Genomic DNA, 90,472 nt, shown 5'->3' with positions numbered 1-90,472 from the left:
ACCAACCACGAGGTCATGGACCACGCACCCGACGGAGACCGCGTCCCGCTGGGTCCGGCATCACCGAACATGAACGTCTACGTGCTGGACGAGCAGCTTGCTCCGGTGCCGCTGGGCGCCCCCGGGCTGATCGCGTTCGCCGGCGTGTGCGTCGGGCGCGGCTACGTCAACGACCCCGACCGCACCCGGGCCGCCTACATGGCGGATCCCCACCGGCCCGGTGAGCGCCTCTATCTGGGCGGTGACTACGGGCGGTGGCTGCCGGGCGGGAAGCTGGACTTCCTGGGCCGCAAGGACTCCCAGGTCAAGATCTCCGGTTTCCGGATCGAGATCGGCGAGATCGAGAACACCCTGCTGCGGGTGCCCGGCGTCCGTGACGGCGCGGTGGTGGTCGCGGAGCGGCCCGACCAGAGCAAGCAGCTGGTGGCCTTCTATGCCGGCACGCAGCCGCTCGAGGTCGACCTGCTGCGGGAGCGGCTCGGCGCCTCGCTGCCGCACTACATGGTGCCGGCGGCCTTCCACTGGCAGGAGAACCTGCCGCTGACTGCCAACGGCAAGATCGACAAGAAGTCGCTGACCGCGCTCGCCGGCGAGCTGGAGACCGTCGAGCAGGGCTACGAGGCACCCCGTACCCCGACCGAGGAGCGGCTGGCGGCCGCGTGGGCGAAGGTCCTCGGTGTCCCGGCGGACCAGATCGGCCGCGCCGACCACTTCTTCGACCGGGGCGGCAACTCGCTCTCCGCGGTCAAGCTGGCGATCGCGCTGGGGCGCATCGTGTCCCTCAAGGACATCGTCCGCTACCCCGTCCTCGCCGACCTGGCCGAGCTGGTCGACGTCAAGTCTCAGCCACCCGTCGGGTTGCTTCAGTCCCCGTCGGAGGCAGAAGACACGCAGACTGGCGGGGTCGAACCGATGGCCTCTTCGCGCGCGAACTGAGAAAGGAGATCGTGATGTCGTCCTCATTTTCGCCGTCGCCGCTCGACGTCAGTCTGCGGCCCGGCTCACCTCCGATGCTGCAGGTCCCACCCACCGGTGACGCCCCGAGCTGGGCAGACGCGCACCGACAGGCGCTGTACGGGATCGTCGCCGAGCACGGTTCGGTCCTGGTCCGGGGTCTCGGGCTGAGCGACGCGAACACGGTTGGTTCGGTATTCCAGCGGCTGGGCCGCGGGCTGATGGCCGAGCGCGAGGCGTTCGCGGCCCGGCAGGTCTACTCCGAAGGTGTGTACTCCTCGGCGAAGTGGCCGTCGAACCAGCCCATGTGCATGCACAACGAGCTGAGCTACACGCTCGACGTCCCCAGCCTCATGCTCTTCGCCTGCTTGACAGCCCCGACGGAGGGCGGCGCCACCGGAGTGGCCGACTCGCCGACCGTGCTCGATGCGCTTCCCGCCGAGCTGGTCGACCGGTTCGAGCGGGAGGGCTGGCTGCTCGCCCGCAACTACAACGACGACATCGGGGCGTCCTACGCCGACGCGTTCGGCACCGACAACCGCGCCGCCGTCGAGAACTACTGCCGGGCCAACGCGATCGAGTTCGAGTGGCAGCCCGACGGTGGCCTGCGCACCTGGCAGCGGCGCAAGGCCGTGGTCCAGCACCCGATCACCGGCCGGCGCTGCTGGTTCAACCAGATCGCATTCCTCAACGAGTGGACCCTGGATCCCGAGGTGCGCGAGTTCCTGGTCGACGTCTACGGCGAGGACGGGCTGCCGTTCAACACCCGCTTCGGCAACGGCGACCCGATCGGCAACGACATCGTGCAGCTGCTGAACGGGGTCTACGACGCCAACACCGCACGTGAGCCATGGCAGGCGGGCGACCTGATGCTCGTCGACAACATCCGCAGCGCGCACAGCCGCGAGGCCTTCAGCGGACCGCGCGAGGTACTCGTCGCGATGGCCGCCCCGGTCCGCGTGACCGACACCCCACAGACACCGAGGTGACGAACCGATGACCACCACCGTGCCACCGTTCGCGGTGATCCCCGGCGCACAGGTCCAGCAGGCCCTGCAGGGCCACGAGAAGCAGGTCATGGAGGTGGTGGAGGCCACCTACCGGCTGCACGGCGCAGGCGACTCGGTGAACCCGCCGTCCTACTTCCTGCGCTTCCCCGACCGCCCGTCCTCGCGCATCATCGCGCTGCCCGCCTCCATCGGCGGGCAGTCACGGGTGGACGGCATCAAGTGGATCTCGAGTTTCCCGGACAACGTGGCCGCGGGCATCCCGCGGGCATCGGCCGTGCTGATCCTCAACGACCACGACACCGGCTACCCGTTCGCCTGCCTGGAGAGCTCGATCATCAGCGCCACCAGGACGGCTGCCTCTGCGGCACTGGCAGCCGACTGGCTCAGCCGCGGCCGGGAGCGACCCACCCGCGTCGGATTCTTCGGCGTGGGCCTGATCGCCCGCTACATCCACACGTTCCTGGCCGGCACCGGCTGGTCGTTCGACGAGGTCGGCGTCTTCGACCTGTCGCCCGACAGCGCGGCCGGGTTCCGCGGTTACCTGGAGCAGTCGGGCACCACCGGCCGGATCACGCTGCACGACACGGCCGAGGATCTGATTCGCTCCAGCGACCTGGTGGTCTTCGCGACCATCGCCGGCAAGCCGCACGTCACCGACACGTCGTGGTTCGACCACAACCCGCTGGTGCTGCACGTGTCGCTCCGCGACCTCGCACCGGAGATCGTGCTGGCCTCGACCAACATCGTCGACGACGTCGAGCACTGCCTCAAGGCGGACACCTCGCCGCACCTCGCCGAGCAGCTCACCGGCAACCGGGACTTCCTGCAGGGGACCCTGGACGACGTGATGGCCGGGCGGGTGACACTTCCGACGGACCGTCCGGTGGTGTTCTCGCCCTTCGGCCTCGGCGTGCTCGACCTCGCGGTCGGTAAGTACGTCTATGACCAGGTGGGACGCTCCGGTGAGCTGAACGTCATCGATGACTTCTTCCACGAGCTGCGCCGGTACGGCTGACCAGCCGAGCCCTACCAGATGATGCCTGCCGCCGTGGTCGCGAGAACGAGTCCGCCGACCACCGGCAGGAACAGCTTGCGGGCCAGGTCGGTGACCGACACCCCGGTGATGCCGGCAACGGCGATCAGCGTGGACCAGATCACGAGGGTGCCGCCACCGACCCACGTCGAGCCGTTCTGAGCCACCGCGGCCAACGTCGCCGGGTCGATCCCGCTCTGCCCACCGATCGCTGCGGAGAGGGCACCGGTGAACGGCAGGGCGGGCCAGCCGTTGCCGTCGAGGCCGAGCACCATGCCCACGAGCAGCATGACGAACAGCGCGACGAACCGGTTGTCCGGAATCAGACCCTGCACCCGGCTGACGACGTCGAGTAGCAGGTCGGGTGCAGCGGCCCCCTCCGGCAACCCGAGGATCTTGCCGGAGAAGCTGCCGAGGCCGACGTAAATGAACCCGGCCACCGGGATGACCATCCCCATGATCCGGAACGCGAACGACACACCGTGCACGAAGTGGCCGGACACCCGCTCCAGGCGGTCGGTGCCGCCCGACAGCGCCGTGACCGCGACGAGCAGAAGCGCTGCCGTGCCACCGACGAGTGGGGCCGCGGCCCCGTCCTCGAGCCTCGGGACGAGCGAGGTGAAGCGCCCGAGGAGGATGAAGACGAGCAGCGCGCCGAAGCAGACCGGCACCGACAACGCGATCAGCCGTGCACGGCGCGGCCCGATCTCCAGATGCGGCCCCGGGTCGCCGGTGTCGAGCTCGCCTGCCACCGCCTCCCGTTCCGCGATGCCGGCACCCCCGGTGGGGGTGCCGGCCACAGCGCCGTCGGGACCGACTCCGACCGGGACCGCCTGGGCCACCGCCACATCCTCCCGGGTGATCGTCCGGCGGACGGTGAGGGCGTAGGCCGCCACGAGTGCGAACACGCCGACGATCAGCGCGATCACCAGCGCACGGTCGGCGACCGCGTCGGCCGGCACACCCGCGCCCCCTGCGGACAGGCTCGGCGCCACACCGAGGACGTAGTCGGAGGACAGCGCGATGCCTTGTCCGGCGATGGCGACCGCGATGGCCGCACCGATCGGGCTCAGGCCGACGCGCAACGCAGCGGGGATCAGGATCGCCGCCAGCAGCGGCAGAATCGGGGTCGGCCAGAACACCAGTGACAGCACCAGCGTGACGGCCGCGAGCACCACGTACGCCGTGGGACCGTTGCGCATGAGCCGCTGGAACGGCGTGACCATCTGGTCGTCGGCGCCCGTGGCTCGCAGCGCTCGCACCAGCGATGTCATGACCGCGATGATCAGGAAGATCGTGAGCAGCTCGGTGGTCGCCGCTATCGCCGCGCGGAACACGCTGCTGATCCCGGTGGTCACGCTCCCGGTCATCGCCAGAACGGTCAGGAACGTCGCCGCTATCGCGGGCCCCACCACGTTCTTCCGCAGCACGACCATCGCGATGAGCACGGCGATGCCACTGAGATAGATCCAGTGACCAGCGGTGAGGGGCAAGGTGAACCTCCGGCGGACGGCATTGTCGGTCGAATGGCGGCTAAGGCTGAGGTGCGCCCGATTCGTCCGCCAGCTACACACTGCACCGGCCGGTGATCGAACTTTGTGCATCATGCCCATGGTCTGCAGCGCCGTGTGGGAGGGAGATTTCACCGGAATGCACGATCTCGGGGGGAGCGCGATGGCCGCCATTGCAACGGGGCACGAGGCCGAACACCTGCGCGTCGGCGTCGACGGGGTCGAGCTCGCAGTGCGCGTGGAGGGATCGGGGCCGCCCGTCGTACTGGTGCACGGGTCCCTCGACGACCACCGTGCATGGGAGCGCGTCGTCCCCCACCTGGTCGCTCACCACCGCATCCACACCTACGACCGCCGCGGCCACGGGCGAAGCACCTGCCCGCCCGGGCAAGGCCACATCAGCGAGGACGTCGCCGATCTCGCCGGGCTGATTCGCACCCTCGGGCTCGACGCACCACTCGTCGTCGGACACTCCTACGGATCGAGCACCTCGCTGCTCCTCGGCGCGCACCACCCGGAGCTCACCGGCGGTCTTCTGGTGCACGAGCCCCCGCTGTTCACACTCCTCCGTGAGGACGACTCGACGCGGGCACTCGCGGACCAGGCGACCGAGCACATGCAGCACGCGGCCGCGCTGATCGAACGTGGGCTGGTGGCCGAGGGCCTGCGGACCTTCGTGGACGGGGCCGCGTTCGGCCCGGGCACCTGGGACGGCCTGTTCACGCCCGGGATCCGACAGATCTGCATCGACAACGCCGACACCTGGCTCGACCAGTCACGCGACCCGGAGCGCCTCGCGGTGCGTCCCGAACTGCTCGCCGGCTACCCGCACCCGTTCGTCATCAGCCACGGCAGCGCGAGCCTGCCCACATACGGGCCCGTGGCCGAGCGCGTAGCCGCGGCGGTGCCGGGGGCGATCCGGCACGTGGTGCCAGGAGCAGGCCATGCACCGCATCTGAGCCACCCCGAGGAGTTCGCGCAGCTCGTCCTCGAGACGGCAGCGCGGGTGGCTGCCACACGCCCGTCGACCGGCGCGCTCAGCGGGGGCCGAGGCCGGTCCTCCCGTCCATGAGCTCGCGAACGATGTCGAGGTGACCGGCGTGGCGGGCGGTCTCTTCGATCATGTGAAGGATGATCCCGCGCAGGTCGGTGATCTGGTCTCCCAGGACGCCGGGGTGACGGGCACGCGGGGGCGACGAGAGCGGCAGGGCCGTGAAGATCGCGTCGGAGCGCTCGCACTGATCGCGGTAGAACCCGAGAACCACTGACGGCGACCGCGAGGTGATCAGGGGCGTGTCGTCGTCGGGCCAGGGCAGCGGATCGGCGGAACCGGTGGCGATCTCCTGGAACCAGTGCCGCTCGGCATGGCCGAGATGCTCCACGAGTCCGAGCGGGGTCCAGCCCGACGGCACGACCGAGGCCGTCAGGGCTTCGGCGTCGAGCCCGTCGATGATCGCCAGAATGCTGGCACGCTGCCACTCGAGGAACGCCAGAAGGGCCTTTTTCTCGTCGTCCATCGGGCATGCCTCTCTCTGGAATGAGAGGCGGACGCTAACAGTCGGCGCCGACAGCCTCGGCGACGTCGGCCTGCCCGCGCCGTCGGCCGACGCTGGTGTGCTGCCCCGCTAGAGGGACAGCGCCAGCGAACGCAGCACCAGCGCCGCGATGAACACGACCGTGAACGCGAGGTCGATCTGCACCGACCCGACCCGCACTGGTTTCAGCACACGACGCACCGGCGCGAGTACCGGCTCGGTGAGCGTGTGCGACACCGAGCGGGCCTTAGCGGCCCAGCCGTCGCGGGCCGCGCCGAGTACGCCTGTCCAGTCCAGTACGGCGCGCACGACCATGACGATCAGGAACAGTAGTAGGACGAAACCGAGCAGAGCTCCGATGGCACTCATTGGCACCCCTCCACCCGTCAGCATCCTCGCCGAGCCTGAGTTGCGCCTGAGACCTCCGACTTTCGTGGTCACTCTTGTCGGCGACGGCCCGGCGAACGTCCTTCATGATGGCTGCCGGAGCTCCCGTGTACACCTCCCGAGCAGACTCTTCACACGTTCTCCGGGGACGGTCCGGTGACCGGAGCGGCGGCCGCCATGATGCGGTCGATCGCCACGAGGTCGCTACGGCTCAGCGAGAGATCCGCCGCGGCCAGGCTCTCCTGAACGTGGTCGGCCTGCCGAGCACCGACGATGGCCACATGCACAGCCGGGTTGGCCAACGTCCAGGCGACGGCCAGCTGACTCACCGTGAAACCCCGCTCACCGGCGAACGTCTCCAGGGCGCGCACCGCGGCCAGGTTGTGCTGAAATCCCTCGCCGCTGAACATCGGGCTGGTGGCGCGCCAGTCGTCACTGCCGAACGTGGTGTCCTCGGTCATCGTCCCGGTCAGCAGGCCGTGAGCCAGCGGTCCGTAGACGAGTACGCCGACGTCGTGTGCACGGGCGTAGGGCAGCACATCGTGTTCGACCTCGCGCCGGCGGAACAAGTGATACGGCGGCTGCACCGTTTCCACCGGCAGCGTCGCGGCGAACTCGGCCATCTGCACCGCGGAGTGGTTGGACACGCCGACGTGGCGGATCTTGCCCTCGGCCACCAGCTGACGCAGTGCGCCCGCCGTCTCGGCAGCCGGAACCTTCGGGTCGGGCCAGTGCACCTGATAGAGGTCGACATAATCCACGCCCAACGCCCTCAGGCTGGCGTCCACACCGTCACGCAGCCACTGCGGGCTGGAGTCGCGGACCAGACCCGCGTCGGTCATCCGCAGCCCGCCCTTGGTAGCGATCACGAGTTGATCACGGTTGTGGGTCAGCTCGCCGCGCAGCGCTGTGCCGATCAGTCGCTCGGACGCGCCGAACCCGTAGGCCTGCGCCGTGTCGAAGAAGTTGACGCCCAGGTCACGGGCCCGGCGGATCGCCGTGACGGCCACCGCCTCGTCGAACCGGCCCCAGTCCCCACCCAACTGCCACGCGCCGAACGCGATGCGGGAAACCCGTAGGCCACTCCTGCCCAACGTGGTGGTCTTCATTCTTCTCTTCTTTCTGCTGCATGGCGGGGCGACGTGCCGTCCCGGGGAGGTGCGACAGGCTGGACGGTCACGCCGATTCGGATCGATCAATTTCTGTTTCGCTGGATCGCGATAAGTCGGGGAAAGCAGGGAGACGGAAGGTCGGGGCCAATCCGCTTGCTTGGCGGGGACCGCGGATGAGGGCCGACCGTGGGAGGCGGCTCTTCTCGATCCGCTCGCCGATCTGTGTGTCGATGTTCTTCCGCGGGAGAAAGCGCGGAGCAGGAACGACTCACTCACGCCGCCGAGCAGCCGCTCGCGCACCGCGTTCGGGCCGACTACCGCTTCACCGCGGTGCCGGTTCGGGGGTGACGCGCTGAGTTGACCTCCTAGAAACTGAACGTCTAGTTTCCAATTCAGGCTAGCGCGGGCCTCCGGGGACGGCCGCCGCCCGAGCGGTGAGGTCGGTCTCAGCTGGCCAGACCGCGGATCGCCAGGTCGACGATCGCGTCGGCGGCATCGTCGTCCATCGGTGCATGGGCCGTGACCAGCCGGTAGATCGCCGCCCCGAACATCAGATCGATCGCGGCCTCGGGTTCGATGTCGGCACGCAGCTCGCCGCGGGCGATCCCGCGATCCAAGATCGTGCGCACCAGTCGCCGCCGGGGGGCGACGAGTCGATTGCTCAGTTCCGCGGCGATCTGCGGATCGAACTGCGCCTCTCCGACGATCTGGGCGAAGACCCGCCCGCTGGGGCTGTTGTAGAAGCGCATGATGCCGCGCAGTGCGAGGCGGAAGTCTTCAAACACGGAACCGGTGTCAGGATCGTCGGACTCGACGAACATCTCCGACAGCAGGGCATCGATGGCAACCGCGTACTTGTTCGGCCACCACTTGTAGATCGTCGCCTTGCTCGCCCCGCACCGGGCGGCGATCTCCTCGGTGGTCATCACGCGCAGCCCGACCTCGTGCATCAACTCCGCCGTCGCACGCAGAACGGCCTTGTGGGTCTGCTCGCTGCGTGGACGGCCCGGACGGGGTCGAGGCTGGTCCTGCTCGCCGCGATTGACGGCCATCGGCCACCTTCCCCCCAATACGATACTGCCCGTTCAGTTTACAACTGTTCCCACGGGGTTCGCCGGGACTGACCCGAGTTCCCGCGGACGATTTGCCCTGCGGGGCGGGGTAACGGCGGCGGTGGGCCACTCCGGATGGTGAGCGCCGGCCACCGATCCTGCCTTCGAGGGCGCGGTCGCAACGACTGGATGGCCCGGCCCCACCCCGACTGCGGGGGTGTGGCCGGGCCATCCGTCATCGACCGCCGCGATCGGGAGCGGACATCATTCGACCCAGTCGGAGCCCAGGATCACCTCGACGAAGTCACCGCGGCGGAAGCCGGGTACGAAATGCTCGAGCACGTCCGCCTTGACGTTGCCGAATGTGGTCTCGGGCCGGTCCTTGATGCCGTCGGTGAAGGCCGCGAGGATCTGGTTCTTGAAGTCCGGACGTGGGTGCGCCGCCACGATCTGCGCGCGCTGCTGGTCGGTGATCGCGTCGTAGCCGATCCCGAGCACATCCAGCTCGACGCCCCGGGTGACGAGCGCGACCTCCGGTGCCATGTGCAGCGGGATCTCCGGCGTGGTGTGCAGCGCGATGGCGGTCCAGACGGTCTCAGCCTGCTCGGTGCCGATTCCGTGCGCGAGCAGGAAGCGGCGGGCCTCGTCGGCACCGTCGATCTCGAAGCGCTGGTCCATGCGCCGGTACTTCGATGTCAGCCCGAGGTCATGGAACATCGCGCCCACATAGAGCAGCTCCGGGTCGAAGCGCAGGCCCTGCGCGAAGCCCCGCAGGCTGCCGAACAGGTAGACCCTGCGGGAGTGGTGGTAGACCAATGGGGTCGCTGCCTCGCGCACCAGCTCGGTGGCCTCTGCAACCAGTCGCGTGTCGGGAATCTCGACGTCCGAAATCGTCTCCGTCATGGACCTAGCATCAGTCGAGGTCGAGGTCCGGCACCATGTCATGAAGGACGGGCACACCACACATTCGGACACGAGCGGGAGCTGCCCATGGCACGCGCACATCGGGTGGGGATCCTGGTGTTCGACGGCGTCACCATGCTCGACGTCAGCGGGCCCGCCGAGGTGCTCGGCAAGGCCAACCAGTTCGGCGCGTCGTACGAGGTCGTCCTGGTCTCCCCCTGTGGCGGCGACGTACTGACCTCGGCAGGTCTCCGATTGGGCCCCACCGTGGCTCCGCACGAGATGGGCAACGTGGACACCGCGATCATCGCGGGGGGCGACCGGCTGCCGGTGCAGGTCATCGAGGAGGAGCTGCTCACCGCGGCACGGGTCGTCTCCGCGGCGGCGCAGCGGGTGGCCTCGGTCTGCACGGGGGCGTTCGTCCTGGCCGCGCTCGGCGCGCTGGACGGCCGACAGGCCACCACGCACTGGCGCCACACCGACCGGCTCGCGCGCCACTACCCGCAGGTGCTCGTGCAGCCCGACGCGATCTTCGTCGTGGACGGGCATGTGGTCACGTCAGCGGGCGTGAGTGCCGGAATCGACCTGGCGCTGGCGCTCGTGGAGCAGGACGAGGGTGCGGAGGTCGCGCGGAAGGTCGCCCAGGAGCTCGTGGTGTTCCTGCAGCGCCCGGGCGGTCAGTCGCAGTTCTCGGTGGCCGCCCGCACGCCCGTGCCGCTCAACGCGAGGATCCGCGAACTGCTGGCGGCCGTCGTCGCCGAGCCGGGTGCGGACCACTCCCTGACGACGATGGCCGCCGCGATCCCCACGAGCACCCGCCATCTGGCTCGGATCTTCCAGGAGGAGGTGGGCACCACGCCTGCTCGGTGGGTGGAACGCACCCGGTTGGAGGCGGCCCAGCGGCTCCTCCTTGACGGTCACAGCGTCACCGCGGCCGCTGAGCTCAGCGGCCTGGGCAGCGACGAGTCGCTGCGGAGGGTGTTCGGCCGCCACCTCGGCATCACGCCCACCGAGTACCGGCAGCGGTTCGCCAGCACACGACGCAGCGCCGTGAGTTCCTCAGCAGAGCCGACGGTCGACGCGCTCCCAGAACGCTGACTCGGTCAGCGGCCCGAGTACACCGCTACGACGTGTCCGTACGCCCTCAATGATCACTGCGGGCGGCGGGCTCATCGGCCTTCGCGGCCCCGGGCCGCTCGCCGCCGGCCACGTCCGCCGAGAACACCCGGCTGGCCAGGAAGTCGGCGGGTTCTAGCCGCATCAGGTCGTCCTTGGCCCACTCCCGACCGGTTTCGTCCACCAGACGATTGGCGTGCCGCAGGCGGGCACGCTCGAGCGCGTTGCGCACGCTGCGCGCATTGGCGAACCGTGGCTGACGCATCCGGCGGCGCAGATAGTCGTCCAGCGTCTGCTCGGCCTCGGCGGACAAGCGGTAGCGCTGCCTGCGCAGCATCATCTGCGCGATGGCGATGAGCTCCTCGATCTCGTAGTCCGGGAAATGCAGGTGGTGGGCGATGCGTGAGCTCATCCCGGGGTTGGACGCGAAGAACTCCTCCATCCGGTCCTGGTAGCCGGCGAGGATCACCACGATGTCGTCGCGCTGGTTCTCCATCACCTGCAGCAGGATCTCGATGGACTCCTGGCCGTAGTCGCGCTCGTTCTCCGCCCGGTAGAGGTAGTAGGCCTCGTCGATGAACAGGACACCGCCCATCGCCCGCTTGATGACCTCCTTCGTCTTCGGCGCGGTGTGCCCGACGTACTGCCCGACCAGGTCGTCCCGTGTCACGGCCACGAGATGGCCCTTGCGGAGATAGCCGAGCCGCTGCAACAGCCCGGCCATCCGCAGGGCCACCGTGGTCTTCCCGGTGCCCGGTCCGCCGGTGAAGCTCATGTGGAGGTTGGGCCGCTCGGTGGCGAGGTCGAAGCGGTCCCGCACACGATCCACCAGCAGCAGCGCGGCGATCTCCCGGATCCTCGTCTTCACCTGGGCGAGCCCGACGAGCTCCTCGTCGAGGCCCGCCAGGATCTCGTCGATACCCGACGCCTCACGCTCGGCTTCGAGGTCGACCGTCGCGTCCTCCGGCAGTGACTCCTCGGCGGACCCACCACCGGGGGTCTCGACGCGACGGCCGTCCCCGGCCTCGCCGTTGCGACGATCGCCGTCGTCGGGGTCGGGATCCGGCGGCGGCGCGCCGGGCCGCGGCATCCCGAAGCTCGCCCGGCCGCCGTCCGATGCCGTCATCGCCGGTCGGCGGGCTGGTACCGCTCACCCGCCGGTCGCTCGGTGGCGTACGCATGGGTGGTGTAGCGGATGACCCGGTCGTGGCTCTCCTGGCGATCCAGGCGGAACCCCGGCTCCTCGGCAGGCCGATGGACCAGGAACGACAGCACGATCGTCTGCCGCCCCAGCCGCGCGTCATAGGCGTTGAGCCGGATGTAGTGGTTCGGGTACGCCTCGCGGCACGCGTTCACCTCCATCAGCACGCCGGCCGCGTCCGCCAGGTCGAACATCGGCATCCCCCACATCTCCCAGTAGGTGTTGCGGGGGTGTGGGTCGTCGGTGAACTCCACCGACAGCGGCCACGAGTTGCCCAGTGCGTAGTCGATCTGCGCTGTGATCTCCTCGTCGGTGAGATCGGGTAGGTAGGAGAAGGTTCCCTGCGTGATGTGCATCGGTGCTCCTAGGCGTTCGTCGGCGTCGCCACGACGTCCGGGGTGTCCGTGGACTCGTAGTTGAACGTGATGTCGCCCCAGGTGGAGAGCGCCACGTCGAGCTCGCGGCTGTGCTTCGCGGCGGCCTTGAGGATGTCCTCGCCCTCGGCGTAGAAGTCGCGGCCCTCGTTGCGCGCCTTGATCATCGCCTCGACGGCCACCCGGTTCGCGGTGGCGCCCGCGGCGATGCCCATCGGGTGACCGATCGTGCCGCCGCCGAACTGCAGCACGACGTCCTCTCCCAGGTAGTGCAGCAACTGGTGCATCTGACCGGCGTGGATCCCGCCTGAGGCCACCGGCATCACGGTGGCGAGCGAGGCCCAGTCCTGGTCGAAGTAAAGGCCCTTGACCGGGTCGGCGCTCACGTGGTCCTTGCGCAGGACGTCGTAGAAGCCGGCCGTCGCGTTGGGGTCGCCCTCGAGCTTGCCGACCACCGTGCCGGCGTGGATGTGGTCGACACCGGCCAGCCGCATCCACTTGGCGATCACCCGGAAGCTCACCCCGTGCGTCTTCTGCCGGGTGTAGGTGCCGTGCCCGGCGCGGTGCAGGTGCAGGATCACGCCGTTCGCCCGCGCCCAGCGCGACATCGACTGAATCGCCGTGTAGCCCACGGTCAGGTCGATCATGACGATCACGCTGCCGAGTTCCTTCGCGAAGTCGGCGCGCTCGTACATGTCCTCCATCGTCGCGGCGGTGACGTTGAGGTAATGCCCCTTGATCTCGCCGGTGGTGCTCTGCGCGCGATTCACCGCCTCCATGCAGAACAGGTAGCGGTCCCGCCAGCGCATGAAGGGCTGGCTGTTGATGTTCTCGTCGTCCTTGGTGAAGTCCAGCCCGCCGCGCAGTGCCTCGTAGACGACCCGCCCGTAGTTCCGCGCGGAGAGGCCCAGCTTCGGCTTGGTGGTGGCGCCCAGCAGCGGCCGCCCGTACTTGCCCAGGTACTCCCGCTCCATCACGATCCCGTGCGGCGGTCCCTGGAACGTCTTGACGTAGTGCATCGGAATCCGCATGTCCTCCAGCCGCAACGCGCGCAGCGCCTTGAAGCCGAAGACATTGCCGATGATCGACGAGGTGAGGTTCGCGATCGACCCCTCCTCGAACAGGTCGAGGTCGTAGGCGATGTGGGCGATGTACTGTCCCGGCGTCCCGGGCACCTCGTCCACCCGGTAGCACTTCGCCTGGTAGTGCTCGTACGCCGTGAGCCGGTCGGTCCACACCACCGTCCAGGTCGCGGTGCTCGACTCCCCCGCCACCGCCGCTCCGGCTTCCTCCGGCGGCACGCCCTCCTGCGGCGTGATGCGGAAGGCGCAGAGCACGTCGCTGTCCTTCGGCTCATAGTCCGGCTGCCAGTAACCCATCTCGGCGTACGGGATCACACCCGCGCCCCAGCGTTCGGCCATCTCCACCACCTCGGTGTGTGTGTTCGTCTACGGCTGGAGTTCCCCACCGTGGCCTCGGACTATCGAACTGTCTATTGAGAATCGCCTAGACATCGTCAAGGATTGACTCATGAGTGGGGTGAGCGTGCGATGACACTGGCGCAGCTGCGCACGTTCCTTGCGGTCGCCGAGACCGGGTCGGTCAGCGGGGCCGCGGCACGGCTGGTGGTCACGCAGTCCGCGGTCTCCGCATCGATCGCGGCACTGCAACGCTCACTCGATCTCCAGCTCGTCGAGCCGAGTGGCCGAGGCCTGCGGCTCACTCCGGCAGGCGCCATCTACGCCGGTTACCTGCGCCGCGTACTCGGGTTGCTCGACGAGGCGCGGGTCGCCGCGGGCTCCGAGGGCGAACCCGCACGGGGTGAGCTGCGCATCGCGGCGGTGACCACCGTCGGCGACCACCTGCTGCCGAGGATTCTGGTCCGCTTCCGGGAGGCCCACCCGGAGGCGCGAATCCACGTCGAGGTGGGCAACCGGGCGCAGGTGCTCGCTCTGCTCGACGACCACGAGGTCGACCTCGTGCTCGGCGGTCGCCCGGTCCGCAGCCGCAACCACGTGGCACTCGCGGTGCGGCCCAACGAGCTCATCGTGGTCGGTCCGCCCGGCTCGCCTCCGCACACCGGCGACGAGCTACTGAGCTGGCTGGCCGCTCAAACCTGGGTGTTGCGCGAGCCCGGGTCGGGCACCCGGGCCACCACCGAGTCCTACCTGACCGGCCTCGACCTCACACCCGCGCAACTCACGCTGTCGTCCAACGCCGCGGTCTGCGAGTCGGTGGCCGTCGGGCTCGGCGTCACCCTGATCTCGCGCGACGCGGTGTCCCGCGACCTGGCCGAGGGGCGGCTGGTCGAGCTCGCCGCGCCGGGCGCGCCTCTGGAACGCGACTGGTACCTGCTGGCCCACCGGAGTGGGCCGCCCGCCACCGCGCGTCTGCTCGTCGACCAGCTGCTCGCCAGCGGGGAGTTCGAGCGCCCGCCGGGAGCTCGCCGCCGCTCCCGAACGGCGGAACGGGACAGCTAGCTCGTCTCGATCGGGCGGTTCGGGTCGCGGCTCCACTGCGACCACGAGCCGGGGAACAGACGGCCGCCGCCGAGCCCGGCGTGCTCGAGTGCGATCAGGTTGTGGCAGGCCGTGACGCCCGAACCGCAGTAGGAGATCACAGGCTCCTCCCCCGTGATGCCGACCTCGGCGAACGCGGCCCTGAGCTCGTCCTGCGGCAGGAAGCGCCCATCGGGCGCGAGATTCTGCCGGCACGGGAGGCTGCGTGCGCCGGGGATGTGGCCGAAACGCGGGTCCAGGTCGTCCGGAGCGCCCTCGAATCGCTCGCGCTGACGGGCGTCGATCACGACGTTGGCACCGGTCTGTGCTGCTTCATCGATCGAGGCCAGCTTGTCCTGCGGCCACGCCCTGGCGGTGAAGGTGGCGGGCACGCGCAGCGGCGGATCCGTCTCGAGCGGGCCGTCGTAGGCCTGGATCCCGCCGTCGAGCAGCGCGGCCTCGTGGCCGGTCACCCGAAGCATCCACACCAGCCGCGCCGCCATGACGCCGCCTGCATCGTCGTAGGCCACCACGACGTCGTCGTCACCGATCCCGAGAGCGGACATGTCACGGGCGAAGGCCTCCGGCTCGGGAAGTGGGTGGCGGCCCGCGACGCTCGGGTCGGTGTGGTCGGCGAGCACCTCGCCGAGGTCGACGAACACGGCTCCGGGCAGGTGGCCTGCGTTGTAGGCGTCGCGGCCGACACGCCCGTCCAGGTAGGAGCGCACGTCGGCGAGCACGGCGCCGGCTGGAGCATCTGAGACGACGGGAGCAATCACACTTCGGAGGGTACGAGCACCGGCGCGACGGGAACCGGAGCGGCCGCAGGAGAGCCGGGGGGAGCCCTTCTCCCACCGGAAACCCCTCGCCGGAGGGAAGGACGTCCCGCTGCACCCGCCTACCGTCCGGGGACTCCGGGCGGCGAGTCGGCGTGCCCGCCTTCCGCACCCGGCGAAGGAGGACGCCATGACCGAGCTCGTCACGACCGCGCGAGCGCTGGTGGCCGACGGCAAGGGCATCCTTGCCGCCGACGAGAGCACCGGCACGATGGACAAGCGGCTGACCGAAGTCGGGGTCGCCGCCACCGCGGAGTCGCGCCGGCAGTTCCGCGAGATCGTGGTGACCACCCCCGGCCTGGGCGAGAGCATCAGCGGGGTGATCCTCTTCGACGAGACGTTCCGCCAGAACACGTCCCGCGGAACGCCGATCCCGAGGGCCACCGAGGATGCCGGGATGTTGCCCGGCATCAAGGTCGACACCGGCGCGAAACCGCTCGCCATGACCACCGACGAGACGGTCACCGAAGGGCTCGACGGCCTGCGCGAACGGCTCGAGGAGTACGTCGAGCTCGGCGCCCGGTTCGCCAAGTGGCGGGCGGTCATCCGGATCGGCGAGCAGCGACCCACCGCGCGGTGCCTCCGGGCGAACGCGCATGCACTCGCCCGGTACGCCGCGCTGTGCCAGGAAGCCGGGGTCGTGCCCATCGTCGAGCCCGAGGTGCTGATGGACGGCGACCACTCGCTGGAACGCAGCGAGCAGGTCACCGGGGACGCCCTGGACCACGTGTTCGCCGAGCTCGCAGGCCAAGGTGTGCTGCTGGAGGGCATGGTGTTGAAGCCGAACATGGTGCTGCCCGGCACGGATCACCCGGACCAGCGGGACGTGGCGGCGGTGGTCGAGGCCACCCTGCGCTGCCTCCGCCGGCACGTCCCGGCGGCGGTGCCGGGCATCGCGTTCCTGTCCGGTGGCCAGGGCGACGAGGCGGCGACCGTCCATCTCGACGCCCTCAACCGGGCGGACCCTCAGCCGTGGCGGCTCACCTTCTCCTACGGACGTGCGCTGCTCTCTCCTGCACTGTCCGCCTGGGCCGGCCGGGAGGACGAGGCGGCCGCCGCCCAGCGGATCCTCGCGCACCGGGCGCGGTGCAACGGGGCGGCCGCGATGGGCCGCTACTCCCCCGAGCTGGAGGATCGGCTCGAGGTCACCGTGGGAGCCTGAGCGGCACTCGCACCCGCAGCGTGCTGCCCCGGCCAGGTGCGCTGTCCACCTCCAGCCGGCCGCCGAGCAGCTCGGCGCGCTGCAACATCCCGGACAGGCCGTACCCACCCGATCCGGGACTCTCGGACTCCGGCACCGAGGCCGGATCGAAACCCACACCGTCGTCGCTGACCTCGAGCAGGACGGTGCCCGAGGAGACCTTCAGCCGGATCTCCACGTTCTGCGCCGACGCGTGCTTCACGACGTTCTGCAGTGACTCCTGGGCGATCCGGTAGAGCGCCGTCTCCAGATGCTCGGGCAGCTCGTCGGCGCAGACCTGGACGTCCACGTCCAGCTCTGGGGAAGCGTGCGCGAGGCTCTCGAGGCTGGCCGCCAGGCCCAGGTCGTCCAGCACGGAGGGCCGCAGTCCCGTCATCGCCGCGCTGACCTCGTCCAGCGCGGCCGCAGCGAGCTGCTGCGCCTTGTCGATCTGCTCGCCGGCCAGCGCGGCGTTCGTGCCGACCAGGTCCGCTGCAGCGGACAGATAGAACGACAGGCTCACGATGCGCTGGCCGATGCCGTCGTGGATCTCCCCCGCGAGCCGCCGCCGGTCCAGCTCCTGCATCCGCACCATCCGCTCGGTGAAGCGCTCGAGCGCCTCCTCCCGCTCGGCGAGCCTGCGGTGCAGCCGCGCGTTGTCCATCGCGCCGGCGATCAGCCCGGCGATCGACCGCAGCAGCTGCACGTCGGCCCCGGTGAACTCGCGACGGAGGCGTGTGTGGACGTTCAGGACGCCGACCAGGGCCCCCAGCCGGGTGATGATCGGGACCGAGACCAGCGACGTGAAGTCCTCCCCGCGCAGCTCGGGGATGTACTTGTACCGGGGGTCGGCGAATTTGTCCTGCACGATGACCACCGGCTCCCGGTGCGCGGCCACCCATCCGGCCACCCCCTCCCCCACCGACAGCTCGATCCGCCGGACCACCCGCTCGAACGGCGGGGTCGCCCCCCGAAGCTCCAGGTGGCGTCCGGAGTCGTCGATGAGGTGGACGAAGCAGACGTCGGTTGCGGTCATCTCGGTGATCACCACGGCCACGCGCTGGGCGACGGCGTCGAGGTCGAGACCTGCCGAGATGGTCTCGATGATGCGCATCAGCAGGCGGACCTCGTGCTCGGCGTCCGCCAGCCCGAGGCGTCCCTCGGTCATTGGAAGACCCCTTCGCGCAGGGCAGCAGCGACAGCGCCCGCCCGGTCGTTCACCTCGAGTTTGCGGTAGATCCCCCGCGAGTGCGTCTTGACCGTCTCCTCGCTGACGAAGAGCTTGGTGGCGATGGCCCGGTTGGACAGCCCGGCCACCATGAGGGCCAGCACCTCGCTCTCGCGCTGGCTGAGCCCGAGCTGCGCACCCGGCCAGAACTCCCCGCTCTGCACCCGGGCCGCGGACAGCGCGACCCTGCTGGCCAGCGCCGGGTCGACCAGTGTCTCGCCCTCGTGCACCCGTGTGAGGTACGCGACCAGCTCATTGCCTTCGATCCGTTTGAGCAGGTAGGCCGCCGCGCCCAGGCGGAGCGCCTGGTACAGGTACTGCTCGTTGTCGTAGACGGTCAGGAACACGATCTTGCAGCCCGGGTCCTGCTCCAGGAGGTCTGCACACAGGTCGAGTCCGCTGGCGTTCTGCAGCCGCACGTCGAGCAGCACAGCGTCCGGCTGCTGCTCCCCGACGATCCGGAGCGCGTCATCCGGCCTGCTGGCCTCGCCGACGATCTCGACCTGGTCGGCGTAGGGCAGCAGCATCGCCTTGAGCCCGTCCAGCACGATCTGGTGATCGTCGACGATCACCAGGCGCATGGGCCGCGCTGTGCCGGATTCCATGCCCGAGAACAGTAGATACCGGCGGGTCGTCGAGAAAGGCGAGGACGCCGCTGCCACCCCATGAGCCCCACCTGCGGGGGAAGCGACACCGCCTGCGGGTTCGTACCGTCCCCGAATGGACAGACGACGCGCCCAGATCGCGCCCTCGGTTCTCCCGGCGGACTTCGCTGCCCTGGGCGACGAGTGCCGGGCGCTGGAGAAGGCCGGCGCCGACCGCATCCAGTGGGACGTCATGGACGGCCGGTTCGTACCGAACCTCACGTTCGGTCCGGACGTGGTGGCCGCCGTGCGGCCCCACACCGCGCTGCCGTTCGAAGCACATCTGATGGTCGTCGAGCCGGACGCGCTCGTCGGGGAGATGGTCGACGCCGGCTGCGAGCTGGTCATCGTGCACGCCGAGGCGTGCGTCCACCTCCACCGCACCCTGGGCGCGATCCGTGACCGCGGCGCGCGCTCCGGGGTGGCGGTCAACCCGGCCACCCCACTGACGGCGGTGGAGCACGTGCTCGACATCGTCGACCTGCTGCTGGTGATGACGGTGAACCCCGGGTTCGGCGGCCAGCCGTACCTGGCGAGCATGGAACCGAAGATCGCGGCCGCGCGCCGGCTGATCGGACGGTCCGGTCAACGGATCGAGCTGGAGGTCGACGGCGGGATCGGGCCGGCCACGATCGGTGGTGCCGCACGTGCCGGTGCCGACGTGTTCTGCGCCGGCAGCGCGCTCTACCGCCACCCCGACGGCCTCGCGGCGGCCGTCACCGAGCTGCGCGAGTGTGCCGAGGAGGCCTGGCGATGACCAGGTCCCGGACGGGAGAACAGCCATGTCCCACAAGTTGATGCAGATGCAGCGCGCGGAGACCGGACCGCCGCCGGTGCGGCCCATCATGCTGGGGATCGCCGGGGACAGCGCCGCGGGCAAGACCACCCTGACCGGCGGCCTGGTGAGGGCGCTCGGCGCAGAGCGCAGCACCTCTCTCTGTGTCGACGACTACCACCGTTACGACCGGGAAGAACGAGCGTCGCTGCCGTTCACCCCGCTGCACCCGGACTGCAACTACGTCGAGATCATGGAGCAGCATCTCCAGCTGCTGGCCACCGGAAAACCGGTGCTCAAACCGGTGTACGACCACAGCAACGGCACACTCACCCGGCCCGTACTGCTCGAGCCGAGGGAGTTCGTGATCGTCGAGGGTCTACTGCCGCTCTACACCAAGCTGGCCAGGGCATGCTTCGACGTCACGGTCTTCCTCGCCCCACCAGAGGACATCCGCACCCGATGGAAGATCACACGGGACACCACCAAACGGGGCTATACGGAGGAGAAGGTCCGCGCCGAGATGCAGCGGCGTGAGCCCGAGTCCGAACGCTTCATCCGCTCGCAGCGCAGCAACGCCGACATCGTGATCGTCTTCAGCCCGATCGAGGGCCGCGACGACCCCCCGGACACCCCGCTGTCGGCCACGATCCTGCTCCGGCCGACCATCCCCCACCCGCCGCTCGCCGAGATCCTCGCGGAGACGCCCAGCAAGGCCATGCACGTCAAGTTGATGCGGGACCTCGACGGCAGCCCGGTCGACGCACTGCACATCCACGGCTACGCACCCACCGAGCAGAGCACCGCGGTGGCGAATGCGATCTGGGAGCGGCTCCCGGTCGACGAACCGCTGCCGGACGGGCTGGGCAGGCTGGCCGAGGGCGAGCGCAACGAGCCGCTGCGGCTGGCCCAGCTCATCCTGCTGTACCACTTGATGGGCGGCGCCTGACGACATCCGCAACGCCCATCGAGGCCTTTTCGGATCACGAATTCGCATTCGCCGACGACCCACGAGGGCCCGCACTACCGTGATGTGATGGCGGCGAACGGCGGTCGGTACACCAGCAACGGCCCCGCTCCACATACCGCCGTCCTCATCGCGACAGGCACCACTGGGAGTTCGTCATGCGGATCGACCGGCTCGACCACATCGTCCTGACAGTTGCCGACCTCGGCAAGACAATCACTTTCTATACCGAGGTCCTGGGCATGGACCTCGTGACGTTCGGGGAAGGTCGTCAGGCCCTGACCTTCGGCCGCAACAAGATCAACCTCCACGAGGCCGACCACCCCTTCTCCCCGCACGCCGAGAGCCCCGTCCCCGGGAGCCAGGATTTCTGCCTGATCGTGGACGGAGCGCTCGACGACGTGGTCGACGATCTGACGCGGGGTGGCGTTGCGATCGAGTTGGGCCCGGTCGACCGCACCGGCGCCACCGGGACGATCCGGAGCGTCTACGTGCGGGACCCGGACGGGAATCTCGTCGAGTTGAGCGTCTACCCGGAGTAGTCCGCGGCTCCGTCGGCGCGGACTGTCCCCGGGAGCACTCAGCAACCTCGGTCAGCCTCCCGGCAGCATGGAGTGCAGCGAGATGTCGAGGGTGGTCGCAAAGGTCAGGTACATCAGCCAGAGGCCCGTGATCAGATGGAAGAACCCGAGCGCGCGCTCCCCCGGGTTGACGACTGAAACCTCGGGTGCTCGGCTCGCGCCGAGGGATCCGCTCAGAACCCCGTCCGCCTTGCTCAGGGACGAGGGCGGACGCGTACGGGCGCCGATGCGGAAGCTGGCGAAGAACTCACTGACGTAGACACCGGTGAGGCCGGCGAACAGGATCCCGACGGGCCAGGCTCCGGCGGCGAAGAAGACCACCAGGCCCAGGACCGAGATGATCGTGAACGCGATGGACATCAGGCCGGTCGGGCGCACGTCGTTGCCCTGATACCTGTTCCAACCCAGCGCGAACCAGTGGATGCCGTAGGCGGAGAACGCAAGCGCCGCGGTGTACAGCACCGGATCCTTCAAGGTTTCCAGCCAGGTCAACGCCACGAACAGGTACACACCGGTGACGAACTGACAGAAGCCGGGCAGCCAGATTCCCCAGACCCCGGTGGCCCGGTCCACCGACGCATCACGGCGCGGGAAGCCGAACAGCTCTTGGGGCCCGAAAATGAGATAGCCGGTGCCCAGTCCGAAGAATCCGAGGACGACCGGCGCAAATGCGGTTGTCGCGAGCGTCACATCCATTTATCGTTTCTCCTTGCGGCGCGGTTCCGCGCTGACCGCTCGGCCGTGCCGGTAGCCCGGCGCTGATGCTTCCAGCATGTGCAGCGCGGACCAGGCGGACATCCCCGCCAGCCACCCTCCGCCGCTACCGCTGGGGGAGAGTCCGGATACCGGCTACCCGGAAGGCGTCTACCGAAGCATGCCTCGATGTCGGGGAATGCGCGCGACGCCGGGCGTCAGATTCGCAGAAACGCAGCGCAACGAGAGAAACGGCGCAGCACTACTCTTCGACAGAGAAACCGCCCATAGCGCGGAAACGGCGTTCGCAGGTGACGGCGAGTCGACTGCCGGCGTGCCGCAGAAGCGACCGTCAGCGTCGGGGATGTTCGACGGCTCCATCGCCGCGGCGCGGTGTCCTTGCCCAGGATGGGAGCCAGGCTGTCCCGGGGAGCGGTGTCAGGCTTCCGAAGTGGTCGATGATCGCCCGGAGTCCTGGGTGTGGATTCGTTCTGCGGAAGATGAGCGAGAGCGGGTATGCGAGCGTGGGACTCACGATCGGGATGCGGCGTAGATCGTAGTTCGTCGGCCAGATGTACCGGTCGCGCGCGCCTACGAGAGTGGCCACGTCCGCGGAGTCCGCGAGGGCGTCCAGGAGTACCTCGTTGCCGAAGTTCGGACCCGCGGCGTCGATGCGGAGGTCGAAATCGGTGGCGAGTTCATCGTAGAACTCTGCCCATTCGCTTCGCGGCGCGATACCCGGCACCCAGATCCGGTGCCGCCGCAGCTGGGGTGGTGTCAGTGTTCGTGCGGAGGCAAGCGGATGTCTCGGGCCGACGAGGAGTTTCAGCGGGGAGTCGAACGCGTGGATCATCTGCACGTCACGCGGCAGCGTGGCCGGTTCGGTGACCGTGCGGAACGAGGCATCGATATCGCCTGCTTGGACGGCGGCGACCGCAACGCGCGGGTCGTTGACCCTGAGGGTCACCACGTCGAGATCGGTTTCGGGATGCGACCGCCAATAGTCGTGCAGCACGACAGCCTGCGCGGATCGCAGGCCGAGAACATCGATCCGAAGGGCGCGCGAGCCCGGCCTGATCGCGGTGATGGCGCGATCGACACCCGCGATGATGTTCCGGGCGTGCGGGAGGAAGGCTTGGCCGTCGAGTGTCAGCTCGACCCCTCGGGCGGTGCGCGTGAACAACCGGACGTCGAGTTCGCGCTCGAGGGCTGCGATCCGCTTCGACACCCCCTGCTGCGTCACGCCGAGCTCGTCGGCCGCTCGTTGCAGCTGTCCGAGCTCAGCCGCGCGGACGAACGAGCGCACCGCCTCGGTATCCACTGATCCAGTTTACGTGCCCAACTGATCGTTGTGGCTCACCGGGAGTCGGTTGTTTGATCACGCGACGGTGCGGCTGATGTGATTCAGGGACCCGAACATCGGTTGTCGCAAGGGAGTTGCATGCGTGTGCAGTTGGGGCGCAGTTTCGGCTGGCTGTGGTCGGCCTACGCCGTCAGTACATACGGAACGTGGCTTGCCTTCGGAGCGTTCCCAGTGATCGCGGTTCACGTGCTGCACTCATCAGCATTCGCCGTTTCACTTCTGGAGGCGGCCGGGCTTGCCGTCGCGGCAATCGTTGCGTTGCCACTCGGGCCGTGGGTCGAGCACCGGGCCAAGCGTCCGGTGATGATCGCGATGGACCTGATCCGGTTCTTCGCGATGGCGAGTGTTCCGATCGCGTACGCCCTCGGCCTGCTGTCCTACGGCCAACTGCTGGTCGTCTCGGTCATCTCCGGGACCGCGAGCATCGCCTTCACTGCCGCATCCGGCGCGTATCTGAAATATCTCGTCCGTAGCGACCACCTCCTTGTGGCGAACGGGAGATTCGAGGGCACGAGCTGGATGGCGACCGCGGGGGGCCCTCCCCTCGGTGGGGCGCTCATCGGGTTGCTCGGCCCGGTCATCACCGTCATGGCCGACGCCCTCAGCTACCTGCTGTCTGCGCTCGGGGTCCTCCGCATCCGCGCAGGCGACGTCGCAACACCCCACGACCGGGCAACCAGGTTGCGCGGAGCCGACCTTCTGGGAGGCTGGCGGTTCATCCTCCGCGACCGCGCACTGCGGCGCCTGTTCCTCAACTCGATACTGGTCAGCGGCCTGATCATGGCCACCGTCCCACTCCTGTCCGTCCTGCTGCTCGGCCAGTACCACTTCCCGGCCTGGCAATACGGTCTCGCCTTCGGCATCCCGGCACTCGGCGGCTTCGTGGGTGCCCGCCTCTCCGCACACCTCGTAGCCCGCTACGGCCGGCACCGGGTCATGATCGTCTCCGGCTGGCTGCGCTCGATCTTCCCACTCGGTCTCGCGTTCATCCATCCCGGCATCCCCGGACTCCTCACCGTGATCATCGTCGAGGGTCTGCTGATCACCTGCATGGGTATCTTCAATCCGATCTACGCAACAGAACGCTTGCAACGCACCCCCGCGGATCACGCCGCGCAAGTGCTCAGCACGTGGAGTGTCAGCAGCAAACTCCTCCAGGCCGCCCTGATGGCGATCTGGGGCATCCTCGCCACACTCACCAGCCCGCTCACCGCGATCACCATTTCTGGCGTTCTCCTGCTCGCCACCCCGCTCTTGCTGCCCAAACGGACACAATTATCCGGTCCGGTAGCAACCGTTCCTCATTAATTGCTGATTCGTCGGATCCATCCATCAGGCCACCGACTCCCCGTGGTCGGCCCAATGCACACCCCGATCGATAGCGAACTTCGATGCACCTATGCACGTACCGGATTGGCGCGGTCCGCGGCGATCGCTAGCGTTGCACCCATCAATACCTTGAGGCCTACAATTCGCGCTCGAGGTATCTACCAGATGGCGCACGGCCAGCAGGAAGGGTACTCACGTCATGAGTGCTGAGGCGAACCTTCACGACATTCCCGGCACCACGGTTTTCACCGGACAGCAGACGCGCAAGGGTTACCACCTCAACCAGTTCTGCATGAGCCTGCGCCACGCCGCGAACCGCGCTCGCTTCCTCGCCGACGAGCGCAGCTACCTCGACGAATGGCCCATGACCGAGGCGCAGAAGCAGGCCGTGCTGGACCGGAACTGGAACTCCGCGCTGGCCGAGGGCGGCAACATCTATTTCCTCGCCAAGATCATCGCAACGGATGGCACGAGCATGTCCGAGGCGGCCGGCGCCATGTCCGGGGTGAGCGTGGCGGAGTACACCGCCATGATGGCTGCCGGGGGCCGGTCACCCGACGGGCAGCGATCGATCAGCGAAGGTCGCTGATGGCCCGCATCACCGCAGGGGTGGCCGCCAGCCACGTGCCGGCCATCGGCGCCGCGGTCGATCACAACCAGGAGAGCACGGAGTACTGGAAGCCGCTCTTCGACGGGTTCGGCTGGACCCGTGAATGGATCAGCAAGGAGCCACCGGATGTCGTGATCCTCGTCTACAACGACCATGCCACGGCGTTCGACCTGCGAATGATCCCGACGTTCGCCATCGGCTGCGGCGACTCCTTCCGTCCTGCCGACGAAGGGTTCGGTGCCCGTCCGGTCCCCGTGGTGCAGGGACATCCCGAACTCGCTTGGCACCTGGCCGAGTCGCTGATCCTCGACGAGTTCGACATGACGGTCCTCAACGAGCACGACGTCGACCACGGACTGACCGTGCCACTGTCGCTCATGTTCGGACGGCCCGAGGCGTGGCCCGTGAAGGTTGTTCCGGTACTCGTCAACGTCGTGCAGTACCCGCCGCCCACGGGCAACCGGTGCTGGCTGCTCGGCGAGGCCATCCGGCGCGCGGTGGAGAGCTTCGACGAGAATCTGGACGTGCAGATCTGGGGAACGGGTGGCATGAGCCACCAACTTCAGGGCCCGCGCGCCGGGCTGATCAACACGCCCTTCGACCAGGCCTTCATGGACCGGCTCGTCACCGATCCCGACGCGCTGCGGCGCATTCCGCACCTCGAGTACCTGCGCGAAGTCGGGACGGAGGGCATCGAGATGGTGATGTGGCTGATCATGCGCGGGGCGCTGGGACCCGACGTCACGGAGCTCCACCGCCACTACCACGTCCCGGCGTCGAACACCGCGGTCGGCCACATGGTGCTGGACGCATCGGCATGACGGGGCCGGTACGGATAGCGCTGGTCGGAGCCGGGGCGTTCGGGGCCAAGCATCTCGACGCGCTCTCGGCGATCGAGGACGCGGTGGTCGACACCGTGGTGAGCCTTCCGCTCGAACAGGCCGAGAAGCTCGCCGACCGCCACGGTGTGCCGCGTGCCGACAGCGACCTGCACCGGGTGCTGGCGCGCGACGACATCGACGCGGTCATTCTCGCCACTCCCACCCCGATGCACGCGGAGCAGGCCCTCGCTGTGCTGCGCGCGGGCAAGCACGTGGAGGTCGAGATTCCCCTCGCCGACTCCTGGGCCGATGCCGAACTCGTCGCCCGGGTCGCCGAGCAGACCGGGCTGGTATGCATGGTCGGCCACACCCGCCGGTTCAACCCTTCGCATCGCTGGGTGCACGAGCGGATCCGGCGTGGCGAGCTGAGTCTGCAGCAGCTCGACGTGCAGACCTACTTCCTGCGCCGCACGAACATCAACGCCCTCGGCGAGCCGCGGAGCTGGACCGACCACCTGCTGTGGCACCACGCCGCGCACACGGTGGACCTTCTCCGGTACCAGACCGGAGAGGAGGTGGTGGCGGCGAACATCCTCGCGGGCCCGACGCACCCGGAGCTCGGCATTGCGATGGACATGTCGGTGCAGCTGGGCACCAGCGGAGGAACGCTGTGCACCCTGTCGCTCAGTTTCAACAACGACGGCCCGCTCGGCAGCGTCTTCCGCTACATCGGCGACACGGGCACGTACGTCGCACGCTATGACGACCTGTTCACCGGCCACGACGAGCCGGTCGACCTCTCCGCGGTGCCTGTGCCGCAGAACGGCATCGAGGGCCAGGATCGCGAGTTCGTCACGGCGATCCGCCAGGGCCGCGAACCGGAGTCGAGTGTGAAGGCGGTGCTGCCGTCGTATCGGGTGCTGGCCGATCTCGACGCGCAGCTCCGCACCGCGATCCCGTAGCCGAGGCCGGCCACGTCGACGCATCGCGTCGGCGTGGCCGGGCCCTACTTCTTGCTGGTCGCGTCCGGTTCAGCCGGCCACTGCAGCGCCCACCGCCACCTCCGCGGAGTCCCTTTCGAGCGCACGCACCGCCAACTCGGCGTGCAGCAGCACACCGTCGGAGAGCACGGAGTCGCTGAACCGGGCGCGCGGACTGTGGTTGTTCGGAGCCGTCTCCCAGTCCTCGCCCATCGCCGCCCCCAGGAACAGGTAGCAACCGGGCACCGCGGCCAGTACGCGGGAGAAGTCCTCGGCTCCGGTCTGCGGGTGCACCATCGGGGCGTACCTCCCGTCACCGAACACATCGGCGGCGACCCCGGCCGCGAACGCGGCGTGGTCGGCGTCGTTGACGGTCACCGGGTACTCCTCGATGTACTGCGCGTCCACCTCCATGCCGTAGGCGGCGGCCACCGACTCGCACAACCGCACCGACTCGACACGCATCTGCTCCCGCGCCGCCACCGAGAACGACCGGACGGTCGCCTGGAACCGCGCCTCGTCCGGGATGATGTTGCGCATCGTTCCGGCGTGGAACGAGCCCACCGTGAGCACCACGGGGTCGAAGGCGTTGAACCGCCGGGTGATCAGGGTCTGCAGGTCGCCCACGAGCTGCGCGGCCACCGAGATCGGGTCACGCGCCAGGTGCGGCGCCGAACCGTGCCCGCCGGCACCGCGCACCACCACACGCAGCTCGTCGGATGCGGCCATCAGCGGGCCCGGCCGGGTGATGAACTGCGCCGGGGGAATCGCCGAGGACATCACGTGCATGCCGTAGGCCGAGGACACCCGCGTGCCTGCGGCGTCGAGCACGCCCTCGGCCAGCATCTTCCCGGCGCCGTCGTAGCCCTCCTCGCCCGGCTGGAACATGAACACCACGTCCCCCGCGAGCTGGTCGCGGTGGGCGCTCAGCAACCGGGCCGCACCGGCGAGCATCGCGGTGTGCAGGTCGTGGCCGCAGGCGTGCATCACCCCGTCGACCTCGCTGGTGAAGTCGAACCCCGTCTCCTCCTGCACCGGCAACGCGTCCATGTCGCCGCGCAGGAGCACCGCCGGACCCGGCCGACCGCCGCGCAGGACCGCCGTGACCGAGGTCAGCGCCTCCCCCGTGCTGATCTCCAGCGGGAGGCCGTCCAGCGCCTCGAGGACGGTCTCCTGCGTCCGGGGAAGCTGCAGCCCGACCTCGGGACGACGGTGCAACCGGTGGCGCAGCTGCGCCAGCTCGCCCTGCATCGCGTGCGCGTCCTCGCGCAGTGCCGCTGACCCAGCCATGTGCCCCCCTTGATGTCGACCCGCCGAACGTTAGGAGAAGTCGGGCGATTCCTCCAACATGCGAGAGAATCTGCACGCATCCGTCATGAAGGGTCACTGAGATGCAGGGATCGGTTGCGCTCGACGAGGACGACCTTGCTCTGGTGGAGGCGCTGCAACGCGACCCACGGGCCCCGTGGACGACGGTCGCCGAGATCGTGGGCACGAACCCCGTGACCGCTTCGCGCAGGTGGGAGCGGTTGCGCTCAACCGGCGCCGCCTGGGCCACCGGCACACCCGGACCGGGGTCCTATCACGCCCAGTGCCTCGCCTACGTCGACGTCACCTGCCTGCCCAGCGCGAAGACGCGGGTGGCGCAGGAGCTCGCAGGCGACGCGCACGCGCTGTCGGTCGACATCACCGCAGGCGGCCGGGATCTGCTGATGACCGTCGCCGCGGTCGACCTGCCGACGCTTGGGCGATACCTGCTCGAACGCCTGGACCGGGTGCCCGGCGTCACCGGCACGCGCGCCCGGATCGCCACCCGGCTCTACGCCGAAGGCAGCTTGTGGCGCCTCGGGGTGCTCCCCGCGGCCGCCGGTGGCGCACCACTTCCGCCCACCCGCGCCGCCACCCTCGACACCGTGGACCGCGAGCTCATGTCCGCGCTCGGGGAGGATGCCCGCGCGTCATACGCCACATTGGCGCAGGTCACGGGCATCAGCCAGCCGACTGCGCGCCGCCGGGTGGACCGCCTGATCAGCTCCGGCGCGATCCTGCTGCGCACCGAGGTGGCGGCACCGCTCGCCGGCTGGCCGGTGTCGGTGGTGCTGTCGGCGGACGCACCTGCGGGCCGGCTGCACGACGTGGCCACCACGCTCGCCCGGCTGCGGGAGGTGCGGCTGTGCGCCACGCTCGCCAGCACGCCGAGCCTGCTCGTGGTCGCCTGGCTCTCCTCCCTGGAGGAGGTCCACCGGTTCGAGCAGGACTTCCTGCAGAAGGTGCCCGACGTCGAGGTTCTCGACAGGCTGGTCGTGCTGCGTGCGGTCAAGCGCATGGGCCATCTGCTCGACGACGAAGGGCGCGCCGTCGACATGGTGCGGATGGACGTGTGGCAGGACCCCGTCAACCCGGACGAGTAGGCATAGGCCGGACGGCACTCGGGGACCGAGCAGTGGCGGACAGCGACACGTGATCGCGCGCGTCGCACGGCGATGACCCACGGCCGTTATACGACTGTCACCCAGGAGATGTCGATCTGCCCTACTTTTCACCAACTGATCCGTCACGAAGGGCCCGTTGGTGAGCGATCCCGTCCTATCGATCCGCGGTTTGACGACGGAATTCGTCACGCCGGCGGGGGTGGTCAAGGCCGTCAACGACGTCAGCTGGGATCTCCATCCCGGCGAGACGCTGGGTGTCGTCGGTGAGTCGGGGTCGGGCAAGAGCGTGACGGCCATGTCGATCCTCGGCCTGATCCAGAAGCCTCCGGGCCGGATCGTCGCCGGCGAGATCCTCTTCGAGGGCCAGGACCTCCTGAAGATGTCGGAGAAGGCCCTCCGGCAGCTACGCGGCCGGGCGATCGGGATGATCTTCCAGGACCCGATGACGAGCCTGAACCCGGTGCTGACGGTCGGCGACCAGATCGCGGAGACCATTCGGCTGCACAACCGCGGCATCGGACGGGACGCCGCGCGAACCCGGGCGATCGAGCTGCTCACGATGGTCGGCGTCCCCGACCCCGGGAGCCGGTACGACCAGTATCCACACGAACACTCGGGCGGCATGCGCCAGCGCGTGATGATCGCGATGGCCATCGCCAACGACCCCAAGGTGCTCATCGCCGATGAGCCCACCACCGCGCTGGACGTGACGATCCAGGCCCAGGTCCTCGACGTGCTCCGGACAGCACAGGAGCGGACCAACGCCGCCACCATCATGATCACCCACGACCTGGGGCTGATCGCCGAGAACGCCGACCGCGTCGTGGTCATGTACGGCGGCAAGGTGGTGGAGGTCGCCGACGTGTTCTCGATCTTCGCCGCGTGCCGACACCCTTACACCCTCGGCCTGATGAGCAGCCTTCCCCGCCTCGACGTCGACGTCGAGCAGCTCGAACCGATCCCCGGTTCGCCGCCCAACCTGATCGACCTGCCCACGGGTTGCGCTTTCCACCCGCGGTGCCGGGTCTCCAAGGGGCGGGAGATCTGCCGCACCGAGGTGCCACCGCTTCGCGACGTCGGCGACGGGCAGCAGGCCGCCTGCCACTTCTCCGACGAGGTTCCCGCAGAGATGGCCGTGGTGTCCGACGAGATGGGCGCCCAACTCGGAACGGCGGCGTCATGAACGCATCCGGCAACCCACCCCAGGACCTGCACGAACGCACGGCGCACGGCGCGGAGATCCTGCGGGTCGAGGACCTCAAGACGCACTTCCCGATCCGGGGCGGGGTGACGCGCCGCCAGATCGGCACGGTCTACGCCGTGGACGGCGTCAGCTTCAGCCTGAACGCCGGCGAGACCCTCGGACTCGTCGGGGAATCGGGCTGCGGCAAGACCACCACCGGCCGCACCCTGGTCAAGCTCCTGGAGCCCACGTCAGGCCGGGTCTTCTTCAAGGGCAACGACATCACGAACCTCGGCGGCACGAAGATGAAGGCCGTCCGCCGGGAGGTGCAGTTCGTCTTCCAGGACCCCTACCGCTCGCTCAACCCCCGGATGACCGTGCGGGCCATCGTCAGCGAGCCCTACCGGATCCACGGCCTGGCCTCCGGCAGTGATCTGCGTGCGCGCGTGGACACGCTGCTGGAGTCCGTCGGGCTGACCCCGGAGCAGGCCGACCGCTATCCGCACGAGTTCTCCGGTGGCCAGCGGCAGCGCATCGGCATCGCGCGGGCCCTGGCCCTGGACCCACAGGTCCTCGTCCTCGACGAGCCGGTGTCTGCCCTGGACGTGTCGATCCAGGCCCAGGTGGTGAACCTGCTCGGCGAGGTGCAGTCACGACTGGGGCTGGCCTTCGTGTTCATCGCCCACGACCTGTCGGTCGTCCGGCACATCTCGGACCGTGTGGCCGTCATGTACCTCGGCAAGATCGTCGAGATCGGGACACGGACCGACATCTACAACCGGTCCGCGCACCCCTACACGCAGGCCCTGCTGTCGGCAGTGCCCATCCCCGATCCACGCAAGCGGGGATCCCGCGAGCGGATCATCCTCACCGGCGACGCACCGAGCCCGGCGAACCCGCCGTCCGGCTGCAATTTCCGGACCCGCTGCCCCAAGGCCCAGCAGATCTGCGCCGAGGAGGAGCCCCAGCTCGTCGACCGCTTCGGCCACGGCCATCCCAGCGCCTGCCACTTCGCCGAGGTCCGCCCGGTGGTCGCCTAGCACGTGGAACGTCCGCATCGCACCACTTCGTCAAAGCAGGAGCCCATGAGCACAACAGCACGAGGACGCACCGTCCGGATGAGATCCTTCGCCGCAGTCGTGGCGGCCGGGCTCCTCCTGGGCGCCTGCAGCTTCTCCGAGGACCCGGCGGCGTCGTCGGGAGACGGCGGGAGCTCGTCCTTCTCGATCGCCATCGGCGTCGACCCGGACACCTTCGACCCCGCCGGTCAGACCACGACCACCGTGCAGAACATCGTCGACTACTCGGTCGAGACGCTGGTGAAGATCGAGGACGGCAAGGTCGTCGGCCTCCTCGCCGACACCGTCCAGACGTCCCCCGACGGGTTGACGATCGACCTCACCCTCCGCAAGGGCGTGAAGTTCCACGACGGCACGCCGTTCAATGCGGAAGCGGTGGTGTTCAACCTCAAGCGCATCACGGACCCGAACCTGACCGTCCCGCTGGGCGCTCCGTTCGAGGTGATCAAGTCGGTCACGGCCAAGGACGAGAGCTCCGTCCAGATCGTGCTGAACCGGCCGTCCCCGGGCTTCCTGAGCGCCCTGTCGGTGACGACGGCCGGAATGATCTCGCCGGCCTCGGTGACGGCAGACGGCAACACCAACGACAACTACCAGCACCCCGTCGGCACCGGGCCGTACACGTTCACGGGCTACGTCGCCGGTCAGAGCGTCAAGGTCACGAAGTTCGCCGACTACTGGGGCGAGAAGCCGTACTACGACACCGTCGAGTTCCGGGTGGTTCCGGAAGCCGCCACCCGCGAGAGCCTGCTGCTCGCCGGCCAGGTGGACATGATCATCCTGCCGCCGGTCTCCGACATCGAGGCGCTGCAGAACAACTCCGCGGTCAAGGTGATCCTCGGCGAGAGCGACCGCTCGATCTACATCGCGCTCGACAACAACGATGCGCGGCTGTCCAACCCGATGGTGCGCCAGGCGCTCAACTACGCGGTCGACAAGGACGCGATCATCAAGAGCGTCCTGTTCGGGGCCGCCCAGCCGATGGACGCGCCGATGGCGTCGAGCCTGTACGGCTACTGCAGCACCGGGACCTACGGCTACGACCCGGACCGCGCCCGGCAGATGCTCGCCCAGGCCGGCGTGGCGGGAGCGACGTTCGACCTGCTCACGCCCAGCGGTCGTTACGTGCAGGACCAGCAGGCGTCCGAGGCCGTCGCCGGCTACCTGCGTGAGGCCGGCCTGACCGTGAACGTCTCGACGAGCGACTTCCCGTCGTTCCTCGCGCGGGTGAACACGGCGCCGTCGCCGAACACGGTGGACATGCACCTGCTGGGCTGGGCGCCGGCCTACCTCGACGCCGACATGCAGATGCAGATGTTCCGCAAGGCCACGCACCCGCCGGCCGGGCTGGGCACGGCGTTCTACACCGACCCGAAGGTCGAGGAGCTGCTGGCGCAGGCCGACACCGAGGTCAACCAGGACGTCCGCAAGCAGCTGTACTGCGACGCGTCGAAGATCATCTGGGACCAGGCGCCCTGGATCTTCCTGTGGACCCAGTCCTTCCCCGTCGTCCACGCCACCGACGTCACCGGCATCACCACCACACCGACCGAGAAGTTCGACGCCATCCACGCACGGCCGGCGAGCTGAGCCAGACCATGCGGCCGCTCCTGCCTCCGACACGGGGGCGGGAGCGGCCGCGGACATGCAGAAGGGGAAGCCGCGGATGAAGGGCCTGTCGCGACGAAGGGCGCTGTCACGATGAAAGGCACCGCAGCACACATCGTGCGCACGCTGCTGCTGTCGCTGATCACCCTGTTCGGGGTGTCGGTGCTGATCTTCCTGATGCTGCGGGTGCTGCCCGGTGATCCGGCACGGGTCCTGGCCGGTCTGGACGCCAGCGCGGAACAGGTCGACCGGCTCCGCGCCCAGCTGGGGTTGGACCAGCCGCTGCTGTCGCAGTACTGGTCGTTCATCTCCGGGGTGTTGCAGGGCGACCTGGGCGAGTCGGCCCGCACGTCGCGGCCGGTCGTCACGGAGATCGTCGCCCGGTTGCCGGCCACGCTGACGTTGGCGGCGGTGGCCACCCTCGTCGGCTCGCTCGTCGGGGTGACGGCGGGCGTCATCGCCGCCGTGCGGCGCAACTCCGTCGTCGACCACGTGATCTCCGGCGTGGCGATGGCCGGCGTGTCCATGCCGGTGTACTGGCTGGGCCTGCTGCTGATCCTGGTGTTCGCCGTGACGCTGGGGTGGCTGCCCGCCGCCGGCGCCGAGGGGCCGCTCAGCATCGTGCTGCCGGCGGGCACGCTGGCAGCGTTCTCCACAGCGCTGGTCTCCCGCATGACGCGCGCCAGCATGCTCGAGGTGCTCGGACAGGACTTCATCCGGACGGCGCAGGCGAAGGGCGCGCCGCCGAGCACGGTGATCATCCGCCACGGGTTGCGCAACGCGTTCATCCCGGTTCTGACGGTCATCAGCCTGCAGTTCGGAGCGCTGCTGGGCGGGGCCGTCCTGACCGAGACGGTCTTCGGCTGGCCCGGTATCGGGCGGTTGATGGTCGACTCGATCGCCGCCCGTGACTTCGCCGTCGTGCAGGGACTCGTCCTCGTCTACGCCACGCTGTTCATCCTCCTGAACGTGATCGTCGACGTCCTCTATGTCGTCGTCGACCCGCGGATCAGGTACTGAGATGGTGGAGGGAACCCGATGAGAGCCTGGCGGCGCTTCCGCCACCACCCCCCGGCGCTGATCGGGCTGGGGATCATCCTGACGTTCATCCTGCTGGCCGCCGCCGCGCCGCTTATCTCGCCCTACGACCCGAACGCGCAGGACCTGTCCGTCGCGATCCAGGGGCCTTCGGGATCGCACTGGCTCGGCACCGACCAGCTGGGCCGCGACATCGCCACCCGGCTCATGTACGGCACCCGGATCTCGTTGCTCATCGGCGTGCTGGCGGTGGCGATCGGCCTGCTCATCGGCGTGCCGCTGGGCATCGTCGCCGGGTACTTCGGCGGGTGGGCCGACCTGGTCGTCTCCCGTTTCGCCGACATGCTGTTCGCCTTCACCAGCATCCTGCTGGCGCTCACCCTCGTCGCGCTGCTCGGGGTGAGCCTGCAGAACGTCATCATCGCGGTGGGTGTCAGCGTCATCCCGGTGATCGCCCGACTCGTGCGCTCCTCGGTGCTCAGCCTGCGTGAGGAGCCCTACGTCGAGGCGGCGCGGGCGCTGGGCGCCGGACACCTGCGGATCATCAGCCTGCACGTGTTCCGCAACTCACTGACGCCCGTACTGGTGCATGCGACGCTGAGTATCGGGGTGAGCATCCTGCTCGCGGCCGGGCTCGGATTCCTCGGCCTCGGCGTGCAGTCACCGACCGCGGAATGGGGAACGATGCTCGGCGAAGGGCGGCAGTTCATCTTCAGCGCTCCGCACCTGACTGCCTTCCCGGGCATCGCGATCTTCCTGGCCATTCTCGCCTTCAACCTGCTCGGCGACGGCCTGCGGGACGCACTGGACCCCCGAATGCAGGTCGTGGACCGCCCGGCGGCATGAGCACCGGCGGTCGCCACCTCCCTTCCCACTCCCGAGAGGCCTCATGAGCACTCCGAGCTTCCTGATCCGCGACGTCACGATCATCGACGGCACCGGCGCATCACCGATCCCCGATCAGGCACTGGTGGTCGAGGGCCGCCGCATCGCCTGGATAGGACCGGCCGATCAGGCGCCCGTCACCTCCCCGGAGACCGTGGTGGAGGGCGAGGGCCGCACGCTGCTGCCCGGCCTCATCAACTGTCACGTGCACCTGACTTCCGACGGCGCACCCGACACGTTCGCCCAGGCCACCGGTGACAGCATCCCCGCGGCCACCCTCCGGGCCGCCCGCAGCGCCTGGGCGACCCTGCAGTCGGGGGTGACCACCGTGCGCGACTGCGGAGCCGCCGACGACGTCGTCGTGGAGCTGGCCAAGGAGATCGAACGCGGAGCGGTCCCCGGGCCGCGGGTGCAGGCCGCCGGCCGGGTCATCACGATGACCGGAGGCCACGGACATTTCATCGGCCGGGAGGCCGACGGCCCCGACGAGGTGCGTAAGGCGACCCGTCAGGAGATCAAGGCCGGGGCCGCGGTCATCAAGACCATGGCCACCGGGGGCGTGCTCACCCCCGGCGTCACGCCGACCCAGACCGCCCTGCTGCCCGAGGAGCTCGCGGCCGCCGCGCAGGTGGCGCACAACTCCGGCCGGAGGGTGACCACGCATGCCATCGGCCGGGCCGGCATCCACAATGCCCTGCTCGCCGGCATCGACTCGATCGAACACGGCTTCTACCTCGACGACGAACTGCTCGAGCTGGCCATCGCGCAAGGCACGTTCCTCGTGCCGACGATGCTCGCCGTCGACGGGATCATCCGGAACGGCCAGGCCAAGGGCATCCCCGCCTGGGTGGTCGAGAAAGCCGAGTCCGAGGCGGAGCAACAGCGCAAGAGCTTCGCCGCCGCGGTGGCCTCCGGCATGCGGATCGCCGCAGGCACCGACGCCGGCACCCCGTTCAACGCCCACGGCGACCTCGCCCGGGAGCTCGCTCTGATGGTCGAGCACGGGCTGCCGCCGATGCAGGTCCTGGTCGCCGCCACCAGCGCCGCCGCGGAGAACCTTGGCCTCGCGCACGATCTCGGCACGCTGACGGCCGGCAAGCTCGCCGACCTCATCCTGGTGGACGGCGACCCGATCGCCGACATCACCGCCACCGGCCGCGTCGGGCTGGTCGTCAAGGACGGCGTGGTGCAGCGGGACGAACTGACCAAGACAGGGCCTGCGGTCCCGACGGCTGTCTGACCGGCGCCTCCCCCGTCCGTGAACCCGGGCGGGTCCGCGGCCGACGCGCTACCGGCCGACGCCGCGGCCCGCACCGGGAGGACTCACGCGTCGTCCCGGTCCGGCTGCGGCTCGGCCCAGATCCCCCGCACGTGACGGATGTGGCGGTGCATCAAGCGCTCGGCTCCCGCGGCGTCCCCCGCAGCGATGAGGTCGATCAGCTCGGCGTGCTCGTGCGCGGAGGGCACCAGCTCGTCGCGCTCGGCGAGGCTGCGCAGCCCGTAGATGCGGGATCGCGAACGCAACGAGCGCACCGTCTCCACCAGATGCGGGTTGCCCGCGAGGGCCAGCAGTTCGAGGTGGAACTCCATGTCGATGGCGACGTGAGCAATGAAATCGCGCCTCTCGGCGGCCTCCTCGATACCGGCGGCCAGCGGCCGGAGCCGATCGATCACCGACTGGTCCACGCCGGCCTCGGCGATCCGGCGCACCGTGGGGACCTCGATCAGGGCGCGGAGCTCGCTCAGGTCGTCGAGATCCTTGTCGGACAGCTCGGTGACCCGGAACCCTTTGTTCCGCAGGGCGTCGATCAGCCCTTCCTTGACCAGATCGAGCATCGCCTCCCGCACCGGGGTGGCCGAGACGCCGAACTGCGCAGCCAGGCTCGGCGCGGAGTACACGACTCCCGGCCGTAGCTCGCCGGAGATCACCGCCGCGCGTAACGTCTCGATGATCTCGTCACGCAGGTTCCGGCGCACGCCGAACGAAGGCAGAGTCAACGAGGGATGACCCTCCGCGGCCGTCATACGTCTCCCCTGCTCGTTCCACCGCTGGTCACAGCGACCAGCGGATCCTCCCATGCCGAGTCCACGCTCCCGGAAAGCAGGACTTGGGGGGCGCCTCTGACTACACAGAGCCAACCCCACACGGTGTGGTATGTGACATAGTACAACTAGCACGGCCGGGATGTCGTCATGATCATTACCGGATCCGGGTTTCCGCCCCCGCAAGGGCGCATATCCGAATATCGCGGAGATCTCGCCGTATCTCGTAGGGCCCGGCCGTCGCTGTCGGTGGTGCGGCCGGAGGCGCGTATCCGAAACTCACACGAGTGGCGTCTGTTGACCCGCCGCGCATGCTGGGTGAAGGGTTTTTTGCGGATGCACCGGCCGGCCGCAGGGATCTTTCTGCAGAGCCGAAACTGCAGAATGCCCATAATCGCCTCAGTGACCGCATGGCGCATCCGTTCATTGTTTTCCTCTGTCAACAAACGATGAATGAGGGAGTCGGCGTGACGTCTTCACAGTCCAGGTCAGGGCAGGCCACTGCGGAACGCAGTCAGGAGGCTTCCGCGCGCCAGCGCTACGAGGACGCGAACACCTTCGCTCACCTGGCCGTCAGCGAGATGCAGCGGGACCTGCAGCGAGTCGAGGACCAGGCTCGCATGGCACAGCAGGATGCACAGGCCTCGCGACAGCTCGCGCAGCACGCCCGGAGCGCGGCTCAGCAGGCCCAGAACCAGGCGCGGCAGGCGCAGAGCCAAGCCCAGCAGGCGCAGGGTCAGGCTCAGCAGACCCAGAACCTCCTGCAGCAGGCCCAGAACCAGGCGCAGCAGGCGCAGAGCGAGGCCCAGCAGGCCAACCAGCGCGCTCAGCAGGCGCATGCCCAGGTGCAGCAGGCGCAGAACCAGATGCAGCAGGCCCAGAACGAGGCCCAGCAGGCCAACCAGCGCGCTCAGCAGGCGCAGGAGCGGGCCGACCAGGCCAACCAGCAGGCTCAGCAGGCCGACGACCAGGCCCAGCAGGCGCACAACATGGCACAGCAGGCGCAGACCGACTCTGCACAGATCCGCATGAACAGTCGGCAGTTCCAGCGGGCCTGACCTGAACGGCGGCACATCACTCCGTCGAAGGCGTAGGCCGAGGGACCACCCGCGCGGGTCACCTGTGCGCAGCCCGTGCGGGTGCTCCACGAGCCCGCGTACGTCGTCGTGGGTCGCTGCGAATCCCGCAGCGGCCCCGACGACCCGCGAATCGACGAAGAGAACTACCTCATCAAGAAAAGCCCGGGGCCGTCCGGATCGAGAATCGGGCCCGTATTCGACGCTCCGCCACCGTTCTCGGTCCGGAAGCCGACTCCGACCGCATCATCATGGGCTCGAAGGCCCGGCGGCCGCAGCCGCCGGACCCAGCGCTGAGCCCGTCGACGGCCCGGCACCCTTCGTCGAGATGCCGGGCCGCCCACTCGGGCTCATGCCGCGGGCACGCCCGGTCCCAGCCAGATCGCCGCCGCTGTCAGCATCGCCTCGACAGCGCGTCGCAGGGTCGGTTCGAGGCCGGTCGGTACGAACTCGGGCGAGTGGCTCCCGGGTGCACTCCCGGCGGTCACCGCGACCTGCGGCCGCTCCGGGCCGTCCGGGAAGAGCGCCGGGTCGAACCCGCCGAAGTTCCAGAAGACCGACGGCACCCCGGCGGCCTCGGCGAAGCACCCGAAGTCCTCGCTGCCCGTCTTGGGGGTGGTCTCGTGCACGTGGTCCGTCCCGAACGCCTCGCTGAACGCCGCCATCACCTTCCGCGTCGCCTCGACGTCGTTGGTGAGCAGGGGGAAGCCGTTGATCGGAGCGATCTCGGGTGCCCGGGGCGCTCCTGCCGCCGCGGCCTCGGCCTGCACGATGCGCGTGATCGCGGCCAGCACGTGAGACCGGACGTCCGGGTCGAAGGTGCGCACGTTGACCTTGAGCTCCGCCTCCGCGGGGATGACGTTCTCCTTGCGGCCGGCGTGGATGGCGGCGACCGTCACCACGGCCACGTCGTTCGGTGCGACCTCCCGCGCGACGATCGTCTGCAGCCGCAGCACGATGGACGCGGCGATGACGACCGGGTCGATGGTGGCCTGCGGGGCCGATCCGTGCCCGCCACGCCCGTGCACGGTGATCCGCAGGCTGTCGGCCGCGGCCATGAACACGCCGGGGCAGGCGTAGAGGTGGGTGCTGGGCGCGGAGGTGATGTGCTGTCCCAGCGCGACGTCGAAGCGCGGGAATCTCTCGAGGAACCCGTCGTCGAGCATGGCACGGGCACCGCCCCCGACCTCCTCGGCAGGCTGGAGGACGGCGAGCACCGTGCCCGACCAGTCCCCGCGGCGCGCGGCGAGCTGTTCGATCGCGCCGACGAGCGCGGTCATGTGGGTGTCGTGCCCACAGGCGTGCATGACCGGAGCGGCGAGCCCGTCCTGGTCGGTGCCGGTGGCGCGGCTCCGGTAGGGCACCTTCTCGATCTCCTGGACCGGCAGTGCATCCATGTCGGCCCGCAGCAGCACGGTCGGCCCCTGGCCGTTGCGCAGCACTCCGACCACGCCGGTGCCGCCCACCCCGGTCGTCACCTCGAACCCGGCGGCGGCGAGCCTGCCCGCCATCACCGTCGCAGTGCGCTTCTCCTGGAACGACAGCTCGGGGTGCTCGTGCAGGTCGCGATAGAGCGCCTCCAGGTCCGGTAGTCGATCCTGCAGGCCTGCGATCAGATCTTCAGCTCGGGTCATGGTGTTGACGAATCCGTCCCTTCTCACTCACTGTGCGAACGACCTGCCCGGCGGCAGCGCCCGTGAACGCTCCGTTCTCCCAGACGGGCTGCCCTCGCAGGAGCTTGTGGATCACGCCCTCCGCCAGCTGCCACGGCTCGGAGAACGTCGACGGGTCGCCGACCCGGTCCGGGTCGAAGCAGGCCACGTCGGCGACGGCTCCGGGACGCAGGACACCGCGGTCGGTCCAACCCAGCCGGGAAGCGGGGAGCGAGGTCATCTTCGCGACCGCCGTCGGCAGGTCCAGCAGCCCCTCGTCGCGGGTGTAGCGGCCCAGCACCCGCACGAACGTGCCGAAGCTACGGGGGTGCGGCCTCCCGTCGCCGGGGCAGCCCAGCACCCACCCGTCACTCGCGACGGCCACCGCAGGGTCGGCGAGCGCAGTGCGGACGTCGTCCTCCGCCATCCCGTGCATGATGATCGACACGGTGCCGAGCTGCCCGCGCAACACCTCCAGCATCGCGCGGGCCGGTGTCTCCCCGATCGCCGCGGCGATCGTGGCGAGATCCTCGCCCACGAACCGGCGGAACGGGCCCTCCGGGGTGTCGGCGACGACGATGCGCGGGGCCAGGAACGACCACATGTCGTCGGCTTCCAGCTCCGCGACGATCCGGTCGCACACCGCCGGGTCGGACAGCCTGCGCAGCAGCTCCGGCACGCCGCCCTCCATCGACCAACCCGGCAGCCGCGTGGTGAGCGTCGTGCTTCCCGCCGCATAGGGGTACTGGTCCGCGTGGACGTCGACGCCATCGCCGCGAGCCGCGGCGATCTGATCCATCACGGCCCCGACCCGCCCCCAGTTGGCCGGCCCCACCGCCTTCAGATGGGAGATCTCGACGCGCACGCCCGTGCTCCTGCCGACCTCGATCGCCTCGTCGATCGCGGTGTCGAGGTAATCGCCCTCGTCGCGGATGTGCGTGGAGTAGACCCGTCCGAACCGAGCGGCCTCGGCCGCGACGGCGGCGAGTTCCTCCGGCGCCGCGTACGACGCGGGGGCGTAGATGAGGCCGCTGGACAAGCCGGCGACGCCGTCGGCGAGAGCCGCCCGCGCGAGCTCACGCATCCGCGCGAGCTCCGCGTCGTCCGGCCGCCGGTCCTCGAGGCCGAGCACGGCGATCCGCAGCGCGGAGTGGCCCACCTGCGGGGCGATGTTGACGCCGAGCGGGAGCCGGTCGACGGCCGCCGCGTACTCCCCGGCGGTCGACCACTCCCAGGTCAGGCCGTCGTCGAGGAAGTCACCATGGGAACGCAGCTCCTCGGCGTGCTCGGGCAGGACGGGGAACGGGGAGAACCCGCAGTTGCCGGTGACCAGGGTGGTGACGCCCTGCGCGGACTGGGTGACGGCCTCCGGCGCTGAGAAGACGGTGTAGTCGGCGTGCGAGTGCAGGTCGATGAAGCCCGGGCACACCACGGCACCCGAGACGTCGAGGTAGCGCTGCCCCTCGCTTCGCGCGATCCGGCCGATCTCGGCGATCCGGCCGTCACGGATGCCGACATCGGCGGACCGGACGGGAGCACCGGTGCCGTCCACGACCGTGCCGCCCTTGAGCACGAGGTCATACACCGCGGATCTCCTCCTTGAGCCGGGACCGCACCTGCCGAGGAAGCTACACAGGAAGATCAGACCGCCGCATGGACGGCGGCGGCGAGCACCAGGTCCTGCCATGCCATCCCGACGCTCTTGAACAGCCGCGGCCGGGACGGGGGAACGGGCACCGCGCCCCGGACGACCTCGGCCAGGCCGACGAGTGTGTCGGGGTCGAGCATGCCTGCCTGCACCGGCCCGATCACGTCGCCCGCCTCCCGCAGCGCCGTCGACCGGTCCTCCACCACGACGGTGGAGGCGCACACGGTGGTCGCGTCGACCTCGGCGGCGTCCGGCTCGTGCGAGCCCACGGCCACCACGGTGGCGCGCGGGCGCAGCCGTGCGCCGTCGAACAGCGGCGTGCGCGCGGTGGTGGCGCAGACGACCAGGTCGGCGCCCGCCACGTCGGCGGCCGTGCCCACGCGGGCCGTGAGTCCGTCCCCCGCCGCGGCTTCGGCGAATGCGCGGGCCCGGCCCTGGTCGCGGCCCACGACGACGACCTCGTCGACCGGCCGCACCGCTCGCATCGCGGCGAGGTGGCTGTGCGCCTGCGGCCCCGAGCCGAACACGAGGAGCCGCCGCGCGTCCGGCTCGGCGAGCGCGTCGACGGCGACGGCCGACACCGCCGCGGTGCGGATCGCGGTGAGCAACACCGCGTCGACCATCGCGAGCGGCGTGAGCGTCTCGCCGTCGAGCAGCAGATAGGCGCCCTGGATGCGCGGCAGGCCGCGCTCGGGGTTGCCGGGAGCGACGGTGGCCAGCTTGACGCCCGCGTACCTGCCCCAGTACGCGGGCATCAGAAGCAGCTGGCCGTGCGGTACCGGCACCACGGAGCGGGCCGGACCCGCCGCCGGGTCGAGCCCGGCGCGCAGCGCGTCGCGGATCGCGGCGATCGCGCCGGGCATCGGGAGCGCCCGCTCGACGGCCGCCGCATCCAGCACCGCGGGCACCGTCACAGCTCGAAACCCTCCGGGAACGGGTCGGCGGGGTCGAGGAAGTACTGCGCGGTGCCGGTGATCCAGGCCCGACCCGTGATCGTCGGGACGACCGCGGGCAGGACCCCGACCGTCGTCTCCTCCACGAGCCGCCCGACGAAGTGGGTGCCGATGAACGACTCGTTGTCGAAGTCGGTGTCCATGGGCAGCTCGCCGCGGGCGTGCAACTGTGCCATGCGGGCACTGGTGCCCGTGCCGCACGGCGAGCGGTCGAACCAGCCCGGGTGGATGGCCATCGCGTGCCGCGAGTGCCGCGCCGTGGAACCCGGGGCGGCGAGGTAGACGTGGTGGCAGCCCGCGACCTCGGGGTTCTCCGGGTGCGCCGGGCGGTCCTTCGCGTTGACGGCGTCCATCATCGCGAGCCCGAAGTCGAGCAGCCGCTGCTTCTCCGCCCGGTCGAACGGGATGCCGACCTGATCGAGGTCGAGGATCGCGTAGAAGTTGCCGCCGAAGGCCATGTCGTAGCGCACCTCGCCGTAGCCCTCGACCACCACCGTGCGGTCCAGGCCGAGGGCGAACGACGGCACGTTCCGCAACGTGACAGCCCGTGCGACGCCGTCCTCGACGGCCACCTCGGCGACCACGAGCCCGGCGGGGGTGTCGAGCCGGATCGTGGTGACCGGCTCGGTGACCTCCACCATCCCGGTCTCCACCAGCACCGTCGCCACCCCGATGGTGCCGTGCCCGCACATCGGCAGGCAGCCGGAGACCTCGATGAACAGCACGCCCCAGTCGGCGTCGGGCCGCGTGGGCGGCTGCAGGATCGCCCCGCTCATCGCGGAGTGCCCGCGCGGCTCGTTCATGAGCAGCTTGCGGACGTGGTCGAGGTGCTCCATGAAGTACCGACGGCGGGCGAACATGGTGTCGCCGGGAATCACGCCCATGCCACCGGTGATCACGCGCGTCGGCATCCCCTCGGTGTGGGAGTCGACGGCGTGGAAGACGCGTTTCGCGCGCATCGTCAGGTCAGTCCCTCGGCGACGGCCTTCTCGGTGGCCTGGCGCACGGTCTGCTCCTGCTCCGGGGTGAGCGCCACGCGGGGCGGGCGGCACGGGCCACCGTAGCGGCCCACGACGTCCATGCTCAGCTTGATGGCCTGCACGAACTCGGTGCGTGAGTCCCACCGCAGCAGGGGATGCAGCGACCGGTAGAGCGGCAGCGCGACGTCGAGATCCTTCGCCGTCGCGGCCTCCCAGAACCGCACCGTGGAGCGCGGCAGAGCATTCGGATAGCCGGCGATCCAGCCCGGCGAGCCCGCGATCGCAAGCTCCAGCGACACGTCGTCGGCGCCGCACAGGACGTCGAGCCCGGGCGCGAGCTCGCCGATGCGGTAGATCCGGCGCACGTCGCCGGTGAACTCCTTGACCCCGACGATGAGCCCCTCACCGTGCAGCTCGGCGAGCAGCTCGGGGACGAGGTCGATCTTGGTGTCGATGGGGTTGTTGTAGGCGACGATCGGCAGGCCGGCCTTCGCCACCTCGCGGTAGTGCTCGACGACCGCACGCTCGTCGCCGCGGTAGGCGTTGGGCGGCAACAACATCACTGCCGCACAACCGGCCTCGGCGGCCTGTTCCGCCCACCGGCGCGCCTCCCCCGCCCCGTAAGCGGCGACACCGGGCATCACGGTGAAGCCCTCCGGCGCGGCCGCGACCGCGGTGGTCACCACCCGCGCCCGCTCCTCGGGCGTCAGGGTCTGGTACTCCCCCAGCGAGCCGTTCGGGGTGACGCCCTGGCAGCCCTCCGCCGCCAGCCAGGCCACGTGCTCGGCGAAGGTGTCGAAGTCGGGGGCGAGCACCCCGGACTCGGACGGCCGCAGCGGCAGAGCGGTGGCCACCAGGACTCCGTGCCACGGTCGAGTGGGTGCGGTCATCGGTCCTCCGGAAGGTCGTCGGTCGGGTCCATACCTGCGGCGACGCTCCCGAGCGTCACCGGTTGTGCGATCGGGCGGGAGGCGGTGCCGAGGAGATCCTGCGCGGTGACGGCGCGGCCGCACTCCCGCGCCACCAGGCCTGCGGTGGCATACCCGCAGACCCGGCCCTGGCAGAGCCCCATCCCGGGGCGGGCCAGCAGTTTCACGGTGCGCGCTTCGGTGGCGCCGAGCTCGGTGACGGCCGCGCGGATCGCGGACACCGGCACCTCCTCGCAACGGCACACCGTCGTGTCCCCGGTGAGCCAGTGCGTCCAGCCGGTAGGCACCGGGTGCGCGTCGTGCATCGCGGTGGCGAAGGCGCGCAGCCGGTCGCGGCGGCGCCGCAGCCGGGCGAGGACGCCGGGGTCGAGGGGGCCGTGCGCTGCGTGCAGCCCGGCCAGCTGCCCCTCCACGAGCGACAGCGCCGCCCCGCCGACCCCGCACACCTCGCCTGCGAGGAACACGTCGGGCTCGGACGCCTGCTGCCGGTCGTCGGCGACGGCCACCAGGCTCCCGTCGGCGTCGAGACGCGTGGCGCAGCCCAGCTGCAACGGGATCTCCAGCTGCGGGGTGAAGCCGTAGCCGACAGCCACCGCGTCGCACTCCAGCACCCGCTCGGTGCCCGGCCGAACGTTCCATCCGGCGTCGAGACGGGCGACCGTCACCGCATCCACGCCGTCGCCGCCGCCGTGCGCGGCGATCACCGCGGTGCGGGTCCGGTAGGGCACGCGGTGCCGCAGCAACGTGCGCGCGTACCCCGCGCCCTCCGCGAGTTTGCCGACGTTGGCGAGCACCGCTGCCGGGTGGCGGGCGAAGCCGGTGGGCGCGCCCGCCTCGAAGACACCGACGACCTCGGTGCCCGCGTCCGCGAGCCCGGCCGCAACAGGCAGCAGGAAGGGCCCCGTGCCCGCGACGACGACCCGTCGGCCCACCGCTACGCCGTGGCCCTTGAGCAGGGCCTGCGCCCCGCCCGCCGTGTAGACGCCGGGCAGTGTCCAGCCGGGGAACGGGAGCTGGCGGTCGTAGGCGCCCGTGGCGACGACGAGCGTCCGGCAGCGGATCCGGCGCGGTACCGATCGACCGTCCACTGTGGTCGTGGTGTGCAGGGTGAAACCGCTGCCGGTGCGTTCGACGTGCCAGACTGCGTGGCCGCCGAGCAGGTCGGGCCCGGCAACCGCGGCGCGCAGCCGCGTCAGCTCGGGCCAGTGGTGGTGGCCGCTGCCGTCGTCGCCGTCGCGGTGGCGCCAGAACTGCCCGCCCACCCGCGTGCCTGCGTCCACCAGCGCCGTTCGCGCTCCGGACGCCCGCGAGGCGACCGTGGCGGCGAGCCCGGCCGGCCCGGCACCGAGCACGGCGACGTCGTAGCTCTCACCGGGTGAGGTGCTCACGGCCCGTCCCCTCCTGGTGCTCGATCCGGTCTCCCGGCCGCACCTCGGTCAGGCACGCCCGCTGGTTCGGTCTGCCGTTCACCATCACGAGGCAGTCGAAGCACACCCCGATGCCGCAGAACGCGCCGCGCGGCTCGCCGCCGACCCGGGTGGTGCGCCACGACCGCCGTCCCGCGGCGATCAGCGCCGCCGCGATGCTCTGCCCCGGTGCGGCGGTGAGCTCGGCGTCGTCGAAGACGAAGCGGATCTCCGGCGTCATGCCACCTCCACGGTGAAACGGTCCGGCCGGAACGGGGCCAGGTCCAGGTCGGGCTTCTCGCCGGTGAGGACCTGTGCAATGAGGTGGCCCGTGGCGGCGGACAGGCCGATCCCCGCCCCCTCGTGGCCGCAGGCGTGCACGAGGCCGGGTGCCCGCGGATCCTCGCCGATCACCGGCAGATGGTCCGGGCAGTACGGACGGAACCCCAGGTAGCTGCGCAGCAGCGTCACGTCGGAGAGGAACGGGAACAGGCCGATCGCCTGCGCGGCGAGCCGCTGCAGCACCGCGACCGAGACCCTGCGGTCGAAGCCCACCCGTTCCCGGCTCGCGCCGACGAGAACGGTGCCCGCGCGTGTGCCCTCGACGACCACCGACGTCTCGAGGCCGGCGTCGCCGCTCGCCACGTTGGCGACGTAGTCGGCGGAGTAGACCTTGTGGCGCACCACGGCGGGCGGCAGCGGCTCGGTCACGAGGATGAAACCCTTGCGCGGCAGCACCGGGACGTTCACCCCCGCCATCGCCGCCACCTCGCCGCCCCAGGTACCGGCGGCGTTGATCGTGTACCGCGCGGAGATCTCCCCTGCGCTGGTGGTCGCACCGATCACCGCACCGTCCGGGCCCCTCCGCAGGCCGAGGACCTCACAGCCGGTGCGCACGGTGGCGCCGCGCACGCGCGCCTGCCGCAACAACTCCGCCGCCGCCAGCATCGGCTGCACCTGCATGTCCTGCGGGTAGTACGCGCCGGCGCTCACCTCTCGCGTGAGGTTCGGCTCCAGCTCCGCCAGCTCGGCCGCGCTCACGTCGGTGACCTCGACGCCGTCAGCGCGCTGGGCTGCCACCAGCCCGGCGAGGCCGGCGGCAGCCTCGGCGGTCTGCGCCACGACCACCCCGCCCTTGGGCTCCAGTTCGAGGCGACCGGCGCCGACGCGCTCGCCGAGCGCGGCCCACAGCTGCACGGACAGCAGAGCCATCTCGAGCTCGGCGCCCGGCTCCTTGTCGGAGACGAGGATGTTGCCCTCTCCCGCGCTGGTGGTGCCTCCGGCGACAGGTCCGCGGTCGACGACCGCGACCCTCAGCCCGGCCTCGGCGCAGTGGTACGCGCACGCGGAGCCGACCATGCCTGCTCCGATCACCAGCACGTCCGCAGTCACCACAGGCACGCCAGTACTATGTCACATGGCACGGGATTTCCGGGACATTTTCCGGGCGGCCCGCCGCCACTCAGCTCGCCCGCGCGCCCCCCTCGATGGACTCCATCGCCTCCCACGCGAAGGTCGCGAGCCAGTGCGTCGAGTAGTACTCGTCCGACACGCTCGCGGCGAGCCCCGCGCCGAGCAACGCGGGGACACACGCCCGCAGTCTCCGCGCCAGTTCACCCGCGTCGCCGTCGTCGGGGAGAGCACCGGCGATACGCGTGGCCGCGCCCGCGCGGAAGAGGTCGAGGCCGTAGAGGTGAGTCTGATGTCCGTCGTGCGCGTCGAGCACCGTGACGGGGCGGAAGATCGGGCTCTCCGGCGCGGTACCGCCGAGGAACCCGACGCACCACGAGACGAACTCCTCGGCCGGCAGCACGAGCCGCATGAGGTCCGCCTCGGCGAAGCCGGGTGAGAGGAAGTCCTGCCCGCTGCGCTCCCAGTCGGCGGGCCAGTCCCGGTCGCCCGCGAACCAGCGGCGCGCGGCGCCGGAACAGGCGGCCTCGAGATCGGCGAGCCCCAGTGTCCGCGCCGACTCGACGATCAGCGTGAGCGCGAAGGCGGAGTTCGAATGCACGCCGTGGCGCACCGGCTCGGGCACGCTCGTCGTCCACGCCGCGACGAGTCCCGCCACCGTCCCGGCGAACGCGGTGGTCGCCGTCGCCAGCGCCCGGACTGCCGGAACCGGCGAGGTGGCGACCTCCGCGGCCAGCCGAAGCGCCCACGCCCAGCCGTACGGTCGTTCGAAGTGCGGGTGCGCGGTGAGGTAGGCGGCCTCGATCTCCAGGTTGGCGGCGGTGAGGTTCTCCGCGAGGAGCGCCTCCAGCCGGGCGCCCACGGCCTCGTCGACGCCGAATGCCAGCAGCCGCGCCGCCAACCAGTGCATGTGCACGCACGAGTGCCAGTCGTAGGACGTGGCGAACGCCGGGTGCAGCTCGATCGGCAGCGCGCGGTCGTCCTCCCCCTGGGTCTCGTGCTGCGTGGCGTACGGGTAGCGGCGCGACAGGTTCGCGACGACGACGGCGGCGAAACCGTCCGCCCAGCTCCGTCGGTCCGTCGGCGTATCGGTGGGCAGCAACAACTCAGAATGCGACGACATACATCACTCCGATGTTCACCAGGAGCACGAGGCCGGCCGTCGGCAGTTGCGCCTTGATCGGGCCGTACTTGTCCTTCATCTCCAGCAGGGCGGCGGGCACGAGGTTGAAGTTCGCAGCCATCGGCGTCGCCAGCGTGCCGCAGAAACCCGAGAGCATGCCGATAGCGAAAATCGGCGCCGGCGCGCCACCGAACGTCTGCACGAGCACCGGCCAGCCGACAGCGGCCGTCATGATCGGGAACGCTGCGAAGGCGTTGCCCATGATGATCGTGAATGCGGCCATGCCGATCGCGTAAACGGCGACCGCGGCGAGGAGTGAACCCTCGGGCAGCACCCAGCCTGCGATCGTGCCGACCGCCTTGCCGACGCCTGCCTGCGTGAAAAGGCTCCCCAGCGTCGAGAGCATCTGCGGGAGCAACGCCGCCCAGCCGATCGCCTCGAGCAGGCGGCTGCTCTCGCGCAGCGGAACGCCGAACGACGGCGGCGCGGCGGGCGACGGCGGCCGCAGGAGCCGCATCGCCACCAGCAGCGCCACGATCGCGCTGATACCCAGGCCGGTCAGCGTGGCGCTGCCCTCGGCGAGCAGCGGCTCGCCCCCGATGCTGATCAGCGGGCCGACGAGAGCGATCAGCACCGCGACGACCGGCACGACCAGCGCGGGCACGAAGAGCTTGTTGCCGAAGCGCTCGGCGAGACTCGTGCGCTCCTCGGGGGTGGTGGTCCGGGCCTTACCCCGCCCGACACGGCCGAACCCGGCGAGCACCACCATCACGAGCACCACGATGCCCAGCAGCCACGCGGGCGCCTGGCCGCTCTGCACGAACGTCCCGTAGAAGAAGCTGATGCCCAGGAGCCCCCAGAACGCGGCGCTGCCGAGGCGGCGCGGGTGCTCGGTGTCGCGCAGGATGTGGACGGCGATCGCCACGAAGAACGCGCCGATGAGCCAGTAGAGCCATTCAGCTGTCAGCACTGGCCGTCTCCTTCTCCTGAGCCGATGAAGCGGCCATCCGCGTGAGCTTGCGGTCCAGCCACAGCAGCTGCGGGGCATGGATCAGCAACGCGGCCACGCCGGTCGGGATCGCCCAGAGCGCGAGGTCGATGGGTTCGAGGGCGAGGCCGTAGGTGGTGTCGACGAAGCTCGTGATCAGCAGGATCGAGCCGATCGCAACGAAGATGTCCTCGCCGAAGAACACGCCGACGGTGTCGGCCGACGACGCGTAGCCCTTGATCTTGTCCCTCATCCGCAGCGACAGCGGGCCGTACCGCTCCAGCGCCGCCCCTTCGGCCATCGGGTAGATCAACGGCCGCACGGTCTGCGCGGGGCCGCCGATGCTGTTGAGCCCGACTGCCGCGGTGACCTGCCGGATGACCATGTAGCCGGCCAGGATCCGTCCGGTCGTCATGGCCTTGAGGCGAGAGATCAGCCGCTTCGCCTGCTCCTGGAGCCCGTACCGCTCGATCAGTCCGATCACCGGCAGCACGATCACGAACGTCGTGACCGATCGGCTGCCTGCGAAGCCGGTGCCGAACGCGTTGAGGATCTCGACCGGCCCGATCCGGGCGATCGCAGCGGTGGCGATGCCGGCGACCGTGACCACCAGCAGCGGGTTGATCCGGAGTGCGAACCCGATGACCACGAGTCCGACGCCGATCAGGACGTACATGCTTCCCCGATTCGATCTTCACGAATGTGGCATGTGATATTGCACTTTCGTCAGACGGTCGGGCAACAGTCGTCCCGAGGGAGAAACCGGATCGTCACAACGCCCGTCTCCGCCACGGAGGGCCTCACATCCGGAAGCCCGCAGGTCGGGCAGTACGCGAGCGGTACCGGCGTCCCCGGGAGGCCGAAGTCGCCGTCATCTGTTCGTTACATCGAACGCCGGGAGCGCTAGGTGAGGGCCGACTAGGCCGTACGTCCGGTCGGGCACCACAATCGGCGCAAGGTGTTGACTCTCCGTATCAAGATCCCTAGCCTCCCGTTCACTTTATCGAACGACGGCGAGGTCAGACATGCCATCACAGCCGGACGTGAAACAGGCAGGCGCGAGCAGGCCGGTGCGTCCCGGAACACCGCACCCGCGCTTCGCACCCTCCGGTACGACGGGCTGACGGATGGGCGTCTTCATCGTGCGGCGCGTGCTCGCCGCCCTGCTCACGCTGTTCATCGCGAGCATCGTCGTGTTCCTCGGAGTGCGTGCGCTGCCCGGTGACCCGGCGCTCGTGCTCGCCGGGGAGAGCACCGACGAGGCCACGCTGGCGGCGATCCGCGAGCAGTTCGGGCTCGACGACCCCCTGCCCGTGCAGTACTGGAACTACGTCAGCCAGGCGGTGCAGGGCAATTTCGGGCTCTCCACGCGCGACCGCATCCCGGTGGCCCAGATCATCATCGAGCGACTGCCCGTCACGATCGAGCTGACGGTGCTCGCGGTGGTCGTCGGCCTCGCGATCGGCGTTCCTGCCGGGATCGCGTCCGCGGTCCGCCGCGGCGGCCCGGCCGACTACGCAGCCACAGGGCTGGGCCTGTTCGGCCTCTCGGTCCCCCACTTCTGGCTCGGGCTGCTCGCGATCCTGGTCTTCTCGGTGACGTTGCGCTGGCTCCCGGCGTCCGGGTTCGTGGGAATCGCCGAGGACCCGCTGGAGAACGTGCGCCGGATGGTGCTCCCCGCCGTCGTGCTGGGCACGGGGTTGTCGGCGGTGCTGATGCGCCAGACCAGATCGGCGTTGCTGGGCCAGCTCTCTGCCGACTACGTGCGCACGGCGCGCTCGAAGGGCGTGTCCCGGCCACGCGAGGTCCGCCACGCCCTGCGCAACAGCCTCACCACCGTGGTCACCGTGCTCGGCCTGCAGTTGGGTGCGCTGATCAGCGGCGCCGTCGTGACCGAGACGATCTTCGTCATCCCCGGGTTCGGGAAGTTGATCGTCGACGCCGTGCTGGCCCGCAACTACCCGGTGATCCAGGGAGCCGTGCTCGTGACCGTCGCCGGGTACGTGCTGATCAACCTGCTGGTGGACCTGACCTACGCCTACCTCAACCCGCGACTGCGTCTCACCGGAGCGTCGACATGACCGACCCCAGCGGACCGCTCCTCCTCGAGGAGGCCGCGGACAGCGTGGCGCCGCCCCCGGTGGCCACGGCCTCGCGCTGGCAACGCATCCGCCGCCGATTCCTGCGCCGCAGGCTCGCGATGCTGGGCCTGGTGCTGGTCACCGCGTTCGTGCTGCTCGCCGTGATCGGGCCCCTGCTCACCGGAGACCCCGAGGAGCAGGATTTCTCGACGACGCTCGCCGGGCCGTCGGCGGTGCACCTGCTGGGCACCGACGACCTCGGCCGCGACGTGCTGTCCCGCATCGCCCACGGCGCGCAAGTCTCGCTGCTCGCCGGGGTGCTCTCCACCGCGCTGGCCCTGCTCCTCGGCGTGCCGATCGGGTTCCTCGCCGGCTTCTACCGGGGATGGCTCGACCCGGTGATCATGCGGATCAACGACGTGTTGCTGGCCTTCCCGTTCCTCGTGTTCGCGGTGGGGCTCGCCGCCATCCTCGGGGCGTCGCTGCGCAACGTCGTGATCGCGCTGGCGGTGGCCCAGATCCCCGCAGTGGTGCGGATCGCGCGGGGTGAGGCGCTGATGCTCCGCGACCAGGACTTCGTGGCCGGGGCGATCGCCGACGGCGCCCGCGACAGCACGATCCTCTCCCGCTACATCCTGCCGAACACCATGAACGTGTTGATCGTGCAGGCGACGGTCGCGATCCCGGGCGCGATCATCGGCGAGGCCACGCTGAGCTTCCTCGGCCTCGGTGTACAACCCCCGACCCCGTCGTGGGGGACGATGCTCACCGACGCCCAGCAGTACCTCTCGCAGGCGCCGCAGCTCGCGCTGTTCCCCGGCCTCGCGATCGCGATGGCCACACTCGGGTTCAACCTCCTCGGCGACGGACTGCGTGACGTCCTCGACCCGCGGAGCGCCCGGTGACCGCCGCCGCGAGCGCAGCCGGACCGCTGCTCGACGTGCGGGACCTGCGCGTCACGTTCGCCACCGACGACGGCCCTGTGATCGCCGTCAAGGACGTGTCGTTCACCCTGGAGCGGGGCGAGATCCTGGCCCTTGTCGGCGAGTCCGGATGCGGGAAGTCCGTCACCGCGATGGCCGTGCCCCGGCTGCTGCCCGACGGCGACGTCACGGTGGAGGGCACCGTCACGCTCGACGGCGTCGAGCTCACGTCGCTGCCGGAGCAGCGGATGCAGGAGCTGCGCGGCAAGGACGTCTCGGTGGTCTTCCAGGAGCCGATGACCTCGCTCAACCCCGCGTACACCATCGGCCGACAGATCGGCGAGGTGCTGCAGCAGCACGAGCGGCTCAGCAGGCGTCAGGTGCGCGAGCGGACCGTCGAGTTGCTCGCACTGGTCGGCATGCCGGACGCCCGCCGCCGTGCCGACTCCTTCCCCCACCAGCTCTCCGGCGGTATGCGCCAGCGCGTGATGATCGCGATCGCGGTGGCGTGCAACCCCAAGGTGCTCATCGCGGACGAGCCGACCACCGCACTCGACGTCACCGTGCAGGCCGGCGTGCTGGACGTGATCCGCAAGTTGCGCGACGAGCTGGGCACAGCGGTCGTGCTCATCACCCACGACCTCGGGGTGGTCGCCGACGTCGCCGACCGCGTGGTGGTGATGTACGCGGGCAGGCGAGTGGAGCAGGCGCCGGTCGCCGAGGTGTTCGCACGTCCGCAGCACCCCTACACCGTCGGCCTGCTGGGCGCCCTGCCCGGCCGGGCCCGGCTGGTGGACGGCAGGCGGCGGCTGACGGAGATCCCCGGACTGGTGCCCGCGCCCACGTCCGACCCCGACGAGTGTCAGTTCCACCCCCGCTGCCCGCGCGCCACCGAGGCCTGCCGCGGCACCCGGCCGCTGCTGGAGCCGAAACAGGCCGGCCACCTGGCGGCCTGCCACCACCCCGGCCCGGGAGGTATCCAGTGACCGGCGAGAACCCCGTGCTGGTCGTGCGCGACCTGCACAAGCACTTCGCCGGCGGGTCGCGGCTGCGCGGCGGCCGGCACACCGTGCGTGCCGTCGACGGCGTCGATCTCACGATCGCGCCCGGCGAGGTGCTCGGCCTGGTGGGCGAGTCGGGCAGCGGCAAGTCGACGGTGGGGCGCTGCATCGCGCGGCTGGAGACGCCGACGTCGGGCACCGTCGAGCTGCTGGGCCGCGATGTCTCGCGGATCAGCCGCCGGGAGATGCGGCCGGTACGGCGTGACGTGCACGTCGTCTTCCAGGACCCGTACTCCTCGCTCAACCCGCGCATGACCGTCGGCCAGATCGTCGGCGAGCCGCTGCGGCAGCACGGCGAGGGCGAGCGCCGGGACCGGACGCGGCGGGTGGGCGAGATGCTGGAGCGGGTGGGCCTGCGCGAGCAGATGCGCACCCGCTACCCGCACGAGCTGTCGGGCGGCCAGCGCCAGCGAGTGGCGCTGGCCAGAGCGTTGGTGCTCGGCCCGCGGCTGCTGGTGGCCGACGAGCCGGTGTCCGCACTCGACGTCTCGGTGCAGGCCTCGATCCTCAACCTGTTTCTGGACCTGCAGCGAGACCTCGGGTTCTCGTGTCTGTTCATCACCCACGACCTGTCGGTCGTCGAGTTCATCAGCGACCGGATCGCCGTGATGTACCTCGGCCGGATCGTGGAGACGGCGAGCCGGGAGACGTTGTTCGCCGATCCCCAGCACCCGTACACGCAGGCGCTGCTGTCCGCCGCGCCCGTACCCGACCCGGCCGACGCCAGGCGCCGGGACCGGATCGTGCTCAGCGGTGACCTCCCCAGCCCGTCCGACCCCCCGTCCGGTTGCCGGTTCCACACCCGCTGCCCGGTCGCGGTCGACCGCTGCGCCACCGACAACCCGCCGCTCACGGGCGTAACGGCACCGGACCACCCGGTGGCGTGCCACCTCGTGACCGCGGAGTCCGGACGGCCACGCGTGGCCGCGCCATGACCGCAACGAACGACCGGAAGCCCGACAAGAGGAGTCCCGTGTTCACCACCCGTCCCGAAATCACCGGCGACATCGGCATGGTCGCGAGCACCCACTGGCTGGCGTCGTCGGCCGGGATGTCGGTGCTCGAACGCGGCGGGAACGCCGCCGACGCCGCCGTGGCGGCCGGGTTCGTCCTGCAGGTCGTCGAACCGCACCTGAACGGGCCGGGCGGCGAGGTGCCCGCGCTGGTCTGGGACCCGAGCACCGCGGACGTGACGGTCCTGTGCGGCCAGGGGGTCGCGCCGCAGGCGGCGAACGCGGGTGTGTTCGCCGACCTCGGGCTCGACCTGGTGCCCGGCACGGGGCTGCTCCCGACCGTGGTCCCGGGGTCCTTCGGCGCCTGGCTGCTGATGCTGGAGCGCTGGGGCACCTGGCCGTTGCGCGACGTGCTGGAACCCGCCGTGCACTACGCCGAGCAGGGCCACCCGATGCTGGAGCGGGTGTCGCACGCGCTCGGCACGGTCGCCGAGATGTTCACCAGCCGCTGGCCCACGTCGGCCGCCACCTGGCTTCCGGGCGGAGCCGTGCCCGCACCGGACGCCCGGTTCGCCAACCCCGTGCTGGCGCGCACCTACAAGCGGCTGATCGAGGAGGGCGAGGCCGCGGGCGGAAGCCGCGAGCGGCAGATCGCCGCGGCCCGCGACGCCTGGTACCGCGGGTTCGTCGCGGAGGCCGTCGGTGAGTTCTGCGCGAACACCGAGGTCGTCGACACGTCCGGACGCGCGCACTCCGGGCTGCTCACCGCCGACGACCTCGCCCGGTGGGAGCCGACGTTCGAGAAGCCGGTGACGCTCGACTACCACGGCTACACGGTGTGCAAGACCGGCCCGTGGGGGCAGGGCCCGGCGCTCCTGCAGCAGCTCGCGCTGCTCGACGAGCTGGATCTGGCCGCCGCCGAACCCGGCTCGGCCGACTGGGTCCACACGATCATCGAGACCGCGAAGCTCGCGATGGCCGACCGTGAGGCCTGGTACGGCGACCCGAACCACGTCGACGTTCCGCTCGCCGACCTGCTCGACCCCACCTACGCCGCAACCCGCGCGAAGCTCGTCGGCACCGACGCGTCGTACGAGCTGCGGCCGGGCTCCCCCGGGGGACGGACGCCCCGGTTGCCCGGCGCCCGCGCGGCCGACGTCGCCGCGGCGGTCGCGGCCGGCGTCGGGGAGCCGACCCTCACCCCCGACGGCGAGGTGCGCGGCGACACCTGCCACATCGACGTCGTGGACCGGAACGGGATGATGATCTCGGCGACGCCGAGCGGCGGCTGGTTCCAGAGCTCGCCGACGATCCCCGCCCTGGGGTTCTGCCTGTCCACCCGCGGTCAGATGTTCTGGGCCGAGGACGGGCTGCCGGCCACGATCCGGCCCGGCGCCCGCCCGCGTACCACCCTCACCCCGTCGTTCGCGCTGCGTGAGGGCAAGCCGTGGCTCGCCTTCGGCACCCCGGGCGGCGACTACCAGGACCAGTGGTCGATCCAGCTGTTCCTGGCCATCGTGCACGGAGGGATGGGCCTGCAGCAGGCCATCGACTTCCCGATGTTCCACACCGACCACGTCCGCAGCTCCTTCTACCCGAGGGAGGCGGTGCCGGGCTCGCTCGTCATCGAGGACCGGCACGCACCGGACGCGCTGGCCGATCTGCGCGCCCGCGGCCACGACGTGCAGGAGGTCGACGGCTGGTCGCTGGGGCGGCTGTCCGCAGTGGCCCGCGACGGCGAGTGGCTACGGGCGGCCGCCAACCCGCGTGGCTCCCAGGGCTACGCGGTCGGGCGGTGAGCACCGCACCCCCCTCCGGCGGCTGACCCGCCGCAGTCGACCCCAGCCCCACGCCGCGGGCTCCCCGTTGCCCGCGGCGTGGCTCGCCCTGCCCGCAAATCCCTTTCCTTCCCCCGGAGGTTCCCGTGAGAGCACGACGTTGGATCGTGGCGCTCGCCTTACCCCTCGTCCTCGCCGCCTGCACCACACCGGGTGCGAGCAGCGGCGCGAACGCATCAGGCGGCGCGGCCGCCTCGGGCGGCGCGGCCGCCTCGGGCGGCACGCTGGTGATGGCGCTGTCCGCCGAACCGGACGTGCTGGACCCGACGCTCGCCAACACCTTCCCCGCGCGCATTGTGTTCACGTCGTTCTGCGAGAAGCTCTACGACACGAACGAGACCCTGAGCCTGGTTCCCCAGCTCGCCGCCGACGTACCGCAGGTCTCGCCCGACGGTCTGACCGTCACCATCCCGCTGCGCCAGGGCGTGAAGTTCAACGACGGCACGCCGTTCAACGCCGAGGCCGTCAAGACCTCGCTGGACCGGCACCGCACGCTCAAGGGCTCGGCACGCACCAAGGAGCTGGCCTCGGTGCAGGACGTGACGGTGGTCGACCCGAACACCGTGCGGCTGACCCTCAAGTACCCGTTCACCCCGCTCGGCGCGCAGCTCGCCGACCGCGCCGGGCTGATCATGTCGCCGACCGCGCTGCAGCAGCTGGGTGACAACTTCGGCACCGCGCCGGTCTGCGTCGGGCCCTTCAAGTTCCAGTCCCGGACGTCCGGCAGCGAGATCGTCTTCACGAAGTCCACGGACTACTACGACGCCGACAAGGTGAAGCTCGACGGCGTCACCTATCGCATCATCACCGACCCGAACGTGCGGCGGGCGAACCTGGAGTCCGGTGACGTCCAGGCGGCCGAGCGCATCACCGCGACCGACGCCATCGCACTGAAGAACAGCCCCGACGTGACGATCCAGGACGTCGACACGATCGCCTACCAGGCCGTCAGCATCAATGTCGGCAACACCACCGGCACCGCGACGCCGACCGGCCAGGCCACTACCCCCTTGGGACAGTCGGCGCTGCTCCGCGAGGCCTTCGAGCTGAGCCTCGACCGCAACGCGATCAACAAGGTCGTCTTCGCCGACTCGAACGCCGTCGACTGCCTCCCGCTGCCGCTGCAGAGCCAGTTCCGGCCGTCGGACCCGCAGTGCACGCCCTACGACCCGGAGCGGGCACGCCAGCTCATCGCGCAGTCCGGGGTGCCGACGCCGATCCCGGTCAACCTGATGGTGCCCGCAGGCAATGAAGGCCCGCGCACCGCCGAGGTGATCGCCGGGATGGCGAAGGACGTCGGGTTCGACGTGCGGATCAACCAGCAGGAGTTCGTCTCGGCGCTCTCCGCGGCGCGGGCCGGTCAGTTCGACGCGTTCCTCATCGGCTGGTCCGGCCGGATCGACCCGGACGGCAACATCAACGACCTCGTGACTACCGGCGGCTCCAACAACTTCAGCGGCCTCTCCGACCCGCAGGTCGACGATCTGGCCAAGCGGGCCGCCGCGGCCACCGACCAGGCCGAGCGCGCCGATCTCTACGGCCAGACGATCCGGCGGGTCAAGGAGCTGCGGTCGGTGATCTACCTGTACCACGACGCCTGGTTCCTCGGGACGTCGAAGAACCTGCAGGGCGTCGTCTACTACCCGGACGGCATCCCGCGCTTCAAGACCGCGTCGCTCGCCGGGTGACGCGGTCGGGGCCGGGTGGTGTCAACGGCGCCACCCGGCCCCGCCGCGCCCCGGAGAGGATCTGACGAGAAGGAGGACGGGATGGCCGTCGTCAACGTCACCACGAGCCCCGGCTTGCGGGTCACCGACCATCGCGTGGACGTGCCCGTGGACTGGGCACGCCCGGATGGCGAGACCCTGCAGGTCTTCGCCCGCGAGGTCGTGGACCCCGCGAAAGCGAACGAGGACCTGCCGCTGCTGCTGTTCCTGCAGGGCGGCCCGGGTGGAAAGGGCCCGCGTCCGCAGCGCGACGGGTGGCTGCCCGTGGCTCTGCGGACCCACCGTGTGGTGCTGCTCGACCAGCGGGGAACCGGGCGCTCCAGCCGGGTCGACGGTGCGGACATCTCCCGCTTCGCCGACCCCGCCGACGCTGCCGCGTACCTGCGCTGCTTCCGCGCCGACAGCATCGTCGCCGACGCCGAGCACCTGCGGACCACGGTCTACGGGGGACGGCGCTGGGAGACGCTCGGCCAGAGCTACGGCGGGTTCATCACCCTCACCTATCTCTCACAGGCCCCGCAGGGCCTCGCCGCCTGCTATGTCACGGGCGGGCTTGCGTCGCTGGAGCCGTCCGCGGCCGAGGTCTACCGCCGCACGTACCCGCGCGTGGCCGCGCGGGTACGCCGCTTCTACGACCGGTACCCCGCCGACGCCGACCTCGTCGCGGCGGTCGCCGACCACGTGGCCGCGTCCGACGTGCGGCTCCCCGACGGGGACCGGCTGACGGTGCACCGGCTGCAGGCACTCGGCGGCGACCTCGGCATGGCCCCGGGCGTGGACGAGCTCCACTGGCTCTTCGACGAGGCATGGGCCGACGAACGGCGCGCCGACCGGCTCTCCGAGACGTTCTGCCGGCAGGTTGCCGAGCGCACCGCGTTCGCCGACAACCCGCTCTTCGTCGTGATGCAGGAGAGCATCTACGGCCACGGCGCCGACGGGCCCGCCACGGGCTGGGCGGCGGCCGCGGAGCGCGAGCGCCACTCGGAGTTCGCCGAGACGGCCCGGCCGCTGACCTTCACCGGCGAGATGATGTTCCCCTGGATGTTCGCCGAGATCAGGGCCCTGCGCCCGTTCGAGGCTGCGGCGCACGCTCTCGCGACCACGCCCGGCTGGAGCGACCTGTACGACCTCGAGCGGCTGGCAGCGAACGACGTGCCGGTGGCGGCGGTGGTCTACCACGACGACCTGTACGTCGACGCCGGGCTGTCGCTGCGCACGGCCGAGCACGTCGGCAACTGCGAAGCGTGGGTGACCAACGAGTACGAGCACGACGGGCTGCGCCGCGACCCGGCCGTGCTGGAGCGGCTGCTGGACCGGATCCGGGACCGCGGCGGACCGCTCACCGGATGAGCGGCACAGGCACCGGGAAGGGGCCGGCCAGGAGAAGGACCCCGGGCTGGGTAGCGTTTCCTCCCGACGAAGGAGGTCGCATGGCCCGGGAACGAGCCGGTGAGGTGCTTGCGGCCAACCTGCGGCTGTTGCGGGAGGAGTCAGGGCTCTCGCTCTCGGAGCTGGCACGGCGGTCCGACATCGCGAAGGGCACGCTCTCCCAGCTCGAGTCGGGGGCGGGCAACCCGACGATCGAGACGGTGTTCAGCCTGTCGAGCGCGCTGCAGGTTCCGGTGTCGTCGCTGCTCTCCCAGCGCATCGACCCCGACGTGGTGCTCGTGCGATCGGCGGACCTGGAGGTGCTCAGCAGCAACGCAGTGGACCTGCGGATGCTGCGCAGGCTCGACATCACGGCCGAGGTGGTGGAGGTCTACGACCAGCGCGTGCGGCCCGGGGAGACTCAGCAGTCGGCCGGCCACCACGGTCGCGAGCACGTGATCGTCACCGGGGGCAGCCTGCTCGTCGGCCCGCCGGACAACCCGTTCGAGCTCGGTCAGGGCGACTACGTGTGCTTCCCCGCCGGCCGCCCGCACATCTACCGCAGCCTCGGCGGCCCCGTCACCTCGGTGCTGCTCCTGGAGTACCCCGCCGACGCCGGACCGCCCACCGTCGCCGGGTGCGCGGTGCCACGCAGCGAGCCCACCGTGGTCAAGCCCGTGGGGTGAGGGCGAGGCGAGCGCCGAAGGCGATCAGGACGCCTCCGGTGATGCGGTCGGTCCAGCGCACCGCGGTCGACCCCGCCAGGCGGTCCTTGAAGAATCCGGCTCCCACGACGAGGCTGCACGACCACACGGTCGCGATCGCGCAGTGCACCGCCGCCAGCAGCAGGCCCATCCACAACGGGGAGACGCCGTCGGGCACGAACTGCGGGATCATCGCGATGTAGAAGACACCGACCTTGGGGTTCATCAGGTTCGTCGCCAGCCCCAGCGTCAACCCGCGGTGCAGCTTCGGGCTCGACGGTCCCCCGGGGACCACAGTGGGTGCGCCGTCCTGGCGGCGGAAGCTCTTCCAGAGCATCGAGGCGCCCATCCAGACCATGTAGGCGGCGCCGAGGATGGTCAGGACGCGGTAGGCCGACTGGCTCGCGGCGAGCAGCGCCGCAGCGCCCGTCGCCGCCGCCACGCCCCAGATCAGGGTGCCGACCTGGATTCCGGCGGTGGTGGCCAGCCCGTATGCGCGGGAACGCGCCAGCGTGCTGCGCAGCACGAGCGCGGTGTCCAGTCCCGGGATGACGGTGAGGAGCCCCGCGACGACGGCGAACTGGAGCACGGCGTCTCGGAGCGTCACCGGGAGACCCTATGTGGATGTCCGCCGGCGCCATGATCAGGTCCTACGCAGCGATTCAGGAGCCATGCTCCTGTTCCCCGGCCGCCACCCCGGCCTTGATCACCAACGGCGGCCGCGCGGGAGCCCACAGCAGCGACGGGTCGGCGAACGGGTCGCCGTCCACGACGAGCAGGTCGGCGACACAACCGGCCTGGACCCGACCGAGATCCGGGCGCCCGAGCAGGTCGGCGTTCACGGAGGTGGCCGCCTGCAGAGCGCGCGCCACTCCCTCCACCTCGGTCTGGAGACGGAGCCCACCGAGCTGCTCGTCCTCCAGCACGCCCATCAGATCGGTGCCGAACCCGATCCGCACGCCGGCGGCGCGGGCCAGCTCCACGGCGGCGCGGCCGGAGTCGAGCACCTCCTGGTTCTTCGCCTGTCCCACGGGCGACAGCCCCACCTCCGCACCGCGCCGGTTCATCGCGTCGTAGGTGATGAGCGTGGGCACCAGGTAGGCGCCGTGCTCGGCCATCGACGCAGCGGTCTCGGCGTCGAGCAGGTTGCCGTGCTCGACCGACCGGACGCCGTTCTCGACCGCGTGCCGGATCGCCTCCGGCGAGTACGCGTGCGCGGCGACGTAGCTGCCGCGGCGGGCGGCCTCCTCGGTGACGGCGCTGATCTCCTCCGCGGAGTACTGCGGGACGCGGATCGGGTCCGTCAGCGAGACGACGCCTCCCGAGGCCATGATCTTGATGGCATGTGCGCCGCGGCGGAAGCGGTCGCGCACCGCGTGCCGGAGCGCGTCCACGCCGTCGACCACCTCGTTCATGTGGGCGTGGCACCCGCACAGGTCGCTGTCGGCGCTGCGGGCATCGCCGTGCCCGCCGGTCTGGCTCAGCGCCGGCCCGGTGAAGAGGTAGCGCGGCGATCGGAGCAGCCCCTCGTCGATCGCCGCTGCGAGACCCGCGTCGCCGCCCGCCACGTCCCGCACGGTCGTGAACCCGCGGGCCAGCGCGCTCGCCAGCCGACGCGCGCCCGCCAGCGCCACGTAGCTCAGCGAGCGCGACTCGATGCCGAGCAGGTCGAGGCCGATCCCGTACGCGTGGAAGTGCGCGTCGATCAGGCCGGGCAGCACCGTGCCGCCGCGTGCGTCGATCACACGGTCCGCCGTGGCGCTCGCGCCCGGTCCCACCTCGGTGATCCGCCCGTCGACGACATGCACGGGTCCGTCGGTCAGCTCCCCGGAGACGCCGTCGAAGACCCGCGCGTTCACGATCGAGAGCGATCCGCTCGCACGCTCGCTCATCGCAATCCCTCGCTACGCTCGGTCAGCGCTGCGCGAAGGCGCTGTGTCGATGATTCGCTCGCAAGCTCGCTCATGCGGCACGCTCCCGCAGCCGCGCCGTCGCCGCTGCGTCCACAGTGAACGTATCGGCGTCGATCACCACGCCGTAGTCGCGGGCTGCCGCCTGCACCGAGACGAAGCCGTTGCGCACGTCGCGAGCCACGCTCTCGGGCTCCCGCGTGAACGGATCGCCGAAACCGCCACCGCCACCGGTGTCGTTCACCAGCACCTCCCCCGCCTCGAGCCTGTTGTAGCTACCGCCCTGCACCACTTCGAGATCGGTACCGGGGTTGAGCACGATCCTGTTGTTCTCGCCCGCACTGCCCCCGCCGATCGGCCACGGCTTCGTCCGGGTCTTGTAGACCAGGCAGATTCCCGTGGAAGGTGCGGTGAAGCGGTAGGAGCGGCTCACGCCGACCCCGCCGCGGTGGCGCCCGGCGCCGCCGGTGTCGGGACGGTAGCCGTAGGACTCGATGAACATCGGCGCCTTCGTCTCCAGCACCTCGACGGGGTTGTTACGGCACCCGGGCTCCGACAGGTGCATCACGCCGTCCGCACCGTCGCCACCCGCGTGGCCGCCCATGCCCACGGCCTCGTTCGTCGCCTCCAGCCACGGCCGGCCCGTACGTGGGTCGACGCCGAGCCCCATCATCGAGCAGACGTCCCCGCCCGAGCAGGCAGGCACGCGCTCCGGCATGCCCTCGGCGAGTGCCTTGAGCACCACCTCTCCCGCGAGCAGCCCGGTCCACAGCGTGAACGTCGGCATCGGCGGCACGGCGTGCATCACCGAGCCCGGCTGGGTGACCACGCGCAGCGGGCGGAAGTTCCCCGCCACCACCGGGGTGTCGGGCGTGGTGAGCGCCTTGAACACGAGGCTGCACAGCGCCTCGGTCTGGCCCAGCGGGAGATTGATCGGGCCGCGCACGCCACTGTCGCTGCCCGTCCAGTCGATCACCATCTCCTCGTCCGTGACGGTCACGGCCACCTGCAGCCGGACCATCCGGTCGACGTCGACGCCGTCGGAGTCCACGAAGTCGTGCGCGCTCCAGGTGCCCTTCGGGAGCTTCGCCAGTGCGAGCCGGGCGAGGCGCTCGCCGTGGTCGTTGATCGCAGCCATCGCCCCGGCCAGCGTCTCGGCGCCGTACTTCGCGGCGATCTCCTGCACGCGGCGCACCCCGGTGTGGCAGGCCGACACCTGCGCCTGCAGGTCGCCGATCGTGCGCTCGGGCATCCGGCTGTTGAACCGGATGATGTTGAAGACCTCGTCGTTGCGCACCCCGGCGACGTAGAGCCGGGTGGCGGGGAAGAAGAGACCCTCCTGGTGCATGTCCGTGGAGTCGAGGACGTAGCCCGGATCCTTCTGCTTGAGGTCGAGCACGTGGATGCGGCAGGACGCGAAGCCTGCCAGCGCACCGTCGACGTGGATCGGGGCGAACACCAGCGGGTCGAGGGTGTGCGCCGAGGACCAGTACGGGTAGTTGAGCACGAACATGTCGCCGGGGGCCATCGCGTCGGCGCCGAGGAACTCCACGGCCTTCTTGATGCCGTGGTCGTTGCCCCGGGTGAAGATCGCGATGCCGGGGGCGTCGGCCACGACGTCGCCGCTGACGTCGTGCAGGCCGATGCCGTAGTCGTGGATCTCGTAGACGACGGTGTTGTAGGCCGTGCGACACAGGTTGCGGGCCATCTCCTCGGCAGCGGCCAGCAGGCCGTGGCGGATGATCTCCACGGTGATCGAGTCGGTGCCGGTCATCGGGCGGTTCCTCCCCGTACGGTGACGACGAGCTCGCCGTGCGCGCCGACGCGCAGGTGGTCGCCGGTGTGGATCACGGTGGTGGCGGTGTGCTCGGCGATCACCGCAGGCCCGGCGATCTCGTCGCCGGCGAGCAGGGCCTCCCGCGTGTACAGCGAGTACGGCACGGCCTGCTCCTGCGCCGACCGGTACACCGGGCGGCTGCCGTCGGGCTCGGGGCCACCCGACTCGCAGCGTGGCAGCAGCGGCAGCTCCGGCTTCTCGACCGCGCCGGTCGCGCGCAGCCGCAGCATGGTGACCTCGACCGGGTCGGTCATCGTGTGGCCGTACTGCCGTTCGTGCAGTCGGGCGAACACGCCCTCCACGGTCGCGCCGAACGCGGCGTCCGGGGCCGGGCACGGAACCGTCACCGAGTGCTCCTGGCCCGCGTACCGGACGTCCAGGCTGCGGGCGATCCGGCGGTCCGGCGACGCGAAGCCCTCGGCGTCGAGCGCCTTGTCCGCCTCCTCAGCCATCTCCGCGTAGACGGCCTCCACCTGGGCCGGGTCGAGGCCGGCGAGCGGCGCGACGAGCGTGCGGGCGAGGTCGTGCTGCACGTCGGCCATGAGCATCCCGAAGGCCGAGAACGCGCCCTGCCCCGGCGGAATGATGACCGTCGGCACGCCCAGCTCGGCGGCCACGTCCACCGCGACCAGCCCGCCACCCCCACCGAACGCGAGCAGCGCGAAGTCCTTCGGGTCGCGCCCCACCTCCACCGTGATGGCCCGGACGGCGCCCATGATCTTGGTGGTGGAGATTCGCACGATTCCGCCGGCGAGCGCAGGCACGGTCATGCCCAGCCGTGCCGCGATCGGGGCGAGTGCCTGATCGGCTCGCTCGGCGTCGAGCACCAGCCGACCGCCCAGCGGGGTCTCCGTGCCGAGGTAGCCGATCGCCAAGGCGGCGTCGGTGAAGGTCGGTTCGGTGCCGCCGCGCCCGTAGGCGGCGGGGCCGGGCACCGCACCCGCGCTCTGCGGCCCGACCTGGAGCGCACCGGCCTCGTCGAGCCGGGCGAGCGAGCCACCACCCGCGCCGATCGTGTGGATGTAGAGAGAAGGCGTGTTGATCGGCAGCTCCTCGAACTCGGCGCCCTGGTGCAGCACCGGCTCGCCGTCGAGGACCAGGGAGGCGTCCAGGCTCGTGCCGCCCATGTCGATCGTGATCAGGTTCGGCTCGCCGAGCATCCGGGCGAGCGCCGCCGCACCGATCACGCCGCCGGCCGGACCGGAGAGGATCAGGCTCACCGGCTGCTCACGGGCCCGCCCGACGGTCATCGCGCCGCCGCCCGAGCGGGTCATGAGGAAGCGGCCGCGGAACCCGTCACGTGTGAGGCTGCCCTCCAACTCGTGCAGGTAGCTGCGGACCACCGGCTTGACGTAGGCGTCGAGCACCGCGGTGCTCGTCCGCTCGTACTCGCGGTACTCCCGCGACAGCTCGTGCGACAGCGACACCGCAACACCCGGTGCGACCTCGGCGAGCACGTCGCGCATCGCCAACTCGTGGGCCGGGTTGGCGTAGGCGTGCAGGAACGCGACCGCCACGGCCTCGTAGCCGCGCTCGGCGATCGTCGCCGCCACCCGGCGGGCGTCGTCAAGGTCCAGCGGGACGTGCACCGAGCCGTCGTAGAGGCTGCGCTCCACCACCTCGAACGTGTCGTAGCGCTCCAGCAGCGGCGCGGGCTTGCGGTAGGTGATGTCGTAGTTCGTGCGACGGTCGGTGCGCCCGAGCAGGTAGACGTCCCGGAAGCCCGCCGTCCCGACGACGGCGGTGCGCGCGCCGCTGCGCGTGAGCAGCGCGTTCAGACCGAGCGTCGTGCCGTGCGTGAACATCGTGACGCCCGCTGCTCCCGCCTCGGCCACGTCGACGGCGTTCAGCACGCCCTCCGTCGGGGCCTGCGGGGTCGTCGGCACCTTGTCGAACCGCAGCCTGCCGGCCCGCAGCTCCACGACGTCGGTGAACGTGCCGCCGACGTCGATCGCCAGGCGGCTGGTTCCGTTCATGGTCGGTTCGCCTCTCTCGCCGGATCCGGGGCAGGCGGAGTATCGGAGTTTCCGGCGAGGAACGACTGTGTGACGGTGCACAGGCGCGGGGGCCGGCCCTGTGCGCGCAGCACAGTGACGCGTTCCCCATGACCGTCAGCATTCCTCCACCCGATCACACCCAACGGTGGAGGTGGCCACGGATGATCCGCAGTGTCCTGGCTCTGCAGGCCCGACCCGGCGCCGCCCGCGCCGTCGAGGAGCTCTACCGCGACCGCGGGATCATCGAACGATCCCTGCGCTTCCCCGGGTGCCGCAGCTCCGCGCTGCTGCGCTCGGTCGACGACAGTCCGGCCTCCCACCTCGTGGTCGCCGAGTGGGACGACGCCGACGCCTACGCCCGCTGGGTCGCCGACCCGTGGCGCGCTGCCGTCAGCGCCGAGCTCGCCGAGCTGCTCGAGACCCCACCCGGCTCTCCCGTCGTCGCCCGGCTGTACGAACCCGTCCCGCTCACCCCCGAGGAGCAGTCGTGAGACGCCCGCTCAAGCACCTGGCGCTCGCCGGCGCCGCACTCGCCCTGTCCGTGTCGGTCCTCTCGTGCAGCAGGCCCAGCACCGACACCACCGCCGCGGCACCGCCCGCCGCGGCGGACAAGCAGCTCAGCATCGGCTTCTTCGGTTTCGCGAAGGCCAACTCCTTCGCGCAGGCGACATGGGCCGGTATCCAGGAGTACGCGGCGGCCAACAACGCCACGGCCACCTTCCTCGACTCGAACTTCGACGGGCCGACGCAGGTCAACCAGCTGCAGGATGCCGTCACGTCCAAGCGCTACGACGTGGTGATCGTGCAGGCCAACGACGGCACCGCGATCGTCTCGGCGGTGAAGCAGGCCGTCGCGGCCGGCATCACGGTGGTCATCGAGTTCACCCCCGTCGGCGGGCGCTACGACACCACCGAGGCGCAGATCCCCGGCACCGTCAGCATCGTGGACGCCCCGACGATCAACGGCGAGGGCCTGGCAACGCTCGGTCTCGACGCCTGCAAGGAGGCGGCCGCGACGCCGTGCAAGGTGGCCTACCTGCAGGGCTTCGCCAACTACCCGCTCGACACCGCCCGCACGAACGCGGCGGTGGCTGCCCTGGAGAAGGGCGGCGCGCAGGTGGTGGCCAACGTGGTGGGCGGGTACACGCCCGACTCCGGCCGCGCCGCCTTCCAGAACGTGCTGCAGGCCCAGCCCGATGTGGACGTGGTCATCGGGTCGTCGCAGGCGATCGAGGGCGCGGCACCGCTCGCTGCCGGCAAGGACATCACGTTCGTCGGCAACGGCGGCTCGACGCAGGCGTTCGAGGGAGTGGCGTCGGGGGCCTGGTACGGCGTCTACGTCATCCCGGAGAAGGCCGAGGGCGCCAAGGCGGCCGAGCTCGGGCTCGCCAAGGCCAGGGGACAGCAGGTCCCGACCGCCACCGACGCGCGATCCCTGACCCCGTACGCGGCGCTGGGCACGAAGGCGACGCTGCAGGGGCAGACGGCGGACTACTCCGACTGACGAGGAGCCATGGCCTCGCTCATCACCGCGGGACCCACGACCGCAGCGTCCACCGGCACGGCCCCGGACATCTCCCTGCGCGGGATCGGCAAGAACTACAGCGGGGTGTCGGTCCTGCGGGACGTCGACCTCGACATCGGCCGAGGCGAGGTCCACAGCCTCGTCGGCGAGAACGGCGCGGGGAAGAGCACGCTGCTCAAGATCCTCGGCGGTGCCGTGCGCGCAGACCACGGCACGCTCAGCTTCGACGGTGAGCAGGCCGCGATCAGCGGGCCGCGCGATGCGATCCGCCACGGCGTCAGCCTCATCTCGCAGGAAGGCGCCCTGGTACCGGCGATGACGGTGCTCGAGAACGTGTTCCTCGGGCGTTGGTCCAACCGGCTCGGTCTCGCGCGGCGCCGCGCGGACCGCGCCCGGTTCGACGAGCTGATCGACGTCACCGGCTTCGCGGTCGACCCACAGGCCCGTGTCGACCGGCTCCCCATGGGAACGCGCCAGCAGGTCGAGATCCTGCGCGCGCTCGCCCGCGGCGCCACGGTGCTGGCCATGGACGAGCCGACGGCCGTTCTGACCGAGCACGAGAAGGAGAACCTCCTCGGCCTGATCAGAAGGCTCGCCGCGGGTGGCACGACGGTGATCCTCGTGTCGCACTTCCTCGACGAGGTGCTCGCCGTGGCCGACCGTGTCACGGTGCTACGCGACGGGGGACTCGTGATCACCGACGACGCCGCCCGGCTCACACCCACCACGTTGGTGCGCCACATGGTCGGGCGCGAGATCGACGTGCTCCACGCCGAGCCGGCCCCGGTCCCACCGGACGCACCGGTCCGGCTGGCCGCCCGCGGACTGCGCCGGGGCCTCGTCGACGGCGTCGACCTCAGCGTGCGGGCCGGGGAGATCGTCGGAATCGCCGGTCTCGTGGGCAGTGGCCGCAGCGAGACGCTGCGACTGCTCTTCGGCGCCGACCGGGCGTCCGACGGCGTCGTGGAGATCGACGGCGAGACGCTCACGCGGCTCACCCCGCGCAGGGCGATGGCCGCGGGCATCGCGCTGGTCCCGGAGTCGCGCAAGGAGGAGGGGCTGGTCATGGTGCGCTCGGTGCGCGAGAACGTCGCGCTGGCCTCGCTCGCCGGGCGCCGGTACGGGCCGTTCGTGCGGCCCGCCGCGGAGCGGACGTCCGTCGACGACGTGTCCCGCACGGTCGACATCCGCGCCGCGCAGCCAGCGGCGGCGGTCGAGACGCTCTCCGGCGGCAACCAGCAGAAAGCCCTGTTCGCCAAGTGGCTGCTCCGCGAGCCCCGCGTGCTCCTGATCGACGAGCCCACCCGCGGCGTGGACGTCGCGGCCAAGACCCAGATCCACCGCCTGGTCGTCGAGCTGGCCAGGAACGGGATGGCGGTCGTGGTCGTGTCCTCGGAGATCGAGGAGGTGCTCGGGCTCTCCCACCGGGTGCTGGTTCTGCGGCAGGGGCGCGTGGTCGGTGAGTTCCCGCGGGGCGCTCCACGGGAGGACGTCATGGCGGCCGCGTTCGGGCACGCCTGAGCCGCTCCACACGCACCCGACAGAAAGGAGGAATGCCATGGCCATCGACACCCCCACGACGCATCGACCCACCCCGGCGTCGACGCTCTCGCGCGGCGCGCGGGTGCGCGACTACGGGATCGTCGTTGCTCTCGTCGCGATCGTCATCGCGCTGTCGTTCTCCACCGACACGTTCCTGAGCACCGGGAACCTCGTGAACCTGCTCGACCAGTGCGCCGTGGTCGGGCTGCTCGCCACGGGCGCCACGGTGTGCATCATCAGCGGCGTCTTCGACCTCACCGCGAGCGCCACCCTGGCGCTCTCGGCGATCGTCGGCGTGCAGCTGGTGCGCACCGTGGGCGTGCTGGGCGGCTTCGCCGCGGCCGTGGTGGCGGGCGCCCTGCTCGGCCTGATCACCGGCACGATCGTCGTGCGCAGCGGCGTCAACTCGTTCATCGCGACACTCGCCACCAGCATCATCTACCGGGGGCTGGCGGTTGTCGTCACCGCCGGTTCGATCATCTACCCCCTGCCGGAGCAGGCCGAGGACTTCGGCATGCTCACCTGGCCGTCGGTGTTCGGCCTGACGTCCGCGACGATCGTCTTCGTCGTGGTCGTGGCCGGCATCGGAGTCCTGATCGCCGCCACGACGTTCGGGCGCCGCGTGTACGCCGTGGGCGGCAACGTGGAGGCCGCGCGACTGTCCGGCATCCGCGTCGGACAGATCCACGTCGCGGTCTACGTCGTCAGCGGCATCTGCTCGGCACTGGCGGGCTTGATCCTGGCCTCCCGGGCGGGCTCCGCCCAGTCAAGCATGGCCACCGGCATGGAGCTCACGGCGATCGCGGCGGCCGTCATCGGCGGCACGAGCATCCTCGGCGGCGAGGGCGCGATCTGGCGGGGTGTGGTCGGGGCGCTGCTGCTCACGCTGATCGGCAACGGGTTCAACCTGCTCGGCTGGGACACGATCTACCAGCAGGTCGTGCAGGGCTGCCTGATCCTCGTGGCCGTCGCCGTGGACCGCTACCTGCGCAAACGTGGTCGATAACCGGAGGTAGTGTTCAGAGATGCCTGGCCGGGCTGCTCCACCCGCACTGGTCGGCGTGAGCCTCGGTCCGGCACGCTCGCACGCTGTCGTGATTCAGAACCGCAGCGTGATCACGTCCCTCTCGGTGGCCGGTCCCGACCCCGCCGAGCTGTTCGCCCGCATCGCCTCCGAGTTCCGGCTCCCCGTGGCGGGCATCGTCGTCGACATCGGCCGGCTGCTGCTCGAGCGGATCCTGCGGCAGCCGGCCGAGCTGTCGGCGGTGGCCATGATCCGCGTCGTACCCCGCCCCGCGTCCGACCCCGCGCTCGGCAGGCATCCGGACGACGTCATCGAACGGCTCATCACCCAGCGGTTCACCGTTCCCGGCGGCCACGACCTGTTCGGCCACGAGCTGCGCCGCCTCGACCGCGAGGCGCTGAGTGCGGTGTGCCGGGAGATCGCGGCGCACCCGGCCCGCTGTGTAGCCGTGGTCGCCGCGGGAGCGGGCACCCAGCCGCGTCACGAGCGCGAGGTCGCCGACGCCGTGCAGGCCGCGGTACCGGACGCGCGGATCTCCGCTGCACACGAGTTCGGCGGACAGGGCCTGGCGGCGCGCGAGGCCACGGTCGTGCTGAACGCAGCGCTTGCGACGGCGGCGCAGGACGTCCTCGACGGCTGCGAGCGGGCGGCGCAGCGCGCGATGCCGGGCGTGCCGCTGCACATCGCGCGCGGCGACGGCGGATGGAACAGCGCATCCCGCCTGCGGGTGCTGCCCGTGCTCGGCCTCGGCGCCACCGATGCGCTGCAGCTGCGCGGTGCGGCCGAGGTGGCGGGCGGGGACTGCAGGGTCCTGCTGCGCCGCACGCCGCATCCCGTCGTCGGCGACGTCCGGCGCGGCCTGGTCGCCGTGCGGCCACAGGTCCTCCGCGACCTCGACACCGCCCTCGTCGTTCCCACCGCGACGCTCGCACGCGCCGGACCGGATCCGGGGGCGGGACCGGCGGGCGACGTCCCGCTCGTCGTGGCCGACGGCGACCCCGACGAACTGGCCTGCATCGGCGCCGCCGTGAGCCGTCCGACGGCGTGGCTGGACGAGATCGCGTTCATCGAGTCCACCGCCCGGCTCGACGGCGTCCGGCGCGACGCCGAGGCCCGCGCCACGGCGATCGCCACCGCCAACGGAGCCGCGCCCGGCACGGCCGACATCGTCGAGGTGTCCACGGTCGCCGTGCCCTACAGCCCGTCGGGCACGGTGCGGATCCGCGTGCGTGTCGCGGGCGCACCGGACGGGGCGACGAGCCCGGTCCGAGCGGCCGAGCTGTCCCCGGTGACGGGATGAGCAGCAGGTACGTGGGGGCCGCGAGCTCGGTGACGGCCGACGACGTGCCCGCCCTCGTCGAAGGCGCGAAGTTCTACTCCCCCGCCGTCGGTGACGCGGGATGGATCTCGATGGTGTCGTGGACCATCGAGCTGCTGCACCGCAACGGGCCCGTCGCCCTCGTCCGGCCGGACGCCGTGGCCCCGCAGACGCGCGCCGTCGGGTTGTGCGCGATCGGCTCCGGCGCGGCCCTGGCCGACCTGCCCCCGGCGGGCGACGAGTTCGCCCTCGCGGTGCGGGAGGTCGAGCACCTCACGCGCCGGCGGGTCGGGGTGGTCTACCCCCTTGCCGCGGCCACCGTCAGCGCGCTGGTCCCGCTGGTGGCCGCCGCGCAGCTGGAGGTGCCCTTGCTGGACGCCGACGGGATGGGCCGCACCTTCGCGCTGATCCACCACACGTCGATGCACCTCGCCGGGCTCCCGATCGGCCCGCTGGTCGCCCGCGGCGCCACCGGGGAGTCGATCGCGCTGAGTGTGCAGGCAGCGGCCCGCGCCGACACGCTCCTGCGCGGGGGCGTCGACAGCCTCGGCGGCTGGGCCGCGCTCGCCGCCTACCCCTGCACGGCCGGACAGCTGCGCACGGCGGCGCTGCCGGGCACGGTGTCGCGGCTGATCAACGTGGGCAGGCTGCTTCTCGAGTCGGGCGACACCGAGGTGTTGATCGGCAGGCTCGCCGCCGTGGCGGGTTGCCGGCGCATCGGCCGCGGCCGGATCGTCGAGCTGGAGCACCTCAGCCGCCCCAGCGACGTGACGATCCCCGCGCACCCGTCGAGCGTCGTGATCGACGAGGTCGGCGGCCACGGCAGGCTCCTGCGCCTGGAACTGCGCAGCGAGATCGTCGCCGTCTTCGCCGACGGCGCGCTGGCCGCAGCGGCACCTGACCTGATCTGCCTGATCGACGTCCTGCGCGGCGAACTGGCCACCCTCGACAGCCTCGAACCGGGCGCACTCGTCGACGTGCTGGTGATGCCGGCCGACGCCGTCTGGTACTCGGCCGAAGGCCTCGCCATGGTCGGCCCCGCCTCGCACGGCATCCCACTGGACCATCCGAGGCGCCGGTGACCGGGACCGTGCGTCACCCCCCTCCGCGGCGATCCGCCACCGCCCCGCTGGAGCTGGCGGAGCTCCTGCGCGTCGAACCGCTGGCGAGCGCGGACGCCGTGCACGTCCCCGATCCGGGACGGCTCGTGCACCAGGTCGTGCTCGCCGAGACCTTCGAGCGACTGGGCCGGACGGGGCCGCACGCGTTGGTGGTGCTGCACGCCGAGGCCGCCACCGGCGGCTGGTCACTCGCAGCCGGGCTACACGCCACGTGGGAGCGCAACGCCGCCGCAGTGGTCGTGCCGCGCCCGGCGATGAGCGCCTCGAGCGTGATACTCGCGCAGCGGTTGGGCATCGCGCTCCTGGTCATCGACGCGGACCCGGTCGACACCTCGCTCGCACTCGCCGGGCAGGTCAGCGCACCGGAGGCGGCGCGGGCCCTCCGGGTGGCGCTGTGCGCCGAGCGACTCGCCGACCAGACGAGCATCCGCGGCGTACTCGGCGTGCTGAACGCCGAACTGGCACCCGCACCGGTCGCGCTGATCGTCGGCCGTTCCGTCGCCGCGGGGCGCGCCTCCGCGCTGCAGGAGCGACCCGAGCACCGGCAGGTGCGGATAGAGGTCGACGGAGCGGGCGGGCGCCCGTGGGCCGAGCTGGTGGCGAGCGTGCCGGGCACCACCGCGGCCGCCGCGGGTCACGTCGAGTCGGTGCTGGGTCTCGCCCGGCTGCCTCTGCTGGCGGCGTGGGCGCAGGCCCGCCTGCAGACGTCCACGCAGGCCGTCCAGGAGCGAGCTGCGTTCCAGCTGCTCCGCAGGCTCGCCGGCGACCCGGACAGCGGTGTTCTGCCGCGTTCCCGGGTGGAACCGCCCGACGTCGCGGCGCCGTCCTGGGCCAGTGAGCTCGGCTGGCGCGTCAGGGGCACCAATCGCGCGGTGTGGATCGGCTCGGCACACGGTGCGGACACCGAACCCGCCCCGGAGCTGACGGAGCTGGTGCGTTCGGCGTGGCAGCGCGAGCGACCGGACTGGCCGATCATCGCCGACGCCGACGGCTGGGTCTCGTGGCAGAACATCTCGGCCGATGCCCCGACCGGCGACGACGCCGACGGGTATGACGTCGACGGCGCCGATACCGACGACGCCGCGGCGATGCGCAGGGTCATCGGCGCGGTCGGGAGAGTGGCCCGCCGCCACGGCCTGGTGCTCGGCATCGGCGGCGCGCACTCCGGCATCCCCGGCCTGATGCGCTCGGTCGAGGAAGCCCGGCTGGCCGCCCACGTCGCCCGCGACGGCGGACCGGGGACGGTGCAATGGTTCGACGAGGTGGGAGCCCGCGCCACACTGGCCTGGCTACCGCGCGGCCAGATCGCCGGGGTGGCCGAACTCTCCCTCCCCGACCTCATGGCCGCCCGCGACCGCGTCTCTCTGGTCGACACCGTGCTCACCGTGCTGGACTGCGGCGGCTCACTCAGCCAGGCCTCCACCCGGCTGGGCGTGCACCGCAACACCGTCCTCGCACGGGTCGCCCGAGCTCGGGAACTGGGCCTGGTGGTGGACGACCCGGACCGACGCCTGGCGATGCACGTGCTCTGCTACGCCCTGGCGACACTCTGGAAAGCGCCGTAGCCGCCGCCCGCCCGCGTTATGGACACATAAGGCTGTTCGAACGGGCCGCGGAACAGCGTCATGTGTCCACAGTGCGAGGTCGGGCCGCGTGTCTCGCGCAGCCATGGGCAGGCGAGTGCGCGTTATGGACACATAACGCTGTTCGAACAGTCGTGGAAGAGCGTTAGGTGTCCATAGTGCGGGATCAGGCGGCGTTCGGGCCTATTCCGTAGCGTTGCATCGCCGTCGTCTCCGTGATGTGGCGGTCCAGTACGTCCGCCCGGACATCGGCCTCGGCGCGTTCTACCGGGTCGCCGAAGCCGCCACCGCCGCCGGTGGCGCAGCGCACCACGTCGCCCTTCTTCAGGGCGGCGCCGTTGACCTTCAGCATCCGTCGCTCGTCGGGCCGCCCGGGGTTGATCACCACCTCCGGACCGGTGGCGTCCTCACCACCGAACAGACCCCACGCCGGCTGGCGCGACCGCTCGAACCACAGCGAGATCGAACAGTCGCACAGCGCCTCGTACTCGCGGATGACGCCGTTGCCACCGCGCCACCGGCCCGCACCACCGGAGTCGGCGCGGATGCGGTACTCGCGGATGCGCAGCGGGTAGCGCGTCTCCAGCACCTCGATCGGGATGTCCTTCAGGGAGCCGTTGACGTTGTTGATCAGCGCGCTCTCCCCGTCCGAGCCCTGCCAGGCGCCCCATCCGCCGACGGTGGCCTCCAGGTTGACGAACTCGCGGCCGACGCGGGGGTCGAGCCCCGAGGTCAGCACGATCATCGAGTCGCCGTGGCTCGCCCCGGCCACCCGCTCGGGCACGGCGGGCGCGAGCGCCCTGGCGACCATGTCGATGAGCAGGCCGAGGTGGGAGAAGTACCACTGGCACGCCGCGGGCGCCTGCGCGCCGAGCACGGAGCCCTCCCGCACCTGGGTGGTCATCGTGCGGAACGAGCCGCCGTTGCCGGGCAGGTCGGGGCTCACGAGGAGCTTGTAGCCGACCCGCAGCGCCGACACTGCCTGGGCGACGCCGCAGTTCACCGGCCCGGTGGTCTGGTCGGCGGACTCCCGGACGTCGAAGTCGATGGTGTCGCCCGCCACGGTGATCCGCAGCCGGATCGGCACCGGGGCGTCGAGCACGATGCCGTCGTTGTCCAGCACACCCTCGGCGGTGTAGACGCCGTCGGGGATCGCGGCGATCGTTGCGCGCTCCAGCGCCTCGGTCTGGCGGAAGATCTCGTCGCGCGCCTGCGTGAGCGTGTCGAGCCCGAAGCGCTGCACGATCTCCTGGAGGCGCTTCTCCCCCATCGTGATGCAGGCGATCATCGCGTGCATGTCCCCGGTGGTCGGGTACGGGAAGCGCACGTTGCGGGCGATCGTGTCCATCAGCGCACGCTCGTCGGCTCCGCCGGAGACGAGCTTCTGCGGACCGAGCCGCAGCCCTTCCTGGAAGATCGTCACCGAGTCCATCGAGCCGCCGGGGTCCTTCGAACCGACGTCCACCCAGTGGGCGCGCGACGCGGTGAAGCCCACCAACTCCGTTCCGACGAACACCGGGCCGAAGATCGTGACGTCGTTGAGGTGGGTGCCGCCGAGGTAACTGTCGTTGAGGATCCACACGTCGCCGGGCTGCCAGACGTCCCGGCCGAAGGTCTCCTCGGTGGCCTTGGTGCAGGTCTCCAGGTTGCCGAGGAAGATCGGCAGGCCTGCGGACTGCCCGAGCACCTGGTGGTCGGCGTCCAGCAGCGCCACCACGCAGTCGCCGCACTCGTAGATGATCGGGGTGTATGCGGAGCGGATGAGGGTGGCGTTCATGTCCTCCGCGGCGGAGTTCAGCGCGTTGCGGATGATCTCGACGGTGACCGGGTCCACCCCGATGGTCGTGCTGGTCATGCCTTGCCCTCCACTCGGATGATCATCGAACCGAGCTCGTCGACGGTCAGCTCGTATCCCGGCGGGACGACCGTGGTGGCCGTGTCCTCCACGACGACCGCCGGTCCGGTGAGGCCGTGACCGGTGAGCAGGTCGTCGCGGCGCACAACCACCGTGTCGCGGGCTTCGCCGTCGAAGATCACCTGTCGCACCTCGTGCGGGAACTCCGGCGACTGCGCGAGCGGCCACTTCTGCGGCTCGGGGCGACCCAGGTCCCCGAACGCCGTGGTGCGCAGCGTGACGAACTCGATCGGCGCACCGAGGTTCGCGTGGCCGTACCGGCTCTTGTGCATGTCGGCGAACCGCCGTGCGACCACGTCGAGGAAGTCCGCCCCCGCCGGCTCCGCGGCGTCGGTGAGCGGCACGGTGAGCGTGTACTCCTGCGCCTCGTAGCGGATGTCGACCGCGTGGGACACCGCGCGGTCCTGCTCCGGCACACCCTCCTCACCGAGGGTGGCGAGCGCGTCCCGCTCGATGCCGGCGAGCACGGCTGCCATGCCTTCGCCGTCGAGATCGGCGTCGAGGGAGAAGTACGGCTGGGTCAGGTCCTTGCGGATCCTGGTCTGCAGCATCCCCCATGCGGAGAAGGCGCCGGGGAAACGCGGCACGATCGTCTCGGCGATGCCGAGCTCCCTGGCGAGGAAGACCGCGTGCATCGGGCCGGCCCCGCCGAAGGCGACCAGGCTGGAGTCGCGGGGCTCCACACCCCGGGAGACCGTGATCGTCCGGATGGCCTGCGCCATCTTCGAGTTGGCGACGTCGCAGACGCCCTCGGCCATCGCCACCGCGTCCAGGCCGAACTGCGCGCCCAAGCCTTCGACCGCGGCCACCGCCAGGTCCACGTCGAGCGACATCGAACCGCCGGCGAACCCGTCGGGATCGATGCGCCCGAGCACGAGGTTGGCGTCGGTGACGGTGGGTTCGGTGCCGCCGCGCCCGTAGCAGGCCGGTCCGGGCCGGGCACCCGCCGAGCGCGGTCCGACCCGCAGCCCGCCCGCCTCCACCCAGGCCACCGAGCCGCCGCCGGCTCCGACGGTGTGGATGTTCACGACGCTCATCAGCATCGGCAGGCCCTCGAGGTGCGCCTCGGCCGACACGTCCGGCTCGCCGTCGACGATCAGGGAGACGTCGAAGGACGTGCCGCCCATGTCGATGCCGATCAGGTTGGGCCGCGCAGCCGCGCGCGAGAGCTCGGCGCACGCGATGGCGCCGCCGACGGGGCCGGAGAGCAGCGTCTGCAGCGGCCGGTGGCGGGCGGAGTCGGCGGTCAGGATCCCGCCGGACGACTGCATCACGTGCAACGGGACGCCGAGCCCGCGCTCCCGCAACCGGGACTCGAGGTTGCTCAGGTAGCGCCGGACGATCGGGCCCGTGTAGCTCTCGACGACCGCCGAAGACGTCCGCTCGTACTCACGCCACTCCTTGGCCGCCTCGTGCGAGAGCGAGACCGTGAAGTCCTCGCCCAGCTCCTCCAGCACGATCTCGCGGGCCCGCAGCTCGTGAGCCGGGTTCTGGTAGCTGAAGAGAAAGGCGATCGCGATCGCCCCGAGTCCTCGCTCCCTGGCCGCGACCGCGGCGTCCCGCACGGCCTGCTCGTCGAGCGGCTCCAGCTCGGTGCCGTCGACGGCGAGGCGCCCACCGATGCCCACGGTGTCCCGGCGCGGCACGAGCGGCTCGGGCTTGCGGTAGTGCAGGTCGTACAGGCGGGTCCGGGGACCGCGGGCGATGTGGTAGCTGTCCTCGGCGCCCGCCGTGGCCAGTAGGAGCACCGGCACCCCGCGGCGTTCGAGGAACGCGTTGAGGCCCTGCGTCGTGCCGTGCACCAGAAAGCTGATGTCAGCGGGTGCGTCGACCACCGCGGCCAGCCCGGAGACCACGCCCTCGCTCAGATCCTCCGGGGTGGTCGAGGCCTTGCTCGCGGTGAAGGCCCCGGCCTCGTCGTCATAGGTGACGACGTCGGTGAAAGTGCCCCCGATGTCCATCGCCACGCGGTACCGAGCCATGAGATCTCCCTCCGACGGCCGACGCCCGTGAAGCTAGGTGGCGGCGCCGCCGGTGGGGTGTGCGCTGCGCATAGCCCGGGCGCGCAGGCGCGTGCGGAGCGCACGGCAGCGGGCCTACCAGGGGTGAGGCCATCTCGACGCCCGGCCCGGAAAGAAATTCACGATCATTCGAGACTGCACATTTGCGCCGAATCGGCTCCCCGGACCCGTGAGACATCACAGTTCCGTCATATTTGAAGCATTGATCGACTCAAACGAAGATCCGTACAGTGGATCGGAGCCGTCAGTGGCGACAGCCGTGACGGCTGACGAAGCAGCAAGACGCGAGACGCGGTGCTCTGTCTGCTCGGCTGTGAGGAGCGGCCGCCGGCGCGGACCGAGCGCATGCCGTCGCGCGTGGGGATGGACCAAAGGTGGTTCTCCACGGTGAAGGACGTACATCCGCACGAGCCCGCGCCCGCCGGCCCGGGCCGGGGCACAGTGCTCGCGGCATGGGAACGGTTCGTGCAGGGCGAGGATCATGTCCGCGGCGTCCGCCCGGAGGTGGCGATCTCCTGGCACCGGTGCCGGGAGCAATACCGGGTGGACCCACACCTCACCGCGGCACCGGCCGCTGTCGCACGCAGCGACCATACGGTCGAGCACGATGTGGTGTTCACCGAATTGGGAGGTATGGCGGCGTCCTTGGCGCCGGAGGTGAACAACCTCAGCGGCATCGTCACCGTCACCGACGCCACTGGCCGCGTCTTGGCAGCCTGGGGCGACCACACCACTCTCGCCAAGGCCTACGAATCCAACCTCGCGCCATGGTCCTGCTGGTCGGAGTGCGCCGTCGGCACGAACGGCATGGGCACCGCACTGGAGGTGCGCGGCCCGGTGCTGATCAGGGGCGCCGAGCACTGGTGTCAGGCGTTCCACAGCTGGGTGTGCGCAGGCATCGCGGTGCGTGACGTCGTGACCGGCGAACCGATCGCGGTGCTGAACATCTCGAACTGGCGCACCCACCTGCCCGAGGCAACCGGCGGGTGGCTTTCTCAGGCGGTCACCAAGACACAAAGCATGTTGAAGAAGCGCGCCCGCGATACCGGCACCGAGTTGGCAGCCGCATTCTCGAAGGCCAGGGAAGCCTCCGGCGTCGCGCTGGCCGCGGTGGACACCGTCGGCAAGGTCGTGATCGCAGACGACCAGGCGAGCGTGCACATGAGCGTCCCGGCCCACACCCCGGCGGTCGATCCCGCCGTGCGCTGGAACTCTGCGCTGCCCGACCTCATCGGAGTTGCCCGGTATGCCAGTAAACACGCAGCGCTGAATCCGGAATGGATCGGCTCGACACAGATCTTCACCCACCTCACCGACGAACCCACACCGATCAGCGTCCGGCCCGTGTTCCTGGCCGGACACCTGGCCGGACACCTCATCTCGTTCGGCACCTCCGACGGGGCGCAGCTGCCTCCGGCGGAGGGGCAGAAGGGTTCCCCGGGGCAGCCACGCCGGCTCATCGCGTTGCGCGACAACAGGATGGTGCTGCTGCGCCTGCGGGAGGTCCACTTCGCCGAGTCGGACGGCAACGACGTCTGGCTGTCCACCGACCAGGGGCGACTCCGCGCAGCCTCTCAGGGTCTGGACAAGCTCGACGGCGAGCTGGCCGATGCGGGCTTCCTGCGGGTGCACCGCCGTTACGTGGTCAACCTCAGGCGCGTGCGGGAGATCGAGCGCGCGTGCAAAGGTGAGCTGTATCTGGTCATGGACGGCACGACGGACGACATGGTGCCGGTTTCCCGGCGAAACGCACCGGTCGTGCGCCGGGCATTGGGCATCTGAACAGCGCCACTATTTCGGACAGATCGGCACATTCAGCGCATCCACGCGTACTCGCCGTGCCCGCGGACGTCTCCGTCGACCGTCGCTCGCGCCCGGACGTGTCCGGACACGGTCGTGCGGTCCGAAGTATCAGCGGTGTTGAGCGACGAACCAACGGTAGCTCCCGGCGAACCAACGGCATGAACTGGAATGAATTTCTACGGCCCTTGCTGGTGCCGATCACCCGGCGTACAGTTTCAGTTGCTCCATTAATGAGACAAATGAACTGACCGAGCGATTCGCTCCGCCTCCACCGGACCGCCCGGGCGAGTACGGCATCGCTCACAAGCCGACCTGACCACTAGTTCCCGAACGCGATCGGGAGCACAACGGCTGCGACGATGAGCGCGACACCGCTCAGCAGGTCGGAGCGGATACGGATGAGACGGGCCGCCGCTCGTCCGACGTGCAGCCCGACCAACGACATCACCGCCGTGGTGAGACCGAATACCGTCGCCGAGATCCAGGGAGCGAATCCGAGCAATCCCAAGCCTGCACCGGCGAGGAGGTTGTCCAGGCTCAGTGACAGCGGAATGCCGAACAGTGCCCATGGATGGTCGATCTCCTCGGGTTCCGGGTTTCGTAACGCTCCGATGAGCAGGTACAAACCATAGGCGCCCAGTGCGACCGACCCCACGTACTCGGCGACGGTGCCGGTGGTCTCGCTGACATAGTTGCCGAGCATCAGGCCCGCCAGCGGCATCACGCCGTCCCACAGCCCGAACACCAGGGCCACCTGCAGGGACCGGCGAACACTGAACGGAACCGTGCCGAGCGCGATCGCGACCCGGAAGTTGTCCAAACTGAGAAAGAAGCCGAGAACGAGGAGTTCGACGATCATGTGACTGCCGATTTCAGCCACCGACTCCCGCGGGTGACGGGACAGGAACCACGACGACAGTGTCGTTTTCTCATGTCTCCCACCCTAGGTCGGAGCCACGCGGAATTCAATCGTTACTCCGGCCGTGGCGCCCGATGTCCCACCCCGACGAATCGCGTTTCTCTGACGCCCAAACCAAATCCGTGCATAGTACTGGTTCCACAAACAGGCCAACGCCGTTCTCACGTTCCCGTCGAACATGGGTTCGGGCCGGGGTCCTCAGGGTCATGAACACTGGACCTCAACACGGGTTGAGCTCCTACCGTCACATCATGAGCAAGATCCTTGTGACCGGCGCGACCGGCAACGTGGGAAAGCACGTCGTCTCCTCGCTCGCGGCGGCAGGCCACGAGGTGCGCGCGCTGATGCGCACCCCGGCCAGTGCCCCGCAGCTCGACGGCGTGGAGGTCGTGGAGGGCGACCTGTCGTCCCCGCACACGCTCGAGCCGGCTCTGCACGACGTGGAGAGCGTCTACCTGATGTGGCCAGGCATCCCCGTGGAACCGCAGGCGGTGCAGATGATCGCCCGACGCTCACGGCACGTCGTCTACCTGTCGACGGATGTGGCTGATCTGAGGGACGGCGAGCAACCCACGTCCGTCCACCAGGAGAACGAGTGGCTGATCAGGACGAATGCGGTGAGCTGGACTTTCCTGCGAGCCATCGACTTCGCCACCAACGCGCTTGCCTGGGCGGACCAGGTCAAGCAGGGGATCGTGCGGTGGCCCTACGGGCAGGCGGCCAGGTCGTTGATCCACGAGCGCGACATCGCGGATGTGGCCGTACACGTGCTCACCTCGGCGGGGCACGACGGGGCGAAGTACGTGATCACCGGGCCGGAGTCGATCACGCATGCTCAGCAGGTCACGATCATCGGCGAGGCCATCGGACGGCATGTGCGGTGGGAGGATCTGCCGCCGGACACAGCGCGTAAGCGGTTGACAGCCGCCTGGGGAAACCCGGAGTTCGTCGAGGCCAGGCTGACGGCGTGGGCGGGGTTCGTGCACACGCCGGAGCGGGTGACCGACACCGTCGAGCAGCTGCTGGGAAGGCCGGCCCGAACGTTCCGCTCGTGGGTCGACGACCACGCCGACGACTTCCGTGCGTAGTAGGACCGCACCCGCGTGGAGGAACGTCGCATAGTAGCTACCGGTGCAGATGGTCGGGGCTCGCGTCGACGAGCGCGGCGACGTCGGCAGGCCCCACGCGGCAGCACCCGCCGACGACACGAGCCCCCATCGCGATCCACTGCCGGGCGTCCACCTCGGAGAACCGCGCCTGCCCCGTCCATTCCCCGCGCCGGACGTCCCAGCCCTCGCCGCTGTTCGGGTAGACGATCACGGGCTTGCCCGTGATCTCGCGGGCCATCGCTATCGCCGCCGGCACGTCGCTCGGGGCGCAACAGTTGACGCCGACCGCCACGATCTCCGGCACGCCGATGGGCACCGCGAATGCCTCGGCCAGCGGCTGCCCGGCACGCGTGCGGTCGCCGTCGATGCTGTATGTCAGCCAGGCCGGGACACCCAGCCCGGCCACGGCGGCCACCAGGGCCTCGGCCTCGTCGACGTCCGGCACGGTCTCCAGGGCCAGCACGTCCGGGCCCGCCTCGGCCAACACCTCCAGGCGTGGCCGATGCCACGCCCGCAGTTCGGCCACGCTTTTTCCGTAGCGACCTCGGTACTCGGATCCGTCCGCCAGGGCCGCACCGTACGGGCCTGCCGAAGCCGCGACCCACCGCCGCCGCCCGTCGGTGGCCAGCTCCGCGCGGGCCGCCTGCGCCAACTCCACGCCGCGCCGCAGCATGCGCGCAGCGTCGGCCCTGCCGAGACCGTGCGCCGCAAGGCCGTCGAAGGATGCCTGATAGGTCGCCGTGGTGGCGATGTCGGCGCCGGCACGGAAGAACGCGCGATGGACCGCGGTGATCTCCTCCGGTGAGTCGACCAGCAGCCGCGCCGACCACAACCCGCTCGACAGGTCGTGCCCCCGCGCCTCGAGTTCGGTCGCCAGGCCGCCGTCCCCGATCAGGACGGTGCCCTCCGGCCCGGGAAAGCCCACCGATCCACCCTACTGACGCGATCGCACTGGTCACCGGCCTCCCGAGACGTACGAGCGGCGCGCCGGTCCAGACCTATCGTGCGAACGCGCCGTACGCTCGCCCGGTTGGTTGCGGTGCCCATCCGGGCCGCACAGCGGGGCGCCCAGGTGGGCGAACGGTCCGCCGGCCCACACCTATCGGACGAGAGTGCCCCTCGTTCACCCGCCGCGCCGGCTCCGAGCCGCGCCCCGTGGTCGGCAACGTCATGATCAACGGTTGGGTACCGCCAGCCGTGTCATCAGCGGTTGCGGGGCCCAACTTGGTGATCATGGGACCACGCAACGGGGCGGGTCGGGTGGGCGAGCGGTCCGCCGGCCCACACCTATCGGACGAGAGTGCCCCTCGTTCACCCCCGCGCCGGCTCCCCGCGCCTCCCGCAACGGGTTCCCGTGCAGCACCGGGATTCCGAGACGTACGAGCGGCGCGTCGGTCCGGACTTATCGTGCGAACGCGCCGCTCGCTCACCCAGGGTGGCCGAAGTGGGCGCCGCTTCATGATCAACAGTTGGGGCCCGTCAGCCGTGCCATCAGCGGTTGCGGGGCCCAACTGTTGATCATGGGACCACGCAACGGGGCGGGTCAGGTGGGCGAGCGGCCCGCTCACCCACACCTATCGGACGAGAGTGCCCCTCGTTCACCCCCCGTGCCGGCTCCCCGCGCCTCCCGCGACGGGCTTCCGAGCAGCCACCCGAGATCCGAGGACGTACGAGCGGCGCGTTCATCCAGACCTATCGTGCGAACGCGCCTCTCGCTCGCACCGGGGTGGCCGGGCAGGCGCCGGCCCGACCGCACCGCGGGGCGGTCAGGTGGGCGAGCGGACCGCTCACCCGCACCTATCGGACGAGAGTGCCCCTCGTTCACCCCGTGCGGGCTCTCGCGTGGCCCACGGCCACATGGCCGATTGACCCTTGCCGGCAAGCGAGCACGATGAGGTGACGTGGGTCGCCGCGGCGCGCTCACTGTGGCCGTCAGCCCCGCGGTACGTCGTGCGTCTCACGTTCCAGCGCGCGGAGAAGCCGACGGTGCCGCCGCCCACAAGAGAGGGATCGAGATGGGGACCTACTACTCCGAGGAGACCCACGGCCCGCATCAGTACTTCGAGCTGGGCAACTACGAGCTGGAGAGCGGAATCACCCTCCCCGACGCCAGGCTCGCCTACAAGACGCACGGCGAGCTGAACGAGGCCAAGGACAACGTCGTCCTCTTCCCTCACATGTGGTCGGGCACGCCCAAGGCGATGGAGATCTTCATCGGCCGCGATCGGCCGCTCGACCCGGGCAAATACTTCATCGTCCTGCCGGGGCAGTTCGCGAACGGATTCTCGTCGTCGCCCAGCAACACCCCACCGCCGTTCAACGGCGGCGCCTTCCCGAACGTCACCATCGGCGACGACGTACGTGCCCAGCATCGGCTCCTGACCGAGGAGTTCGGAATCGAGCGTCTGGAACTGGTCCTGGGCTGGTCGATGGGCGCCGAGCAGACCTACGAGTGGGCCGTCCGGTTCCCGGACATGGTGCAGAGAGCGCTGCCGTTCGCAGGGACGGCGAAGACCACTCCCCACGACTACCTCTTCGTCTGCTCGCACGAGGATGCGCTGAAGTCCGATCCGGCGTGGAACAACGGCTTCTACGCCGATCAGAGCGACGTGCACGTCGGGCTCCGTCGGCACGCTCAGATCTGGTCGGTGATGGGGCTGTGCCCGGAGTTCTACAACTCGGAAGCCTGGCGGAGCGTGGGATTCACGTCGCTCGATGACTTCCTCAAGCGATTCTGGGAGGCCTACTTCGCACCGATGGATCCGAACAACCTGATCTGGATGGGCTGGAAGTGGCGCCACGGTGATGTCAGCCGCCACACCGGCGGAGATCTCGCCGCTGCGCTCGGGCGGATCACGGCGAAGACCTACGTCGTGCCGTTCTCTCGCGACATGTTCTTCCCGCCGGCCGACTGCGAGGCCGAGCAGCGGCTCATCCCGAACAGTGAGTTCCGGGTCGTCGACAGCCTCTGGGCCCACTTCGCGATGTTCTGCATGACGACCGCCGATCGCGAGCAGATCGACGCGTGCATCTCCGACCTGCTGAAGGAGGAGGTCGGCTGACGGGCATGACCGGCGAGATCAGCCTTGACGACCGGCACACCGTGGCAGGTCGCTTCTGGCACCCGCTTGACGACGGCCGGTTGCAATGCGACGTGTGCCCCCGCGCGTGTCGGCTGCGCGAGGGCCAGCGGGGGCTGTGCTTCGTCCGGGGCCGGGTCGCCGATCAGGTGGTGCTCACCTCGTACGGCCGGTCCAGCGGGTTCTGCGTCGACCCGGTCGAGAAGAAGCCGTTGAACCACTTCCTGCCCGGCACCCCGGTGCTGTCGTTCGGCACCGCGGGCTGCAACCTCTCCTGCCGGTTCTGCCAGAACTGGGACATCTCGAAGTCCCGCGAGATCGACCGGCTGACCGACGCCGCCGGCCCGGACGACATTGCCGAGGCCGCCGAGCGGCTCGACTGCCGCAGTGTGGCGATGACCTACAACGACCCGGTGATCTTCCTCGAATATGCGGTGGACGTCGCGGACGCCTGCCGCGCCAGAGGGATCAAGGCGATCGCCGTGACCGCCGGCTACATCACCGACGAGCCCCGGCGGGAGCTGTTCGCCCACCTCGACGCCGCCAACGTCGACCTCAAGGCATTCACCGACGACTTCTACCACCGCATCTCGGCCGCGCACCTGCAGCCGGTGCTGGACACGCTGCTGTACCTGCGCCACGACACCGACGTCTGGTTCGAGATCACCACCCTGCTGATCCCCGGGCACAACGACTCCGACGGCGAGATCGACGCGGAGTGCGCCTGGATCGCCGACAACCTCGGCACGGACGTGCCGCTGCACTTCACCGCGTTCCACCCCGACTTCAAGATGCGCGACGTCCCACCCACCCCTCCGGCGACTCTGACCAGGGCCCGCCGCATCGCCCTGGGGCACGGGCTGCGCTTCGTCTACACAGGCAACGTCCACGACCCCGAGGGCGGGCAGACCATCTGCCCAGCGTGCGGCACGGTCGTCGTCGAGCGCGACTGGTACGTCATCGGCCGCTACGGGATCACCGGCGATGGCCGCTGCGCCGGGTGCGGTGCCGCGATCCCCGGCCACTACGACGGACCGGCTGGACAGTGGGGAGCCCGCCGCCTGCCGGTGTCCGTCGGTCGGCGCTGACTACGAATCCGTCGCCCCGGAGGCTTCCACGAAACGCCGGGCGGGTGTATCAACGACGGATGGCGGAGCACGACGCGCCACGCCACTCGACATCGCGATATGTCGCCATTGCCGATCTCTTCGCTGCGCTCGACGAACTGATGTCCAACTACCAGTCGTCGTCCGAGGACGAGCGAATGAAACGCTGGTCGGACGACGCCGAACGAATCACCGGCGAGGTCGCGCGCCATCTGGCCGTCGCCCGCGTCCGGATAGCCGCTGTTCCGCGTCATGATCCGGATGAGAGCGGCCACTACGCAAAGCCGCGTGATGCCGATCAGAGGTCGTAGTAGAGCATGAACTCCCAGGGGTGGGGCCGCAGCCGGATCTGGTCCACCTCCTTGGTCCGCTTGTAGTCCAGCCAGGTGTCGATCAGATCGTCGGTGAAGACGTCACCCTCGGTGAGGAAGTCGCGATCTGCTTCGAGCGCCTCCAGCACCGCCTCCAGCGAGGCCGGCACATGTTTCACCGCTCCAGCCTCCTCGGGTTCGAGTTCGTAGAGGTCGCGGTCGATCGGCTCGGGTGGCTCGGTCTTGTTCCGGATCCCGTCCAGGCCTGCCTGCAACATCGCCGAGAAGGCAAGGTAGGGGTTCGCGGTGGGGTCGGGAGGGCGGAACTCGAGGCGCTTCGCTTTGGCGCTCTGCACGTACATCGGGATGCGCACGCAGGCCGAGCGGTTGCGCTGCGAGTAGACGAGGTTGATCGGCGCCTCGTAGCCGGGAACGAGCCGGCGGTAGGAGTTGGTGGTCGGCGCGCAGAACGCCAGCAGCGCGGGAGAGTGCTCGAGGAGCCCGCCGATGTAGTACCGGGCCAGGTCGCTCAGCCCCGCGTACCCGGTCTCGTCGTAGAAGAGGTTCTCCCCGTCGCTCCACAGCGACTGGTGGACGTGCATGCCCGAGCCGTTGTCGGCGAAGAGCGGCTTGGGCATGAAGGTGGCCGTCTTACCCGCCCGCCAGGCGACACTCTTGACCACGTACTTGTAGTTCATGACGTTGTCCGCCATGGCCAGCAGGGATGCGAAGCGCATATCCATCTCGGCCTGGCCTGCGGTGCCCACCTCATGGTGCTGCACCTCGATGGGAACACCCAGCGCCATGAGGGTCAGTGCCATCTCGCTCCGCAGGTCCTGGTGCTGGTCCATCGGAGGCACCGGGAAGTACCCCTCCTTGTAGCGGGGGCGATAGCCGCGGCTCCCCGGATCGCCGGATGCCCACACCCCCTCGACCGACTCGATGTGGTAGTAGCCCTCGTGCTGGTTCTGGTCGAAGCGCGCCCCGTCGAAAATGTAGAACTCGAGTTCGGGGCCCCAGTAGGACACCTCGGCGATGCCGGTTTCCTTCAGGTGCTCCTCCGCCTTCCTGGCGATGTAGCGGGGGTCGCGGGAGTAGTTCTCCCGCGTGATGGGGTCGACGACGAAGCAGTGAATCTGGAGGGTGGGTACCTCGCGGAACGGATCCATCACGGCCGTCGACGGATCCGGCATCAGCAGCATGTCGGACTCGTGGATCGCCTGGAACCCGCGGATCGAGGAGCCGTCGAAGCCGTAGCCCGACTCGATTCCTTCTTCGGTGAGCTCCTCCACAGGGATGGAGAAGTGCTGCATCAGCCCGGGAAGGTCGCAGAACCGAAGGTCCACGATCCGCGCGTCAGCGCTGTGGGCAAGTGCGACGACATCATGCGACGTTTCTGGCATAACCAGCTCCTGGTGAATCCGGCCGGTGCGTTGGAAGATCTTTCCAGGAGTGCCCAGAACGCGGGCGGGAGGACAACACGGTGTGCCCAGGCTCCGAGCACGGTCCACAAAAGAGAACAGCGAAAGGAATAGTAGCGCCGCACTCATGATCAGAGTGATATCGAGGCTCTGGCACTCACCGGAGCCCCGGCACGACCGTCCGCCAGGTGGCCCTCCCTGGTACTCCGACGGCGGGGGTTGTCAGGGGGCGAGGGCCCGGCATAGCTTTTATCAAATGTTTGACATCATCGGTGAGTGGATCTTCGAGCCGGGGCCGGGTGTGATGACGTTCGTGGACGGGGAGCACCACACGCGGGGTCGAGCCGGTGTGGGTCGACCTGCAGACGACGAGTGGGAAAGGTCTTGATTCGATGACCGTGCAGAGCGAGCAGCCGCTGCGGTTGCGCACGCTGCTATTCGTGCCGGGCGACCGGCCGGACCGCATCCCCAAGGCCGCCGCGGCGGGCGCGGACGGGATCGCGATCGACCTCGAGGACGCCGTCGCGCTCTCGCGGAAGGAGGCAGCCCGGCAGGCCATAGCGGAGACGCTGGCGACCCTGCCGCCGGACGGGCCGGCGATCGCGTGCGGATCAACGCCGTCGACACGGGCCTCGCCGAAGCCGACGTCGAGGCACTCGAACCCGTGCTCGCCCGTGTCGACCTCGTGATCGTCCCGATGAGCTCGAGCCCCGCCGCGGTCCGCACCGCAGCCGCGCTCCTCGGCAAGGCCGAGGCCCGCGCAGGCCTGGAAGCCGGCCGGACCAGGATCGTCCCGCTCGTCGAGACCGCGGCGGGCATCGCCGAGGCTCGGGACATCGCCGCGGCCGACCCCAGGGTCCTCACGCTCGCGTTCGGCCCGGCGGACCTGTCCCGTGAGCTCGGAGTCACCCCCACCGCCGACGGTGAGGAACTGTTCGTCGCGCGATCGCAGGTGGTGCTCGGCGCCGCGGCCGCCGGCCGGCCCAAGCCGATCGACGGACCCCACCTCGACCTCGACGACGCCGACGGGCTCGCCCGGTCCGCGGCGCGTGCCCGGCGGCTGGGGTTCGGGGGCAAGCAGGTGATCCACCCCCGGCAGATCCCGGTCGTCGCCACGGCGTTCGCGCCGAGTGCCGAGGAGCTCCAGCGGGCCCGCCGGGTCGACGAGGCCTTCCGCGAGGCCGAGGCAGCCGGCGTCTCCTCCATCCGCCTCGACGACGGTACGTTCATCGACTACCCGATCGCCCACCGCGCCCGCGCCCTGCTCGCCGACGAAGGCGCAGGTCCGAGCACCGATCAGAGCCCGAGGACGCCCTCCGTATGAACTCCGAGACCCCGCGGATCGTGGTCACCCGCGCACTTCCGCCCGCGGCCCTCGAACCGTTGCACTCCGTCGGCTCCGTGTGGGTGTCACCGCACGACCGTCCGTTGACCGTCGACGAGCTGCACGCGGCCGTGCGCGGGGCGAGCGCGATCATCAGCATGCTCACCGATCGGATCGACGACGACGCCGTCGCCGCCGCGGGCCCGAACCTGAAGATCGTCGCGAACACCGCCGTCGGCTACGACAACCTCGACGTTCCCGCCATCACCCGCCGCGGCGTGCTCGCCTCCAACACCCCCGGTGTGCTGGTCGACGCCACCGCCGATCTCACGATGACCCTGCTCCTGACCGTGACGCGGCGCGTGGCCGAGGGCGACCGCCTCGTCCGGTCCGGCACGCCGTGGTCGTGGGACATCGCTTTCATGCTCGGATCGGGGCTGCAGGGCAAGCAGCTCGGGATCGTCGGGATGGGGAGCATCGGTCAGGCCGTGGCGCGGCGGGCCGCCGCCTTCGGCATGGATGTCGTCCACCACTCCCGCCGACCTGTCGATGTCGACGGCTCGCACCCGCTTCCGCTGGACGAACTGCTGGCGACGTCCGACGTGGTCTCCCTCCACTGCCCCCTCACGCCGGAGACCCGCCACCTCATCGACGCCGACGCCCTGCGCGCCATGAAGCGCGGTGCGTACCTGATCAACACCGCACGTGGCCCCATCGTGGACGAGGCGGCGCTGGCCGCGGCGCTCGCCGACGGCACCATCGCGGGCGCCGGCCTGGACGTCTACGAGAACGAGCCCGAGGTGCACGACGACCTGCGCCGCCTCGACAACGTCGTGCTCGCCCCGCACCTCGGGTCGGCCACCGTGGAGACGCGCACCCGCATGGCCGAGCTGGCCGTGGACAACGTCGTCGCGGTGCTTACGGGGAAGGACGCGCCCACACCCATCTCAGTACCGTCCTCCTGACCATCCACCGACAGGAGGGGCTCGATGCCGGGGAAGCGGGATCGCGGGTCGGTGACGAAGGCCGAGGAGGCCTTCACCGTGATCCGGCGGCAGATCGAGCGCGGCCGACTCGCGGGAGGCGCGAAGCTGACTCTGCAGAGTCTCTCGGACGAGATGCAGATGAGCCTGACGCCCATCCGCGAGGCGCTGCGCATGCTCCAGGCGCACGGGCTCGTCGAGTACCGGCCGCACCACGGCCACGTGGTCACCCGGTACTCCATCCCGCGGGCCGAGGAGATCTACCTGCTGCGCGAGACCCTGGAGCCGCTCGCCACCCGGCTGGCGAGCGAACGCGCGACGGCCGGGGAGCTCGAGGCGATCCGCGGCCTGCACGAGGAGTTCCGCGCTGCGGCGGAGAAGGAGGACGGCGAGCAGGGCGTGATCGTCGATCTCAACGCGCTGTGGCACCGCACCGTCTACGAGGCGGCGCACTCGGCGTTCCTCGACGAGTTCATCGACCGCCTCTGGTCGGGCGTCCCGTACCAGGCGATCTGGTTCGTCCACCGCCGCCACCGATCCGTCGACGACCACGCGGCCGTCACCGACGCGCTGCTCGCCCGGCGGGCCGATGACGCTGCCACCGCGATGCTCGACCACATCGAGCGCGGCAAGACGGCCACCATCGAACATTTGCGGGCCATCGGCGCGCCCGAGACCTGAGCCCGACGGCGGGTACCCCGCGCACGTGTGCGAGCAGGACGCCGGGCCGACGAGCGACGCGGCCCGGCGCCCCATCGTTCAGAAGTCCATGCCGCCTGTCGGGTCGCCGCCGGCCGGGGCCGGGTTCTTCTCCGGCTTGTCGGCGATGACGGCCTCGGTGG

82 protein-coding genes are annotated in these 90,472 nt (G+C 70.3%); 46 read left to right on the top strand and 36 right to left on the bottom strand.

What is annotated here, in order from left to right; genetic code table 11:
* The 3 genes from ABD743_RS37930 to sbnB form a co-directional block, all read left to right on the top strand.
* Positions 1-936: non-ribosomal peptide synthetase (locus tag ABD743_RS37930; RefSeq protein ID WP_344728441.1), on the top strand; the 936-nt coding region annotated here is incomplete at its 5' end.
* Between the two features lie 14 nt (positions 937-950).
* Positions 951-1,943, top strand: a complete 993-nt coding sequence (locus tag ABD743_RS37925; RefSeq protein WP_344728439.1) for a TauD/TfdA family dioxygenase — start codon at positions 951-953, stop codon at positions 1,941-1,943.
* 7 nt (positions 1,944-1,950) lie between these two features.
* A complete protein-coding gene (gene sbnB, locus ABD743_RS37920; RefSeq protein ID WP_344728437.1) occupies positions 1,951-2,979 on the top strand; it encodes a 2,3-diaminopropionate biosynthesis protein SbnB in 1,029 nt (342 codons plus the stop codon).
* Positions 2,980-2,990: 11 nt separating this feature from the next.
* Here sbnB and ABD743_RS37915 read toward each other — a convergent pair whose 3' ends face one another.
* Positions 2,991-4,601 (bottom strand): TRAP transporter large permease subunit, encoded by a 1,611-nt coding sequence (locus ABD743_RS37915; protein WP_344728445.1) that lies wholly within the window; start codon positions 4,599-4,601, stop codon positions 2,991-2,993.
* Positions 4,602-4,671: 70 nt separating this feature from the next.
* On the opposite strand from ABD743_RS37915, the gene ABD743_RS37910 reads away from it, so the two are divergent.
* Positions 4,672-5,580, top strand: coding sequence for an alpha/beta fold hydrolase (locus ABD743_RS37910; protein ID WP_344728435.1), 909 nt, complete (start codon positions 4,672-4,674; stop codon positions 5,578-5,580).
* Here the strand turns inward: ABD743_RS37910 and ABD743_RS37905 are convergent.
* The 5 genes from ABD743_RS37905 to ABD743_RS37885 form a co-directional block, all read right to left on the bottom strand.
* Positions 5,546-6,025 carry a DinB family protein gene (locus ABD743_RS37905; RefSeq protein ID WP_344728433.1) on the bottom strand — a complete coding sequence of 160 codons (480 nt, stop codon included), beginning with the start codon at positions 6,023-6,025 and terminating at the stop codon, positions 5,546-5,548. The two genes, ABD743_RS37910 and ABD743_RS37905, sit on opposite strands and share 35 nt — an antisense overlap.
* 108 nt (positions 6,026-6,133) lie before the next feature.
* The gene (locus ABD743_RS37900) at positions 6,134-6,412 is read right to left on the bottom strand and encodes a YggT family protein (RefSeq protein WP_344728431.1); all 279 of its coding nucleotides are present in this window, start codon (positions 6,410-6,412) and stop codon (positions 6,134-6,136) included.
* 149 nt (positions 6,413-6,561) lie between these two features.
* Positions 6,562-7,539 (bottom strand): aldo/keto reductase, encoded by a 978-nt coding sequence (locus ABD743_RS37895; protein WP_344728429.1) that lies wholly within the window; start codon positions 7,537-7,539, stop codon positions 6,562-6,564.
* Between the two features lie 449 nt (positions 7,540-7,988).
* On the bottom strand, positions 7,989-8,594 hold the full coding sequence (locus ABD743_RS37890; protein WP_344728427.1) for a TetR/AcrR family transcriptional regulator: 606 nt from the start codon (positions 8,592-8,594) through the stop codon (positions 7,989-7,991).
* 264 nt (positions 8,595-8,858) lie between these two features.
* Positions 8,859-9,497: an HD domain-containing protein gene (locus ABD743_RS37885; RefSeq protein ID WP_344728425.1), complete on the bottom strand. Its 639-nt coding sequence runs from the start codon at positions 9,495-9,497 to the stop codon at positions 8,859-8,861.
* 87 nt (positions 9,498-9,584) lie between these two features.
* On the opposite strand from ABD743_RS37885, the gene ABD743_RS37880 reads away from it, so the two are divergent.
* Positions 9,585-10,595 (top strand): GlxA family transcriptional regulator, encoded by a 1,011-nt coding sequence (locus ABD743_RS37880; protein ID WP_344728423.1) that lies wholly within the window; start codon positions 9,585-9,587, stop codon positions 10,593-10,595.
* Positions 10,596-10,641: 46 nt separating this feature from the next.
* Here the strand turns inward: ABD743_RS37880 and cbbX are convergent, their stop codons facing one another.
* From cbbX to ABD743_RS37865, 3 genes are read right to left on the bottom strand one after another with little or no spacing between them, the layout of a single operon-like run.
* Positions 10,642-11,739: a CbbX protein gene (gene cbbX, locus ABD743_RS37875; protein WP_344728421.1), complete on the bottom strand. Its 1,098-nt coding sequence runs from the start codon at positions 11,737-11,739 to the stop codon at positions 10,642-10,644.
* A complete protein-coding gene (locus ABD743_RS37870) occupies positions 11,736-12,170 on the bottom strand; it encodes a ribulose bisphosphate carboxylase small subunit (RefSeq protein ID WP_344728419.1) in 435 nt (144 codons plus the stop codon). The genes cbbX and ABD743_RS37870 overlap by 4 nt, the downstream gene beginning before the upstream one ends.
* An 8-nt stretch (positions 12,171-12,178) precedes the next feature.
* A complete protein-coding gene (locus tag ABD743_RS37865) occupies positions 12,179-13,609 on the bottom strand; it encodes a form I ribulose bisphosphate carboxylase large subunit (RefSeq protein WP_344728417.1) in 1,431 nt (476 codons plus the stop codon).
* Between the two features lie 129 nt (positions 13,610-13,738).
* Between ABD743_RS37865 and ABD743_RS37860 the strand changes: the two genes are divergently transcribed.
* Complete coding sequence (locus ABD743_RS37860) at positions 13,739-14,668, top strand: LysR family transcriptional regulator (protein ID WP_344728415.1); 930 nt, start codon at positions 13,739-13,741, stop codon at positions 14,666-14,668.
* On the opposite strand, the gene ABD743_RS37855 is transcribed toward ABD743_RS37860, so the two are convergent.
* The gene (locus ABD743_RS37855; protein ID WP_344728413.1) at positions 14,665-15,465 is read right to left on the bottom strand and encodes a sulfurtransferase; all 801 of its coding nucleotides are present in this window, start codon (positions 15,463-15,465) and stop codon (positions 14,665-14,667) included. The two genes, ABD743_RS37860 and ABD743_RS37855, sit on opposite strands and share 4 nt — an antisense overlap.
* Positions 15,466-15,652: 187 nt before the next feature.
* Between ABD743_RS37855 and ABD743_RS37850 the strand changes: the two genes are divergently transcribed.
* Complete coding sequence (locus ABD743_RS37850; RefSeq protein ID WP_344728412.1) at positions 15,653-16,684, top strand: class I fructose-bisphosphate aldolase; 1,032 nt, start codon at positions 15,653-15,655, stop codon at positions 16,682-16,684.
* Here ABD743_RS37850 and ABD743_RS37845 read toward each other — a convergent pair.
* Positions 16,668-17,870, bottom strand: a complete 1,203-nt coding sequence (locus ABD743_RS37845; protein WP_344728410.1) for a GAF domain-containing sensor histidine kinase — start codon at positions 17,868-17,870, stop codon at positions 16,668-16,670. The two genes, ABD743_RS37850 and ABD743_RS37845, sit on opposite strands and share 17 nt — an antisense overlap.
* On the bottom strand, positions 17,867-18,535 hold the full coding sequence (locus tag ABD743_RS37840) for a response regulator (RefSeq protein WP_344728408.1): 669 nt from the start codon (positions 18,533-18,535) through the stop codon (positions 17,867-17,869). The genes ABD743_RS37845 and ABD743_RS37840 overlap by 4 nt, the downstream gene beginning before the upstream one ends.
* A 115-nt stretch (positions 18,536-18,650) precedes the next feature.
* On the opposite strand from ABD743_RS37840, the gene rpe reads away from it, so the two are divergent.
* The 3 genes from rpe to ABD743_RS37825 all read left to right on the top strand — a co-directional run bounded on the left by rpe (position 18,651) and on the right by ABD743_RS37825 (position 20,858).
* On the top strand, positions 18,651-19,331 hold the full coding sequence (rpe, locus tag ABD743_RS37835) for a ribulose-phosphate 3-epimerase (protein ID WP_344728406.1): 681 nt from the start codon (positions 18,651-18,653) through the stop codon (positions 19,329-19,331).
* A gap of 25 nt (positions 19,332-19,356) precedes the next feature.
* Positions 19,357-20,298, top strand: coding sequence for a phosphoribulokinase (locus ABD743_RS37830; protein WP_344728405.1), 942 nt, complete (start codon positions 19,357-19,359; stop codon positions 20,296-20,298).
* Between the two features lie 176 nt (positions 20,299-20,474).
* Positions 20,475-20,858 (top strand): VOC family protein, encoded by a 384-nt coding sequence (locus ABD743_RS37825; protein WP_344728403.1) that lies wholly within the window; start codon positions 20,475-20,477, stop codon positions 20,856-20,858.
* A gap of 51 nt (positions 20,859-20,909) precedes the next feature.
* Here ABD743_RS37825 and ABD743_RS37820 read toward each other — a convergent pair whose 3' ends face one another.
* Both ABD743_RS37820 and ABD743_RS37815 read right to left on the bottom strand, forming a co-directional pair.
* Positions 20,910-21,593: a hypothetical protein gene (locus ABD743_RS37820; RefSeq protein WP_344728401.1), complete on the bottom strand. Its 684-nt coding sequence runs from the start codon at positions 21,591-21,593 to the stop codon at positions 20,910-20,912.
* Between the two features lie 349 nt (positions 21,594-21,942).
* A complete protein-coding gene (locus ABD743_RS37815; protein WP_344728443.1) occupies positions 21,943-22,896 on the bottom strand; it encodes a LysR family transcriptional regulator in 954 nt (317 codons plus the stop codon).
* A 135-nt stretch (positions 22,897-23,031) separates the two neighbouring features.
* Between ABD743_RS37815 and ABD743_RS37810 the strand changes: the two genes are divergently transcribed.
* From ABD743_RS37810 to ABD743_RS37795, 4 genes are all read left to right on the top strand, one after another.
* Positions 23,032-24,261, top strand: a complete 1,230-nt coding sequence (locus tag ABD743_RS37810) for an MFS transporter (RefSeq protein WP_344728399.1) — start codon at positions 23,032-23,034, stop codon at positions 24,259-24,261.
* A 220-nt stretch (positions 24,262-24,481) separates the two neighbouring features.
* Entirely contained in the window at positions 24,482-24,871 is a 390-nt protein-coding gene (ligA, locus tag ABD743_RS37805) for a protocatechuate 4,5-dioxygenase subunit alpha (protein ID WP_344728397.1), read from the top strand.
* Entirely contained in the window at positions 24,871-25,713 is an 843-nt protein-coding gene (locus ABD743_RS37800; RefSeq protein ID WP_344728395.1) for a class III extradiol dioxygenase subunit beta, read from the top strand. Before ligA ends, ABD743_RS37800 begins: the two co-directional genes overlap by 1 nt.
* Positions 25,710-26,675 carry a Gfo/Idh/MocA family oxidoreductase gene (locus ABD743_RS37795; protein ID WP_344728393.1) on the top strand — a complete coding sequence of 322 codons (966 nt, stop codon included), beginning with the start codon at positions 25,710-25,712 and terminating at the stop codon, positions 26,673-26,675. Before ABD743_RS37800 ends, ABD743_RS37795 begins: the two co-directional genes overlap by 4 nt.
* Positions 26,676-26,744: 69 nt before the next feature.
* Here the strand turns inward: ABD743_RS37795 and ABD743_RS37790 are convergent, their stop codons facing one another.
* The gene (locus ABD743_RS37790) at positions 26,745-27,983 is read right to left on the bottom strand and encodes a M20 metallopeptidase family protein (RefSeq protein ID WP_344728391.1); all 1,239 of its coding nucleotides are present in this window, start codon (positions 27,981-27,983) and stop codon (positions 26,745-26,747) included.
* A 101-nt stretch (positions 27,984-28,084) separates the two neighbouring features.
* Between ABD743_RS37790 and ABD743_RS37785 the strand changes: the two genes are divergently transcribed.
* The 7 genes from ABD743_RS37785 to ABD743_RS37755 all read left to right on the top strand — a co-directional run bounded on the left by ABD743_RS37785 (position 28,085) and on the right by ABD743_RS37755 (position 36,158).
* Positions 28,085-29,104, top strand: coding sequence for an Lrp/AsnC family transcriptional regulator (locus tag ABD743_RS37785; RefSeq protein WP_344728389.1), 1,020 nt, complete (start codon positions 28,085-28,087; stop codon positions 29,102-29,104).
* A gap of 190 nt (positions 29,105-29,294) precedes the next feature.
* Positions 29,295-30,308, top strand: a complete 1,014-nt coding sequence (locus ABD743_RS37780; RefSeq protein ID WP_344728387.1) for an ABC transporter ATP-binding protein — start codon at positions 29,295-29,297, stop codon at positions 30,306-30,308.
* Positions 30,305-31,348 (top strand): ABC transporter ATP-binding protein, encoded by a 1,044-nt coding sequence (locus ABD743_RS37775; RefSeq protein ID WP_344728385.1) that lies wholly within the window; start codon positions 30,305-30,307, stop codon positions 31,346-31,348. Before ABD743_RS37780 ends, ABD743_RS37775 begins: the two co-directional genes overlap by 4 nt.
* Positions 31,349-31,393: 45 nt before the next feature.
* Positions 31,394-32,977, top strand: a complete 1,584-nt coding sequence (locus ABD743_RS37770; RefSeq protein ID WP_344728383.1) for an ABC transporter substrate-binding protein — start codon at positions 31,394-31,396, stop codon at positions 32,975-32,977.
* A gap of 111 nt (positions 32,978-33,088) precedes the next feature.
* Positions 33,089-34,015, top strand: coding sequence for an ABC transporter permease (locus ABD743_RS37765; protein ID WP_344728381.1), 927 nt, complete (start codon positions 33,089-33,091; stop codon positions 34,013-34,015).
* A gap of 18 nt (positions 34,016-34,033) precedes the next feature.
* The gene (locus ABD743_RS37760) at positions 34,034-34,879 is read left to right on the top strand and encodes an ABC transporter permease (RefSeq protein ID WP_344728378.1); all 846 of its coding nucleotides are present in this window, start codon (positions 34,034-34,036) and stop codon (positions 34,877-34,879) included.
* 43 nt (positions 34,880-34,922) lie between these two features.
* Positions 34,923-36,158: a metal-dependent hydrolase family protein gene (locus ABD743_RS37755; RefSeq protein ID WP_344728376.1), complete on the top strand. Its 1,236-nt coding sequence runs from the start codon at positions 34,923-34,925 to the stop codon at positions 36,156-36,158.
* An 83-nt stretch (positions 36,159-36,241) separates the two neighbouring features.
* On the opposite strand, the gene ABD743_RS37750 is transcribed toward ABD743_RS37755, so the two are convergent.
* Positions 36,242-36,916, bottom strand: coding sequence for a GntR family transcriptional regulator (locus ABD743_RS37750; RefSeq protein ID WP_344728375.1), 675 nt, complete (start codon positions 36,914-36,916; stop codon positions 36,242-36,244).
* A gap of 332 nt (positions 36,917-37,248) precedes the next feature.
* Between ABD743_RS37750 and ABD743_RS37745 the strand changes: the two genes are divergently transcribed.
* Positions 37,249-38,019 (top strand): hypothetical protein, encoded by a 771-nt coding sequence (locus ABD743_RS37745; RefSeq protein WP_344728373.1) that lies wholly within the window; start codon positions 37,249-37,251, stop codon positions 38,017-38,019.
* A gap of 368 nt (positions 38,020-38,387) precedes the next feature.
* Here ABD743_RS37745 and ABD743_RS37740 read toward each other — a convergent pair whose 3' ends face one another.
* The 11 genes from ABD743_RS37740 to ABD743_RS37690 form a co-directional block, all read right to left on the bottom strand.
* Positions 38,388-39,671, bottom strand: a complete 1,284-nt coding sequence (locus ABD743_RS37740) for an amidohydrolase (RefSeq protein WP_344728371.1) — start codon at positions 39,669-39,671, stop codon at positions 38,388-38,390.
* The gene (locus ABD743_RS37735) at positions 39,658-41,274 is read right to left on the bottom strand and encodes an N-acyl-D-amino-acid deacylase family protein (RefSeq protein ID WP_344728369.1); all 1,617 of its coding nucleotides are present in this window, start codon (positions 41,272-41,274) and stop codon (positions 39,658-39,660) included. Before ABD743_RS37735 ends, ABD743_RS37740 begins: the two co-directional genes overlap by 14 nt.
* A 56-nt stretch (positions 41,275-41,330) precedes the next feature.
* Entirely contained in the window at positions 41,331-42,251 is a 921-nt protein-coding gene (locus ABD743_RS37730; RefSeq protein ID WP_344728367.1) for an ornithine cyclodeaminase family protein, read from the bottom strand.
* A complete protein-coding gene (locus ABD743_RS37725; protein ID WP_344728365.1) occupies positions 42,248-43,249 on the bottom strand; it encodes a proline racemase family protein in 1,002 nt (333 codons plus the stop codon). The genes ABD743_RS37730 and ABD743_RS37725 overlap by 4 nt, the downstream gene beginning before the upstream one ends.
* A 2-nt stretch (positions 43,250-43,251) precedes the next feature.
* Positions 43,252-44,160 carry a dihydrodipicolinate synthase family protein gene (locus tag ABD743_RS37720; RefSeq protein WP_344728363.1) on the bottom strand — a complete coding sequence of 303 codons (909 nt, stop codon included), beginning with the start codon at positions 44,158-44,160 and terminating at the stop codon, positions 43,252-43,254.
* Positions 44,157-45,587, bottom strand: coding sequence for an FAD-dependent oxidoreductase (locus tag ABD743_RS37715; protein ID WP_344728361.1), 1,431 nt, complete (start codon positions 45,585-45,587; stop codon positions 44,157-44,159). Before ABD743_RS37715 ends, ABD743_RS37720 begins: the two co-directional genes overlap by 4 nt.
* On the bottom strand, positions 45,568-45,846 hold the full coding sequence (locus tag ABD743_RS37710) for a (2Fe-2S)-binding protein (protein ID WP_344728359.1): 279 nt from the start codon (positions 45,844-45,846) through the stop codon (positions 45,568-45,570). Before ABD743_RS37710 ends, ABD743_RS37715 begins: the two co-directional genes overlap by 20 nt.
* A complete protein-coding gene (locus ABD743_RS37705) occupies positions 45,843-47,006 on the bottom strand; it encodes an NAD(P)/FAD-dependent oxidoreductase (protein WP_344728357.1) in 1,164 nt (387 codons plus the stop codon). The genes ABD743_RS37710 and ABD743_RS37705 overlap by 4 nt, the downstream gene beginning before the upstream one ends.
* Positions 47,007-47,067: 61 nt before the next feature.
* Positions 47,068-48,138 carry a DUF2891 family protein gene (locus ABD743_RS37700; protein ID WP_344728355.1) on the bottom strand — a complete coding sequence of 357 codons (1,071 nt, stop codon included), beginning with the start codon at positions 48,136-48,138 and terminating at the stop codon, positions 47,068-47,070.
* The gene (locus tag ABD743_RS37695) at positions 48,122-49,108 is read right to left on the bottom strand and encodes a DUF979 domain-containing protein (RefSeq protein WP_344728353.1); all 987 of its coding nucleotides are present in this window, start codon (positions 49,106-49,108) and stop codon (positions 48,122-48,124) included. The genes ABD743_RS37700 and ABD743_RS37695 overlap by 17 nt, the downstream gene beginning before the upstream one ends.
* Positions 49,095-49,802, bottom strand: a complete 708-nt coding sequence (locus ABD743_RS37690; protein WP_344728351.1) for a DUF969 domain-containing protein — start codon at positions 49,800-49,802, stop codon at positions 49,095-49,097. Before ABD743_RS37690 ends, ABD743_RS37695 begins: the two co-directional genes overlap by 14 nt.
* 451 nt (positions 49,803-50,253) lie before the next feature.
* Here ABD743_RS37690 and ABD743_RS37685 point away from each other — a divergent pair, with 451 nt between their 5' ends.
* The 8 genes from ABD743_RS37685 to ABD743_RS37650 all read left to right on the top strand — a co-directional run bounded on the left by ABD743_RS37685 (position 50,254) and on the right by ABD743_RS37650 (position 59,763).
* Entirely contained in the window at positions 50,254-51,207 is a 954-nt protein-coding gene (locus ABD743_RS37685; protein WP_344728349.1) for an ABC transporter permease, read from the top strand.
* Entirely contained in the window at positions 51,204-52,112 is a 909-nt protein-coding gene (locus tag ABD743_RS37680; protein ID WP_344728347.1) for an ABC transporter permease, read from the top strand. Before ABD743_RS37685 ends, ABD743_RS37680 begins: the two co-directional genes overlap by 4 nt.
* A complete protein-coding gene (locus ABD743_RS37675; protein ID WP_344728345.1) occupies positions 52,109-53,116 on the top strand; it encodes an ABC transporter ATP-binding protein in 1,008 nt (335 codons plus the stop codon). Before ABD743_RS37680 ends, ABD743_RS37675 begins: the two co-directional genes overlap by 4 nt.
* Positions 53,113-54,126, top strand: a complete 1,014-nt coding sequence (locus ABD743_RS37670; RefSeq protein WP_344728343.1) for an ABC transporter ATP-binding protein — start codon at positions 53,113-53,115, stop codon at positions 54,124-54,126. The genes ABD743_RS37675 and ABD743_RS37670 overlap by 4 nt, the downstream gene beginning before the upstream one ends.
* Before the next feature lie 38 nt (positions 54,127-54,164).
* On the top strand, positions 54,165-55,943 hold the full coding sequence (locus tag ABD743_RS37665) for a gamma-glutamyltransferase family protein (protein WP_344728341.1): 1,779 nt from the start codon (positions 54,165-54,167) through the stop codon (positions 55,941-55,943).
* Positions 55,944-56,068: 125 nt separating this feature from the next.
* Positions 56,069-57,670: an ABC transporter substrate-binding protein gene (locus ABD743_RS37660; protein WP_344728339.1), complete on the top strand. Its 1,602-nt coding sequence runs from the start codon at positions 56,069-56,071 to the stop codon at positions 57,668-57,670.
* A gap of 81 nt (positions 57,671-57,751) precedes the next feature.
* Positions 57,752-59,059, top strand: a complete 1,308-nt coding sequence (locus tag ABD743_RS37655) for an alpha/beta fold hydrolase (RefSeq protein ID WP_344728338.1) — start codon at positions 57,752-57,754, stop codon at positions 59,057-59,059.
* A gap of 80 nt (positions 59,060-59,139) precedes the next feature.
* Complete coding sequence (locus ABD743_RS37650) at positions 59,140-59,763, top strand: helix-turn-helix domain-containing protein (RefSeq protein WP_344728336.1); 624 nt, start codon at positions 59,140-59,142, stop codon at positions 59,761-59,763.
* Here the strand turns inward: ABD743_RS37650 and ABD743_RS37645 are convergent.
* The 4 genes from ABD743_RS37645 to ABD743_RS37630 form a co-directional block, all read right to left on the bottom strand.
* Positions 59,747-60,388 (bottom strand): LysE family translocator, encoded by a 642-nt coding sequence (locus ABD743_RS37645; protein WP_344728334.1) that lies wholly within the window; start codon positions 60,386-60,388, stop codon positions 59,747-59,749. The genes ABD743_RS37650 and ABD743_RS37645 overlap by 17 nt on opposite strands.
* Before the next feature lie 55 nt (positions 60,389-60,443).
* Entirely contained in the window at positions 60,444-61,673 is a 1,230-nt protein-coding gene (locus tag ABD743_RS37640; RefSeq protein WP_344728332.1) for a metal-dependent hydrolase family protein, read from the bottom strand.
* Between the two features lie 70 nt (positions 61,674-61,743).
* Positions 61,744-63,465: a hydantoinase B/oxoprolinase family protein gene (locus tag ABD743_RS37635; protein WP_344728330.1), complete on the bottom strand. Its 1,722-nt coding sequence runs from the start codon at positions 63,463-63,465 to the stop codon at positions 61,744-61,746.
* Positions 63,462-65,504 (bottom strand): hydantoinase/oxoprolinase family protein, encoded by a 2,043-nt coding sequence (locus tag ABD743_RS37630; RefSeq protein ID WP_344728328.1) that lies wholly within the window; start codon positions 65,502-65,504, stop codon positions 63,462-63,464. The genes ABD743_RS37635 and ABD743_RS37630 overlap by 4 nt, the downstream gene beginning before the upstream one ends.
* 182 nt (positions 65,505-65,686) lie before the next feature.
* Here ABD743_RS37630 and ABD743_RS37625 point away from each other — a divergent pair, with 182 nt between their 5' ends.
* The 7 genes from ABD743_RS37625 to ABD743_RS37595 are packed head-to-tail and all read left to right on the top strand — an operon-like array spanning position 65,687 to position 73,620.
* Positions 65,687-66,016, top strand: coding sequence for a putative quinol monooxygenase (locus ABD743_RS37625; RefSeq protein WP_344728326.1), 330 nt, complete (start codon positions 65,687-65,689; stop codon positions 66,014-66,016).
* Positions 66,013-67,029 carry a sugar ABC transporter substrate-binding protein gene (locus ABD743_RS37620; protein WP_344728324.1) on the top strand — a complete coding sequence of 339 codons (1,017 nt, stop codon included), beginning with the start codon at positions 66,013-66,015 and terminating at the stop codon, positions 67,027-67,029. The genes ABD743_RS37625 and ABD743_RS37620 overlap by 4 nt, the downstream gene beginning before the upstream one ends.
* Positions 67,030-67,038: 9 nt before the next feature.
* Positions 67,039-68,571: a sugar ABC transporter ATP-binding protein gene (locus tag ABD743_RS37615; protein ID WP_344728322.1), complete on the top strand. Its 1,533-nt coding sequence runs from the start codon at positions 67,039-67,041 to the stop codon at positions 68,569-68,571.
* 37 nt (positions 68,572-68,608) lie between these two features.
* On the top strand, positions 68,609-69,598 hold the full coding sequence (locus ABD743_RS37610) for an ABC transporter permease (RefSeq protein WP_344728320.1): 990 nt from the start codon (positions 68,609-68,611) through the stop codon (positions 69,596-69,598).
* Positions 69,599-69,617: 19 nt separating this feature from the next.
* Entirely contained in the window at positions 69,618-70,916 is a 1,299-nt protein-coding gene (locus tag ABD743_RS37605) for a hydantoinase/oxoprolinase N-terminal domain-containing protein (RefSeq protein ID WP_344728318.1), read from the top strand.
* Positions 70,913-72,016, top strand: a complete 1,104-nt coding sequence (locus tag ABD743_RS37600) for an S-methyl thiohydantoin desulfurase domain-containing protein (RefSeq protein WP_344728316.1) — start codon at positions 70,913-70,915, stop codon at positions 72,014-72,016. The genes ABD743_RS37605 and ABD743_RS37600 overlap by 4 nt, the downstream gene beginning before the upstream one ends.
* Positions 72,013-73,620 (top strand): PucR family transcriptional regulator, encoded by a 1,608-nt coding sequence (locus tag ABD743_RS37595; protein ID WP_344728314.1) that lies wholly within the window; start codon positions 72,013-72,015, stop codon positions 73,618-73,620. The genes ABD743_RS37600 and ABD743_RS37595 overlap by 4 nt, the downstream gene beginning before the upstream one ends.
* A 184-nt stretch (positions 73,621-73,804) precedes the next feature.
* Here ABD743_RS37595 and ABD743_RS37590 read toward each other — a convergent pair whose 3' ends face one another.
* Together ABD743_RS37590 and ABD743_RS37585 are read right to left on the bottom strand one after the other, a co-directional pair.
* The gene (locus tag ABD743_RS37590; protein ID WP_344728312.1) at positions 73,805-75,493 is read right to left on the bottom strand and encodes a hydantoinase B/oxoprolinase family protein; all 1,689 of its coding nucleotides are present in this window, start codon (positions 75,491-75,493) and stop codon (positions 73,805-73,807) included.
* Positions 75,490-77,535, bottom strand: coding sequence for a hydantoinase/oxoprolinase family protein (locus ABD743_RS37585; RefSeq protein WP_344728310.1), 2,046 nt, complete (start codon positions 77,533-77,535; stop codon positions 75,490-75,492). Before ABD743_RS37585 ends, ABD743_RS37590 begins: the two co-directional genes overlap by 4 nt.
* 426 nt (positions 77,536-77,961) lie before the next feature.
* On the opposite strand from ABD743_RS37585, the gene ABD743_RS37580 reads away from it, so the two are divergent.
* A complete protein-coding gene (locus tag ABD743_RS37580) occupies positions 77,962-79,356 on the top strand; it encodes a DNA-binding protein (protein ID WP_344728308.1) in 1,395 nt (464 codons plus the stop codon).
* A 340-nt stretch (positions 79,357-79,696) separates the two neighbouring features.
* Here the strand turns inward: ABD743_RS37580 and ABD743_RS37575 are convergent, their stop codons facing one another.
* On the bottom strand, positions 79,697-80,236 hold the full coding sequence (locus ABD743_RS37575; protein ID WP_344728306.1) for a manganese efflux pump MntP: 540 nt from the start codon (positions 80,234-80,236) through the stop codon (positions 79,697-79,699).
* A gap of 311 nt (positions 80,237-80,547) precedes the next feature.
* Here ABD743_RS37575 and ABD743_RS37570 point away from each other — a divergent pair, with 311 nt between their 5' ends.
* On the top strand, positions 80,548-81,384 hold the full coding sequence (locus ABD743_RS37570; RefSeq protein ID WP_344728304.1) for an NmrA family NAD(P)-binding protein: 837 nt from the start codon (positions 80,548-80,550) through the stop codon (positions 81,382-81,384).
* Positions 81,385-81,421: 37 nt separating this feature from the next.
* Here ABD743_RS37570 and mmuM read toward each other — a convergent pair whose 3' ends face one another.
* Complete coding sequence (gene mmuM, locus ABD743_RS37565) at positions 81,422-82,330, bottom strand: homocysteine S-methyltransferase (RefSeq protein WP_344728302.1); 909 nt, start codon at positions 82,328-82,330, stop codon at positions 81,422-81,424.
* Positions 82,331-83,420: 1,090 nt separating this feature from the next.
* Here mmuM and ABD743_RS37560 point away from each other — a divergent pair.
* Genes ABD743_RS37560 through ABD743_RS37550 form a run of 3 tightly spaced genes read left to right on the top strand, consistent with a single transcriptional unit; the run spans position 83,421 to position 85,902 of the window.
* Positions 83,421-84,467 carry an alpha/beta fold hydrolase gene (locus tag ABD743_RS37560; RefSeq protein ID WP_344728301.1) on the top strand — a complete coding sequence of 349 codons (1,047 nt, stop codon included), beginning with the start codon at positions 83,421-83,423 and terminating at the stop codon, positions 84,465-84,467.
* Positions 84,468-84,472: 5 nt separating this feature from the next.
* The gene (gene amrS, locus ABD743_RS37555) at positions 84,473-85,573 is read left to right on the top strand and encodes an AmmeMemoRadiSam system radical SAM enzyme (protein WP_344728299.1); all 1,101 of its coding nucleotides are present in this window, start codon (positions 84,473-84,475) and stop codon (positions 85,571-85,573) included.
* A 59-nt stretch (positions 85,574-85,632) separates the two neighbouring features.
* Positions 85,633-85,902 carry a hypothetical protein gene (locus tag ABD743_RS37550; RefSeq protein WP_344728297.1) on the top strand — a complete coding sequence of 90 codons (270 nt, stop codon included), beginning with the start codon at positions 85,633-85,635 and terminating at the stop codon, positions 85,900-85,902.
* On the opposite strand, the gene glnA is transcribed toward ABD743_RS37550, so the two are convergent.
* Positions 85,890-87,305 (bottom strand): type I glutamate--ammonia ligase, encoded by a 1,416-nt coding sequence (gene glnA / locus ABD743_RS37545; RefSeq protein WP_344728295.1) that lies wholly within the window; start codon positions 87,303-87,305, stop codon positions 85,890-85,892. The two genes, ABD743_RS37550 and glnA, sit on opposite strands and share 13 nt — an antisense overlap.
* Positions 87,306-87,715: 410 nt before the next feature.
* On the opposite strand from glnA, the gene ABD743_RS37540 reads away from it, so the two are divergent.
* Genes ABD743_RS37540 through ABD743_RS37525 form a run of 4 tightly spaced genes read left to right on the top strand, consistent with a single transcriptional unit; the run spans position 87,716 to position 90,311 of the window.
* Positions 87,716-88,012 (top strand): aldolase/citrate lyase family protein, encoded by a 297-nt coding sequence (locus ABD743_RS37540; protein WP_344728293.1) that lies wholly within the window; start codon positions 87,716-87,718, stop codon positions 88,010-88,012.
* A complete protein-coding gene (locus tag ABD743_RS37535; RefSeq protein WP_344728291.1) occupies positions 87,928-88,647 on the top strand; it encodes an HpcH/HpaI aldolase/citrate lyase family protein in 720 nt (239 codons plus the stop codon). Before ABD743_RS37540 ends, ABD743_RS37535 begins: the two co-directional genes overlap by 85 nt.
* Positions 88,644-89,612 (top strand): 2-hydroxyacid dehydrogenase, encoded by a 969-nt coding sequence (locus ABD743_RS37530; protein ID WP_344728290.1) that lies wholly within the window; start codon positions 88,644-88,646, stop codon positions 89,610-89,612. Before ABD743_RS37535 ends, ABD743_RS37530 begins: the two co-directional genes overlap by 4 nt.
* A gap of 24 nt (positions 89,613-89,636) precedes the next feature.
* Positions 89,637-90,311 (top strand): GntR family transcriptional regulator, encoded by a 675-nt coding sequence (locus ABD743_RS37525; RefSeq protein WP_344728288.1) that lies wholly within the window; start codon positions 89,637-89,639, stop codon positions 90,309-90,311.
* The last annotated feature ends 161 nt before the right edge of the window (positions 90,312-90,472 follow it).

The organism is Pseudonocardia yunnanensis, assembly GCF_039534065.1.
Lineage (GTDB): Bacteria > Actinomycetota > Actinomycetes > Mycobacteriales > Pseudonocardiaceae > Pseudonocardia > Pseudonocardia yunnanensis.
The sequence above is the reverse complement of the archived record's forward strand: the minus strand, read 5'-3'. Positions and strand labels throughout refer to the sequence as shown.

What these genes read in the sequence shown, in the direction of transcription:
- ABD743_RS37925 (WP_344728439.1), top strand. Translation starts at nt 951, where the DNA reads ATGTCGTCCTCATTTTCGCCGTCGCCGCTCGACGTCAGTCTGCGGCCC.
- sbnB (WP_344728437.1), top strand. Translation starts at nt 1,951, where the DNA reads ATGACCACCACCGTGCCACCGTTCGCGGTGATCCCCGGCGCACAGGTC.
- ABD743_RS37915 (WP_344728445.1), bottom strand. Translation starts at nt 4,601, where the DNA reads ATGCACAAAGTTCGATCACCGGCCGGTGCAGTGTGTAGCTGGCGGACG.
- ABD743_RS37910 (WP_344728435.1), top strand. Translation starts at nt 4,672, where the DNA reads ATGGCCGCCATTGCAACGGGGCACGAGGCCGAACACCTGCGCGTCGGC.
- ABD743_RS37905 (WP_344728433.1), bottom strand. Translation starts at nt 6,025, where the DNA reads ATGGACGACGAGAAAAAGGCCCTTCTGGCGTTCCTCGAGTGGCAGCGT.
- ABD743_RS37900 (WP_344728431.1), bottom strand. Translation starts at nt 6,412, where the DNA reads ATGAGTGCCATCGGAGCTCTGCTCGGTTTCGTCCTACTACTGTTCCTG.
- ABD743_RS37895 (WP_344728429.1), bottom strand. Translation starts at nt 7,539, where the DNA reads ATGAAGACCACCACGTTGGGCAGGAGTGGCCTACGGGTTTCCCGCATC.
- ABD743_RS37890 (WP_344728427.1), bottom strand. Translation starts at nt 8,594, where the DNA reads ATGGCCGTCAATCGCGGCGAGCAGGACCAGCCTCGACCCCGTCCGGGC.
- ABD743_RS37885 (WP_344728425.1), bottom strand. Translation starts at nt 9,497, where the DNA reads ATGACGGAGACGATTTCGGACGTCGAGATTCCCGACACGCGACTGGTT.
- ABD743_RS37880 (WP_344728423.1), top strand. Translation starts at nt 9,585, where the DNA reads ATGGCACGCGCACATCGGGTGGGGATCCTGGTGTTCGACGGCGTCACC.
- cbbX (WP_344728421.1), bottom strand. Translation starts at nt 11,739, where the DNA reads ATGACGGCATCGGACGGCGGCCGGGCGAGCTTCGGGATGCCGCGGCCC.
- ABD743_RS37870 (WP_344728419.1), bottom strand. Translation starts at nt 12,170, where the DNA reads ATGCACATCACGCAGGGAACCTTCTCCTACCTACCCGATCTCACCGAC.
- ABD743_RS37865 (WP_344728417.1), bottom strand. Translation starts at nt 13,609, where the DNA reads ATGGCCGAACGCTGGGGCGCGGGTGTGATCCCGTACGCCGAGATGGGT.
- ABD743_RS37860 (WP_344728415.1), top strand. Translation starts at nt 13,739, where the DNA reads ATGACACTGGCGCAGCTGCGCACGTTCCTTGCGGTCGCCGAGACCGGG.
- ABD743_RS37850 (WP_344728412.1), top strand. Translation starts at nt 15,653, where the DNA reads ATGACCGAGCTCGTCACGACCGCGCGAGCGCTGGTGGCCGACGGCAAG.
- ABD743_RS37845 (WP_344728410.1), bottom strand. Translation starts at nt 17,870, where the DNA reads ATGACCGAGGGACGCCTCGGGCTGGCGGACGCCGAGCACGAGGTCCGC.
- ABD743_RS37840 (WP_344728408.1), bottom strand. Translation starts at nt 18,535, where the DNA reads ATGGAATCCGGCACAGCGCGGCCCATGCGCCTGGTGATCGTCGACGAT.
- rpe (WP_344728406.1), top strand. Translation starts at nt 18,651, where the DNA reads ATGGACAGACGACGCGCCCAGATCGCGCCCTCGGTTCTCCCGGCGGAC.
- ABD743_RS37830 (WP_344728405.1), top strand. Translation starts at nt 19,357, where the DNA reads ATGTCCCACAAGTTGATGCAGATGCAGCGCGCGGAGACCGGACCGCCG.
- ABD743_RS37825 (WP_344728403.1), top strand. Translation starts at nt 20,475, where the DNA reads ATGCGGATCGACCGGCTCGACCACATCGTCCTGACAGTTGCCGACCTC.
- ABD743_RS37820 (WP_344728401.1), bottom strand. Translation starts at nt 21,593, where the DNA reads ATGGATGTGACGCTCGCGACAACCGCATTTGCGCCGGTCGTCCTCGGA.
- ABD743_RS37810 (WP_344728399.1), top strand. Translation starts at nt 23,032, where the DNA reads ATGCGTGTGCAGTTGGGGCGCAGTTTCGGCTGGCTGTGGTCGGCCTAC.
- ligA (WP_344728397.1), top strand. Translation starts at nt 24,482, where the DNA reads ATGAGTGCTGAGGCGAACCTTCACGACATTCCCGGCACCACGGTTTTC.
- ABD743_RS37800 (WP_344728395.1), top strand. Translation starts at nt 24,871, where the DNA reads ATGGCCCGCATCACCGCAGGGGTGGCCGCCAGCCACGTGCCGGCCATC.
- ABD743_RS37795 (WP_344728393.1), top strand. Translation starts at nt 25,710, where the DNA reads ATGACGGGGCCGGTACGGATAGCGCTGGTCGGAGCCGGGGCGTTCGGG.
- ABD743_RS37790 (WP_344728391.1), bottom strand. Translation starts at nt 27,983, where the DNA reads ATGGCTGGGTCAGCGGCACTGCGCGAGGACGCGCACGCGATGCAGGGC.
- ABD743_RS37785 (WP_344728389.1), top strand. Translation starts at nt 28,085, where the DNA reads ATGCAGGGATCGGTTGCGCTCGACGAGGACGACCTTGCTCTGGTGGAG.
- ABD743_RS37775 (WP_344728385.1), top strand. Translation starts at nt 30,305, where the DNA reads ATGAACGCATCCGGCAACCCACCCCAGGACCTGCACGAACGCACGGCG.
- ABD743_RS37770 (WP_344728383.1), top strand. Translation starts at nt 31,394, where the DNA reads ATGAGCACAACAGCACGAGGACGCACCGTCCGGATGAGATCCTTCGCC.
- ABD743_RS37765 (WP_344728381.1), top strand. Translation starts at nt 33,089, where the DNA reads ATGAAAGGCACCGCAGCACACATCGTGCGCACGCTGCTGCTGTCGCTG.
- ABD743_RS37760 (WP_344728378.1), top strand. Translation starts at nt 34,034, where the DNA reads ATGAGAGCCTGGCGGCGCTTCCGCCACCACCCCCCGGCGCTGATCGGG.
- ABD743_RS37755 (WP_344728376.1), top strand. Translation starts at nt 34,923, where the DNA reads ATGAGCACTCCGAGCTTCCTGATCCGCGACGTCACGATCATCGACGGC.
- ABD743_RS37740 (WP_344728371.1), bottom strand. Translation starts at nt 39,671, where the DNA reads ATGACCCGAGCTGAAGATCTGATCGCAGGCCTGCAGGATCGACTACCG.
- ABD743_RS37725 (WP_344728365.1), bottom strand. Translation starts at nt 43,249, where the DNA reads ATGCGCGCGAAACGCGTCTTCCACGCCGTCGACTCCCACACCGAGGGG.
- ABD743_RS37720 (WP_344728363.1), bottom strand. Translation starts at nt 44,160, where the DNA reads ATGACCGCACCCACTCGACCGTGGCACGGAGTCCTGGTGGCCACCGCT.
- ABD743_RS37710 (WP_344728359.1), bottom strand. Translation starts at nt 45,846, where the DNA reads ATGACGCCGGAGATCCGCTTCGTCTTCGACGACGCCGAGCTCACCGCC.
- ABD743_RS37700 (WP_344728355.1), bottom strand. Translation starts at nt 48,138, where the DNA reads ATGTCGTCGCATTCTGAGTTGTTGCTGCCCACCGATACGCCGACGGAC.
- ABD743_RS37690 (WP_344728351.1), bottom strand. Translation starts at nt 49,802, where the DNA reads ATGTACGTCCTGATCGGCGTCGGACTCGTGGTCATCGGGTTCGCACTC.
- ABD743_RS37685 (WP_344728349.1), top strand. Translation starts at nt 50,254, where the DNA reads ATGGGCGTCTTCATCGTGCGGCGCGTGCTCGCCGCCCTGCTCACGCTG.
- ABD743_RS37680 (WP_344728347.1), top strand. Translation starts at nt 51,204, where the DNA reads ATGACCGACCCCAGCGGACCGCTCCTCCTCGAGGAGGCCGCGGACAGC.
- ABD743_RS37655 (WP_344728338.1), top strand. Translation starts at nt 57,752, where the DNA reads ATGGCCGTCGTCAACGTCACCACGAGCCCCGGCTTGCGGGTCACCGAC.
- ABD743_RS37650 (WP_344728336.1), top strand. Translation starts at nt 59,140, where the DNA reads ATGGCCCGGGAACGAGCCGGTGAGGTGCTTGCGGCCAACCTGCGGCTG.
- ABD743_RS37640 (WP_344728332.1), bottom strand. Translation starts at nt 61,673, where the DNA reads ATGAGCGAGCGTGCGAGCGGATCGCTCTCGATCGTGAACGCGCGGGTC.
- ABD743_RS37635 (WP_344728330.1), bottom strand. Translation starts at nt 63,465, where the DNA reads ATGACCGGCACCGACTCGATCACCGTGGAGATCATCCGCCACGGCCTG.
- ABD743_RS37630 (WP_344728328.1), bottom strand. Translation starts at nt 65,504, where the DNA reads ATGAACGGAACCAGCCGCCTGGCGATCGACGTCGGCGGCACGTTCACC.
- ABD743_RS37625 (WP_344728326.1), top strand. Translation starts at nt 65,687, where the DNA reads ATGATCCGCAGTGTCCTGGCTCTGCAGGCCCGACCCGGCGCCGCCCGC.
- ABD743_RS37615 (WP_344728322.1), top strand. Translation starts at nt 67,039, where the DNA reads ATGGCCTCGCTCATCACCGCGGGACCCACGACCGCAGCGTCCACCGGC.
- ABD743_RS37610 (WP_344728320.1), top strand. Translation starts at nt 68,609, where the DNA reads ATGGCCATCGACACCCCCACGACGCATCGACCCACCCCGGCGTCGACG.
- ABD743_RS37605 (WP_344728318.1), top strand. Translation starts at nt 69,618, where the DNA reads ATGCCTGGCCGGGCTGCTCCACCCGCACTGGTCGGCGTGAGCCTCGGT.
- ABD743_RS37600 (WP_344728316.1), top strand. Translation starts at nt 70,913, where the DNA reads ATGAGCAGCAGGTACGTGGGGGCCGCGAGCTCGGTGACGGCCGACGAC.
- ABD743_RS37590 (WP_344728312.1), bottom strand. Translation starts at nt 75,493, where the DNA reads ATGACCAGCACGACCATCGGGGTGGACCCGGTCACCGTCGAGATCATC.
- ABD743_RS37585 (WP_344728310.1), bottom strand. Translation starts at nt 77,535, where the DNA reads ATGGCTCGGTACCGCGTGGCGATGGACATCGGGGGCACTTTCACCGAC.
- ABD743_RS37575 (WP_344728306.1), bottom strand. Translation starts at nt 80,236, where the DNA reads ATGATCGTCGAACTCCTCGTTCTCGGCTTCTTTCTCAGTTTGGACAAC.
- ABD743_RS37570 (WP_344728304.1), top strand. Translation starts at nt 80,548, where the DNA reads ATGAGCAAGATCCTTGTGACCGGCGCGACCGGCAACGTGGGAAAGCAC.
- ABD743_RS37560 (WP_344728301.1), top strand. Translation starts at nt 83,421, where the DNA reads ATGGGGACCTACTACTCCGAGGAGACCCACGGCCCGCATCAGTACTTC.
- amrS (WP_344728299.1), top strand. Translation starts at nt 84,473, where the DNA reads ATGACCGGCGAGATCAGCCTTGACGACCGGCACACCGTGGCAGGTCGC.
- ABD743_RS37550 (WP_344728297.1), top strand. Translation starts at nt 85,633, where the DNA reads ATGGCGGAGCACGACGCGCCACGCCACTCGACATCGCGATATGTCGCC.
- glnA (WP_344728295.1), bottom strand. Translation starts at nt 87,305, where the DNA reads ATGCCAGAAACGTCGCATGATGTCGTCGCACTTGCCCACAGCGCTGAC.
- ABD743_RS37540 (WP_344728293.1), top strand. Translation starts at nt 87,716, where the DNA reads ATGACCGTGCAGAGCGAGCAGCCGCTGCGGTTGCGCACGCTGCTATTC.
- ABD743_RS37530 (WP_344728290.1), top strand. Translation starts at nt 88,644, where the DNA reads ATGAACTCCGAGACCCCGCGGATCGTGGTCACCCGCGCACTTCCGCCC.
- ABD743_RS37525 (WP_344728288.1), top strand. Translation starts at nt 89,637, where the DNA reads ATGCCGGGGAAGCGGGATCGCGGGTCGGTGACGAAGGCCGAGGAGGCC.